General features: G+C 32.5%; 106 protein-coding genes and 1 tRNA gene. 40 read left to right on the top strand and 67 right to left on the bottom strand.

What is annotated here, in order from left to right; all coding sequences use genetic code 11:
• Positions 1–39 precede the first annotated feature (39 nt).
• Positions 40–516, top strand: coding sequence for a transcription elongation factor GreA (gene greA / locus ACZ451_RS03055; protein WP_464215618.1), 477 nt, complete (start codon positions 40–42; stop codon positions 514–516).
• 76 nt (positions 517–592) lie between these two features.
• Positions 593–982 carry an HIT family protein gene (locus ACZ451_RS03050; RefSeq protein WP_464215617.1) on the top strand — a complete coding sequence of 130 codons (390 nt, stop codon included), beginning with the start codon at positions 593–595 and terminating at the stop codon, positions 980–982.
• 16 nt (positions 983–998) lie between these two features.
• Here the strand turns inward: ACZ451_RS03050 and ACZ451_RS03045 are convergent, their stop codons facing one another.
• Positions 999–1,355, bottom strand: a complete 357-nt coding sequence (locus tag ACZ451_RS03045) for a hypothetical protein (protein ID WP_464215616.1) — start codon at positions 1,353–1,355, stop codon at positions 999–1,001.
• A 3-nt stretch (positions 1,356–1,358) separates the two neighbouring features.
• Complete coding sequence (locus ACZ451_RS03040) at positions 1,359–2,507, bottom strand: sensor histidine kinase (protein WP_464215615.1); 1,149 nt, start codon at positions 2,505–2,507, stop codon at positions 1,359–1,361.
• A 117-nt stretch (positions 2,508–2,624) separates the two neighbouring features.
• On the opposite strand from ACZ451_RS03040, the gene ACZ451_RS03035 reads away from it, so the two are divergent.
• The 6 genes from ACZ451_RS03035 (at position 2,625) to ACZ451_RS03010 (ending at position 6,918) form a co-directional block, all read left to right on the top strand.
• On the top strand, positions 2,625–3,506 hold the full coding sequence (locus ACZ451_RS03035; RefSeq protein ID WP_464215614.1) for a flavin reductase family protein: 882 nt from the start codon (positions 2,625–2,627) through the stop codon (positions 3,504–3,506).
• A gap of 5 nt (positions 3,507–3,511) precedes the next feature.
• Entirely contained in the window at positions 3,512–3,895 is a 384-nt protein-coding gene (locus ACZ451_RS03030; protein ID WP_464216888.1) for a DUF3127 domain-containing protein, read from the top strand.
• A gap of 159 nt (positions 3,896–4,054) precedes the next feature.
• A complete protein-coding gene (aat, locus tag ACZ451_RS03025) occupies positions 4,055–4,714 on the top strand; it encodes a leucyl/phenylalanyl-tRNA--protein transferase (RefSeq protein ID WP_464215613.1) in 660 nt (219 codons plus the stop codon).
• 39 nt (positions 4,715–4,753) lie between these two features.
• Entirely contained in the window at positions 4,754–5,287 is a 534-nt protein-coding gene (locus tag ACZ451_RS03020; protein ID WP_464215612.1) for a DUF6252 domain-containing protein, read from the top strand.
• Positions 5,288–5,678: 391 nt separating this feature from the next.
• On the top strand, positions 5,679–6,284 hold the full coding sequence (locus tag ACZ451_RS03015; protein ID WP_464215611.1) for a tetratricopeptide repeat protein: 606 nt from the start codon (positions 5,679–5,681) through the stop codon (positions 6,282–6,284).
• Positions 6,285–6,411: 127 nt separating this feature from the next.
• Positions 6,412–6,918, top strand: a complete 507-nt coding sequence (locus ACZ451_RS03010; protein WP_464215610.1) for a ferritin — start codon at positions 6,412–6,414, stop codon at positions 6,916–6,918.
• 387 nt (positions 6,919–7,305) lie between these two features.
• Here ACZ451_RS03010 and ACZ451_RS03005 read toward each other — a convergent pair whose 3' ends face one another.
• From ACZ451_RS03005 to ACZ451_RS02995, 3 genes are all read right to left on the bottom strand, one after another.
• Positions 7,306–7,587, bottom strand: a complete 282-nt coding sequence (locus ACZ451_RS03005; RefSeq protein WP_464215609.1) for a hypothetical protein — start codon at positions 7,585–7,587, stop codon at positions 7,306–7,308.
• Positions 7,588–7,719: 132 nt separating this feature from the next.
• Positions 7,720–8,055 carry a hypothetical protein gene (locus tag ACZ451_RS03000; protein WP_464215608.1) on the bottom strand — a complete coding sequence of 112 codons (336 nt, stop codon included), beginning with the start codon at positions 8,053–8,055 and terminating at the stop codon, positions 7,720–7,722.
• A 237-nt stretch (positions 8,056–8,292) separates the two neighbouring features.
• Positions 8,293–8,856: a DNA-3-methyladenine glycosylase I gene (locus ACZ451_RS02995; RefSeq protein ID WP_464215607.1), complete on the bottom strand. Its 564-nt coding sequence runs from the start codon at positions 8,854–8,856 to the stop codon at positions 8,293–8,295.
• 173 nt (positions 8,857–9,029) lie between these two features.
• Here ACZ451_RS02995 and ACZ451_RS02990 point away from each other — a divergent pair, with 173 nt between their 5' ends.
• Positions 9,030–9,659 (top strand): thioredoxin family protein, encoded by a 630-nt coding sequence (locus ACZ451_RS02990; protein WP_464215606.1) that lies wholly within the window; start codon positions 9,030–9,032, stop codon positions 9,657–9,659.
• On the opposite strand, the gene ACZ451_RS02985 is transcribed toward ACZ451_RS02990, so the two are convergent.
• The 6 genes from ACZ451_RS02985 to ACZ451_RS02960 all read right to left on the bottom strand — a co-directional run bounded on the left by ACZ451_RS02985 (position 9,642) and on the right by ACZ451_RS02960 (position 15,217).
• A complete protein-coding gene (locus ACZ451_RS02985) occupies positions 9,642–10,370 on the bottom strand; it encodes a hypothetical protein (protein WP_464215605.1) in 729 nt (242 codons plus the stop codon). The genes ACZ451_RS02990 and ACZ451_RS02985 overlap by 18 nt on opposite strands.
• A gap of 82 nt (positions 10,371–10,452) precedes the next feature.
• Positions 10,453–11,163, bottom strand: coding sequence for a tRNA pseudouridine(55) synthase TruB (gene truB / locus ACZ451_RS02980; RefSeq protein ID WP_464215604.1), 711 nt, complete (start codon positions 11,161–11,163; stop codon positions 10,453–10,455).
• Positions 11,164–11,176: 13 nt separating this feature from the next.
• A complete protein-coding gene (locus ACZ451_RS02975) occupies positions 11,177–11,974 on the bottom strand; it encodes an undecaprenyl-diphosphate phosphatase (RefSeq protein ID WP_464215603.1) in 798 nt (265 codons plus the stop codon).
• Between the two features lies 1 nt (position 11,975).
• Positions 11,976–12,245, bottom strand: coding sequence for a DUF3098 domain-containing protein (locus ACZ451_RS02970; protein ID WP_464215602.1), 270 nt, complete (start codon positions 12,243–12,245; stop codon positions 11,976–11,978).
• Positions 12,246–12,305: 60 nt separating this feature from the next.
• On the bottom strand, positions 12,306–13,184 hold the full coding sequence (locus ACZ451_RS02965) for a cell division protein FtsX (RefSeq protein ID WP_464215601.1): 879 nt from the start codon (positions 13,182–13,184) through the stop codon (positions 12,306–12,308).
• Between the two features lie 68 nt (positions 13,185–13,252).
• Positions 13,253–15,217 carry a T9SS type B sorting domain-containing protein gene (locus tag ACZ451_RS02960; RefSeq protein WP_464215600.1) on the bottom strand — a complete coding sequence of 655 codons (1,965 nt, stop codon included), beginning with the start codon at positions 15,215–15,217 and terminating at the stop codon, positions 13,253–13,255.
• Positions 15,218–15,408: 191 nt separating this feature from the next.
• On the opposite strand from ACZ451_RS02960, the gene ACZ451_RS02955 reads away from it, so the two are divergent.
• The 4 genes from ACZ451_RS02955 to ACZ451_RS02940 all read left to right on the top strand — a co-directional run bounded on the left by ACZ451_RS02955 (position 15,409) and on the right by ACZ451_RS02940 (position 20,966).
• A complete protein-coding gene (locus tag ACZ451_RS02955) occupies positions 15,409–18,426 on the top strand; it encodes a class I tRNA ligase family protein (RefSeq protein WP_464215599.1) in 3,018 nt (1,005 codons plus the stop codon).
• Positions 18,427–18,492: 66 nt separating this feature from the next.
• Complete coding sequence (locus ACZ451_RS02950) at positions 18,493–18,747, top strand: SemiSWEET family sugar transporter (protein ID WP_464215598.1); 255 nt, start codon at positions 18,493–18,495, stop codon at positions 18,745–18,747.
• Positions 18,748–19,005: 258 nt separating this feature from the next.
• Entirely contained in the window at positions 19,006–20,091 is a 1,086-nt protein-coding gene (ald, locus tag ACZ451_RS02945; RefSeq protein ID WP_464215597.1) for an alanine dehydrogenase, read from the top strand.
• 176 nt (positions 20,092–20,267) lie between these two features.
• The gene (locus ACZ451_RS02940) at positions 20,268–20,966 is read left to right on the top strand and encodes a zinc metallopeptidase (RefSeq protein WP_464215596.1); all 699 of its coding nucleotides are present in this window, start codon (positions 20,268–20,270) and stop codon (positions 20,964–20,966) included.
• Positions 20,967–21,049: 83 nt separating this feature from the next.
• Here ACZ451_RS02940 and ACZ451_RS02935 read toward each other — a convergent pair whose 3' ends face one another.
• From ACZ451_RS02935 to ACZ451_RS02900, 8 genes are all read right to left on the bottom strand, one after another.
• Positions 21,050–23,365, bottom strand: a complete 2,316-nt coding sequence (locus ACZ451_RS02935) for a TonB-dependent receptor (protein ID WP_464215594.1) — start codon at positions 23,363–23,365, stop codon at positions 21,050–21,052.
• Positions 23,366–23,449: 84 nt separating this feature from the next.
• Positions 23,450–25,309 (bottom strand): serine hydrolase, encoded by a 1,860-nt coding sequence (locus tag ACZ451_RS02930; protein WP_464215593.1) that lies wholly within the window; start codon positions 25,307–25,309, stop codon positions 23,450–23,452.
• A gap of 146 nt (positions 25,310–25,455) precedes the next feature.
• Complete coding sequence (locus tag ACZ451_RS02925; protein ID WP_464215592.1) at positions 25,456–26,106, bottom strand: GIN domain-containing protein; 651 nt, start codon at positions 26,104–26,106, stop codon at positions 25,456–25,458.
• A 36-nt stretch (positions 26,107–26,142) separates the two neighbouring features.
• Complete coding sequence (locus ACZ451_RS02920; protein ID WP_464215591.1) at positions 26,143–27,156, bottom strand: DUF6624 domain-containing protein; 1,014 nt, start codon at positions 27,154–27,156, stop codon at positions 26,143–26,145.
• A 143-nt stretch (positions 27,157–27,299) separates the two neighbouring features.
• Positions 27,300–30,155: a sensor histidine kinase gene (locus tag ACZ451_RS02915; RefSeq protein WP_464215590.1), complete on the bottom strand. Its 2,856-nt coding sequence runs from the start codon at positions 30,153–30,155 to the stop codon at positions 27,300–27,302.
• An 8-nt stretch (positions 30,156–30,163) separates the two neighbouring features.
• Positions 30,164–30,916, bottom strand: coding sequence for a LytR/AlgR family response regulator transcription factor (locus ACZ451_RS02910; RefSeq protein ID WP_464215589.1), 753 nt, complete (start codon positions 30,914–30,916; stop codon positions 30,164–30,166).
• Between the two features lie 141 nt (positions 30,917–31,057).
• Positions 31,058–31,528: an Lrp/AsnC ligand binding domain-containing protein gene (locus ACZ451_RS02905; RefSeq protein ID WP_464215588.1), complete on the bottom strand. Its 471-nt coding sequence runs from the start codon at positions 31,526–31,528 to the stop codon at positions 31,058–31,060.
• Between the two features lie 70 nt (positions 31,529–31,598).
• The gene (locus tag ACZ451_RS02900; protein WP_464215587.1) at positions 31,599–32,972 is read right to left on the bottom strand and encodes a saccharopine dehydrogenase family protein; all 1,374 of its coding nucleotides are present in this window, start codon (positions 32,970–32,972) and stop codon (positions 31,599–31,601) included.
• A 78-nt stretch (positions 32,973–33,050) separates the two neighbouring features.
• Here ACZ451_RS02900 and ACZ451_RS02895 point away from each other — a divergent pair, with 78 nt between their 5' ends.
• Positions 33,051–33,446: a DUF423 domain-containing protein gene (locus ACZ451_RS02895; RefSeq protein ID WP_464215586.1), complete on the top strand. Its 396-nt coding sequence runs from the start codon at positions 33,051–33,053 to the stop codon at positions 33,444–33,446.
• A 66-nt stretch (positions 33,447–33,512) separates the two neighbouring features.
• On the top strand, positions 33,513–35,120 hold the full coding sequence (pckA, locus tag ACZ451_RS02890) for a phosphoenolpyruvate carboxykinase (ATP) (protein ID WP_464215585.1): 1,608 nt from the start codon (positions 33,513–33,515) through the stop codon (positions 35,118–35,120).
• Positions 35,121–35,175: 55 nt separating this feature from the next.
• On the opposite strand, the gene ACZ451_RS02885 is transcribed toward pckA, so the two are convergent.
• The 3 genes from ACZ451_RS02885 to ACZ451_RS02875 are packed head-to-tail and all read right to left on the bottom strand — an operon-like array spanning position 35,176 to position 38,248.
• A complete protein-coding gene (locus tag ACZ451_RS02885; RefSeq protein WP_464215584.1) occupies positions 35,176–35,922 on the bottom strand; it encodes a uroporphyrinogen-III synthase in 747 nt (248 codons plus the stop codon).
• 5 nt (positions 35,923–35,927) lie between these two features.
• Positions 35,928–36,581 (bottom strand): DUF4271 domain-containing protein, encoded by a 654-nt coding sequence (locus tag ACZ451_RS02880; RefSeq protein WP_464215582.1) that lies wholly within the window; start codon positions 36,579–36,581, stop codon positions 35,928–35,930.
• Between the two features lie 2 nt (positions 36,582–36,583).
• Entirely contained in the window at positions 36,584–38,248 is a 1,665-nt protein-coding gene (locus ACZ451_RS02875; RefSeq protein WP_464215581.1) for an ArnT family glycosyltransferase, read from the bottom strand.
• A 164-nt stretch (positions 38,249–38,412) separates the two neighbouring features.
• Here ACZ451_RS02875 and ACZ451_RS02870 point away from each other — a divergent pair, with 164 nt between their 5' ends.
• Genes ACZ451_RS02870 through ACZ451_RS02860 form a run of 3 tightly spaced genes read left to right on the top strand, consistent with a single transcriptional unit; the run spans position 38,413 to position 40,991 of the window.
• Entirely contained in the window at positions 38,413–39,141 is a 729-nt protein-coding gene (locus tag ACZ451_RS02870; RefSeq protein ID WP_464215580.1) for a polyprenol monophosphomannose synthase, read from the top strand.
• Between the two features lie 5 nt (positions 39,142–39,146).
• Positions 39,147–40,481, top strand: coding sequence for a dihydroorotase (locus ACZ451_RS02865; protein ID WP_464215579.1), 1,335 nt, complete (start codon positions 39,147–39,149; stop codon positions 40,479–40,481).
• A 3-nt stretch (positions 40,482–40,484) separates the two neighbouring features.
• On the top strand, positions 40,485–40,991 hold the full coding sequence (locus ACZ451_RS02860) for a DUF4296 domain-containing protein (RefSeq protein WP_464215578.1): 507 nt from the start codon (positions 40,485–40,487) through the stop codon (positions 40,989–40,991).
• 3 nt (positions 40,992–40,994) lie between these two features.
• Here ACZ451_RS02860 and ACZ451_RS02855 read toward each other — a convergent pair whose 3' ends face one another.
• Positions 40,995–41,999 (bottom strand): NAD-dependent epimerase/dehydratase family protein, encoded by a 1,005-nt coding sequence (locus ACZ451_RS02855; protein ID WP_464215577.1) that lies wholly within the window; start codon positions 41,997–41,999, stop codon positions 40,995–40,997.
• Between the two features lie 105 nt (positions 42,000–42,104).
• Between ACZ451_RS02855 and tyrS the strand changes: the two genes are divergently transcribed.
• Entirely contained in the window at positions 42,105–43,400 is a 1,296-nt protein-coding gene (gene tyrS, locus ACZ451_RS02850; protein WP_464215576.1) for a tyrosine--tRNA ligase, read from the top strand.
• A 192-nt stretch (positions 43,401–43,592) separates the two neighbouring features.
• Here tyrS and ACZ451_RS02845 read toward each other — a convergent pair whose 3' ends face one another.
• The 5 genes from ACZ451_RS02845 to ACZ451_RS02825 all read right to left on the bottom strand — a co-directional run bounded on the left by ACZ451_RS02845 (position 43,593) and on the right by ACZ451_RS02825 (position 49,770).
• Positions 43,593–44,570: a LuxE/PaaK family acyltransferase gene (locus ACZ451_RS02845; protein ID WP_464215575.1), complete on the bottom strand. Its 978-nt coding sequence runs from the start codon at positions 44,568–44,570 to the stop codon at positions 43,593–43,595.
• An 87-nt stretch (positions 44,571–44,657) separates the two neighbouring features.
• Positions 44,658–44,981 carry a T9SS type A sorting domain-containing protein gene (locus tag ACZ451_RS02840; protein ID WP_464215574.1) on the bottom strand — a complete coding sequence of 108 codons (324 nt, stop codon included), beginning with the start codon at positions 44,979–44,981 and terminating at the stop codon, positions 44,658–44,660.
• A 183-nt stretch (positions 44,982–45,164) separates the two neighbouring features.
• Positions 45,165–45,473, bottom strand: coding sequence for a T9SS type A sorting domain-containing protein (locus tag ACZ451_RS02835; protein ID WP_464215573.1), 309 nt, complete (start codon positions 45,471–45,473; stop codon positions 45,165–45,167).
• 192 nt (positions 45,474–45,665) lie between these two features.
• Positions 45,666–46,895, bottom strand: a complete 1,230-nt coding sequence (locus ACZ451_RS02830; RefSeq protein ID WP_464215572.1) for a hypothetical protein — start codon at positions 46,893–46,895, stop codon at positions 45,666–45,668.
• A gap of 103 nt (positions 46,896–46,998) precedes the next feature.
• Entirely contained in the window at positions 46,999–49,770 is a 2,772-nt protein-coding gene (locus ACZ451_RS02825; RefSeq protein WP_464215571.1) for a TonB-dependent receptor domain-containing protein, read from the bottom strand.
• Between the two features lie 179 nt (positions 49,771–49,949).
• On the opposite strand from ACZ451_RS02825, the gene ACZ451_RS02820 reads away from it, so the two are divergent.
• From ACZ451_RS02820 to ACZ451_RS02785, 8 genes are all read left to right on the top strand, one after another.
• Entirely contained in the window at positions 49,950–50,639 is a 690-nt protein-coding gene (locus ACZ451_RS02820; protein WP_464215570.1) for a response regulator transcription factor, read from the top strand.
• A 122-nt stretch (positions 50,640–50,761) separates the two neighbouring features.
• Entirely contained in the window at positions 50,762–51,703 is a 942-nt protein-coding gene (locus ACZ451_RS02815) for a sensor histidine kinase (protein WP_464216887.1), read from the top strand.
• A 60-nt stretch (positions 51,704–51,763) separates the two neighbouring features.
• Positions 51,764–52,435 (top strand): tRNA (guanosine(46)-N7)-methyltransferase TrmB, encoded by a 672-nt coding sequence (trmB, locus tag ACZ451_RS02810; RefSeq protein ID WP_464215569.1) that lies wholly within the window; start codon positions 51,764–51,766, stop codon positions 52,433–52,435.
• Positions 52,435–53,061 (top strand): LysE family transporter, encoded by a 627-nt coding sequence (locus tag ACZ451_RS02805; protein ID WP_464215568.1) that lies wholly within the window; start codon positions 52,435–52,437, stop codon positions 53,059–53,061. The genes trmB and ACZ451_RS02805 overlap by 1 nt, the downstream gene beginning before the upstream one ends.
• 1 nt (position 53,062) lies before the next feature.
• On the top strand, positions 53,063–53,407 hold the full coding sequence (locus ACZ451_RS02800) for an MGMT family protein (protein WP_464215567.1): 345 nt from the start codon (positions 53,063–53,065) through the stop codon (positions 53,405–53,407).
• A gap of 175 nt (positions 53,408–53,582) precedes the next feature.
• Positions 53,583–54,737, top strand: coding sequence for an Mrp/NBP35 family ATP-binding protein (locus ACZ451_RS02795; protein WP_464215566.1), 1,155 nt, complete (start codon positions 53,583–53,585; stop codon positions 54,735–54,737).
• Positions 54,738–54,745: 8 nt separating this feature from the next.
• Positions 54,746–54,985, top strand: a complete 240-nt coding sequence (locus ACZ451_RS02790) for a NifU family protein (RefSeq protein WP_464216886.1) — start codon at positions 54,746–54,748, stop codon at positions 54,983–54,985.
• A gap of 22 nt (positions 54,986–55,007) precedes the next feature.
• Positions 55,008–55,340: a 2Fe-2S iron-sulfur cluster-binding family protein gene (locus ACZ451_RS02785; protein WP_464215565.1), complete on the top strand. Its 333-nt coding sequence runs from the start codon at positions 55,008–55,010 to the stop codon at positions 55,338–55,340.
• A gap of 57 nt (positions 55,341–55,397) precedes the next feature.
• On the opposite strand, the gene ACZ451_RS02780 is transcribed toward ACZ451_RS02785, so the two are convergent.
• The 5 genes from ACZ451_RS02780 to ACZ451_RS02760 form a co-directional block, all read right to left on the bottom strand.
• Positions 55,398–56,606: an immunity 26/phosphotriesterase HocA family protein gene (locus ACZ451_RS02780; protein WP_464215564.1), complete on the bottom strand. Its 1,209-nt coding sequence runs from the start codon at positions 56,604–56,606 to the stop codon at positions 55,398–55,400.
• A gap of 145 nt (positions 56,607–56,751) precedes the next feature.
• Entirely contained in the window at positions 56,752–57,204 is a 453-nt protein-coding gene (locus ACZ451_RS02775) for a hypothetical protein (RefSeq protein ID WP_464215563.1), read from the bottom strand.
• 129 nt (positions 57,205–57,333) lie between these two features.
• The gene (locus ACZ451_RS02770) at positions 57,334–57,864 is read right to left on the bottom strand and encodes a tetratricopeptide repeat protein (RefSeq protein ID WP_464215562.1); all 531 of its coding nucleotides are present in this window, start codon (positions 57,862–57,864) and stop codon (positions 57,334–57,336) included.
• Positions 57,865–58,062: 198 nt separating this feature from the next.
• Entirely contained in the window at positions 58,063–58,572 is a 510-nt protein-coding gene (locus tag ACZ451_RS02765) for a hypothetical protein (protein ID WP_464215561.1), read from the bottom strand.
• A 475-nt stretch (positions 58,573–59,047) separates the two neighbouring features.
• Positions 59,048–60,784, bottom strand: a complete 1,737-nt coding sequence (locus ACZ451_RS02760) for an ABC transporter ATP-binding protein (RefSeq protein WP_464215560.1) — start codon at positions 60,782–60,784, stop codon at positions 59,048–59,050.
• A 234-nt stretch (positions 60,785–61,018) separates the two neighbouring features.
• Here ACZ451_RS02760 and ACZ451_RS02755 point away from each other — a divergent pair, with 234 nt between their 5' ends.
• The 4 genes from ACZ451_RS02755 to ACZ451_RS02740 all read left to right on the top strand — a co-directional run bounded on the left by ACZ451_RS02755 (position 61,019) and on the right by ACZ451_RS02740 (position 65,728).
• On the top strand, positions 61,019–62,107 hold the full coding sequence (locus ACZ451_RS02755) for a S1C family serine protease (protein WP_464215559.1): 1,089 nt from the start codon (positions 61,019–61,021) through the stop codon (positions 62,105–62,107).
• A 90-nt stretch (positions 62,108–62,197) separates the two neighbouring features.
• Complete coding sequence (locus tag ACZ451_RS02750) at positions 62,198–64,375, top strand: acylase (protein ID WP_464215558.1); 2,178 nt, start codon at positions 62,198–62,200, stop codon at positions 64,373–64,375.
• Positions 64,376–64,398: 23 nt separating this feature from the next.
• On the top strand, positions 64,399–64,911 hold the full coding sequence (locus tag ACZ451_RS02745; RefSeq protein WP_464215557.1) for a hypothetical protein: 513 nt from the start codon (positions 64,399–64,401) through the stop codon (positions 64,909–64,911).
• A gap of 88 nt (positions 64,912–64,999) precedes the next feature.
• Entirely contained in the window at positions 65,000–65,728 is a 729-nt protein-coding gene (locus tag ACZ451_RS02740; RefSeq protein WP_464215556.1) for a hypothetical protein, read from the top strand.
• Between the two features lie 432 nt (positions 65,729–66,160).
• Here the strand turns inward: ACZ451_RS02740 and ACZ451_RS02735 are convergent, their stop codons facing one another.
• From ACZ451_RS02735 to ACZ451_RS02695, 9 genes are all read right to left on the bottom strand, one after another.
• Positions 66,161–67,006 (bottom strand): hypothetical protein, encoded by an 846-nt coding sequence (locus ACZ451_RS02735; RefSeq protein WP_464215555.1) that lies wholly within the window; start codon positions 67,004–67,006, stop codon positions 66,161–66,163.
• Positions 67,007–67,128: 122 nt separating this feature from the next.
• Positions 67,129–67,800, bottom strand: coding sequence for a hypothetical protein (locus ACZ451_RS02730; RefSeq protein WP_464215554.1), 672 nt, complete (start codon positions 67,798–67,800; stop codon positions 67,129–67,131).
• Between the two features lie 122 nt (positions 67,801–67,922).
• Complete coding sequence (locus tag ACZ451_RS02725) at positions 67,923–68,825, bottom strand: glycoside hydrolase family 16 protein (RefSeq protein ID WP_464215553.1); 903 nt, start codon at positions 68,823–68,825, stop codon at positions 67,923–67,925.
• 153 nt (positions 68,826–68,978) lie between these two features.
• Complete coding sequence (locus ACZ451_RS02720) at positions 68,979–70,799, bottom strand: arylsulfatase (protein WP_464215552.1); 1,821 nt, start codon at positions 70,797–70,799, stop codon at positions 68,979–68,981.
• Between the two features lie 35 nt (positions 70,800–70,834).
• A complete protein-coding gene (locus ACZ451_RS02715) occupies positions 70,835–71,866 on the bottom strand; it encodes a Gfo/Idh/MocA family protein (protein ID WP_464215551.1) in 1,032 nt (343 codons plus the stop codon).
• A 2-nt stretch (positions 71,867–71,868) separates the two neighbouring features.
• Positions 71,869–73,137: an MFS transporter gene (locus ACZ451_RS02710; protein ID WP_464215550.1), complete on the bottom strand. Its 1,269-nt coding sequence runs from the start codon at positions 73,135–73,137 to the stop codon at positions 71,869–71,871.
• On the bottom strand, positions 73,134–74,516 hold the full coding sequence (locus ACZ451_RS02705; RefSeq protein ID WP_464215549.1) for a four-carbon acid sugar kinase family protein: 1,383 nt from the start codon (positions 74,514–74,516) through the stop codon (positions 73,134–73,136). Before ACZ451_RS02705 ends, ACZ451_RS02710 begins: the two co-directional genes overlap by 4 nt.
• Positions 74,516–75,151: a cyclase family protein gene (locus ACZ451_RS02700; RefSeq protein WP_464215548.1), complete on the bottom strand. Its 636-nt coding sequence runs from the start codon at positions 75,149–75,151 to the stop codon at positions 74,516–74,518. Before ACZ451_RS02700 ends, ACZ451_RS02705 begins: the two co-directional genes overlap by 1 nt.
• A 7-nt stretch (positions 75,152–75,158) precedes the next feature.
• Positions 75,159–76,238 carry a tartrate dehydrogenase gene (locus ACZ451_RS02695; RefSeq protein WP_464215547.1) on the bottom strand — a complete coding sequence of 360 codons (1,080 nt, stop codon included), beginning with the start codon at positions 76,236–76,238 and terminating at the stop codon, positions 75,159–75,161.
• A 151-nt stretch (positions 76,239–76,389) separates the two neighbouring features.
• Between ACZ451_RS02695 and ACZ451_RS02690 the strand changes: the two genes are divergently transcribed.
• From ACZ451_RS02690 to ACZ451_RS02680, 3 genes are all read left to right on the top strand, one after another.
• Positions 76,390–77,415 (top strand): LacI family DNA-binding transcriptional regulator, encoded by a 1,026-nt coding sequence (locus ACZ451_RS02690; protein ID WP_464215546.1) that lies wholly within the window; start codon positions 76,390–76,392, stop codon positions 77,413–77,415.
• Positions 77,416–77,513: 98 nt separating this feature from the next.
• Complete coding sequence (locus ACZ451_RS02685) at positions 77,514–77,744, top strand: type II toxin-antitoxin system ParD family antitoxin (RefSeq protein ID WP_464215545.1); 231 nt, start codon at positions 77,514–77,516, stop codon at positions 77,742–77,744.
• A complete protein-coding gene (locus ACZ451_RS02680) occupies positions 77,737–78,030 on the top strand; it encodes a type II toxin-antitoxin system RelE/ParE family toxin (RefSeq protein ID WP_464215544.1) in 294 nt (97 codons plus the stop codon). The genes ACZ451_RS02685 and ACZ451_RS02680 overlap by 8 nt, the downstream gene beginning before the upstream one ends.
• 68 nt (positions 78,031–78,098) lie before the next feature.
• On the opposite strand, the gene ACZ451_RS02675 is transcribed toward ACZ451_RS02680, so the two are convergent.
• Together ACZ451_RS02675 and ACZ451_RS02670 are read right to left on the bottom strand one after the other, a co-directional pair.
• Positions 78,099–78,545: a LexA family protein gene (locus ACZ451_RS02675; protein ID WP_464215543.1), complete on the bottom strand. Its 447-nt coding sequence runs from the start codon at positions 78,543–78,545 to the stop codon at positions 78,099–78,101.
• On the bottom strand, positions 78,545–79,801 hold the full coding sequence (locus tag ACZ451_RS02670; RefSeq protein WP_464215542.1) for a Y-family DNA polymerase: 1,257 nt from the start codon (positions 79,799–79,801) through the stop codon (positions 78,545–78,547). The genes ACZ451_RS02675 and ACZ451_RS02670 overlap by 1 nt, the downstream gene beginning before the upstream one ends.
• A 742-nt stretch (positions 79,802–80,543) precedes the next feature.
• On the opposite strand from ACZ451_RS02670, the gene ACZ451_RS02665 reads away from it, so the two are divergent.
• Positions 80,544–80,948 (top strand): hypothetical protein, encoded by a 405-nt coding sequence (locus ACZ451_RS02665; RefSeq protein ID WP_464215541.1) that lies wholly within the window; start codon positions 80,544–80,546, stop codon positions 80,946–80,948.
• Positions 80,949–81,026: 78 nt separating this feature from the next.
• Here the strand turns inward: ACZ451_RS02665 and treF are convergent, their stop codons facing one another.
• From treF to ACZ451_RS02635, 6 genes are all read right to left on the bottom strand, one after another.
• Entirely contained in the window at positions 81,027–82,622 is a 1,596-nt protein-coding gene (gene treF / locus ACZ451_RS02660; protein ID WP_464215540.1) for an alpha,alpha-trehalase TreF, read from the bottom strand.
• Positions 82,623–82,734: 112 nt separating this feature from the next.
• Entirely contained in the window at positions 82,735–83,913 is a 1,179-nt protein-coding gene (locus ACZ451_RS02655; RefSeq protein ID WP_464215539.1) for an acyl-CoA dehydrogenase family protein, read from the bottom strand.
• 57 nt (positions 83,914–83,970) lie between these two features.
• Positions 83,971–84,651: a tRNA1(Val) (adenine(37)-N6)-methyltransferase gene (locus ACZ451_RS02650; RefSeq protein WP_464215538.1), complete on the bottom strand. Its 681-nt coding sequence runs from the start codon at positions 84,649–84,651 to the stop codon at positions 83,971–83,973.
• 109 nt (positions 84,652–84,760) lie between these two features.
• Positions 84,761–85,111 (bottom strand): four helix bundle protein, encoded by a 351-nt coding sequence (locus ACZ451_RS02645; protein ID WP_464215537.1) that lies wholly within the window; start codon positions 85,109–85,111, stop codon positions 84,761–84,763.
• An 83-nt stretch (positions 85,112–85,194) separates the two neighbouring features.
• Positions 85,195–85,722 (bottom strand): ribosome maturation factor RimM, encoded by a 528-nt coding sequence (gene rimM / locus ACZ451_RS02640; protein ID WP_464215536.1) that lies wholly within the window; start codon positions 85,720–85,722, stop codon positions 85,195–85,197.
• Positions 85,723–85,733: 11 nt separating this feature from the next.
• Positions 85,734–86,336, bottom strand: coding sequence for a 30S ribosomal protein S16 (locus ACZ451_RS02635; protein WP_464215535.1), 603 nt, complete (start codon positions 86,334–86,336; stop codon positions 85,734–85,736).
• A gap of 238 nt (positions 86,337–86,574) precedes the next feature.
• On the opposite strand from ACZ451_RS02635, the gene dnaE reads away from it, so the two are divergent.
• The 4 genes from dnaE to ACZ451_RS02615 all read left to right on the top strand — a co-directional run bounded on the left by dnaE (position 86,575) and on the right by ACZ451_RS02615 (position 92,877).
• Entirely contained in the window at positions 86,575–91,011 is a 4,437-nt protein-coding gene (gene dnaE, locus ACZ451_RS02630) for a DNA polymerase III subunit alpha (RefSeq protein WP_464215534.1), read from the top strand.
• Between the two features lie 269 nt (positions 91,012–91,280).
• A complete protein-coding gene (gene trxA / locus ACZ451_RS02625; protein WP_464215533.1) occupies positions 91,281–91,598 on the top strand; it encodes a thioredoxin in 318 nt (105 codons plus the stop codon).
• 202 nt (positions 91,599–91,800) lie between these two features.
• Entirely contained in the window at positions 91,801–92,730 is a 930-nt protein-coding gene (locus tag ACZ451_RS02620; protein ID WP_464215532.1) for a DUF58 domain-containing protein, read from the top strand.
• Positions 92,731–92,803: 73 nt separating this feature from the next.
• Positions 92,804–92,877 (top strand) — tRNA-Asp (locus ACZ451_RS02615).
• A gap of 151 nt (positions 92,878–93,028) precedes the next feature.
• On the opposite strand, the gene ACZ451_RS02610 is transcribed toward ACZ451_RS02615, so the two are convergent.
• From ACZ451_RS02610 to hsdR, 8 genes are all read right to left on the bottom strand, one after another.
• A complete protein-coding gene (locus tag ACZ451_RS02610) occupies positions 93,029–93,910 on the bottom strand; it encodes a serine protease (protein ID WP_464215531.1) in 882 nt (293 codons plus the stop codon).
• A complete protein-coding gene (locus ACZ451_RS02605; protein WP_464215530.1) occupies positions 93,900–95,387 on the bottom strand; it encodes a DUF4831 family protein in 1,488 nt (495 codons plus the stop codon). Before ACZ451_RS02605 ends, ACZ451_RS02610 begins: the two co-directional genes overlap by 11 nt.
• Positions 95,388–95,659: 272 nt before the next feature.
• Complete coding sequence (locus ACZ451_RS02600) at positions 95,660–96,559, bottom strand: hypothetical protein (RefSeq protein ID WP_464215529.1); 900 nt, start codon at positions 96,557–96,559, stop codon at positions 95,660–95,662.
• Between the two features lies 1 nt (position 96,560).
• On the bottom strand, positions 96,561–98,321 hold the full coding sequence (locus ACZ451_RS02595) for a hypothetical protein (protein WP_464215528.1): 1,761 nt from the start codon (positions 98,319–98,321) through the stop codon (positions 96,561–96,563).
• A gap of 3 nt (positions 98,322–98,324) precedes the next feature.
• A complete protein-coding gene (locus ACZ451_RS02590; protein ID WP_464215527.1) occupies positions 98,325–100,634 on the bottom strand; it encodes a restriction endonuclease subunit S in 2,310 nt (769 codons plus the stop codon).
• 1 nt (position 100,635) lies between these two features.
• Positions 100,636–102,063 carry an N-6 DNA methylase gene (locus ACZ451_RS02585; RefSeq protein WP_464215526.1) on the bottom strand — a complete coding sequence of 476 codons (1,428 nt, stop codon included), beginning with the start codon at positions 102,061–102,063 and terminating at the stop codon, positions 100,636–100,638.
• A 4-nt stretch (positions 102,064–102,067) separates the two neighbouring features.
• Positions 102,068–102,826: an abortive infection system antitoxin AbiGi family protein gene (locus ACZ451_RS02580; protein ID WP_464215525.1), complete on the bottom strand. Its 759-nt coding sequence runs from the start codon at positions 102,824–102,826 to the stop codon at positions 102,068–102,070.
• A 4-nt stretch (positions 102,827–102,830) separates the two neighbouring features.
• Positions 102,831–105,215 (bottom strand): EcoAI/FtnUII family type I restriction enzme subunit R, encoded by a 2,385-nt coding sequence (gene hsdR / locus ACZ451_RS02575; protein WP_464215523.1) that lies wholly within the window; start codon positions 105,213–105,215, stop codon positions 102,831–102,833.
• 557 nt (positions 105,216–105,772) lie between these two features.
• Between hsdR and ACZ451_RS02570 the strand changes: the two genes are divergently transcribed.
• Positions 105,773–106,000 (top strand): hypothetical protein, encoded by a 228-nt coding sequence (locus ACZ451_RS02570; RefSeq protein WP_464215522.1) that lies wholly within the window; start codon positions 105,773–105,775, stop codon positions 105,998–106,000.
• A 187-nt stretch (positions 106,001–106,187) separates the two neighbouring features.
• Here the strand turns inward: ACZ451_RS02570 and ACZ451_RS02565 are convergent, their stop codons facing one another.
• From ACZ451_RS02565 to ACZ451_RS02525, 9 genes are all read right to left on the bottom strand, one after another.
• On the bottom strand, positions 106,188–109,382 hold the full coding sequence (locus tag ACZ451_RS02565; RefSeq protein ID WP_464215521.1) for an AsmA-like C-terminal region-containing protein: 3,195 nt from the start codon (positions 109,380–109,382) through the stop codon (positions 106,188–106,190).
• Positions 109,383–109,580: 198 nt separating this feature from the next.
• The gene (locus tag ACZ451_RS02560) at positions 109,581–110,000 is read right to left on the bottom strand and encodes a DUF2147 domain-containing protein (protein ID WP_464215520.1); all 420 of its coding nucleotides are present in this window, start codon (positions 109,998–110,000) and stop codon (positions 109,581–109,583) included.
• Between the two features lie 316 nt (positions 110,001–110,316).
• Positions 110,317–111,282, bottom strand: coding sequence for a hypothetical protein (locus tag ACZ451_RS02555; RefSeq protein WP_464215519.1), 966 nt, complete (start codon positions 111,280–111,282; stop codon positions 110,317–110,319).
• 162 nt (positions 111,283–111,444) lie between these two features.
• Positions 111,445–111,867, bottom strand: coding sequence for a hypothetical protein (locus tag ACZ451_RS02550; RefSeq protein WP_464215518.1), 423 nt, complete (start codon positions 111,865–111,867; stop codon positions 111,445–111,447).
• Between the two features lie 2 nt (positions 111,868–111,869).
• Complete coding sequence (locus ACZ451_RS02545; RefSeq protein WP_464215517.1) at positions 111,870–112,232, bottom strand: PadR family transcriptional regulator; 363 nt, start codon at positions 112,230–112,232, stop codon at positions 111,870–111,872.
• Between the two features lie 274 nt (positions 112,233–112,506).
• On the bottom strand, positions 112,507–112,860 hold the full coding sequence (locus ACZ451_RS02540) for a DoxX family protein (protein WP_464215516.1): 354 nt from the start codon (positions 112,858–112,860) through the stop codon (positions 112,507–112,509).
• A 1-nt stretch (position 112,861) separates the two neighbouring features.
• On the bottom strand, positions 112,862–113,722 hold the full coding sequence (locus tag ACZ451_RS02535) for an SDR family oxidoreductase (RefSeq protein ID WP_464215515.1): 861 nt from the start codon (positions 113,720–113,722) through the stop codon (positions 112,862–112,864).
• Between the two features lie 341 nt (positions 113,723–114,063).
• A complete protein-coding gene (locus tag ACZ451_RS02530; protein WP_464215514.1) occupies positions 114,064–114,702 on the bottom strand; it encodes a LytR/AlgR family response regulator transcription factor in 639 nt (212 codons plus the stop codon).
• A 33-nt stretch (positions 114,703–114,735) separates the two neighbouring features.
• Positions 114,736–115,197, bottom strand: coding sequence for a hypothetical protein (locus ACZ451_RS02525; RefSeq protein ID WP_464215513.1), 462 nt, complete (start codon positions 115,195–115,197; stop codon positions 114,736–114,738).
• Between the last annotated feature and the right edge of the window lie 146 nt (positions 115,198–115,343).

Below are 115,343 nucleotides of genomic sequence, written 5' to 3'. Positions count from 1 at the left end.
GAAAATACATATGGGTTTGTTTATTAAAAGAAATAGAATATGAGTACAACATCTTATTACACAGCAGAAGGCTTAAAAAAATTGCGTGATGAGTTGAATCATCTTAAAGATATTGAACGACCTAAAGCATCTAATGCTATAGCAGAAGCTAGAGATAAAGGAGATTTATCTGAAAATGCAGAATATGACGCCGCAAAAGAAGCACAAGGTCTATTAGAAATGCGGATTTCTAAAATGGAAGCTACTTTAGCAAATGCACGTTTAATAGACGAGTCTCAATTAGATACCTCTAAAGTTTTGGTTTTATCCACAGTTAAGTTAAAAAACCAGAATAATGGTATGGAGATGAAATATACTTTGGTTGCAGAAAGTGAAGCCGATTTAAAAATGGGTAAAATTTCTGTAAATTCACCAATAGGTAAAGGTTTGTTAGGAAAAAAAGTAGGAGAATTTGCAGAAATAACAGTACCTAATGGAACTTTAAAGTTAGAGATTTTAGAAATTACAAGAGCTTAAAATAGCTAATTTTTATATGTAATCCTGTTTACTTGTCAACAGGATTTTTTTGTTCTAACCATCTTAAATAAAAGCTATGGCATCTATATTCACAAAAATTATTAATGGAGAAATTCCTTGTTATAAAATTGCAGAAACAGAAGCATTTTTCGCCTTTTTAGATATTAATCCAAATGCAGAAGGCCATACTTTATGTATTCCTAAAAAAGAGGTAGATAAACTAATGGATTTGGACGAAGAAACTTATATAGGTCTAATGAAGTTTTCCCGAAAAATAGGTAAAGCCATAGAAAAAGTAATTCACTGTAATAGAGTAGGAATGACAGTTATTGGTTTAGAAGTGCCACATGTGCATGTGCATTTAATTCCTCTGAATGGAATGGCAGAAGCAACTTTCCAATCTAAAAAAAGCTTTTCAGAAGAAGAATTTATAGCAATTGCTACAAAAATAAAAGAAGCATTGTAAAAGTAAAATGTTTCAATTAAAATGTAGGAAGGCCATACAAATACCAATAGGCTCCTCCAGCAATTAAAATAAGCACAATTACAATTAAAATATAAAAAAGAGCTGTAAATTTTATCCTAGCTTTTTCTGGGGTAGCTGCTTTTTGGTAATATTCAAAAACACGCTCTATATCTGGGGTCCAGGAAACAGGATAAATGGTGGAATTACATTTCATACATGTAATATCATTAGAAACCTCAGCCGTAATGTTATGTGCTAACTTGCTATAAGTGTGTTTTTGATAAAAAGAAAGCTTTAATTCCTGATTAAAACATTCGGGGCAATTGTTCGTTAAATTTGCCTCTTTAATAACTGCTAGTTTTACTTTTGCCATAGTTTAAGAATTTACTTTAAAAGATATTTTCATAACAGTACCCTCTTTACTAGAGGTAAGTACTTTTATTTTTCCTTTATGATACTCTTCTACAATGCGTTTTACTAAAGAAAGACCTAAACCCCAACCTCTTTTTTTTGTGGTAACACCAGGATTAAATATAGTTATAAAATTACTTTTAGGAATTCCATGCCCAGTATCTGTAACTAAAATAGCAGCAGAATTTCCTTCTTCTATAATTTCAATGCTAATGCTTCCCTTGCCTCGCATAGCATCAATTCCATTTTTCACTAGGTTTTCAATAGTCCATTGGTATAATGAACGGTTTAATAAAACAGGTAGTTTCTCTACTTTGCTATCAAAAGAAAACAAAATTAATTTAGAACTACGTTTCTTTAAATATTCAAATGCACTTTTAGTTTCTGCAACAATATCGTGTTCTTTTAAAATTGGTAAAGAGCCAATTTTTGAGAAACGCTCCGTTATGGTTTCTAAACGATCGATATCTTTTTCTATTTCTTGCGTAATATTAGGGTTTATGTTTTCGCTTTTCAATAATTCGTTCCAACCTAAAAGCGATGTAAGCGGTGTTCCTATTTGATGCGCTGTTTCTTTTGCCATACCCGCCCATAATTTGTTTTGCTCTGAGGCTTTATTCGTCTTAAAAAAGAAATAAATAACAGTTCCAAAAAGAAATATAATAAGCAATAAGGCAATAGGGTAATATTTTAATTTATTTAAAACTTCAGAATTTCCGTAATATAAAATAGCAAGTTCTTCGCCTTTGTCTTCTATGGTAATAGGCGTATTTTCACTTTTAAATTTCGCAATTTTTTTTTGAACTAAAAGGGTGTCTTTAGAAACCTCTTTAGGCATATTACTTACTTTAATAGCACCATCTCTATTCACCAAAATCATTGGTGTAGTCGTATTTTTTTGAAATATTTTTAAAGAAAGATTCCCTAAATCTGCATCTTCTGGTAAGGATTGCAATTCGGATTGGGCGCTGGCCCATATTTCCATTTTATTACGTTCTTCTTCTTTAAATTTTTTAAAGAAACTATTCGTATTCCATAGAATAAGGCTTACAATAACAAAAGATGCTATTTGTAGAATAACCGTAGTAGTTTTCTTTTTAGGATTGAAGTTCATTCAATGTTAATCGTTAATAGTGTTCACAATATAACGCATTTTGTTAAAAAATATTCTGTAGAAGGTCAATGCTTTATGTTTCTTTTCTGAAAGCAAATTTTGTACCTTTGTTATACCATGAAAAACATCCTTTCTATAGCTCCAAAAGATCTTCCTACAGCCAAATTACATGGTTATCTTTTGGGTGCGGTAGGCCCTAGACCTATAGCTTTTGCGAGTACTTTAGATAAAAGTGGAAGACCTAACTTATCACCGTTTAGTTTTTTCAACGTGTTTAGTGCTAACCCACCTATACTTATTTTTTCGCCAGCAAGAAGAGTTCGTAATAATACTACAAAGCATACCTTAGAAAATGTTTTAGTCACTAAAGAAGTTGTAATTAGTGTTGTAAATTATGATATGGTACAGCAAATGTCTTTGTCTAGTACAGAGTATGCTGAGGGAGAAAATGAATTTCATAAGGCTGGGCTTACCATGCAAGCATCCGATGTAGTAAAGCCCTTTAGAGTAGCAGAATCTCCTGTTCAATTTGAATGTAAAGTGACCAAAGTTGAGGTTTTAGGAAATGAGGGAGGGGCAGGAAATCTTGTTTTTTCTGAAGTGGTAAAAATACATATTGATACTGCTGTTTTAGATGAAAAAGGGAGTATAGACCAAAACAAAATAGATTTGGTAGCGCGTATGGGCGGAAATTGGTACAGCAGAGCAAATATGGGTTTGTTTGAAGTGGCCAAGCCATTGAGTAGTATTGGGATAGGTGTTGATGCAATTCCCGATAAAATTAGATTAAGTACTGTTTTAACAGGAAATGACTTAGGAATGCTAGGAAATGTAGCTGCGCTTCCAGCATCAAATGAAGTAGATACATTTATAAAAGAGAATAGTACTATTAGAACCTTAATAAGTTCTGGAAAAAAAGAACAATTACATCAAAAAGCACAAGAATATTTACAGAAAAAAGACGTACTTTCCGCTTGGAAAGTATTATTAGCAAATTAAGAGAAATGGAAGTACAAGGAAAAGTGAAAATGGTAGGCGAAACACAAACTTTTGGAAACAATGGTTTTAGAAAAAGAGAAATTGTAGTCACTACAGAAGAGCAGTATCCACAACATATTATGGTAGAATTTGTTCAGGACAAGTGCGACTTATTAAACAGTTTTGCAGTGGGTCAGCAAGTTAAAATAGGCATAAACCTTAGAGGAAGAGAGTGGACTAACCCTCAAGGAGAAGTAAAATATTTTAATTCTATACAAGGTTGGAGAATAGAAAATTTACAGGCAGCAGCACCAACTGCTAATCCTGGAATGCCACCAGTACCACCGGCAGAAGCTTTTACACCAGCCGATAATTTAAATGAAGAAGATCATGACGACCTTCCTTTTTAAAGATAAACGTAAGGTGTTTATATAAAATTAAAGCCTGATTGGTTTCAAATCCATCAGGCTTTTTTATTTCTATACGTGGAAGTTTATAAATAATAGCTTAAACAAGATTTTTTTTGAGCCTTTTTAATCGTTTAATTGTCATGTTTTTAGAGTAACTTTATGCAAAACCAAGAAGAAAAAGTCATGTTCTTCCTTAACGATAGTTTAGAATTTCCATCAGTAGAAAAGGCAAATGCAGAAGGCCTTTTAGCTGTGGGTGGAAATTTATCTCCTGAACGACTGATCTTAGCGTACCAAAATGGAATTTTCCCTTGGTTTAATGAAGATGCTCTTATTTTATGGTGGAGTCCAGATCCTAGAATGGTACTGTTTCCAAAAAAAATTAAAGTCTCTAAGAGTATGAAAAAAGTTTTGAAAGATGAACTCTTCAGGCTTACTAAAAATACCTGTTTTAATCTTATTTTAGAGAAATGTGCTACTATAAAAAGAGTAGGACAAGAAGGTACTTGGATTACAGATGAAATGAAAGATGCATATAAAGTCCTTTATGAAAAAGGGTATGTCTCCTCTTATGAAGTTTGGAAAGAAAATAAACTCGTTGGTGGTTTGTATGGAGTAGATATTGGAAATGGTGTTTTTAGTGGCGAAAGTATGTTTAGTAGCGTTAGTAATGCCTCTAAATTTGCATTAATAAAATTAGCAGAAGAATTACAAGTTAAAAACTACAAGCTTATAGATTGTCAATTATACACGACGCATTTAGAAAGTTTAGGAGCTGAAGAAATTTCGAGAAAAAAATTTATAAAGTTTTTGAAATAATACTATGTTTTTATCGTTTTCGTAATCAAACCAAATATTATGAAACCGTCTTTTTTAATTACTACACTATTTATTTTCGTTTTTTCTGTTTTTTCTTGTTCGCCATCTGATGAAGTTGAAGATGCTGAAAACTCAGAATTTGCTATGACCGCAACAATTAATGGTGAATCTTTTGAAGCCAATAATCCTTTTGGGACTAACGAATTTTCAAGCACTAATATTTTTAGTTTATATCCTATAGAAGACTTTGTCTTATTACAAGCAAAGGAAGGAGGCCCGTTTGGCGATCCTGAAATTAAATTATGGTTAAAAAGAACAGATATTGCTGTAGGAAGTTATAATGTCTCTTATGATCACCTTGGGATTACTCCACCAACACATTATATTAGTTATCTTGATACTAGAAATGATATTTTTGAATTTACATTAGAAGGTACTGTTACTATTACAGCCGTAGATAGTTCTGCAAAAACTGTGAGAGGTACTTTTGAGTTTACTACTGTAAATGATGATGAATTTGCACCAGTAGATTTTACCATTACTGATGGTACTTTTAATTATAAATACGAATAATCTACTATATGATAGACTCGTAAGATATTAAAATGAAGTAGTAGTTCAAATCTATTTTAGATACAATGTTTTGATAGAGTTTGCCTTTTCTTTTGCTAATTAAGCTCAATGTAACTATGTTTTATTGTAAAAGCAAATACTAATATTATAAGCTACTTCTTATAACTTTAAAATAGGCGGAGTCAATAAAAATAATACTTTATTATCCGTTTGTAGATTAAAATTTTCAAAACGATATCCCAGACCAGCTTGTAATTTGTTAATTATACACGGCGCATTTAGAAAGTTTAGGAGCTGAAGAAATTTCAAGGAAAAAATTTATTAAACTTTTAAAATAAGGTGTAACATTATTCCTTTTTCCGTTACCAATACTATGTAAAGCAATTTGTATATGTTTGGAGGTGGCACGGTAAGTATAATGCAATCTGTTCGTAATAACAATAAGTTAGTACGGAAAACCAACCGATTCTATAAACGAGATGCTTTTTTAAACACAAAAAAAGAATTTTATGAAGCGGCGGGAGGCGAAGTTGTATTTAAAAAATTAAAACCAGAAGCTTTACAACTCCTAAAAGAGAAAATAAGAAAAGAGAAAAGATTAGAAAAGCGTAAGTTTTGGCTCATTACAATACTGCTAATGATTCCTTTTATGTACTTTACCTTCTATTTTGGGGATCAGATTTTTAATAAAAAGTCACAAATTGTAACAGCGGCATTGAAAGCTAAAACAGATAAGTATCAGTTTTTTATAACAGATGGTGATGCTTGGATTACCAAAAAACATTGGAAAAATGCTATTTTTCAATATAAAAAAGCATTAGAAATATTCCCAAACGAATACGATGCTAACTATAGGCTAGCTTTGGCATATAATTATAATTGCTTAAATGCCTTTTTAAATTGTGATGAAGGTAAAAAATTAATTGCCCAACTCAAGAAAAATTTTCCAAAAAAAAAGGCTATTGCATCACTTGAAACCACATTTAACAGCTATTAGCACTATCAAATAGAATTCTTTTTAATTAAGAATCTTCATCATGATCAGTAAGAGTATTTTTTAATAAAATTTTTAAATTTTTGATACCAGCTATTAACTTTAAACTATTTTTACAGAAAAGAAAGACATGAATACATCAATAGAAAACTTATTAAACGATCAGATAAAATATGAAGCTAATGCTTCTATGCATTATTTAGCTATGGCTTCTTGGGCAGATGCAGAAGGATATAATGGTATTGCTGAATTCTTCTACAATCAATCAGAAGAAGAAAGAGTACATATGATAAAACTAGTAAAGTTTGTAAACGAACGTGGTGGTAAGGTAACTGTACCCGCTATAGCAAAATCTAAAGCTAGCTTTACCTCATTAAATGAATTGTTCGAAGATTTTTTAAAGAGTGAAATGTTTGTAACGGAACAAATTAACCATGTTATTTTTGAATGCTTGGATAAGAAAGATTACAACGTACATAATTTTATGCAATGGTATGTTACAGAGCAGTTAGAAGAAGAGGCTGTTGCCCGTACTTTATTAGACAAGTTAAATATTATAGGCGATGATAAGTCTGGGCACTATATGTTTGATAGAGATATTAATACCATTGCTACTGCAGTAGATAAAGAAGAATAGCAAAAATTATTTTTAATTAAATTTTAAAAAGATTCCACGTATTGGAATCTTTTTTTTGTAGCTTTGCCATTATTTAGATTAAATAAAAATAATGAATTCGCAAACAAATATTAATTTTCCTCATCTCATGATCACTACGTCATGTATGTTATGTAGTGGTGTAAAAAAGAAGAAATGTTGTAAAAAATACAAGAAAAAAGGAAAATCTAATTGTAAAAGCTGTCCTAAGATTTTTTAGTTTTATAGGGTTGATAGCTATCGAGATGGACTAGGGCTTTTTATAGGATATGTTGTTTTCATTTGAGTATGACGTATCTATTACTTACTTTTTTCTACGTCGTTGTCAAAAGCATAAATTCAAAGTCTATTTTATACTTGATTTTCATTTTAAAAATTGAATTCACAAATATTTTGGTCAACACTTACCCTTTTTAAGCATTCAGTTATTAATTCCAAAACTCTTGAGGTAGGAATTAAAGTATAATCGTATACAGTTCCGATTTCATTCTTTTTTGAGGAATCCCATTCATGTTCAGTTCCATTTCTATCGATAATGATTGATTTTCCTTCAAAAATATCTTGCCACTCTACTCGTCGAGTTAAATCAGTAATATTTTCATAAACTATTACTTGGTGTTCGGAGTCTACTTTGTCAATTAAGAATAGCATTGGTTATGTCGAATGTTCGTTAAGATAGATAGTTTGCAAAAAAGAAATAACTTTTTGAACTAACACTAAACTTTTGCTCTGATTTCATGTAATGTTGTGTGTAGGTCTTTCTTTTCAGGTTTCGGATTTAATTCAAATTATTGATAGTATAGCTACGATCAAAAAAATGGAAAATCCAACAATAGAAATAATGTATTTAAAATCTTTCTTTTCCTTTTTTAAGATACTTAATACTGTCAAAATTGTACCAGAAATAAATAGTAAATCCGTCAGAAACATCAATACGGAGAGGAGTATGGCCGTATTATCTTGAGGCTTTTCATATCCTTCTAATTCAATGGATAGAGTAGTAGAGGTTCCGACAATATAAGCAACCAAAATGTTCAGTAAAATAAGATATATTAAAAGCCGGAAGGACCAAGTTCTATAATTGGTATTTTTTTTAGTGATTGTTTCTGCTGATTCCATTAAGTTTATTTTTTCGCTTATACACAATAACTGTATAGAGTTACTAACAACATAACTCTAATATACATATATTCTCCTGTTTACAGAGACTTGAAAGAGAATAACTGGCATATATCATACGTTTAAAACGGTTTGTCATTACAGTAAGAATGCTTATGGCGTCTTATTTAACAGAAAAGATCCTTTTTATATAAAAACAGTTGCAGAAAGTAAAGCTAAAAGATAAAAGGCAACAATTTACACCTCATGGTATCTAAAGCAATCTACCTCATGATCGTTTACCATACCTGTAGCTTGCATGTGCGCGTACACTACCGTACTACCAACAAATTTAAAACCTCTTTTTTTTAAATCCTTACTAATAGCATCGGATAGGGGTGTATTTGCAGGAGCATCCTTGTAGTTTTGAAACTTATTTTTGATGGGTTTACCATCTACAAAAGCCCAAATATACTTGCTAAAGCTTCCAAACTCTTTTTGGATTTCTATAAACGCTTTGGCATTAGAAATAGTAGCTCTAATTTTTAATTTGTTGCGTATAATACCTGCGTTATCTAACAGTGCTGCAATTTTTTGCTCATCATAATTTATAATTTTTTGATAATCAAAATTGTCAAATGCTTTTTTAAAATTTTCTCGTTTGCGTAAAACAGTAATCCAACTTAAACCCGCTTGGAAGGTCTCTAGAATAAGAAATTCAAATAATAAGGCATCATCTTTAACAGGTATACCCCATTCTAAATCGTGATATGCTTCATACAGTTCGTCGCCAACACACCAACCACATCTGTGTTTTTCCATTGTAAATTAGTTATAAAATATGTGAATAAAGAAATAAAACAAGCTTAAAGATAGTTCAAAATCTAAAACGATAGCTATATTCTAAAATGTAAGTTTTTAAGATTCCCTCCAACTAATATAATCTATTTAGATAATGAAGATAAAGCATTATTAAATTTTACAAACAAACAAAAATGGAAACATTGGAACAAAATAAAACGCAAGAAATAAAAACTATTATTAAAGATAGTTTGGCTAATGCAACAACATACCAAGAATATAGAGCTTTAGTGTCTCAATTAAATGCAGAAGGAAAATCTACTGGAGAAACACAAACGGAAGCATTAACTAATTATACGATGTTGAATGACAAACGTATGAAGCGTTTGGATAAAACGATAAAGATTGACGCAGATACTACTGCTAAAATTGGTGCATTAGGTAAAAAAGTGACTTGGTTGGTGCTTACAGAAAGTTGGTGTGGTGATGCTGCCCAAACCATGCCAGTAATGCAGAAATTTGCTGATATTAACCCTAATATTGATTTTAAAGTTTTAGAAAGAGATCAGAATTTAGATCTAATGAATCATTTTTTAACCAATGGGGGGATGTCTATTCCAAAGCTCATCATGGTAGATTCTGATACCAATGAAGTTTTAGGAGATTGGGGTCCAAGGCCAAGTATTGCCACTCAAATGGTTAAAGATTATAAAAACGAACACGGTAAATTAACACCAGAATTTAAACAAGATTTACAAGTTTGGTATAATAAAGATAAAGGGCAAAATACAGTAGAAGATTTAGTATCACTTCTCTTGAAATAGATAGGTAATACTTCCTTTTTGAGTTTCTTTTGAAGACGAATTAAAACGAGCTCTAAGGGCATATTCAATGGCTTTGTCTACAAGACAGCCATTACTTGTGCCAGAGCTTTTTTTATTAAAATCTGCTTCAAGAACACTACCATCACTTGCAACAAGAATATTAATTACAATTTTACCACCTTCTATACAGGTGTATATAGGAACAGGTATATTGCGTTTGGTTCTATTGAGTAAAGAATAGGAAATAGAAGTTTGTCTGTTTTTTAAATAATCTGTTGGAGTATCTTTTTGTGCTTCACGTTCTCCTAATTGTTGTTTTGCTTCTTGCCTTTTTTTAGCAAGCTTTTTTAAATTGGCAGCATAACCATTATCAGAAGTTAATTGTTCCGTACTTTCTTCACCTTCGCTACCATCTTCACCTTCTTCTAATAGTTCTTCTAGTGTTTTTAAAGGTTCAGGATCGCCATAGCTAGGCTTTGCTGTTTGGTTGAAAGCAAGATGACTCTTTATACTACTATTGTTTGTAGTATTCTCCGTTTTTTCTTCTTCAATAAGCTCTTCTGGTAGCTCTTCCTCTTCTAGTATAGCCATTTCAATAACATATTCTTCTTTTTTATCGCTACTTAAATGGATGTTGTATAAGCTCAGCATCACTATAGCCATAGAAAAGAAGGTAATTAATAAAGAAAGTTGACTCCTATTTAAATTCATGGTATTAATATAACCGCTATTTCTGAAAATTATTTTAACAACTCGATGAACGGTTTAACGCAATTACTAAGTAAAACTAGTATTATTTTTCCGCTATTGGACCAATCTGTGTATTAAATTCTTCAATAGTAACAGCTTTATCTACGTTATAATCCCCTATTTTGGTTCTTCGTAATGCTGTTAAATGTCCGCCAGATTGTAATGCTTTCCCAAAATCGTATGCTAAAGAACGAATATAGGTTCCTTTACTACAGACTACTCTAAAGGAAATTTCTTGGCCTACAACTTTAGTAATTTCAAATTCTGAGATGCTTATTTTTCTTTTTTTAATTGCTACAGTTTCGCCTTCTCTTGCATATTCATAAAGTCTTTTGCCATCTTTTTTTAAGGCTGAAAAAATGGGAGGTACCTGTTCTATCTCACCCATAAATTGTTTGGTAGTTTCTTTTATAAGTGTTGTAGTAATATGTTTGGTTGGGTACGTCTGGTCAATTGCGGTCTCTAAATCATAAGAAGGTGTTGTAGCGCCTACAGTAATTGTACCTGTATATTCTTTAGTTAATCCTTGTAAATCGTTTATTTTTTTGGTGAATTTACCAGTACATATAATAAGTAATCCAGTAGCTAAAGGATCTAAGGTGCCTGCATGGCCTACTTTTATTTTTTTGATCTGGAACTTTTTTCGAATACGCCACCGAATAGCATTTACCGCTTGGAAAGAAGACCATTCTAAGGGTTTGTCTATCAATAAAATTTGCCCTGCTAAAAAAGCTTCTTTTGTAAATGATTCCATTTGCTAACTTAAATTATGGATTAAAAAAGCCATATCCAATGGCTATTATACCAACAATAAGGCAGTAAATAGCAAAATAAGACAGTTTACTTTTCTTTACCAATTTAATCATCCAAGTACAAGCGGCTAAACCAGCTACAAAAGCAGCAATAAAACCAGCACCCATAGCAAAATTATGTTCCCCAGAAAAAGTGATATCACCACTTAAAAGATCTTTTGCTATTTTTCCAAAAATTAATGGAACTACCATTAAGAAAGAAAAACGAGCTGCTTTTGTTTTATCCACACCTAAAAGAACAGAAGTAGAAATGGTAGCACCACTTCTAGAAATACCAGGGAGCATAGCAATTGCCTGAGAAATACCAATGAGGAACGAGTTTTTAAAAGATACTTTTTTTTGAGTATCCTTTGCTTTATCAGCAAAATAAAGGAGCACAGCAGTAATTAAAAGCATAAAGCCAACAAACCTTATATTTCCACCAAAAAAGGATTCTAATTGTGCTTCAAAAAATAAACCTACAAAAACAGCAGGTAACATAGATAGGATGATCTTTACAGAAAACTGTGTTTCTTCGTTCCATTTAAAACTAAGGAGCCCTCTTAAAATTTCCCAAACATCTTTCCTAAAGATAACAATAGTACTTAATGCAGTTGCAAAATGTAGGATTACCGTAAATAATAGACTTTCTTCAGGTATAGAATTATCACCTAAAATAGCTTTGCCTAATTCTAAATGTCCACTAGAAGAAACAGGTAAAAATTCTGTTAAACCCTGTATAATTCCAAGAATTATAGCATCTAAAGTATCCAAATTATTTACGTTTCTTGTGTGGGTTTACTAATATGGCATATACTTCTATTCCAAATCCAATAAGTACTAGAGTAGGTGCTAAACGTATTCTTCTAAAATTATAGATTTCTGGATTAAACACATTTGGGTCATCAGTTCCACCGCCACTCATCAGTATAAAACCTAGCGCTATACAAGCCAAGCCTATAAACATGAACAAATAGTTCTTTTTTTGAAATATAAATTCTTGTTTTAAGCCTTGTTCAGTATTTTTTTTGTTTTTACTCGCCATGTCGCAAATTTAATGAAGTCAGTTTAAATTTTTACAGATAAACTATAAATTATGGTTTTCTTAATAATATAAACTATCGGTTCTAAGATTTAAAAAACGTTGTGTTGCAAAATAAGTGCTAATATATGAGATGAGTATGCCTAATAAAAACACACTTACAAATAAAATAATTAAAATAGTAGGGTCATCAAAAAGTCCTAAGGCAGGGTAAGTACTATCTATATAATACAATAAGCCTGCTAAGGCAAGTAGTGCTAGTAATGCTCCAAGTATTCCTAGTTTTATATTGGTCCAAATAAAAGGCCTTCTAATAAATACTTTTGTAGCGCCAACCATTTGCATGGTTTTAATAATAAAACGTTTGGCATAAATAGATAAGCGGATAGAACTATTAATAAGAAGTACTGCAATAAAGGTAAAAATACCGCTAGCTACCAAAATCCAAAACCCAATACGTTTTACATTATTGGTTAAAAGACCTACTAAAGGTTTGTCATAACTTACCTCTTCTACATAGCCTTTGGTTTCTATATCTGTAGCAATTTCCTGTATTTGTTCTGGCGACACAAAGGCTGCTTTTAATTGCACATCCAGCGAGTTTTTTAAAGGGTTGTACCCTAAAAATTCAATGAAATTTTCGCCAATAGCTTCACTGTGTTGTTCTGCAGCTTCTTCTTTTGAAACATAAGTTGCAGATTTGGTATAATCTGCCATGGCCAAACTTTTTTGTAACTGATCAATTTCTACCTGTTTTGCATTATCTTTTAAAAATACAGATATGGTAATCTGCTCTTTAAAATGATTTGCCATTTTTTGCGTATTCAAGACTAGTAAACCTAAAATACCCAATAAAAAGAGGACTAAAGCAATGCTCAGGACTACAGAAAAATAGCTGGATATTAATTTTCGTTTTTGATAGCGTTCAAAAGATTTACTCATAATTTATGATAACATAGGTAAAAGTAGCAAAGTAAATTTAATTTAAAAATAAACTAAGCCTAATAGCTTTATCTTTTTAAGGTAATATGACCTTTAAAAGTAGTATTTCCATTAAAAGCAGGGTCATTAATTTGTATCACATACCAATAGTCACCAGTAGGGAGATTGTTGTTTAAATAGGTGCCGTTCCACTCTAAGGGAGCGTTAGTACTATTTTTTAAGAGTTTTCCAAACCGATCAAAGATGTTTATCTCATAGGAATCAAAAAAGGCTATTCCACTTAAATCAAAAGTATCGTTAATAAGATCTCCGTTTGGCGTAAAGAATTTAGGAATATTAAAATGAATGTATTCTTGTGTGACTGGGTTGCATAGAGATTCTCCTCTTAGCCTCACAGAAATCGTATATCTGCCATTTTCAATATTTGTAAATATAGTACTGGACTGGTAATTAGATCCGTCTATGGAATATTCTACGTCACGAGTATTCATCATATTCACAACAATATCAGATGCATCAGATACAATAGTATCAATAACAGGTAAGTCTATTTGGTTTACGATAAAGGTTTTAGGTAGACTTGTACACATGTTTGTATTCATAACTTCTAGAGTATAGCTACCAGGTGTGGTTACTATAATTTCTTTAGTCATTTCTCCTGTACTCCATCGATAGCTTACATTATCGATATCTGCATCTAATACTACTTCATCTCCTTCACAAAAAGTTATAGGAGGTTCATCTATGAGTATGGGAGCGGTATTAATGGTATAAGTTACAGGAGTTCTTATAACAGCACTACAAGTATTTAAATCTGTTGCTAGCGCTTCAGCATAGTAAGTTCCAGGTGCTGTTGGCTGAAAAGTAGAACCAGATGTCAATATACTTCCACCAGTTGCAGCATCATACCAATTTACAGTAACGCCATTTGGAACAGTAACACTTAGAGTACCTTGCTCATTATCACAAACAGAAATATTGCCTCTACTTGTGGGAGCGTCTGGTTGAGAAATGACATTAAAAGAAAAAATATCGGAGACGATATTACAGGTAACTTTATCTATATTATTCCGATTTTCAGCTATTTTAACTCTGTAATACCTAGGTTCATTAATTTCTGGAGTAGTGAAAGTATTACTTCTTGCTAGGTCAATATTTTTCCAATCATCAGAGTTTTCAGGATCACCAGTGTTTTCTTGCCATTGGTAGAAAAGAGTGGTGCCAGCACCAAAAACAGAACCATCTGGAAATGCTGTTAAAGTAGTAGGAGGAATAGACATGTTTTTACAAGCTGTTACAGCTGTTTCATTTACGGGGTTTTCAACCGTTACGGCATCACCACATGTTTTAAAAACAATATCATCAATAGCCAAATCATTACCACAACCACCAATAGCATTATTCAGCATTTTTAAAATTATACTAGTTTGTCCAGCTTTAGTGGTAAATAAAAGTGAGCGTTGCTGCCATTGTGGAGTTGTTGTTCCAGGAATGTCTCCTGTATCATCCTCATTAAGAGGAACCAAGTTCATTGGATCACTAGCATCTAAAATCTGAAATTTTATATTGATAGGCATTCCACCATTAGCACAGTTAGGGGTAGTAGATGGTAACAAATTAAGAAAACATGCAGAGAATTCATAGGTAGTACCTTCACAAAGCCCTGTTATAGTTGTAGAATAAAATTCACCTCCATTAAGAATATCATCAGCATTTATAATAAACATTCTGCCATTTGTGTCACCTTCTGTATGATCGGGCGTATTGTGAAATCCAAAACCAAAAGAACCAGAAGAACTAGAAATAGTATAACTACCATCATCAGGTCTAACAGGATCATAAGTATATGTTGTTTCACCAAATTCATCTGCTTCAAACAAAGTAATAGGGTTGGTGCCAGTTCCAAAATCTATTTTTCTAATAGGATCACCAGAATTACCAGAACATTCTCCAAACCCATCAAATGGAGGCTGAGCGTGTACAGAAAAAGTAACTAATAGCGACACTATTAGTAATAGTATTCTAAAATTCATTTCATTATAGTTCAAGATTTTAAAGATAAAAGTTTTTAAGAGTTCTTAAAACTATTTTACGATTACTTGCTTAACTATCGGTTGTATGCCTATATTTCCCTTTCCTCTTTCAGGGATTAAACTTATTTTTGCCGGGGTATCAAGACAAAAAGCATCTACAAGATGTAAAGTCTTCAACAAATCATAAGAAAATGAATTACAATTTCACTGAAATTGAAGCCAAGTGGCAAAAATATTGGGCAGAAAATCAAACGTTTAAAGCAAGCAATACTTCCGACAAAGAAAAATTCTATGTTTTAGATATGTTTCCCTATCCCTCTGGAGCAGGCTTGCATGTTGGTCACCCTTTGGGGTATATTGCAAGTGATATCTATGCACGTTATAAGAGGCATAAAGGCTTTAATGTATTGCATCCGCAAGGATATGATTCTTTTGGTTTGCCAGCAGAGCAGTATGCCATACAAACGGGGCAACACCCTGCAATTACAACAGCAACGAATATTAAAAGATATCGAGAGCAATTAGATAAAATTGGTTTTTCTTTTGATTGGAGTCGGGAAGTACGTACCTCAGATCCTAGTTATTACAAATGGACGCAGTGGATTTTTATTCAGCTTTTTAATTCTTGGTATAATAAAGATATCGATAAAGCTGAGAGTATTGAGACGCTTGTTGCTATTTTTAAGACGGATGGTAGTGCAAGTGTTAGCGCCGTTTGCGACGATGAAATTGAGGCTTTTTCTGCGACTGATTGGGCTAGTTTTTCAGAAAAGAAACAACAAGAAATTTTACTACAATATAGGCTTACTTATTTGGCTGAAACAGAAGTTAACTGGTGTGCGGCATTAGGTACTGTTTTAGCAAATGATGAAATTGTAAACGGCGTATCGGAACGTGGAGGACATCCTGTGATTCGAAAAAAAATGACACAATGGAGCATGCGTATTTCTGCCTATGCGCAGCGTTTGTTAGATGATTTAGATACGATAGATTGGCCTCAACCATTAAAAGATTCGCAAACCAATTGGATAGGTCGTTCTCAAGGCGCTTCTGTCATCTTCCCTGTTCAAGGTGCTGATGATACTGTAGAGGTTTTCACCACTCGCCCTGACACTATTTTTGGAGTCACTTTTATGACCTTAGCTCCAGAGCATCCTTTGGTAGAAAAAATAACTACTGATGCCAGAAGAGATGAGGTAAATGCTTATGTAGAAGCTACAGCTAAACGTTCTGAACGAGATAGAATGGCTGATGTAAAAACCATTTCGGGAGTATTTACCGGAGCCTATGCCGAACATCCTTTTAGCAAACAACGTATTCCAATTTGGATTGGCGATTACGTGTTAGCTAGTTACGGAACGGGAGCTGTAATGGCAGTACCTTGTGGTGACCAACGTGATCATGATTTTGCTTCGCATTTTAATATTCCCATCAAAAATATTTTTAAAGATGTTGAGGTTTCTGAGGAAGCTTTTACCGATAAAGAAAAAACAATTATAACCAATTCCGACTTTTTAGATGATTTGGGCTATAAAGAAGCTAGTGAAATAGCAATTAAAACCTTAGAAGCACAAGGAAGCGGACAAGGGAAAATAAATTACCGTTTGCGTGATGCTGTTTTTAGCAGACAGCGTTTTTGGGGAGAACCTTTTCCGGTGTATTATGTAGAGGGCATGCCGCAAATGATTGACGCAGCACATTTGCCGATAAAATTACCAGAAGTAGAAAAGTATTTGCCAACAGAAACAGGAGAGCCACCTTTAGGGAATGCAACGACTTGGGCTTGGGATACAGAAGCGAATAAAGTTGTAAATAACAGTGAAATAAATCATAAAACAATTTTTCCGTTAGAATTAAATACCATGCCAGGTTGGGCTGGGAGTAGTTTCTACTTTAACCGTTACATGGACTCTACCAATGAAGAGGCTATTTTTTCTGAGGAAGCTATTAACTATTGGCAAGATGTAGATTTATATATAGGCGGTAGCGAGCATGCCACAGGGCATTTATTATATGCCCGTTTTTGGCAAAAGTTCTTATATGATATGGGCATTGTGCCTAAAAAAGAGTTTGCTAAAAAACTGATTAATCAAGGAATGATTACGGGAACATCTGAGTTTGGATATATAACTGGTTATAAAACTGAAAAAGGTTTAGGAGGGAAAAGAGCATCCAATACGATGTTTATGTTGAAAGAAGAAGATGATGGTAATCTTAAAATGATTTCACATTATACAGAAGATGTTAAATATATATTTTTTAGTTCTGATTATAAATATATAAATGAATATAAAGAAGGTAAATTATCGGCTCCTTTCAATGAAGTTATCCCTCATAGATTTGATGTCAAATTTGTAAATAATAATGAACTGGATATTGACGGATATGTTGGGGCTAATCATTTTTATGAAAATTCCATTTTTATGGTACAAAAGGGATATTGGTACAAAGGAGAGTTTTTTGATTTATTAAAAAATGGGTCAAAAAACTTTAAGACTTATCAAGAAGTAGAAAAAATGTCCAAATCCAAGTACAATGTCGTCAGTCCAGATAGCATTTGTGAAGATTATGGAGCGGATAGTTTGCGTTTGTACGAAATGTTTTTAGGGCCTTTAGAGCAATCTAAACCTTGGAATACGGCAGGCATTACAGGAACACATGGTTTCCTTAAAAAATTATGGCGTTTGTATCACACAGGTCCAGATAATTCTTTTTACGTTACTGACTCCCCTCCTTCGGAGGGGTCGGGGGAGGCTTTGAAAACACTCCATAAAACCATAAAAAAAGTTGAGGAAGATATTGAGAACTTTAGTTTCAATACTTCCGTTTCTACCTTTATGATTGCAGTGAATGAATTATCTGCTCAAAAATGTACCAATAAAGAAATATTAGAAGCCTTAATTATTTTAGTGTCGCCTTATGCGCCACATATTGCAGAAGAACTATGGAGTAAACTAGGAAATACAACATCTATTGCTATGGCTCCTTTTCCAAAATTTGAGGAGAAGTATTTGGTAGAAAGTAGTAAAGAATACCCTGTTTCTTTTAATGGTAAAATGCGTTTTAAATTAGAATTGCCTTTAGATATGGCTAAAGACGAAATTGAAAAAACGGTAATGGCACATGAAAAAACACAACAACAATTACAGGGCCGTACGCCTAAACAAATAATTATTGTGCCTGGTAGAATTATTAATATAGTAGGCTAATTTTTAAAATATACTAAAGGATTGTTGGTTATTATAGTTTAGCATCATCCTAATAAATAAGGAGTAATGGACGGAATAGAAATTATAGGTCTTATAGCAGCTACAATTACAACTGCATCATTTGTACCTCAGGTGTATAAAGTTTGGAAAGAAAAATCTAGTAAAGATATTTCGCTAACCATGTATACCGTTTTGTTTACAGGTGTTGTACTTTGGGTTATCTACGGTTTTTATATCAATAGTCTATCGGTACTTCTTGCTAATATTGTTACAGCAGTTTTAGTATTGCTTATTTTGCTTTTAAAATTAAAATATAAGTAAATTTTAAAACACAGTTGATAGGTAGAATAGTGTGTAAACTGCTAATTATTACTATCATTTTTTTTATTAAACTTTATTTTTTGCAATTTTTTTGTTAAAAAGATAAATATTAATCACTTATTGTGAAATTTCTATCGAATTTCTTTCTTTTTGTTTGTTTTTACATGAATTTTGGGGCGACTAATTATAATTAACATTGATGTAATTAAGTAGTTGTATTTCAGAAATATGACTGCTTTTTTTAATAAATTCAAGGGTATGAAAGTAGGTATTCCTAGTGAAATTAAAAACAATGAGAGTCGTGTAGGGATGACTCCAGGTGGTGTTTACGAACTGATTAAGAATAAACATGAAGTGTTTGTGCAATCAAATGCTGGTATTAATAGCGGTTTTTCTAATCAAGCATATGCAGATGCAGGAGCAACAATTCTAGATACCATAGAAGAAGTGTATGCAGTTGCAGATATGATTGTTAAAGTAAAAGAACCTATAGAAAAAGAATACAACCTAATAAAGAAAGACCAGATTGTATTTACATACTTTCACTTTGCATCTAGTGAGCCATTAACTAAAGCAATGATTGCAAGTGGTTCTGTTTGTATTGCCTATGAAACGGTAGAAGATAAAAAAGGAGGATTGCCCTTATTAACTCCAATGTCTGAAGTGGCAGGTAGAATGTCTATACAACAAGGGGCTAAATATTTAGAAAAGCCAGTAAAAGGTAGAGGTCTTCTATTAGGTGGCGTACCAGGCGTATCACCAGGAAAAGTATTAGTAATCGGAGCAGGTGTAGTAGGTATGGAAGCAGCAAGAATGGCAGCTGGTTTAGGGGCTCAAGTAACGATAATGGACATTAATATGGATCGTTTGCGTTATGTAAATGATGTACTACCACCTAATGTAGTAACTGAGTTCTCTAACGAATATAATATTCGTGAACACGTACAAACACACGATTTAATTATTGGGGGTGTTCTGTTAAAAGGGAAAAAAGCTCCAAACTTAATCACTAGAGATATGCTTAAGACCATGAAATCTGGAGCAGTTATCGTAGATGTGGCAGTAGATCAAGGGGGCTGTGTAGAGACAACAAGGCCAACAACACACGAAGATCCAATTTATATTATAGATGAAGTGGTGCATTATTCTGTTGCAAATATGCCTGGAGCAGTGCCATATACATCTACTTTAGCATTGACTAATGTAACTTTTGGGTATGCATTAAAAATAGCAAATATGGGTTGGGAAAAAGCTTGTGCTACTGATGATGGACTTAAAAAAGGATTAAATATAGTTGCTGGAGAAGTCGTTTACAAAGAAATTACTGAAGCTTTTAATTGGTAATCAATTAAAATTTGATATAGAAATACCGTATAATCCTGCCAAAATTTCTTGTTTTTCACTAAAATAAGAATTGGCGGGATTTTTGTATTTTACTATTTAAGGTTCTTAAAAATTATTTGCTGTGAAGCTTGAAAGAATCTTTAGTATATTTAATAAAATTTTAAAATTGAATAATTATGTTCGGATTTGATATTGGCTACATTGTAATAGCTGGAGTTTTTAGTTTGATAAGTATGTTGGTGGGGAGAAAGCTAAAAAGTAAATTTAAATACTATTCTAAAGTACAATTACGCAATGGAATGAGTGGTGCTGAGATTGCTGAAAAAATGCTTGCAGATCATGGTATTAGAGATGTAAAAGTAATTTCAACCCCAGGAATGCTCACAGACCATTATAACCCAGCTAATAAAACAGTAAACTTAAGTGAAGGGGTATACAACCAAAGAAATGCAGCCGCAGCCGCAGTGGCAGCTCATGAATGTGGGCATGCGGTGCAACATGCAAAAGCATATAGTTGGCTACAGATGCGTTCTAAATTAGTACCTGTTTTAAACATAACATCACGTTTTTCTATGTGGGTTATTTTTGGTGGGTTAATGTTAATGAATACCACAGCTATAGGAGGTACTATTGCTTGGGTAGGTGTTGGACTTTACGGAATTGGTACTTTATTTAGTTTTGTAACGCTCCCAGTAGAATATGATGCAAGTAACAGAGCATTAGCGTGGTTAAAAAACAGAAATATAGTAACTCCAGAAGAATATAAGGGTTCAGAAGATGCTTTAAAATGGGCGGCAAGAACATATGTAGTAGCTGCAATTGGAGCCTTAGCAACCTTATTATACTTTGCAATGCGAGTTGCAAGTAGAGATTAAAAGAGTTATTCTATAGCTAAAAAAGCAAAACCTCAATATTGTTATGATATTGAGGTTTTTTATATAAAATGAGTCACTTTATTTTAAAATTCAATTTTATAATTAATAAAAGGGATAAGACCTAATTGCAAAGAGTTTTGAATAGCGCCTGTATCTTGATTGTAAAAGAAGCCATCTATATTATTCTGATTTGTAATATTTTGAATATCTAGCGATAAAATATGAGACACTTTAGGTCTATTTACGCGGTACGATATGCTAAAATCAAATCTAGAATAGTCATCAAATAATAGCGTATTTCGTAAACTTTGATCTAGTAAGGTCTCACCAGTTTGGTTAAATGTTTCAATATCTAAAGGAGTGCCTCTTTGCCCTCCATTAAGCAAGAATTTTCCATTGATACCTAAAATATTTTTTCCCTTTATAGTAAACTCTTTTCCCCCCACAAAATTAAATACATAATTGTAATTAAATCTACTAGCATACCAATTGCCATCAGCGGCTTGGTATTGCGAATCATAAATGGAGGCTGTTGTTAGAAAGTAATACTGATTAGAAAAGAATTTTTCTAGTGTAATTTCTAAACCATAATTAAATCCTTTTCCTGTATCGATTAATTCATCATTTATAAATCGGCCGTTAATAAAAGAATCAGTTATTAATGGGTTTTTAACGATGGCTACATTATTTAAGTCTTGATAATAGGCTTCTATTTTAAGATGCTCTTTTTTCATTAATTGCCAATCATAACCTAAGATATAGTGCGTGGCTTTCATTAAATCTATAGCAGTATTGGGTGTTTCATCACCTATTTTTATAAAATATTGATTTAAAGGCATTCTACGTGAATGAACCCCAAAACCACCACTTATTGTATGTTTAGGGTGCACTTTATATTCAAAGCCTAAACGGGGCTCAATAACAAAATTATTATTTAAAGAAAATGATGTGGTATGCACTCCAATAGCTGTAGAAAAAGACTTTGTAAAGCGATGTTTCGCTAAAGCAAAACTTTGAAACATAGTAGCGTTATCATTTTCATCCACAATACTATTGGATATATTGTTTTCTGTGGCATCTGTGCTTACATCATATTTTAAATTACTATATATTGCACCGGTTTTCAAAGTTGTTTTTGCATTAAATTTCTGAGTATATTCAAAATTTAAGCGCAATGCACTATTTCTCAAGAAATCACTATCGCTAAATGTATTGTTATTTTCAATATTTCTTTCAGAAAACACAAAATCACTCTCATTACCCGAGTATGAAATACGAGAATCTATTTTACTGCCTTTACCAAAGAAATGGGAGAATGTAAGACCAGATATATAAGTTTTTGACTCAAAAATTTCACTCCTTAAAAATCCATTTTCTTCAGTTTCATCTGTATTGTCTTCTGATATTCCACCAATTCCCCAAATGGCTAATTTTGAGGAAGTTCCAATAGGTAAATTTATTTTGAATGATATATCCTGATATGTAGGAATTCCATCATCAGAAATTTCTATGATATTATTTAGTAAACTTAGGGTAGAATACCGATAATTAACTAAATACGATCCATTGTATTCTTTATGGAATGGTCCTTCTGCTGCGATATCTGTTCCTAAAATTCCAAACTGAAAGGCATATTCTTGTTTGTCTGTATTACCATTACGCAGTCCAATATCAAAAACTCCAGATAATGCATTTCCGTAATTTGCAGGGAAAGCACCCGTAAAAAAATCAGATTTACCAAGCATATTTGTACTCAGTAAACTAATAGCTCCAGGGGAATACCCTTCTTCAGAAAAATGATTTGGTTCGGGTACTTCAATACCTTCTATACGCCATAAAAGTTGATTAGGAGCATTACCACGTATGATAATTTCATTCGTTTCATCATCAGAATTTGATACACCTGCAAAAGATAATGCCATTCTTCCAGGATCACTAATACTGGCAGGAAAGCGCTTGGTCTCTTCAACACTAAAAGATCTAGAACTAACGGTGGCAATACTATTATTGGGTTTTCTGGCATCTTTTTTTGAAGTGATTACAATTTCATCGAGCTGGTTAACCGCTTCCGTTAGTCTAATGGTTACATAGACTTCCTTGGCTGAGCCTACCAAAATTTCTGAGGCAACATAGTCTTCAAACCCTAAGTAAGTAAATGCTAAAGAAACTCTACCTACTGGAACATTATCCAGTCTAAAGTTTCCATTTTCATCTGTGACTGCCCCAATCGGTGGTTCTGAACCCAAAAGCAGAACGTTTACACCTAAAAGTGGTTGAGTGGTTTCACTATCAACTACAGTTCCTTTTACTGTCTGAGAAGGATTGTTTTGAGCAATTGCTATTGAAAAATTAGCTAAAAATAATGCGATTGTAATAATTGCTTTTTGATTGTTTTTCATACAGTTATGATATTTTTTATGTTAATAAGCATCTACAAATCATATATTCTATTGATAATACAGATTTAAATGCGCTGAGGTAATTTATTTTTTGGCTTCAATAGTAATTGAACGGTATAAATTTTCGCTAATACTACTTAAAGTGCCTTTGAACCCTTTTGGTAGCATAAAAAAATCTCCTGTTTGGAAAGTGCTTTGCTCGTTATTATTTAAAGTAACTTTAATACTGCCCTCTAATACATGAATGCATTTTTCGTTTGGATTGTTTTTTACGATAAAATTCCGAGGCTTTTCTGCTTCAAGACTTATTTCTAGCTCCGAACCAGAAAAAAGGGTGTTACAATACGTTCCGTTTTCATTTAGAAGTATGCCCTTTCCAGAAATCATATTTTTATCAATCAGAAATGGTGTATTTGCCTTGGAGCTATCTTTTTTGGCTGTTCGTTTGTTAGCAATAATGGATAATTCTAAATGATATTTTGGATTTCCAATGGTTTTTATATTCCCTTTAAACCCTTTTGGAATTATAATGAAATCATTTGCAGAGAAACTGCTGATACTTGTTGTTTTAGATTTTATAGCAATATTTCCTTTGGTTAAATGAATAAACTCTTCAATAGGAAAACTTTTAAAATCTTTAGATGCGGTACTACTGGAAATTACATACGCACTAATTTCTTTGCCTTGGTATATTTTACTCTGAAAAAATTCTCGTTTTGGCTGGTCTTTTAAATGAATTGGCTTTAAATCAGAACCTGATAATCTAGCTTTATCCAGTAAAATTGGTCTTATAAATTCTACAGGTGCTGGCTTGTCAATGATAGCATCGTGTACTAATGCTTGGAATGTATTTCTTAGATTTAATTGACGATAAGGAGATAGCTGAATCATCATGATATAGGCTAAGTCTTGTTCTGGCTCTATTCTAAAATAGGTCCCCACAGCACCGCCCCAACCATAAATTTTTCTTCCGTTTTTTTCTGCAATAGAAAAGCCTAAACCAAAACCAGTTTCACCTGAAACAATACGTAGCCTTGGGGTATGTTTACGGACAGAGTTTAAATGGTCTTTTAACATTAATTCTAATGTCTCAGGTTTTAAAATTTGATGGTTAAATAGTTTGCCTTTGTGGAGTAACATGCGAGAAAAATTCAAATAATCATCGGTTGTAGAAACCAATCCGCCACCACCTTTATAAAAAGTAACTTTATTGGCAAAACTGCTTTGTTTTGCTGTTTCAGCAATTTCGAGTTGCCCATTTTCACCAGCGCGATAACCCGTAGTAAGGTGTTGAATTTTTTCTTCCGGAAGCTGAAAATGAGTATTGTTCATTTTTAAAGGACTTAATACGTTTTCTTGGAGATATTGGTCTAGCGATTGCCCTGATAAAACCTCAATGAGGTAACCACATACATCTGTAGAAAAGCCATACTCATATGAAGTGCCGGGTTCAAATAATAAAGGGAGTTTGCTTATTTTTTTAATAAAATCTTTTAAATTCTTGGAGCTTTGCAGATTTTCTTGCCTATATAAATTGTTTAGTGTTTCATTAGGGCTTCTTCCATAACTAATGCCAGAACTATGACGCAATAAATCGATAATAGTTATAGCATTTTTAGCTGCTATAATATTGTTGTTTTCATCTAAAACTTTCATATGCTTTAATTCTGGAATATAAAGATGAATAGGATCATCTAATTTAAATTTCCCTTGTTCATAAAGCTGCATTAATCCCACTGATGTAATGGGTTTTGTCATTGAAAAAATTCTAAAAATACTTTTAGCATCAAGTACTTTTTTATGTGCTACATCTGCATAGCCATAAGAATCATAATGTACCAGTTGATCTTTACGAAGAATAGCGGTCTGTATACCTGCTAGTTTACCATTATCTACAAATGCATGCAACTCTTTTTTTAAAGTTTCTATCTTTTTGCTAGACATCTGTACAGACGCTGGTGATGTAATTTTTAAATTATTTTGTGCACAAGAACTAGTGAGAAAAAAGAGGAAAATTACTTTTAGAAACTTGTTTGTTCTGGATATTGCGTGATTAGAGCACCCTATCATAACTATATGTTTTTGCAATTTTAATTTGCGTTTATAATACTCCCGCTTCCAGAATTCGTAACATCAATGCTTGCATTTCCCTTATAAAAAATAGATCCACTGCCTGTGTTCATTCCACTTAAATTTGTGGTGCAAAAAATTTCACAATCTCCAGACCCAGAATTATTTATGCTACAATTTTCAGTACTAAAACGGAATGCCTCTATTTTACTACTTCCGGTATTAATACAATTAAAATTGGTAGATGCCCCATCAAGCCTTATGAGACCACTTCCTGTATTTTCTACTGTTAGGTTTTCTAAGTTATCGAATCCAGAAATTGTATGATTGCCACTGCCAGTAGCTTTAAACTTAGTAATTTTTGGTAATCTAATAGTAGCAGTAACACTTATATCATTATAGTTATTAGGAATTAAATTAATTTCAAGAGTATTATTAACTACAGTAGTAGTAATATCAGAAACAATATTGTCATCTGCGGTTATTGAAAAATTCTGTTCCTTTCCATACGCAAGATTTACGTTTATTGAACTGGGACTTAAAATATTCTCGAATGATGCTAATTGTTGTTCTTGTGTTATTAAATTTCCTGAGCCTTTGATAGCATTATTTTTAGAACAAGAAATAAGAATACATAATACAGTAATTGAGATGAATTTAAAATAGTTCATATAAGTATGGTTTTTGGTTTTTTTAGAAATGCTACCTTATTTAGTAGCTTTAATTTGATTAATGGTATGCATTAGGGCATTTTCCCAAAACTCTAAATCTGCTTGTTTAAGATTTTTAAAATCGGGATTGTTATTAAATTCATCCAGATTTTTATATCCTTTAAAAACTGCTTTTAACAAATAGGAGGAAGCCCATTCAATATCTTTATGATTTGACAATGATATTGCTCTAGAAGCTTCTACATAATCTTCCGCTTTTGTATAACCATCAGAACAAAGTGCTACAGTATATAAGTTTGCAGCCTCCAAATAGTTTTTAGCTTTCATAGCTTCTTTAGCTTTTTTGCTATTTGTATTGTAAGCATTTTCAAATGCTTTGGCTCTTTGGATCGCCTCTTTTTTTGAGGGTACTGTATATTCAAAATTTAAAGACAAGGCATAATCTTCTACATGTTGTTGAATATTCATTTGTTTACGACGTTCTTGTACAGCCCATTCATCTGCTATTGGCTGAAAATATGCTTTGTCAGCATTTAAGTTATGATTTGTAGAACTTTGAGTGGCATACAATTGTTTTTCTCCACGCGCAAGCTGCACTCTATCATACAAGTATGCGTAATTGCTAGGATTTGCTAATTTTTTATCTAATGCTTTTTCTAACAATAAAAGACACTTCTCTTGAAATAGTGGATTTCTATCTGCATGTTGAACTATCAACCAGGCGATATTGCTCGCTTTTTCGCCTACTTTATCAAATGTTGGCCAACCATATGTGTCAACTATTTCTACCATTCTTGCAGTATTGCTACGGTCTACTTCAATTAACTTCTTTACAACATTTTTATACTCTTCAGTTCCTTTTTTACCTTTTTGATGTAATTTGATGTACTTGATTCTGTACTTCTGATCATTTTTACGGAGTGCTATTATTTCTTTACTGATTTTGGGTAATGTTATTTTTTTTCCTTTCCATTTTGTTTGACAATTTAGATTTGTTGCAAAAATGATTAATACAATAAATGTAGCTGAAATGTGTTTTTTTAGATTCATGATTTGTTCTTTAAAAATGATAGATGATTGATGTGTATACTATAATTTCAATAGTAAAATACCCTAATCCTTAAATAGAATAAGGAATGATTTTATGTAGCTAAAATTTGTTTTGCGAAAATGAATATCGCTATTCTATAAAGCTATTCATTGAGATTAGGAAGGATAATGATAACTTTAGTACCGATAGGTTTATGTGCTTCTTTTAGGTCTTGAATTTTAAATCCTATTTCGTTACTATATTTTTCACTTAAAATTTGTAATCTTTTGCGAATGGCATTTAAGGCATAGGATTCTTTTGTTGACCCCTGGCGTTTTTGAATTTTACTTGCTTGCTCCCGACCAACCCCATTATCTATAAGAATACATTTTAAACCAGAAGCGTAAGATTCAAAATTTATAATTAACTGTTTTTTGTCTTCTTTATGAAAAAGACCATGAACAATTGCATTTTCTACAAATGGTTGAATAACTAATGAAGGTAATTTAATAGCTATGTCTGCTTTGTTTTTTATTTCGTAATTAAAGGAATCTCCAAATCGTAATTTTTCTAATTTTAAATAGGTGTCTAGGAACTCAATTTCTTCTTCTAATGCAATATAGCCTTGATTAGAATATTTTAATGAATTACGAACTAATTCTGAAAATAAGACAATATAGTCATAAGAAGCATCCGTATTTTGTTTTAATATTAAATCTTGTATGGCGTTTAATGAGTTGAAAATAAAATGCGGATTCATTTGAGAACGTAAAGCCTTTAATTCAGCTTCTAAGTAACTCGTTTTTAATGCTTGTTGTTCTAATTTTTGAGTATTTCGTTTTTCTATTTTTCTCTTATTATACGTATTATAAAAAGTTACTAGTATTACGATAATTAAGCCAATAGTTAGATAAAACCACCAAGTCTGCCAAAAGGCTTTCTTTATCTCAAAATTATAGTGAATGGGTTTTGTTTCAAAATCTCTATAAACTGTTTTTAAAGTAAAAGAATAGGTGCCAGGTGGTAAATAGTTATAGGTTATTGTAGGTTGTAAAACAGATATACGTTGTTCTTTTTTATCAAATCCTTTGAGCTGATAGGTGTGGATTGCTTCTTTTTCTGAAGTTATTCCACTAAAATTTAAGTGTGCAACAAGTTTATTTTTTTTATAATCTAAGCTTGTTTTTGCAAGTGGAGATATTAGTTTATCAGAAAGCCGTACTGAATCTATAGTTACTGAAAATTTTGGTTTTATATTTGGTTGGTCATTTAATGATATAGATAAAATTTGGTTATTAGTCAAAAACCAAATGCTATCCTTCCCAACCGCAAAATCTTTGATACTTCCATTCGGGATTCCTTCTGCAAGTCCAATGGTTTGCCAAGTATTATTTTTGGTGTTATATATTTGAAACCCTTCTTTATGAGAGATGAAAATGAGCTCTTTTTGTTGCGCAAGCTTATATACAAAATCATATTTTTGTGTTAGTTTTATAGGCTTTTTACCTTGTTCAAATATTAAAACACCATGATTTTGTGTAGCTGCCCATACTTGATTTTTATGTGCCAATAAATCATTAGCAATAATGTCTTTTCCTTTAAAAGTGAGTATTTCTCTAGTTCCATTTTTATAGATTTTTACTAGTGATGATATCGAAGCGATATAAATTGCATCCTCATTAGAAAGGTATATGGCATCATTACTACGAGATACAATTGGTTTTAGTTTAGAATATTTTTGTGTGGTGTTAAATGGTTCCCATAAACTATCATGAAGTAAATGGTTATTAGAGGTTTTAAACACACCTTCAGAAGTGCTTAACAGTAGTGTTTTATCATTAATAAACTCAACATTTTTTATAGCACCAGGGGCAGTATATCTATAAAAAAGGTTATGCGTATTTGAATTTTCAACTTCAGAAGAATTTTTTAAATAAAAAATTCGTTTCGGTATAAAATTAAATGAATTAGTGATGTGTTCTACAGTTCCATTTTCATATTTTAAAATACCATTAGTTTTATCTGCTAAAAATAGGGTGTTATTTTTACCTGCCACTATAGCTTCAATAGTATTAAATTCTTTTGCTTTATGCTGAATAACATCCGGATTGGGTACAACGATTAGCCCTTTGCCAAAAGTCCCTAGTAATAGTTCGCCATTAATACCCTTAGCGATATCAGAAATAAAAATGGTATTAAAATATTGATGTGTAATACTAATTTTTTGATTTACCTTTTCTAGTACCTCTATTCCTGTTGTATTTTTTCTTCTCCAAATTCTTTTGTTGTTAAACTGAATATATTTAGTATTTGAACTATATAGTTTACTTTGATGTTTAGTATCGTATACCCTATTTAAGAAATAATTGTCTACTAATTCTCCATTTAAATCGCATATAATACCAGCAGTATTATTATTGACATATTTAAATGAATTTTCTTCCTTGAGTAATTTCCCATTTTTAATTTCAAATAAGGTGTCAAGGTTTTTTTTTGTGGTAAATATACGTCCGTCAGGAAGTTTAGACAATCCTAAAAATGTTTGGTCTTTATTCTCCAGAATAATGTCAATATTATTTGCTGTAATAAGATAATAACCTTTGGATTTAAAAAGTAAGTTATCTGCAACATCAATTTCCATTGACATGTTTGCAGACAGTTTATTTTGAGGGATTTGAGCAAATAACTCAAGGTGATTTGCTTTAATGTTAAAAATTTGCCCAGTAAGATTATAGCAAAATACTTCACCTGCGCTATTTTCTCTTAAATTAAAAAGAGAAATTCCCTTTTGTTGTTTATGTGGCGTAATAGCTTGCATTGCTCCATGTTTATATTGGTACAAACCTTCATTGGTAGTTACATACAAACGCAAATCTTTTGTTTGTAAAACGGAATATATTTCGGCATTTTGTAAGGTAGCTTTTCCAAGAGTAAAGTAACTAAAATCTTGAGCTTTACTCAGGTGTACAACTAAAAGTGAGAGTACTATAAATAGGTAGGATTTTATATACTTAAGCATCTCTGTAATCATTGAAGATTTGAACAAAATTCAACAAACTCCACATATTGCTTACGCGATATTTTTGCTTCAATACTATCTTCTAAAAAAAGGGTGCTCGTAGTACGATTAAAAGACTTTAAGTAATTAAAATTAATTAACCAACTTCTATGGGCTCTATAAAAAAGAGTATTGGTATCTAATAAGCTTTCATAGTGTTTTAGGTTTTTACTAGTAGTGATTTTTCCTTGTTTATGTATATGAATACAGGTATAAGCACCATTTGCTTCAATAGCAATAATATTTTTGATAGTAATAATACGCCTATTTCCCATTTCAGGAATCACTAATTTTTCCTCTTTTTTGTCTTTAATGGTATTTAGAAGAATTTTATAATGCTCCGAGTTATTTTTATCGTCTATTCGTGTTTTTAGTTTAGAAAGTGACTCATCTAATCTTAAGCGATGAATTGGTTTAATTAAATAGTCTATAGCGCAAAGTTCAAATGCTTTTATAGCGTATTGATCATAAGCGGTGACAAATATGATTTCAAAATCTATTTTTTTAATAAAATTCGAAATTTCATAGCCTGCATAGTTGGGCATTTGTACATCTAAAAAAATAACATCTGGCTTTAATTGTTGTATTGCTTGTACGCCTTTCAATAGATTATGGCATATACTAAGAACCTCAATGTTGTAGTTGCTTTTTAGTAGTAATTCACTAAGAACACTATTTGCTCTAGGTTCGTCGTCAATTAGTATGGCTTTTATTGTATCCATTTTATAAATATAACCCTATTATTTTGTGATTTAATGGTTTAATTTACAAAGCAAAAAATGTTTTTATAAACCACCTCAAATTCAAATTATATTTCAAAGCAAGGAATAGAATCGTTTACCTATTTTACTAACAACCAATAGCTATATGCTAATCTGTCTTTCAATTTGCTGGTCTAATGATATAAAAGTTTCTGTTCTAGATACACCACTAATTTGTTGTATTTCGTTATTTAAAACCTGCATTAAATGCTCATTATCTTTGCAAAGTACTTTTATAAGAATAGACCAATTCCCTGTTGTATAATGGCATTCTAAAACCTCGGGTATTTTTTCAAGTTCTTTTACAGCCTTTGGATTACTCATTGCTTTATCTAAATAAATGCCAACATAAGCCATTGTTAAATAACCTAAAACTTTGGGGTTAATGATAAATTTAGAACCAGCAATTAGGCCAGAATTCTCTAATTTTCTGAGCCGTTGGTGTATGGCTGCGCCAGAGATACCAATATTTCTAGCAATTTCTAATACGGGTTTACGGGCATCTGACATTAAAAATCTTAAGATTTTTTTGTCAATACCGTCAATTTTTATTTTTTCATCACTAGATTTCATACTTTGGGTTTTAATTTATCCTTAAAATTAGATATTTTATAATAAACTAAAAGTATAAACATCTGTTTTTTTAAATTTGGTTACTATTAGGATTATAACCTAAGTAAGGTACTTCTGTTTCTTTAAAGCAAATCCCATAATTTTCTAATTCGTTTAAAATAGGAGTATAGATATTTTCTTGTAAAGGGATTTGCACGCCAGGTTCGGTTATTTTTTTGTTCAGTATAAGCAAGGTAGCAATTGCTAATGGTAGTCCTACTGTTTTGGCCATAGCGGTGTGCGTTCTGTTCTCTCCGAGTACAACCATATTTGAATCTATTTGTTTTTTAACGCCATTAATTTCATACCCAAATTTATGATACATTACAATCATATCTTTATCATCATTAGAAAGTGTCCAACTATTTTCTAAAATTTCTTGAAGTATTTGTGCAGGAGTAGCATTTTGTTTTTTTATTTTTTTAGTAGTGCTGAATAAATTTAATTCAACTAATTTATCCCATATCAGATCATCTTGATCTATTTTTAAATAGTGTCTTAATTTTAATTCTACTGTATTGGTTGGTGAGTATGGTAAAAATAAGTTGATAAATGCCCTGTAGGACATACCTTTTGAGTTTTCTATTGTGTAGCTATCATCTGTGGCACCAAGTTCCACAAAAAGATTCCATGCTTTAGAAAAACCTACTCTGCGCATAGTACCTCTGTAAAGTGTTAGAATTGTATCAAGCCCATAAGCTTCTCTGTATTTTAAAGAATCTCTATTAGCATAAACTTCAAATTTTCCGTGGCCTTCTATTTCCAAAAATTCCGTTCGTTTAAAAAGTTTATGATACGGTATGTATTTATAGGTGCCTTCTTGTATAAATTTTGCGGTACCTCCTTGTCCTGCAATGACAACATTTCTGGGGTTCCAAGTAAATTTATAATTCCATAAATTATCATCGTTATCTGGCGCAACAAGACCGCCCGTAAAAGATTCGAAAAGTAACATTTTACCCCCCTTATCTTTAATCCTATTTATAATTTGCATTGCGCTCATATGATCTATTCCAGGATCTAAACCCATCTCATTCATAAAGATTAACCCTTTATCTTTAGCCTCTTTGTCTATAGCTTTCATTTCGTCGCTAACATATGAGGCCGTGATCATATGTGTATTATAAACAAGACAGTCTTTGGCTAGTATTGGATGTAAACGTGCGGGTAACATAGAAATAACAATATGAGCAATTTTAATAAGTTCTTGCCTTTTTGCGGTATCCGAAATATCTAATAGTGCTACAGTAAAGTTTGGATGATTTTTAAATCGATCCGCTATAGCATCAAGCTTTATGTCAGCTATAGTGATATGTAAATGTTCTTCTGTTGCTTTTTCTAAAAAATAATCTAATAAGTAAGCAGTAGATTTTCCTGCACCTATGATAAGGATATTTCGAAGCATAGTTTTGTATTTTTGATTCTACTAAAATTTAAATCAACATTTATTGTTGTAAATGTAAAAATATAACTATTTTTTGTTATGAATAAAACAATTTTACTTACAGGTATCATTTTAGGAATGCTTTCCGTTGTTCTTGGAGCATTTGGAGCACATGGTTTAGAAAAAGTTTTAGATGCCGATGCGCTCAACTCTTTTGAAACCGGTATAAAATATCAAATGTATCATGCTTTGTTTTTATTAGTATTAGGAAACATGAAACAGTTAGATAGCAAACATAAAAAATGGACTTATTATTTCATTACAATAGGGATAGTTTTCTTTTCTTTTTCAATTTATGGATTAGCAACAAATAGCCTTACTGCTATAAACTTTAAAAAGATTGCATTAGTAACACCAATTGGCGGTACATTGTTAATCATTGGTTGGGGAGTATTAGGCTATAAAATCATAAAAAAGTCGAATAATATTGTTTGATTTATAACATAATCAATTATTAATTTGATAATTTTGACCCATTAAAAATATTAAATCTATAATTTGATGGTAAATAAGTTAAGTTCTATTTCATTATCCGCATATGGGATCCATACGGATAAAGTACATTATCAATTAACGTCAAGTCAACTCCATGAAATTTCTTTGGAAAAAGGTATGGGTGTAGAAGTGTCTTCTGGCGCTTTAGCTGTTAATACAGGAGAATTTACAGGGCGTTCTCCTTTAGACAGGTTTATTGTAAAAGATAAGATTACTGAAGATAAGGTTTGGTGGGGCGAAATTAATATTCCTTTTGAAGCTGATAAATTTGATGCTCTTTACGACAAAGTAACACATTATTTAAGCGAAAAAGAAGTATATGTTAGAGATTCATATGCTTGTGCCGATGCAAATTATAAGTTAAATATTAGAGTCATAAATGAATATCCTTGGTCTAATATGTTTGCTTATAATATGTTTTTAAGACCTACGGATGAGGAGTTAGAGAATTTTGATCCAGAATGGACCGTTATAAATGCACCAGGTTTTATGGCAAATGCAGCAATAGACGGAACAAGACAACATAACTTTGCAATTTTAAATTTCACTAAAAAAATAGCGCTTATTGGTGGAACAGGTTATACAGGAGAAATTAAAAAAGGAATTTTTTCCGCTTTAAATTTTATTCTGCCCGTTTATAAAAATACCTTACCCATGCATTGTTCTGCTAATGTTGGTGTTGATGGTGATACTGCCATATTTTTTGGGCTATCAGGTACTGGAAAAACAACACTTTCTGCTGATCCTAATCGAAAATTAATTGGCGATGATGAACATGGTTGGACAAACGAAAATGCTGTTTTTAATTTTGAAGGAGGATGTTATGCCAAGGTGATTAACTTATCTGCTGAAAATGAGCCAGAAATTTTTGGAGCTATTAAAAAAGGAGCACTTTTAGAGAATATTATTATAAACGATAAAGGTGATATAGATTTTGCAGATACTTCTATCACACAAAATACGCGTGTAAGTTATCCAATAAATCATATAGATAACATCCAAGTACCCTCCATAGGGAAAAATCCTAAAAACATCTTTTTTTTAACAGCAGATGCTTTTGGTGTATTGCCTCCTATTTCTAAACTAACCCCTAGCCAAGCAGCATATCATTTTATATCTGGTTATACAGCAAAAGTGGCTGGTACTGAAGCTGGTGTTAAGGAGCCTATACCATCATTCTCTGCTTGTTTTGGTGCGCCATTTATGCCTTTACACCCAACTGAATATGCAGAAATGCTCAGTAAAAAAATGAAAGATGCTGGAGTAAATGTCTGGTTGGTAAATACAGGTTGGACTGGAGGATCTTATGGTGTAGGAACTCGTATGAAATTAAAGTATACAAGAGCTATGATTACTGCTGCACTAAATGGAGATTTAGGTTTGTATTCGTATGATGCCTATCATATTCATTCTGTTTTTGGAGTAGCACAACCAAGAGAATGCCCAGGAGTGCCTACAAGTGTATTAAGCCCAAGAGCAACTTGGAATAATGATGATGCGTATTACAAAACAGCTTTTAAGTTAAGTAATGCATTTAGAGAAAATTTTAAAAAGTTTGAATCTTACGCTAGCGAAGAAATAAGACGTGGCGGACCGCAACGTTATGCCTTTTAAAAATAAAAAGCCCAGTTGTACAACTGGGCTCTTTTATATCTATAAATTAGATCAATTATTTTTTATTAGCAGAAGCAATATATTTGCTCAATGCCATAGACATAGATGGCGTTTCTGGAGTTGGTGCTTCTATATCTATACGTAAACCAGCAGCTGTAGCGGCCTTTACAGTAGAATTTCCAAATACAGCTATTCTAGTATCTTTTTGTTCAAAATCTGGGAAATTCTTTAATAAAGATTCTATACCAGACGGACTAAAGAATACTAAAATATCATAGTATACATTTCTTAAATCAGATAAGTCGCTAATTACAGTTTTGTAAAAAATACCCCTCGTCCAATTCAGTTCCATCTCATCCATAGTTTTAGGGACTATAGGTTTTAAAACATTAGAGGACGGTAGTAAGAACTTCTCGTCTTTATATTTTTTAAGCAATGTAGTTAAATCTAAAAAGTTCATTTTACCTACATAAATCTTACGCTTACGATACACTACATATTTTTGAAGGTAGTATGCAACTGCTTCAGATTGGCAAAAATACTTCATTGTATCAGGTACTTTAAAGCGCATCTCTTCGGCAATTCTAAAGAAATGATCTACAGAATTTCTACTAATTAGAACAATGGCAGTAAAATTATGAAGATCTATTTTTTGTTGTCTTACGCTTTTCGCATTTACACCTTCAACATGTATAAAAGGTCTAAAGTCTACTTTTACCTTTTCTTTATCTATCAATCTTGAATATGGAGAGTTTTCCACCTTAGGTTCTGGTTGGGATACCAAAATCGTTTTTACTTTCATAAATATCAGTCTTTTAGATAGCTTCCAATTAACACTAGGGGTGCAATTTCGAGTGTGCAAAGGTACAAAATAAAATAGAAAAAATTATAAGCAATTAATTTTTGATGATTTCTTATAACTGTAACCCATCCTATTGAATTAATTAAAAGAATTAAGATAAGTGTTATGTATACAACAATTTTTGAATCCTTAAGAATATAGATCAAAATCACATTTGAAATAAACAAAGCAATTCCACTATAGTTTAAATATGATATTTTTTTGAATAAAAGCTCACTTATAAAACTATTTATATTGAAAATAAAGCCATTACCTAATTGCAATAATACCTTTAAGATAAAGAAAAACAACAAAACGCTTAGTACATATATAAATAGTGCTCCTTCCATTTTACTATCATAAAAAATATGAAAAGACATATAACAAAAGAGCGATAAATTTAAGAGTTGAAAAGTTGTGAGAAAGGCATTAAACCAATTAAATAACTTGTCTTTCTTATTGTACATAAATAAATACTTGTTATTAAAAGGCAATATCATAAAATTTAAAAAACGAGTGTAAAAAAATTGTTTTACAATCACTACCAATACAATGCTAAAAAAGAGGATTAGCGTAATCCAATCTATATTAGTTATTGCTCTTAGCGTAGCATCTTTCATTCTTAATTTAATTTTATATTATCTCCGTTCATTCCTGGATCAAGTCCGTTTTCCGAAATACCTATTTTAAAATACCCAGGAGATTCTATAGTATATTTGGGCAGTTTAAAGTCAAAAAAAGTGGTGTCTTTAGCCTTTAATACTTGTGTTGCACTTTCTTTTAATTTTGGTGTAATAAATACTGTCTCTTGCGCTATTTTATATTGATTATGATATATAACCGCAAATTTAATTTTTTGCAACGGTATGTCTTCATTATATGGGTTATATATTTTAAGGTTAAGCGCCTCTTTTGAGTTTAATGCAACTTCAGAAACCTCTAGTTTTACCCTAAGTTTTCTAAAACTTTCAAAATCTTCAATAAAAACGCCATAACCATAACTTTTTCGGGGATAGTAAAATTTATGCGTTTTGTCTTTAGCTCCTGGCGTTACATGTAGTACTCTTTGATGTTGAACTTGAGTTTCAGAATGATCAATAGAATATTGATTTCGCCTGTAGTAGACATTGTTGAGAGAAAAACTGGTATTGCCTGTATAAAAAGCATACATAGGGGTTAACCAATAAGAATTTTCAAATAATACGGGAGCTTCCCCTGCAACATGTTTAATTTTACTAACCCATGCTTTATTTCCATGAGACTCATATTTAAAAGGGGATAATGGTTCAAAAACCATAGCAATTCTACAATAGCATAGTATTATAAGGTTGATAATACCTATTCTAAAAATCCACTTTTTAGCATTTTTATTTTCTAATAGATAATTAAAAGTAATGATACTAAGCGGGATACATATAATAATAAGCCATTGCGCTTGTACCCTTTTACTAAAGCTAGAAATAAAGAAAAAGAGCACTACACCATAAGTTAAAAATAACAAAGCCTTATTAAAAAGAGTGTTTTTTTTAGCCTTGTATAAGGCAATATATACCCAAGGAAAAATAAGTCCAAAAATAATAACAAGGTTCAATAAAAAAGTTCCGGTATTTTTCCCAAAATTATAACCTCTGTTAGGTCGCTCAAAAAGATGGTATTTTATAGAAACAAAATCATTTTCAAAGAGCCATAAAAAATGCGGAGTGTACCCTATTAATGCTATACTAACGGCTACCCAAGCATATTTATTTGCAACTATTTTTATATTAGAAAGTAAAACAAAAACAATAACAAGTACAGCGTGGTATTTACTATACATTAAGCACGCCATAACCAGTCCCAAGCCTATTGCTATAAATACGGAAGGTTTTTCTAAGAACTTTTTATAAACAAATAAGAAAAGCGCAGTAAAGAATAATAGAGGCGTATCTGGTAGAGTGAAAAAACCATAGGCATGTAGTAATGGCATAGAGAGGCATACTACAAAAAAGTGTATAACAAAATCTTTCTTTTTAGGATGATCAATACAACTCCAAATACACAATAATGTGCCTAAAGCCAAAAGGCAACTCATAAAACGTACGCCTAATTCTTCACTAAAAAAGAAACTACTCAACTTAACTAATACGGCAACCATTGGAGGATGGTCAAAATAACCCCAAGCCATATCTTGTGCATAATGCCAGTAGTAGGCTTCATCAAAAATTAATTCGGTAAAATTACTTTGCAGCAAGTTAATACTTAGAAGAATTCCTAATAGTATTAAAAAAAGTCTAGGTAGTTTAGGCATTATACATTATGAATTAACACGTCAAAATTACGAATTCTAGATGTATTGTTTACCCTGTTATTTTTGGAAAACTGATATTGTACATTTAAAAAAATCATAAATGCATTAGGTAGATTTCTTTAGAGCTATTATTATGCTATTTTTGCCAAAATAGATTTTCATAGATGTCAGATAGTTTAGTTATCATTCCCACTTTTAATGAGATTGAAAATATAGAAGCTATAATTAATGCTGTTTTTGATTTAAAAAAAGATTTTCATGTACTTGTTGTAGATGATAATTCTCCGGATGGTACGGCTCAGAAAGTTACTGAAATACAAGAAAATTTTACCGATAGTTTGTTTCTTGAAGTCCGCAAAGAAAAAGCAGGTTTAGGAACTGCCTATATTCATGGATTTAGATGGGCTATTGCAAAACAGTATGATTTTATTTTTGAAATGGATGCTGATTTTTCGCATACCCCTGCAGACTTAATTAGATTAAAACGTGCCTGTGTTGATGGTGCAGATCTTGCTATAGGTTCTAGATATATAAAAGGTGTTAATGTGGTTAACTGGCCTTTGCATAGGGTCTTGTTATCATACGGAGCCTCGTTTTATGTAAAAATAATTACAGGAATGCGAGTACATGATCCAACAGCAGGTTTTATATGCTATCGCAGGCATGTATTAGAAACTATAGATTTAGCGTCTGTCCATTTTGTGGGATATGCATTTCAGATAGAAATGAAATTTAGAGCACATTTAAAAAGGTTTAAAATAAAAGAAATCCCGATTATTTTTACAGATCGTGTTTTAGGAAAATCTAAAATGAATTCTTCTATAATAAGAGAAGCAGTTTTTGGAGTTTTTAAAATGAAATGGTTAAGCTTATTCAGAAAAAATAAATTTTAAGAGTAATGAAGTATTTAATTAAAAATGCCAAGATTGTAAATGAGAATACCATTCAGCAAAAAGATATTCTTATTAAAGATGATATTATTCTAAAAATTGAAGCTGCCATAAGTGATGCTACTGCTACGGTAATAGATGCAAGCGGAAAATATGTCTTACCGGGTATAATAGATGATCAAGTGCATTTTAGAGAACCAGGCCTTACACATAAAGGAGATATTGCTAGTGAGAGTAAAGCGGCAATTGCTGGAGGGATCACTACCTACATGGAGCAACCTAATACCAACCCACAAACCACCACAATAGAAAAATTAGAAGAAAAGTTTGCTGTAGCTGCAAAAAGCTCTTATGCCAATTACTCTTTTTTATTTGGTGGTACAAATGACAATTTAGAAGAGTTAAAAAAATTAGATAGAAATGCCTGTTCAGGCGTAAAGTTATTTTTAGGATCTTCTACGGGTAATATGTTGGTAGATGACGAAGAAGTGATAGAAAAAATATTTAGAAATACAGAAATGGTCATTTCTGCGCATTGCGAAGATGAAACGACTATTAAAAATAATTTAGAAGCCTATAAGGAAACATATGGAGATGATATTCCGTTGCAATACCATCCACTAATAAGAAGCGAGGAAGCTTGTTATTTATCATCTTCTAAAGCAATATCCTTAGCCAAAATAACAGGGGCCCGGTTACATGTTTTTCATCTTTCAACAGGGATAGAAACTGCATTGTTTAGAAATGACATCCCGTTAAAAGACAAGAAAGTAACTGCGGAAGTTTGTTTGCATCATCTCTGGTTTTCTGATGAAGATTATAAAACAAAAGGAGCCTTTATAAAATGGAATCCAGCAGTAAAAACAACGGAAGACAGAGCAAAGTTATGGGAAGCTTTTTTAGATGACAGAATTGATGTTTTGGCAACAGATCATGCACCTCATAATTTAGAAGAAAAAGATAATGTATATACCAAAACACCATCTGGTGGTCCTTTAGTACAACATGCTTTACCAGCCATATTAGAAAAATACCATCAAGGCGTTATCCGTTTAGAGAAAATTGTAGAAAAGATGTGCCATAACCCAGCTATACTTTTCGATATTGAAAAAAGAGGTTATGTTAGAGAGGGCTATTATGCCGATTTAGTATTAGTTAATTTAGAGGATGCTTGGACTGTTACGAAAGAAAATATAGTTTATAAATGTGGCTGGTCACCATTTCAAGGAGATCAATTTAGTTCTAAAGTAACACATACTTTTGTGAATGGACACCTAGCTTATGAAAATGGTAATTTTTCTGAAGAAAAAAAAGGAAAACGTTTAACTTTTGAACGCGCTTAAATCATGAAAAAAATAGCACAGTTTGTTACCTTACTTGTTTTTGGAATTAACTTACTTACTTCTTGTAAAGAAACTATTGTACAAAAACCTGAAGATTTTATTTCTAAAGAAGAAATGACTGCTATTTACTATGATTTAGCCATACTGGGAGCTGCACGTAATACTGCTAAAACAAATTTAATTGAAAACGATGTAGAAACTATGGAATATATTTATAAAAAATATAACATAGACAGCGTTAAGTTTGTAAAGAATAATCTTTATTATGCCTCTTTGCCAGAAGACTATTTAAATATCTATGAAGAAGTAAAATTGAAGTTAGAGGAGACCAAAAAAGAAGTAGATCTGGAACAAAAGTTAAAAAGGAAGGCAGATAGTATTGAAAGGGTAGCGAAAGAATTAAAGAAGGCAAAAAAAGATTCTTTACTTAAAGTAGAAAAGGATTCTCTACTTAAAATTAAACAAGATTCAATATTTAAAAATATAAATAAGCTAAAGAAGAACCTTTAATTATTAATGCTCTTTTAGGTATTGTTCAGCACAAAAAGCGATACTATTATCTACTTTTTCAAAGTTATATTTAAAAGTTTCTGTTACTTTTTTAGTATCATAGATATGCTGTTCCTGTAGGGAAATCACAGCACTTTTTGTTAGCCTTCGTTTGCTGTTTGTTAGTAAACTCCAAATCCAATCCAAACGCCATAAAAATTCTAATTGCCAAAACTTTAGTATTTTACTTGGCGGCCTTACTTGTAGTTTATGAGTAATTTTAGTTAGTATTTGTTTGTAGCTTAAATTTTCTGCTACTACAATAAAACGTTCTTTTGTAATAGCAGCATTCATCGCTAATATCATTAGGGCAATTACATCTTGTATGGCTACAAAACCGGAACCCCCTGGCGGGTATCGTTTTCTTCCTTTAGCTGCATTGGTAAATAGAACACCACTGCCTGTATTCCAAAATCCAGGGCCAATAATAACTCCTGGGTTTAAAATTACAATCTGTAAACCTTCTTGTGAACCCCGCCAAACTTCCATTTCAGCATCATATTTAGTCAATGCATATGGGTTTATATCTTGGTTATTCCAATCGCTTTCTTCATTTACAATAGTGGTATGTGTTTCTTTTCCTATAGTTCCAATTGTACTTACGTAGCATAGTTTTTTTATATTTTTTGCAAGGCAGAAATTTACAATATTAGCTGTTCCTTCTGCATTTATTTTGTATAGAATATCATAATCTTTTGGGTCAAAAGAAATGAGTGCAGCGCAATGATAAACATGTGTTACATGTTCAAAAGCAATTTCTAATTCTGGAATGTTATTGATATCAGCTTGTACCCAGCTAATTTTATTAAAAAGCGTTTCACTCTCATCTGTATAATACCCAAAAATATCAGTTACTTTTTTTAAAGAAGCTTTAGTGCGGTAAGTTGCTTTTACAGCACCTTCAGTTCTTGTTAATTGCAGTAAAAGATGTGCTCCTACCAAACCTGTGCCGCCTGTAACTAAAATCATTGGCTAAAATTAGCAATTTGTTCTGTATTTATTCAATTTTTAGAGCAGTTTAAACAGGCTATTTCTTTTATATTTGCAGCAATTATTTATTATAAAGCGTAAAAAATGACAGCTAATTTTGTAGCAGAGTTACAATGGAGAGGAATGTTGCACGATGCCATGCCCGGAACAGAAGAACATTTAATGACCGAAATGCAATCTGCTTATGTTGGTATAGATCCAACGGCAGACTCACTTCATATTGGGCATTTGGTGGGTGTTATGATGCTGCGTCACTTTCAATTAGCAGGTCATAAACCCTATGCACTGATAGGTGGTGCCACAGGAATGATTGGTGACCCTTCTGGAAAATCTGCAGAAAGAAATTTATTAGATGAAAAAACCCTGCGCCATAATGAAGAAGCTTTAAAAGAGCAGTTATCTCGTTTTTTAGATTTTAAAGGCGATAAAAAAAACGCTGCTGTTTTAGTGAATAACTATGATTGGATGAAAGACTTTTCATTCCTAGAATTTATTAGAGATGTAGGGAAACACATTACAGTAAATTATATGATGGCAAAAGATTCTGTAAAAAAACGACTGTCTTCTGAAGCTAAGGAAGGGATGTCTTTTACAGAATTTACGTATCAACTCGTACAAGGTTATGATTTTTTACATCTTTTTAAAGCCCACAACTGTACCCTACAAATGGGGGGTAGTGACCAGTGGGGGAATATTACTACGGGGACTGAATTAATTAGAAGAATAGGCGGCGGAAAAGGCTATGCATTAACCTGCCCTTTAATAACCAAAGCAGATGGAACCAAATTTGGTAAAACCGAAGGCGGTAATGTGTGGTTAGATGCTAATAGAACCTCACCGTATAAATTTTACCAATATTGGTTAAATACCTCTGATGATGATGCAGAGAAGTATATTAAGATATTTACATTTCTTGCCAAAGAAGAAATAGAAGGTTTAATAGCGGAGCATAAAGAAGCGCCACATGCGCGTGTTTTGCAAAAACGCTTAGCAGATGAAATTACTGTAATGGTACATTCTCAAGAAGATTTAGATAATGCCAAAGCAGCAAGTACTATTTTATTTGGAAAATCTACCGCAGATGATTTAAAGAAATTAGATGAGAAAACGTTTTTAGAGGTTTTTGATGGAGTACCACAAGCTGAGGTTCCTAGAGATGAAATTACTGAAGGTTTAGATATGATAGGTGCTTTAGCCGCAAAAACAGGATTTTTAGAATCTAATGGTGCGGCAAGGCGCGAGTTAAAACAAAATTCCATTGCTGTAAATAGAGAAAAAGTAAAAGAAGATTATACCATTACTACAGCAGATTTAATTAATGATAAGTTTGTGTTGTTGCAACGTGGTAAAAAGAATTATTTTGTTTTGGTGGTGAAGTAACTATTTACAAACTTTAATTATAATTGCGTCAGTTCGAGTGTTTTTTCGTGTAGCAAAGCGGAACTAAAAATGTATCGAGAACCATTGGAACCAAAAAAAGTTCTCGATATAATTTTTTCTTCATTTCATTACGAAAAAACCACTCGAACTGACGTTTTTTAATTTATAGAGTAAGTAACTGTTACGTATTGATTACAAGACCATCAAATTACAACCCCTAATATCAGAATGGTCAAACCTGCCTAAGATTTCAAACCTACCGTCTTCGTATTTTTTGCCTAAGTCTTGGGTAGCGATAAAAGAACAAGAATTGATATTGGCTAGATCTATAACATTAACTCCGCCCGTTTTTCCAATAGGTTGATAGGAGAGTGCATCTTCTGTATCACGAATTAAAATTTTCATCCAAGGGGGTGTTTCAAAAATACCATTGCCTTTAGAATACCCTTGTGATAAGAGCTCCGTCATCCCATATTCTGAGTGAATTTGGGAAACCCCAAAACCATGAGTCAAAATCTCATGGAGTTCTTCGCGAATCATTTCTTTTCGACGGCCTTTCATACCACCTGTTTCCATAATAGTGGTATGTTTTAAATTCAGTTGATAGGTTTCTACCAAATCTAACAAAGCAAAAGAAACGCCTATTAATAATACTTTAGTTCCAGCGGCATCAAGCTGAGCCAGTTTTTCTTTTAATACCTCAAGATTATTCAAATAAAAACCACTTTCTGGATGCTTGCTTTTTGTAATAAGATCGTCAACCATATAAATTAAAGAAGACCCTTGCCGCTCTAAATAAGAGGGAAGTAAAGCTAAAACACAGTAGTCTGTAATAGCGCCATAGAAATGCTGAAATGCTTTTTGATAACTAGCTTCGTATAGTTTTGTGTCTGTTACATAATGCGTGCTTGTTTCAGTACCTGTTGTACCGCTACTTGTAAATAAAGCTTCTGGTGTAGCAGTTGAAGAAACAATTTTTTTTGATTTAAAAAAAGAAATGGGTAAAAAGGGAATAGCCTCTATGGTTTTAATAGTATTTGGGGTTTTATTTAGGCTGTTGCAAAACTTTTGATAAATGCTATTGTGTTGGTATTGATGTGCAAAAATTTCCAAACAAAGTAAATTAAAATCACTTGTAGTTTTTATGTCAAAAATTTTGCTTGTATTCATTCGTTATATTGAAACACAAAAATAAGCGCTAAAAAATAAAACCCCTAATCTTTACAGAAAAGGGGTCAAAATAAATGGTTTGGTTGGTTATTTAACGACTAGCTTTCTAGTAGTGGTTTTTTCTTTTTCTGTTATCTTCACTAAGTATACCCCGGCTATAAGTTTAGAAACATTTAATTCTTTTTGTGCAGTATGCTCTTTTAGTACAATTTCTCCAAAAAGATCATATACAATAATATCTTTAGCTGCGTTAGTAGCAGTGGTAATATAAACGACATCGTTAAAAGATGGATTAGGGTATAATTTCAATCCAACAATCTCATTTTCTTGCTGTAATTCTTTTTCAGGAATTTCTTGACCAGAAACTATAGAAGTGAGTGCTATGAGTAGAATTAAGTAGATTTTTGTCATTTTAGTTCGTTTGGGATAACAAGACAAATGTAGCATTATATCCTACTTAGGACTACTAAATGTTGTGAAATGCAAATTATTGTATGTTAACCCAGTTTTTTGCATTTTTTTATGCTTTCAAACAAAGAAAGTGCTGGTTACACTATAGTTTTCAGAATTAGAAATGATTTTTTTTTGAAGTAATTACTTGACAATAAGCTTTCTGGTAGCCATTTTGTCTTTCTCAAAAACACGCAATACATAGATACCTGCATCTAAATTAATAAGATTTAATTCGGTTCCTAGAATTGTAGTTTCCATAACTAAAGTACCAAGCACATCATAAATAGCAACTTTTTTAGGGGCATTATTTTTAGTGATAATGTTTACTTTACCGTTAGTTGCAGGATTTGGATATAATTTTAAACCTTCTATATCTCCATTGGCAGGTGCACTTTGTGCATAGCCAAACGAGACTGTAAGAAATAATAATAGAAGGTAAAAATGCTTCATTTAATTAAATTGTAATTTATTAGAAATTAAAATAACAAATAATATGCCATAAAGATAATAATTTTAATTGTAGAACGTTGCATGCTTTCCTTAAAACCATATGTTTTTTCGTTAAAAGTTAAAATCCCCATCAAAATTTTAAAATTTTGATGGGGATTTTAAATGTAATATATATCGAAAAATACTTCGTTTTTATTGCTCTAATAGTTCGCCAACTAATCCAGACCACATAAACGTGTTAATGTCTACAGAAGGTGTTACTGCATCTGTAAGTGTTACAGTAGCACCAGAATTATTTTCAATTTCCATAATATTAACACCACTCATTACATCTACAGTACCCGTTATTGATGTTGCTGCTATGGCATCACCTCTACCATCATTTAAATCTACAGTGTCACTAGCACTTGGATTTGCATCTCCGTTATTATTAAAATTAAATCCTAAATGTAAGCCAGTAATTGTTGCAGAAGATCCTCTACGTATTTTAACAAAATCTGCCATATTAATAATACCATTATTTAAAATAGTAACGTTAGTAATAGTTGGGTTAGATTGGTTGGCATCATCAGGAGAACGGCCATCTAAATTTCCATCGCCTTCAATACCTCTTGGATCTTCTGAAACGGCTGTGAAACCTATAGTACGAACACCATACCAATTAGAATTTGCCGTACCTCTATACCCCTGTGTCCAATCAAATAAATCATCACGAGAATCTACAACTAATAAGTTTTCTATAGAAGCAGTACCCCCAAAAAACTCAATTCCATCATCATCACCTTTATTAATAATGATATTACTTAATTGTGTTCCGCTACCAACACCATACAAGGTTAAGCCGTTAAATTCTTGCTCACCATTAATACGTGCACCAGTATACTCAATAATTACATAGTCTAATATCCCAGAATTATCAGTATCATCTGTACCACCATAAGACAAAGGTAATACCTCTGTAGTTGATGTTCCACCACCAGAAATACCAGCAAAACCATTAATAAGGATACCACCCCAATCTCCAGCTCTAGGATTTGCAGCAGCAGAAGTAAAGGTAATCGGTGCAGCAGCTGTACCATCAGCAATAATAGATGCACCTTGTTCTACAACTAAAAATACATTGGTACCCCCAACAGAAGCTTCTAATCTTGTACCAGCTTCTATAGTTAAGGTTGCTCCATCTTTTACAGCTAATTCTCCAGTTAAATTCCAAGTCTGTGCATTGCTTAAGGTAATATTAGCAGTAATGTCTCCTTTTAAATCAGCAGCATTTAAATCTGGATCATCTTGTGAGTCAATGATACCATCAGTAGTTGGTTCTCCTACTGGAGGATCTTGCAATGTAGGAACACTATCATCCATACATGATGTAATTACAGTTAAAATGCTTAAGGTTAAAATTGAAATAAAAAACTTTTTCATTGTTTTTAGTGTTAAATTAAATATGTTTATGAGATATAATTTTATACAAAAAAAGAGCTTATTAATGGTAACTATATTAGCTTATTATTAAGTGTTTTTTAAGTTAAAATTTATACGATAAACCTAAACTCATATTAATACCACGTTTGTATGTTTGCACCGTAAAATCTTGACCATCAGATTCTTGTGTAATTTTAAAATCAGGATCTACGATGTTTTTAAGGTTCAGATTTAGGCTTAGTTTTTTGTTGATATTAAGCCTGTTGATAAAATCTAAAGTTACTCTAGATTGTTCTACTAAATTTTCATTTCCAGCAACTCCTAGTGCAAAGATACGGTCGCTAAAAAAGTTTGCTACCAAAGAGGAATTAAACTTAAGATCACCCGCCGTATAATTATAGGTAAAGTCTGTATTGATCAGTATTGGAGAAGCACCTTCTAATTCATCTTCAGTATTGGTAAACCGAACCGTTAAATTATCTGTTGGCACATCTTCTAATTGTTGATTAGAAGCTAAATAGGAAAAGTTAAGTCCATATTGTAAATCATTTTTTTTGTCCTCAGCAATTTCTTTGCTAAAAATATTTTTTCGGAACTCTACTTCTAGTCCAAAAACAGAAGCATCACCAACATTTACAAAAGAAAAATCGTTTCCAGCACTATTTACTCGTATTCTGTTAATAGGATTTTGGATGGCTTTATAGTAACCATTTAAAGAAATTAACTCACTAGCACTAAAAAAGAAATCATATTTTAAATCAAAATTGTAGGTGTCAGACGTAATTAAATCTGGATTACCAAATGATGAGCTCGTAACATCTTGATATAAGAAAGGAGCGGTTTCTTTAAATTGTGGTAGCGTATAGGTTTTACTTGCTGCAAAACGTAAAATACTATTCTCGTTAAAGTTATATTTTAAAGAGAAATTAGGAAGTATAAAATCTTCTTGAATGTTAGAGTCATCAGTTGTTTGGCTATTTACAGAAGTAGCCAAAGAAGTATCAAAAGGAACCACTTGGTCAACGGTCTCAAAACGCAATCCACCAGATAAGGTTAAGTTTTCTGAAACATCATAGATTCCCTGTGTATAGGCAGCAACAGTTTCACGATCACCAAAATAGAAAAAAGGAACTAACGCATTAATATTATCTGCACGCCCTCTATCTGTTTCAATCGTAAAAGTATTATTTATCCCAGCAGCATTAAAAACAGCATCAGGGTTATTGATATCTACCGCTTCTTGCGAATTAAAGGCAAAATTAAATTGTGTAAACAAAAAACGACGTTGTGTACTTCTATAATCAGCACCTACAGTAATTGCATCATTTTTTGGTTCATCTTCATCACTAGTGCTAAACTTATAAGTTGCATTAGCTTTACCCGTAATATCCTCTTCTTGTAAATCTGAATAAAAACGGTGATTTAGTCCTGCACTACCCACAGCTACTCTAAAAATAGGATCACTACCATCTATAGGTCTTACAAAAGTATTGGTACGCCTGTCTGGTTCATTACCTTGTATAAAATTATAACTTCCATCTACATTTAAAATAATATGGTCTGATAGGGTAAAAGAGGTTAATAATTGATTCACAAATAGGCTATTTTTATTGGTCTGTTGACGGCGAATAAAAATTTCCAGGTCATCACCAACACTTGCATTTGGCCCTATAAACTCGCCAACACTTTGCGTAACTTTTCTAATAATACTACCGTTGTAGGCAATAGAATGATTGTTTCCAAAACTGTATTTAGCATTAAACAAACCAAGTTGCGTAGTAGCATAAAAACTTTCAGAAGATTGTAAATTAGGATCTAAAATATTATTAGCAATGGCTAATACCCCTCTACTCCCTTCTCTAAATTGATAATCATTAGAAGTACTTAAGGTTAAAAATAAAGACAAACGATTCTCGTTCTCTCCAATAAGATATCTTTTTCCAGCCGTAATAGAACCACTAAAATTAATAGGAGTACTTCTTGTTTCAGGATTTAAACTATTGTTAAACGTAAAAAAGTTAGGATCGTTTACAGGAATATCTGTACTAATACCTGTTCCTATACTATTAGCTCCAGCTGGTGCTAAAAAAGTAGCACTGATGGCATTGAAATTTATACCACTACCAAAAGAGATGTCTAATTGCTCTTTGCCACTTATTTCTTTAGAAATAATATCAAGATTAGCACCAGCAACATCCCCAAATATGTCGGCACTAAATACTTTATTAATACCGATTGATTTGATAATATTTGAAGTGAAAAAATTTAAGGCTATATTTTTATATTCAGGATCTTCAGACGGTAAAGGAAGACCATTAAGAGAAGTTGCATTATAGCGATCTCCTAAACCACGAACAAAAACATTCTTAGAACCTTCTGCTTTAGAAACCCCAGGAACTTTAGTAACTGCACCTTCTGCATTACTAACCCCTTTTCGAGTAAGTTCTTGTGCTCCAATTGAAGTTTTAATGCTTGTTGCTTTTTTTTGATCGATTAAAAGAGCTGTTTCAGAATCTTTTCTAGAAACAGTAGTTACCACAACTTCATCTAAAGAAACCCCTTCTGCTGCACTCATTGTTAAGTTTACGGTAGTAACTTTACCAGCTACAACCTCAAGATTAGGTAAGTCAATAGTTTTGTAACCGATATAGCTAAAACTTAAGGTATATGTACCAGGTTCTAAATTTGCCAATTCATATAATCCATCAAAATCTGTTGTAGTCCCCTTGGTAGTGCCTTTAATAAGAATATTAGCAAAAGCTAAAGGTTCATTATTTGTTTCTTTGTCGGTTACTTTTCCAACAATACTACCTGTGTTTTGTGCGCTTAGGTTAAACGTTACGATACAAACTAAGCTTAAAATAAAATATTTCATTTATGTTTTTATAATTTGGTGCAAATAACGAGACAAGACGTAAAAGTGATGTTAGCTAAATATTAAAAGTGAGTTTCCTTAATGTTGCTTTATTGTTATGAGGTTAAATCAACGTTAAGTGGGTTTAGCGTAATAGTATTATCTTTACATTTGAGCTATTGTAACCAATTGTACACGCCATGAAAAAAAAGGATATTCGTATTTTACTGGTAGATGATGAGCCAGATATTTTAGAGATATTAAGTTATAATCTTTCCTCAGAAGGATATGATGTATATACTGCTAAAAATGGAGCGGAAGGTGTTTCAAAAGCCAAAAAACAGAAGCCACATTTAATTATTTTAGATGTAATGATGCCAGAAATGGATGGTATTGAAGCTTGTGAAATTATAAGAGGTACCCAAGGTTTAGAACATACCATCATTACATTTCTTACGGCTCGTAGTGAAGATTACTCCCAAGTTGCTGGTTTTGATGCAGGGGCCGATGATTATATTACAAAACCCATTAAACCAAAAGTGTTACTTAGCAAAGTAAAAGCTTTGCTGAGAAGATTAAAAGAAGAAAATAAAGCGGAAGTAGAAGATATTGCAACAGTTGGTAATATTGTTATCAATAGAGAAGAGTATAAGATTGTGAATAACGGAGTAGAACTTACCTTACCCCGAAAAGAATTTGAACTATTGGCCTTACTAACTTCAAAACCAAATAAAGTATTTAAGAGAGAAGTTATTTTAGATAAAGTTTGGGGGAATGAAGTTGTTGTTGGGGGGCGTACCATTGATGTTCATATTAGAAAGCTCAGAGAAAAAATTGGAGACGATCACTTTAAAACTGTTAAAGGTGTAGGGTATAAGTTTATTTTATAATGGCAATATTATTTAAGAAGTCATATAAGTTTGCATTTCGTTCTGCATTATACATTTCAATACTTCTTTCGATTTCTGTATTGATCTATTTTTGGATTAAAGGCGCTATAGATTGGTTTTTTATGGCTGGTTTTGCATTTGTTACTTTTGAGGTTTGTTTTTTTATCATACAATTACGAGTAGATAAATTTATTTACAAAAGAATAAAAAGAATCTATGATGATGTAACCCTTCTGGAATCTTCTACTTTATCTTCTAGAACAGTAACTACAGATATGGCAAGTTTAACTACAGAAATAGAGAAATTTGCCCAAGACAAGAAAATAGAAATAGATACTTTAAAGATTAGAGAAGAGTACAGAAAAGACTTTTTAGGGAATATTTCGCATGAATTAAAAACACCATTATTTACAGTGCAAGGGTATATTTCTACCTTATTAGACGGGGCTATTGATGACGAAAATGTAAGGGATAAATATTTAGAAAGAGCCAGTAAAGGAGTAGATAGACTCATTTATATTATAAAAGATTTAGATTTAATTACCAAGTTAGAAGTAGGGGGACTCTCCTTAGAATTTTCCAGATTTGATATTATAGATTTAATACAAAGCGTTTTTGATTTATTAGAAATGAAAGCTGCTAAAAAGAAAATTGTATTAACTTTTGATATGGATTACAATGCCCCAATTTATGTGAATGGCGATCAAGAGAAAATACAACAGGTCATTACAAATCTGTTGGTAAATTCTATTAAGTACGGTAAAAGAAATGGTACTACAGAAATAAGTGTAGAAAACCTGATTAAGAATAAAGTAATTGTTAGAGTTACTGATAATGGAGAAGGTATTTCTGAAGAGCATATCTCCAGACTTTTTGAGCGTTTTTATAGGGTAGATAAAAGTGGAAGTAGAAAAGTAGGAGGGTCTGGTTTAGGATTATCTATTGTAAAGCATATTATAGAGGCGCATAACGAAAAAATTTATCTAGAAAGCGTTATTGGGATTGGTTCAGAGTTTTCATTTACCTTAGAGAAAGCTGAAAATACAAATGCAATCCAAAGCTAATATTACACTAAAAACCCCTAAGTTTTCCTTAGCTTTGCAAAGCATAAAATTAGGACCAGAGTGGGTAGTAAAAACAAGCTAAAACGATTCCGAGAGAACGATACCTTTAAAAATGTAATACAACCAGATAGGGAAGAAGTTGAGAACAATAAATTTCCCAAAAAAGGAAAATGGAGTGCATTTTTTAAGAATAACAATCCTATTGTTTTAGAACTAGGTTGTGGTAAAGGCGAGTATACGATAGGCTTAGCAAAACAGCACAAAAACAAAAATTTTATAGGTGTAGATATTAAAGGAGCTCGGTTTTGGAAAGGAGCAAAAACAGCATTAGAAGAAGAGCTAAATAATGTCTGTTTTTTAAGAACCCAAATAGAATTAATAGACCTTTTATTTGCAGAAGATGAAGTTTCAGAAATATGGATTACATTTCCAGATCCACAAATAAAATACAAGCGTACCAAACATAGGCTTACAAATAAAGCGTTTTTAGAAAAATACAAGTTAATATTAAAAGAAAATGGACTGGTAAATCTAAAAACGGATAGCGAATTTATGCATGGCTATACCCTTGGCCTTTTACATGGTTTAGGTTTAGAAGTGTGCTATGCTAACCATGATGTATATAAAAACGAAGGAAGTCCAAAAGAAGTCTTAGAAATTAAAACTTTCTATGAAAATCAGTATCTTGAAAAAGGAAAACCAATAACCTATATCCAATTTAAGGTACATTAATGCATATTCTAATTCTATTTTTCACCACTTTTTCTGCTGCTTTTATGGCTACCGTACCACCGGGCTTATTAAATATGAATGCCGCAAAAACGAGTGTAGAAAAAGGAAAATTAAATGGAATTATATACAGTCTTGGTGTTTCAACCATGATTATGATTCAGGCATATATTGCGGTATTAATTTCTAAATATTTACACAATCACCCAGAAGTAGTCACTGTTTTATTAAAAATAGCCTTGTTTGTTTTTGGATTTTTTTGCGTTTATTTTTTTATTAAAGCTAAAGAAAACAAGCCAAGAAAGGAGAAAAAATTAAATTTAAAAAAGCGTAGTAGTTATTTTAAAGGAATGCTTTTAGCCACTCTTAATTTACTAACTATTCCTTATTATAGTGGGCTCAATGCTATGTGGAAAGCATCTGGTTGGATTAAGTTTGAAATTGCAGATTCCGTAACTTTTGTATTAGCAGCAGGGCTGGGTACTTTTGCAGTATTGTATTTATATACCATATTTTTCTACAAATTAGAAAGTAAGAAAAAATCGTTCTCTAGAAATTCTAATTATATCTTAAGTGCATTGATGGGCTTACTTTTTTTAATTACCATAGTTCGTATTTTTAATCAATAGTATGAAAGCAGAAAACCAGAATTTTTTTCAGAAAGTATATGTTGTCGCAAAGCAAATTCCCTATGGGAAAGTCACTTCTTATGGTGCCATTGCAAAATATTTAGGCGCTGCCCGTAGCGCAAGAATGGTAGGCTGGGCAATGAATGCAAGCCATACTATGGATGATGTTCCTGCGCATAGAGTAGTAAACAAACAAGGTCTGCTTACAGGGAAACACCACTTTGGAGGAACTAATTTAATGCAGCAATTATTAGAAAACGAAGGTGTAGAAATAGTAGATAACCAAATTGTAGATATGAAAAAGTATTTCTGGGATCCTTTTTTAGAGTTAGATACAGAAATATAAAGGCTTTTTAAACTCTATAAAAAAGCGCTTACTACCGATACAAATAATTTGAAAGTTTTAGCTATAAATACGACTTATCTACTAAGCTGATATTTCAATCTAAACCCTTTAAAAATTAAACCTTAAGGTGTATCTTTGTTGTTTAGAATGAATATACATAAAGGGCTTACAACATATGAAATTGAACAAACAAGATATCTATAAGGCATTAGAGCTTATTACAGTTCCGGGTGAAGGTCAGAATATGGTAGAGAGTGGTGCCGTAAAGAATATTCAGATTTTTGGTGATGAGGTAGAAGTAGATATTACTATTAGTAACCCTGCTTTACAAGCTCGTAAAAAAACCGAAGTAGAAATCTTGCAAGTGATTCACAGAGAAGTGTATGAAAAAGCCAAGATTAAAGTAAATATAAAAGTAGCTGCTAAAGCACAGCCAAAAGCTGGTGCGGCTGCCAATCAGATTAAAGGAAAAGCAATTCCTGGAATTAAAAATATCATTGCAATAGCTTCTGGTAAAGGCGGCGTAGGAAAATCTACAGTAACTGCAAATTTAGCAGTTACCTTAGCTAAAATGGGTTTTAAAGTTGGTTTGTTAGACTCAGATATATACGGTCCTTCTATGCCAATTATGTTTGATGTGGCTATGGAAAAACCCTTAGCCGTAAACATTGAAGGGAAATCTAAAATGAAACCTATAGAAAGTTATGGCGTAAAGTTATTATCTATTGGATTTTTTACCCAACCTAACCAAGCTGTAATTTGGAGAGGGCCCATGGCGGCAAAAGCATTAAATCAGATGATTTTTGATGCGCATTGGGGAGAATTAGATTTTATGCTATTAGATTTACCGCCAGGAACAGGAGATATTCATTTAAGTATTATGCAATCTTTACCCATAACAGGTGCGGTTGTAGTAAGTACACCACAAGAAGTAGCCCTTGCCGATGCCAGAAAAGGAGTAGCTATGTTTCAGCAAGATTCTATTAATGTGCCAGTTTTAGGGATTATAGAAAATATGGCCTATTTTACGCCAGAAGAACTCCCTAATAATAAATATTACATTTTTGGGAAAGAGGGTGCTAAGCACTTATCAGAAGATTTAAAAGTGCCCTTTTTAGGAGCCTTACCTTTGGTACAAAGCATTAGAGAAGCAGGTGATGCTGGTAGACCCGCAGCGATGCAAACTGCAACAGCTATTGAGGTTGCTTTTGAAGAGATTACAAAAAATGTAGTGCAAGAAGTAGTGCGGAGAAATGAAAGTTTGCCCGCTACAGAAGCAATAAAAATAACAACAATGGCAGGTTGTGCTCCTGTTAATAAAAACAAATAGTTATGACCATGACCTCAGAAGAATTAAAAGTAAATGTAGAAAAGGCATTAGAAGAGATTCGTCCTTTTTTGCAAAGTGATGGTGGTGATATTTCACTGATTTCTATAGATAACGACTCTTCCGTAAAAGTAAAATTAGAAGGGGCTTGCGTAGGTTGTAGTGTAAACCAAATGACGCTAAAAAGTGGTGTGGAAATGACCATAAAAAAATATGCGCCACAAATAGAAGAAGTGATTAATTTAAGTTAAATAGTAAAGCGTACCAGTATACATGTCAGACGTAAAAATAAAAATAACAGATCGTGATGGAGTGCTACATGAAATAGAAGCGCCCACAGATATGAATATGAATATGATGGAATTGGTTCGTGCATACGAGTTAGCTCCAGAAGGTACTATAGGTATTTGTGGTGGTATGGCCATGTGTGCTTCTTGCCAATGTTACGTTACCTCAGAACACAATTTACCCGAAAAATCTGATGATGAAGAGGCAATGCTTTCTGAAGCTTTTAATGTAAAAGACAACAGCCGTTTGGGCTGTCAATTGCATATCGCTGAAGATATGGATGGCTTAGAAGTGGAGTTGGCTCCAGAAGAACTGTAAAAGGGGTTAAAAGTTTAGTGGTTTATGAGTTTAGCTGCTTCGCACTAGTTTATAAGTTTATTTAATTTCTTCAATCAATTCAAAAATATTTTTTGTTCCTGTAATTTTGCAATTTTCTTCATAGTTCTTTGTTGGATCAAGTCCAAATTCTCTCATGAGCTCTACACGGATCTTATTATTTTTGGGATTTCTTAAATCCCAATCAAGATTGTAACGTTCACTTTTTGTAAAATCAAAGTCACCATTATTAGCAATTGTATCGTTGATGTCATGGGTATTAAATTTAGATCTAAATCCAATACCGTAGTAACCGTATGGGTTTTGTAAATATCTTGATGCATTTTTTTCAGGCAATTTTTCATTAATTGCCGTAATGTATTTGTTAAATTTTTTCTTTGGTAATTCTTTATGAATTAATCCCCATTGTAAGAAAGTATTGGGTGTAGAGTCAATCCGACTACCATATGAAATTGGAAATTCAAATTCCTTAATCTCAAGCGGTAAATTACCAATTATTTCCCATTCACCATAAAAGATAATATTGTCCATAATGAAGTCGGATGGTAAAGATTTTTGATTTTTGATTAGCTCAATATCTACTGATTTGTTATCGGATTTGTATGCATATAATTTAATTAGCAATGGAGTGCCCATCAATAAATTCAGTCCATGATTTTCTGGTAGTAGTTTCTTTTTTCTAGCTTTATTTAGGTCAAACAAAATTCTACCAAATCCATATTCTTTTCTGTTTAGTTTGAATGCAAAAAAATCACCTGATTTATATTTAACATTTTTACGCTTGGCTTGACTAAATTCTTCTATTTGTATTAAATGATCTGTTGTAGAATTATTAATAAATTCAATGATTATTTTTTCTAAATCAGAATCTACGTTTTGAAACTCCCAATCTCTAGAATAAAAAGTGGTCTGAGAAGTATAATTTCCGATTATTAAATTACCCTTTGCGTTAACTATTAAATATACTCCGATTGGCTTTTTAGAGTCAAGAACTGATGGAGTCAGCTTTTTAGGTTTACCTTTTTTTGTTTTTGGTAAAATGAACTCTCTATTATCGGTCTGTTCATTGTATTGTAATTCTCTGTATTCTTTATCAGTTGAAATTATATGTTTTTTTATTGTAAGTCCTTCGAAATACAAAATAGAATCGGATCGATATTTGTCTCCCTTAAATAGAACTTTATTCCAAGAATTGTTAACTGGTTCAAGTCCAAAATATTTTCTCTGATTATTATTTAGTTCAAACATATTCTTAGTTGGATATCGTTTTCTCAAATGAGTCATAACATGTTAATATGTATATGATTAAATTCTTTTAAGATTAGCACTAATCTAATGCGTTTTTATTGGAATAAAAGTATTTATATATTATTTTTTTTAGAATTCTTTTCACCTATGTCAAGTCATAAGGATCAAGACTTGTTCCAATTTGATTACAATATGCTTTAATCTCCTCTTCATTTATGAGTTCAATTTTAAAGCAACGGATTAAAAAATAATATGCGGTATCCACTAATTCTTTTCTTGATTCTTTTTTTTCGTTTTTTGCTCTTTGTTTTGGTAGTTCAGGTTTTTTGTAATGTTCTACGCTTAGTTCACAAATTCCATTACAGATAAAGCAATAATCAGGTACTCTTACATTTTTATCATCAATCCATTTTTTTTGTGCGTGACACATTTTTTCAAATCGTGCATTGTGTTCATCAATAGCCCTTATAGGGCTAGCAGTTTCATTGATCCAAAAGTCAATATTAGCAAATTGTCCAGCTACCATATAGGCATAACTATCAGTAAATTTCCTTAGTTGTTTAGTTATTAAATTTGCTCTTTCTATGGTGTATATCATAAATTAAATTCGTGGAATTTGTTGGTCAGACATGTGTTTAATTAAAAACATGCAAACTTAATGACTAATCTAATCCACTTATTTTTTAAATAATATCGGTTAAAGGTCTTATATATAAGATGAAATGAATTATATACTTCTTTGTTGTACAAGGTTTATCTCATTTTCAATTCTATCTGTTTCTGATTTAACTAATGGTTTCAGTTTTAATTTTCTGACTTTAGCAATAAAGTTATGAGCCTCCTCAAAGTTTTTTCTTTCGAGTTCTACATTTGCTAAATTCAGTAAAGCTATAGAAGTGTCGTTTTCTGTCCTTAATCCAACATTCAAAGCTTTAGTCCATTCAGAATAGCTTTTTTCCCAATCATCATTATTTGAGGCAATTGCACCTAAGATAAAATGATAATAGCTTTTTTGCCCTTTACTCAATAAATTAGGATTCTTAATTTTAGATATTAATTTTTCAGCTTTATTGAAATCTTCTTTTTTTAATGCTTGATGAGCTATATATACAGTTCCATATCTAAAATGTCCATAAGTGAAAAGACTAGCACTCAATAAAATCATTGTCATGCTGACGAAGTCACTTTTTGTATAAAAGTAAATCCCCATTCCAATTGAACCTATTATTAACAGGATTCGTACTAAAGGTGTAAACATAAAAATAGTGGTTTCTAATGTTGTATAACGTTAAATATATGGCAAGTTGGACGGAAAACAAGCAATTATTTTCGGTTAAGTCACAAGCCAAATCTTTTGTATTTTGTTTTAATTTTTATCTTTAATATCAAATCAAAAGATTTGGCGACTTTATAAATAAACAATAATTTTTCGATTAAGTACTAATCGTCCAATTTGCTATATATCGTGTTGTAGGTAGTGCTTTTTTCTTTTCAGATAATCATCAAACCATTCCATTCTATTCCACAAACCACTCATTTCGTTTATCAATTCTATTTTGTTATTAGTGAATAGCACTTCTAATTCAAGACAATAATTACTATTAATCAGTTTCCATTCTGTTTCAAGAAGTAATATTACGAATTGATTTTCAGTTTCATAATGCTGAGGAATACATATTGATGAGTTTTTCCAATCAATTAATTGTGCTTTTTGAGCCCCATTGATATTTTGAATTTGATTGTCTTTCATCACCTTTTCGTATGATAATGCAATCTGATTATTTAAATCACTTGCAATTTTAGTTACAGGGTTTAAAAAAAAATCAAACGCTTCTTTTTGATTATCCGAAAACCATTTTTTATCATCTTCAATTTCGAACCAAACTTTTAATTCTGTATTTAGCCAAGAAATAGGGACCAGATCAATTGAGTCTACTGAACTACCATCTTCATTTAATTTCCACATATTTTTTTCCATTTTGCGCATTACCTACAACATACGAATATATGTATGTGATTATATTCTTTTTAGTATAACTATTAATCTAATGGATTTTTTGTTGTTTTGAAAGTATTTCTATATTCTTCTAACTCTTTATTAATATTTATTGTAGAGATTTAAATTCAAGAAATTGTACACTCTTATTTAATTTTTGTAATAATTACAACATCCATATTTTAAATAGTATTCTCCTTTGAGAAGACTTTAGGAATATTGTAGTATTAAAGCTAATTTGTTTAGAAGTTTATGATAAGTATTGCATAAAATAGCATAGAGCACTTAGTAGAAAAATTAATTTCCTCTAACCTCTAACCTCTAACCTCTAACCTCTAACCTCTAACCTCTAACCTCTAACCTCTAACCTCTAACCTCTAACCTCTAACCTCTAACCTCTAACCTCTAACCTCTAACCTCTAACCTCTAACCTCTAACCTCAAACCTATATCTTTGCCTCATATGTGAACAAATTATGATACCTTCCTTCTTTAGCAATCAACTCATCATGCGTGCCACGTTCCGCAATTTTGCCATTTTCAATAACCAGGATTAGATTTGCTTTTCGGATGGTACTTAAGCGGTGTGCAATCACAAAGGTAGTTCGCCCTTGGGTTAAAGTAGCCAAACTTTTCTGAATTAAAGCCTCACTCTCCGTATCTAAATTAGAAGTAGCTTCATCTAAAATTAAAATCTTAGGATTTGCTAAAACCGCTCTGGCAATAGCGATACGCTGGCGTTGCCCACCCGAAAGCTTCACACCACGTTCGCCAATTAAAGTATCTAAACCATCTTCAAAACGCTCTGTAAATTCGTCCACATAAGCTGCCTTTACTGCATTTTGCAATGCCACTTCACTAGCATTAGGCCTAGGGAATAAAATATTTTGGCGTATAGTACCTTCAAATAAAAATTCGTCTTGTAATACAACCCCTATATTACTGCGATAACTGCTAAGATTTACGGTGGTTATATCTTTTTCGTCAATAGTAATGGTGCCTGACTTTGGATTTAAAAAAGTGGCCGCTAAACCAGCAATGGTAGATTTTCCTGAGCCAGAACTTCCTACTAAAGCAATCACATCACCAGATTTTGCTTCAAAATTTATATGGTGCAATACTTCTTTGTCTTCTTCATAAGCAAAAGAAACATCATTAAAAACAATATTACCTTTTAGGGTGTCTAAGAATTCAGTTCTGTTTTCTTCGTCAGATTCTGGAGGCATATTCATAAGTTCCTCAGTACGGTCTAAACCCGCCAAAGCTTCGGTTAATTGGGTTCCAATATTACTCATCTGAATAATAGGAGTAATCATTTGCGCTAGTAATATAGTAAACATCAAAAATTCTCCAGTGGTTAAAGTACCTTCAATAATTTTATAACCTCCAAAGCCCATAACGCCTGTAGTAGCCACGCCAATTAAAAAAGTAGCCGAACTAGTCATAAATGCTGTTGTTACTAAACTTTTTTTAACATTTTGAAAAAGTTCCTCAACGCCGTTTTCAAATATTTTATGTTCTTGTGCTTCTGCGTTAAATCCTTTTATAACGCGTACACCTCCTAAGGTTTCGGTAAGTCTCCCTTTTACTTCGGCATTAATTTTTCCGCGATTTCTAAAAATAGGTCGGATTATTTTAAAAGCTTTCATAGCGATTACTCCAAAAATAATTAATGGAATAAAAGTAAATAAAGTCATAGTAGGACTAATGTCTAGTAATAAAACTAGTGAAACAATAGCAGTGATACTTCCGCCAACCAGTTGTACCAATCCAGTACCAATTAAATTCCGAACACCCTCTACATCACTCATTATCCTAGAGACCAATGCGCCAGATTTGGTATTGTCAAAAAAACGTATGGGCAAAGACAATACTTTTTTTTGTACTTGAATCCGTAATTCAGAAATTAAATATTGCGCCTGTACACTTAAAATATAGGTTAATAAAAAAGAGGTAACCGCCTGTATTAGTATGGCTGAAATAACAACTATTACTAAAAGTTTGAGTGTTGTGATATCTTTTTCAGGTAAAATAATATCAAACAAATATTTGGTGCCGTAAGCAGGAACAAAACTTGCCGCTTTACTGATTGCAATTAAGATTAACCCAATAAATACATGGTTTTTTCTGGGCCAAATAATAGTTTTAAATGCAGATAAAATGCTTACTTTTTTTTCAGGCATTAAAAATGTGATTTTATGGGCTGAAACAGGTCGGTTTTTTGTTTCCTAAACTATTACAGCAAGTTTTTAGCGAATTTACAGTGCAATTTACTTCAAAAAATATTTTTAAGCGTTTGTTTTTATCATAGTTATTAATGTAAGGATTGCGTTAGTTTATAGATTTCTATTACGACTAGGTGTTCAAATCAATATGGATAGGAATTTAAATCGTATTGATCTATAAAAACCCTTATGATGAAAAAACTTATTGTATTGCTTATCTGTAGTATTAGTATTGTACAAGCACAAAAAGGTCATGCGCCACCTAAACAAAAAACCTTTCCTACAAACCTAACTAAAGCAGAGTTAAATTTAGCGCGTTTGTATCAAAAAGTAAACCCTACAGTGGTTACTATTTTCACAAAATCTAATGCATATACCAAAAAAGGAGCAGTACAAAATAAAGGTTTAGGCTCAGGGGTTTTAATTTCTGGTGAATGTCATATTTTAACAGCAGCACATGTGGTAGATGGTTCATCGCAGATTAAAGTAAAGACGCATGATGGTAAATTGCGTAATGCTACAGTACTTTTTAGTGAAAAATCTGCAGATATAGCACTTTTAAAATTAGATATCGCAGATCATACACTTCCGCATGCAACTTTTGGAGATTCAGATGTTATGGCAGTAGGCCAAAATGTATATGCGATAGGGAGTCCTTATGGAATGGAAAATTCATTTTCTTCAGGCATTGTATCTGCTTTCCGTAATTTTAATACGCTATATGATGGTACTGTAAACATAGAATTTATACAAACCGATGCCGCTATCAACTCAGGGAATAGTGGAGGTCCAATCTTTGATTCTAATGGTAAAGTAATTGGTATTGCATCAAGTATTTTAACGGTTTCTGGAGGTTTTCAAGGAATAGGAATGGCAGTAACCAGTAATATCATTAAAGATTTGTTGTCTTTTGAAGATCGTCCTTGGATTGGTGTTGAAAGTATTTTTTTAAAGTCCGAAGAACTCTCAAAAGTCTTTAATTTAAACCTTTCTGGCGGCTTATTGGTACAGAAAGTAGTACAATCTAGTCCTGCGGATAAAGCGGGTTTACAAGGTGGTTTTATCCCTGCAAATGTTGGAGGAAGACCTATTTTATTTGGAGGAGATATTATTTTAAAAATAGGACCACAAGATACTTGCCATGTAGGATGTTTAGAAGGTGTTAAAAATATATTGGCCAATAAAGAAAAGATTAATGTGCGTTATTTAAGAGGGGGTAAAGAATATACAGTAGTTGTTGATGCCTCTGAAGTTCGAAAAAACTTTTTAAAAAAGGAATAAATATAGCCTATTAAAATTAGGACTTGGAGTTGAATCTAATGCGTTTTAATACTGAACTATTTGTATCTTCATAAGCTAAAAATTTCACGTATGCGTTTTACACTTTTTATAGTTTCCGCTTTTTTACTTTTTTCATGTGCATCTGAAGATAAACCAAAAACTAATGTTAATAGTTTAGCACAACAAGCTGAAAATGTAACCATAATTAGAGACAATTATGGGATACCTCATATTTATGGAAAAACAGATGCTGATGCTGTTTTTGGACTGCTGTATGCGCAGTGTGAAGATGATTTTAACAGAGTAGAGCAAAATTATATTTGGGCTACAGGCAGGTTAGCAGAAGTTGAAGGAGAAGCAGCTTTGTATAGTGATTTGCGGGCAAAACTTTTTATGACCGAAGAAGAAGCAAAAACAAACTATGAGAAAAGTCCGGAATGGCTAAAAAAACTATGTGATGCTTTTGCAAATGGTATTAATTATTATTTGGAAACACACCCAGAAGTAAAACCAAAATTACTGACCCATTTTGAGCCTTGGATGCCCATGTATTTTAGCGAAGGCTCTATTGGAGGCGATATAGAACGGATTAGAACTCAAAAAATAAAAGCCTTTTATGAGGGTGGAATGGAAGTTCCAAAAGCAACTGAGATGAAACTAAAAAAGCAAGAGGAATTGGCAGAGCCGAAAGGTTCAAACGGTATTGCTATTTCAGGAAAATTAACCAAATCTGGGAATGCCATGTTACTCATTAACCCGCATACTTCGTTTTACTTTAGAGGAGAAGTGCATGTGGTTTCAGAAGAAGGCTTAAACGCTTACGGAGCAGTAACTTGGGGGCAGTTTTTTGTATACCAAGGTTTTAATGAGAAAACTGGCTGGATGCATACTTCTACTTACACAGATGTTATAGATGAGTTTAAAGAAACTGTGGTTGACATAGAAGGGAAATTCCTGTATCAATACGGAGAAGAATTACGTCCTGTTGAAACTTCGGAGGTAATTTTAAAATATACATCAGATGGGCTTATTAAAGAAAAAACATTCCCCATGTATAGAACCCATCATGGGCCTGTTACCCATAAAGTTGATGGGCAATGGACAGCTTCAGCTATGATGTGGGATCCTGTAAATGCATTAGAGCAATCTTTTATCAGAACAAAACAGAATGGATACAAAGGTTTTCGTAAGATGATGGATATTAGAACCAATTCTTCTAATAATACCGTGTATGCAGATGCAGAAGGTAATATCTCTTATTTTCATGGTAATTTTATTCCTAAACGAGATGTTTCTTTTGATTATACGAAGCCCGTAGACGGCAGTAATCCCAAAACCGATTGGAAAGGTTTGCATACCGTTGATGAAACTATTACACTTTTAAATCCAAAAAATGGTTGGATCCAGAATTGTAATTCTACTCCTTTTACAGCAGCATTAGCATATAGTCCTAAAAAAGAAAATTACCCTAACTATATGTCTCTTGATAGAGAAAACTTTAGAGGTGTGCATGCTATACAACTTTTAAAAGATAACAACGAGTTTAGCTTAGATGAGCTAATAACCTTAGCACACGATCCCTATTTGCCTGCTTTTGAAGCGCTGATTCCTGGGTTAATTAAAGCGTATAATGCTCATGATGATAAAAATCCAAAATTAAGAGAAGCGATAGCAGTACTCGAAAAATGGGACTATAGAACTTCAAAAGAATCAGTAGCGATGACCTTAGCGCATTTTTACGGAACACTATATTATAAGGAAGGGAAATATCCAAAAGGAATGACGCCAATGGAGCGCGTAAAATTTTGGGGAAGTGAGAAAGGGGAGCAATTAAAACTATTTGAAAAAACAATTGACCAGCTTATTGCCGATTTTGGAACATGGAAATTGCCATGGGGAGAAGTTAACCGTTACCAGCGTTTAAATGGAGATATTACTCAGGTTTTTGATGATAGTAAACCAAGTATTCCTATCGGTTTTGCGTCTGGGCGTTGGGGGGCTTTAGCCGCTTATGGCGCTCGGTATACAACAGAAGGGGTTAAAAAATTATATGGAACCCGTGGTAATAGTTTTATTGCCGTGGTAGAATTTGGAGCAAAAGTAAAAGCCAAAAGTATGTTGGCAGGTGGGCAAAGTGGTGATCCAGAATCACCTTATTTCAATGACCAAATCCAAGATTACGCCAATGCAAAATTTAAAGATGTTGCTTTTTACAAAAACGACGTTTTGGCTAATGCTACTGAAACCTATCAACCTGGGAAACGATAAGTTATATTTTTTAAAGATAGAATATGCAAAGAGTAGTACTGCTGTTGTTATTTTTTATTGGAGTAGGTTGTGGTAGTAAAGAATATCCAAATGTGCCTTTAGAAAATTTAGATGAAGAGCTTAAAAAAAGAGGAGATCTTATTATTACAGATTTTATTGAATATGCAGCAGGCAATATGACTGTATCAGATTTGCTAGATCGGAATTATATAACACCATTGGTGCACAGAAGTTTTATGCCCGATGGTCTGTATTATATGGCTCCAATATTTGTAACTGCAGAATTTAAAAAAATCCATTCTTTTGAATTAGTAAAAGTTTTAGACAAAGGATTGTTATTTACATTTATATATCAATTGAAAACAGAACTTAGAAAGCAAGAATATGTTGAGTTCGCTATAGATATTAATAAAGAGAATTATGGTTTAGCAAAAATCTATCTATTTGTAAAAAATAATGGAATGTATAGTTTAGATAAAGAATATATTAATTTATTTTCGGATGATTTAAAAGCGATTCAAAAAGTCGATTTTTAATATGCACTTTATCTAGTATAACCCTCTAACAATACTAAAAAGTATAGCGCTGGCGTTATTTAACCAAATAACCTATAAAACCAGACCTATGATTGTTTTTGGACATAACAATTTCAAGATAAAAAGTTTTTCTACCAGAGATTTGGGTATTCCTCAAAACCCAGGAGAACAAGGGTTAGAATTTCAAGTGCGTCAACGTTATTTCCATTTATTTTGGATTCCTTTTTTTCCAATAGGGAAAGTATATGTGGTAAAAAAAGAAGGCGATCCAAATATGTACGAAATGCCTAATGATATTAAGCATGTTATACAAACACGTTTACCTGTTAAAACGCCATGGTATAGTTATTCTTTGTTGCTTATCGCCGCTGTTGTTGGGATGTTTATTTTTGCAAAAGATAAATTAAGAGATATTGAATGGGAGAATAGGTATTATGAAAAGCAAGCCATAAATCAAATGATGGTAAAATACCCAACTACTGGCGATTATTATAAGTTTAAAGCAAAAGAGTGTTCGGATACAGGCTACAGTAGTTCTAGTGTGATCTTAAAAGTAAATTCTTATGATGAAGATACTATAGAATTTACAAATGCATACATCGATTTGATGGATGAAGATCAATACTCATATTCCATAGATACTGAAATAACAAAAAAAAATAATTACATCTACAATTCTTTTAAAGTAAAAAAAGCAGATTTGTTGAAGCTTTTTCAAAAAGACTATCGCTCTTATGGTAACGATCCTAAAATTCAGGATTTAGACTGGTGTTTTACCTTTAGTGATATGAAACGCGAGACCTTAGTTGCCCAATAATCATAGTAGAACTTACTCCATTAATATGGATAGAATATTTAAATCAAATTTTCAAGCCTAAAAAGTTTCTGAAGATAGGAGTGACTTAATTTAAATATATATTAAGATTGTATGGTTAGGTAGAGATTTCCTTTCTGTTATTGTTTTTAGTTACTATACTTCTTTTGAATGAAAATACAGACTACGGGTTTGTAATAGTTATTTTAATTACAGGAGTTTTTAGCTGATTCTTTGGTAAAAAATGGAATGTAAATTCAAATAGTTACACCCTTTTTGAGATTCAAATGTAGTATTGGATATTTTTTCTTTTTGATATCGTTATTCTTTTTCAGAATTCAGTACTATTTTGAGTTATTAGTACTTTAATTTTTATGATATGTATTGTGATTCCATTATAAAGTAAAATAAGGAACAAAACGCATTAGTGAAGTCTCACTTTCTAAAATCAAAATGTTCTTGGCAAGCAGCAAAAATTTCTTTTTTGATATTATAGTTAAAATCACTTTTAATTTTGTCTATAGGTTTTTCACTCAAAAAACCACCTTCTCTATAATTTATTTGATCACTATTCGTTGCGGTACTTGAAAAACTGAGAATAGGCTTTTCTGTAGTTAAATCGTAAGCAATTGTTTTTGAAAAAAATATACCTGAGGTAAAATTCTTAGCATTTTCTAAACTTGGTTCTACAATTTTATAACCTTGAATGATAAATGCATATTTTAAATCTAAAAATTCTTGTAACTCTTCTACACTTAAATTGGCACAAGAAGTTTCCATTTTATCTAAATCGCAATCATATAATGCACTATATGATTCTGTAAAATTATCTTCTGCATATTTATTGCCTTCAATAGGTAAAAAAACGATTTTTTCTACTTTTGATTTTTTATTTGAAGGTCTTTTTTTATTTTTTTGTTGCTTCTGTTTTTGTATATCAGCAATATAGCTTTTTACATCTTTGCTATTTGTACCTCTTAAGGTAAAATTAGGGTAGTTTATTGGGGTTAGCGCTATATCAGATAGATAAAAAGTAGAATCGGTATTTACACCAGAAAAATTAGTAGTAGAATCTTTTAGTTTTTGAAATAGTTTTATTTTGTGTAGAATAGTTTCTTTGTGCTCTTTAAGAAATGCTATTTTATTTGATTTAAGGTTAGATTTACTTGCCTCATAATCTTGCTGCATTTTTTTATATTTTTCTTCATCTAATTGTGGGTTTTTATCAATACAACTGCAGAGTAAAATAAGACTACATAGTAAAAGTGGTAGGTACTTCATGGTTTGGTTTTTTGGTATTGTAGTAAACTAACTTACATAAGGTAATTTATAAACGAAGTATCCTCAGAAATATTTTAATACTAAATGGAAATTGAATAGCGATAGTAGGTAAGAACTAATTACTATTCTTTTGTAATGACAAAAGTAGCTTTAGAACCGGTAGAAAGGTTCCATTGGTCTGCGTAGATAAGTACTCCTTTATCATCATAAACATGAATTTGAGCCGTGTTTGGGCTAGAAGACCCTTCATTTAAAGCTTCAAATTCTACTCTATTAAAGCCTTTTACCAAATCTACATTAATACCTTTAAAACCTCCTGTTAAAAATAAATTTGATTCCACCTCTTTGCCGTTCACATGAATTCGGATTCTATCTCCATCTACGTATTCATGATCTCTACAGACAACGCCAACAAATTTCCCATTGTATTTAATATCACCAAGGTAGGTATCACCAAAAAATGAACCAGAACTTTTATCAGCTTTTAGACCAATTTTTGGATCTAATTTTAAATCATGACCTGCTTGCACTAAATTGCGTTGCGGTAACATATGAATTTGCTTTTTTGTAAGTCTCGCCTTTAAATTATCATCTGGCTTTTCTCCAATAAGATTTGGAAGATTTAGTGATAATTTTTTATTCTCTTCTTTTGGTTTAAGAATAAGATTTTTATTGATCTCTGCTTTTTTTTCGTTCCCTTCTATTTTTATGGTCTTAGTTTCAGGAATATCCTTTTGAGCATGCCCAAAGTAGCATGCTGAAATGAATAAAATTAAAAAAACTAAAATTCTCATAATTGGTTTATAGCTAATCACTTAGTCGTAAAATTACAAATACCTTGCCAATTTTGTTAAAAAATCCTGTTAAAATCGATGTAATTAGTACTTTACTATCTTAATAGCTGAAAAGTTATGTATTACCTCTTGTAAACTCTTACCCAATCTACAAGCATTTCAGAAGTATCTACAAAATCAGTTGGATTAGCACCTGTAAAAAATACGCCTCCTACTGCTAGATTTAATACTACTTGTTGTTTTTTTCCAAAAAGAGATGCGATATAATTTTTATCATCTGCATCATAGGTATGTAATGTAGTACCATCAAATTTTATCACTAGATTTTGTTCGGACCAAATGAGTTCGTACTCATGAAAATCAGCTGTAATATCTGTAGCAATACGATGTATAACTTCTGTATCTTCTCCACGGGTTAGTGGCATGTTTGCTTCTGTACCAAAGAAAATATTAGATTGAAAGGTATTCGGTTGGTTGCCTCTGGCTTCTACAATATCTATTTCTCCATTTGTTGGCCATGGGTCTGAGTAAGACCAAAAAGCAGGCCACATGCCATTGCCAGAAGGCAATTTAATTCTTGAAATAATTCTGTATTCAGTTTCTCCATCTTCGTTAGAAGGTCCAAATTGTTCTTTTGTTTCTATTCTTCCTGAGACATACTCAAAATCTTTACTGGTGGTGTCAAAAGGATTGGTAGCTCCAGTAACCATCATACGCTCTGCTTTTATGGTGAGCATACTATTTGTTATTGTGGCTTGCTCATCTCGGTATAGTTGTATTTCATTATTAAAAGCACCACCTCTCCAAATATTCCACTTTTCAAAAGTAGCATCAAATTCTTCTTCAAAAACTAAATTCCATTCTTCTGTACTAACAGGATCCGGCATTGGTTCCGGATCTGGCATTGAATCGGGTGGAGTACTTTCTGGTTCAGGAGTAGTAATAATATCTACACTTGGACTAGAACAAGCTATAAATAATACAATGTTTAATAATGCAAAAAATATAATTTTAGTGTTTTTCATAATGTTTGGTTTTCAATAAAAAATATCATTAAAATGAAGTTCAATATCGATAAAACCTATCTAAAAAAAGAACACAAATGATGCTAATTAAATCAATTTTGTTGCATGCATTAGCTATTATTTTATATAACCTTACTTATAAAGACTTTAAAACTATTCTACTAACTCAATTTGGGTAAAATACACTGGAAAGGCTTCGTTGTTAGTAGTAATAAAATTACTTTTAAATTGATAACTACCTTTTTCTAATTTCCCTTCTATTTCAACATAAGGACTGTCTGCATTTGCTTTTACCTCAAATATTTTATCATTAAAAGCAACAGTGCCACCATTAATTTCTAAACCATTTCCTTTAGGAAAACCATCAACATTTGGTTTTGATGCAATTTCTGGTACAGTTTCATTAATTTTAAATCCAGTTTCAAATGGATAACGACTTAGCCTAAATTTATACGTGCCTTCTTTTACAATTTTTATGCTATAAAAACCTTTAGGATTCATTTTTCCTTCTCTAACCTGAAATTGTTGCCATGGCACATTAGCATCCTCTGTGGTATGTAGATCATGAATGGTAATTAATACTGGATTGTGATCTGTAAGGCCTACAGGTATTTCAGCATATCTAAAATCGTTTTCTATTTCTGACCACCATTTGTCATAAAATTGAGTCATTTTTTCTGCTACTTCAGGGTGTTGCGCTGCAATATCATTTTTTTGACCTGGGTCTTCCTCAGTATTGTATAATTCATTGCCATTAACCAAGCGCCATTTAGTAGACATTACACTACTATTTCTTCCTTTTTCGGGTAATTGATTTCTTTGTGTATCTACCACTAACATTCTGTCTAATGCTGTATTATTTGTTAATACATCAGAAATATTTGTCCCATCTAATGGTTTTTTATTTTCATATGTAATTCCTGTTAATTTTGCTAATGTTGGTAGTACATCTACATGAGCAGCAAGCTCATTACTACTTGTTTTTTTCAAGATATCTCCATTAGGCCAACTCATTAAAAAAGGAACTTTGTGCCCACCATCATAGTGACTTCCTTTGGTGCCTCTTAAACCAGCATTATAACCAAGCGTTTCTCCATCTTTATAACCAATTCCGTAGGCTGTACCATTATCTGAGCTAAAAATTATAATTGTATCATCATATAAATTAGCTTCTTTTAAATAGGCAATAAGTTTTCCAAAATTATCATCAATATTAGTAGCCATACCATAAAAGCGTTTCTGATCTTCTCCTAAGTTTGCATCAGCATACATAGCTCTATATTTTTCTGGAACATTAAATGGCCAGTGCGCAGCATTGGGCGCTAGATATAGAAAAAAGGGATCTTCTTTTTCTTTTTTAATATAATTGATAGCTTCATCAAACCATACATCTGTACAATATCCTGAAAATTTTTCTGGTTTACCATTTCTTAAATAGGTATCATCAAAATAATCATTGTTCCAATAATCTGGTGTTTGCATTACACCACCACCACCAAAAGTTAAGGTCTCTTTAAAACCACGATCTTGTGGTCTAAAAGGATAATTATCTCCTAAATGCCACTTTCCAAACATTGCAGTTTGGTAACCATTGTTAGAAAATACATCTGCAATTGTTTCTTCGTCCTCCAATAAAATAGAACATCCAGCAATAGTATGCCATGCATTATTTCTATTGGCGTTTCTACCAGTTAAAAGTCCCGCTCTACTTGGGGCGCATGTAGTTCCTACGTGAAAATTAGTAAGTTCAAAATTTTCTTTGGCAAATGCATCTATGTTTGGAGTTTTCATTATAGTGTTTCCATGATGTCCCATATCACCATAACCTAAATCATCAGTAAAAACAATAATTACATTAGGCTTTTTTTTAGTTTCTTCTGGAGTTGTTTTAGGCGTTTCTTTACAAGAGAAACTAATTAGTGTTAGCGTTAATACTATGAGTTTAATACTATTATTTTTAAAAAGGTTAATCATTTGAGGTGCTTTAATTTAAAATGGATTTAAAGGTATTATTTTTTTATTGTAATTGGAACTCCTTTTTTGCTAGATTCATAAACAGCATCTTGTATAATGATATTATCTAAATATCCAACAACATCTGTTTCAAAATCTTTGTTGTTTCTCAAGCAATCAATAAAATGTTCTTGGGTATTAAAAACACAATCACCTGCAAAATTAATAGCTTCATAGGGGTATTGATGTGTTTTCTCTTCTTCGCCTAAAAGTTGTATGGTTATTTTACCATCATCATAAAGACGAATACTTCCTTTATTACCATCAATTAATACAGTGCCAAAGGTTAGCCTAGGATCTTCAAAAGTATTTTCATTATATCGGTTAGCATCTAGAAAGCCTAGTGTACCGTTTTCAAATTGAAAATGAACCCATGCAAAGTCCTCTCCTTTAATGTTTGAATTTAAGGTTTGTAATTTTGCATATACTTCATTGATATCGCCCATTAAGTATCTAAAAACATCAATAAAATGCACTCCAGTTTCGTAGATAAGAAGCTGAGGCATCTCCCTAAAATAGGGCTGCCGGTTCATATAAGCATCTTTTTGCCAGCCATCTCCCATTCGCATCCGTAGGTTAATACTATGAATTTTATCTCCAATAATTCCTTTGTTTAATAGTTTTTTAGTTTCGCGATGCCATGGTTGAAATCTAAAATTCTCATGCACCATCATACGAACATTCGAATGTTGAACGGCTTTTGCTAATGCCTTGGATTCCTTATAAGTTGGTGCTAAAGGTTTTTGGCAGATAATAGCAACACCATGTTTTATGGCTATTTGGCAAAAATCAGTATGTGTTTCTGGAGGTGTTATAATGTCTACAAAATCTGGCTGTTCTTTTACCAGCATTTCTTCAAAATTACCATATGCTGTTTTTATATTAAACTGATCGCAAATGGCTTGTGCTTTTTCTAAACGCCTGCTAGAAACAGCTATAATTTCTACATTTTCTAGTCTATTCCAAGCTTCGTATTGAAATTGACTAAAATATCCTGTGCCTACTGCTACTCCTCTTAATTTTTTCATACTTAATACTCAGAAAAATGTTTGTGGGGTTTCATTTGATACCAAAGTCCTATTGCGATGATATTTAGTATGGCTCCAACAATAAAAAATAAATTGGTATCTCCAGACCAATCTAATAAATAAGGGAAAATTAAGGCGGTAATAAACGATCCTAAATTTCCAGCCATATTCATTGTACCAGATACCGCTCCTGAATGCTCCTTACCAATATCTGCACAAAAAGACCATGATGGTGGTAGCGTCATATCTGCTCCAAAAATGGCAATGCTTAAAAATACGATTGCGCCAATGGCACTATCCATATAAATACTTCCAATAAGCCCAATGGCAGCTAAAGCAAAGCCCATAGATGCAGGTAATACACGAGATTTAGCCCAGTTTCCTTTTATAAAGATGCTATCACTTAAAGCGCCAGAAAACCAATTGCCAAAAGCACCAAAAACTAACGGAATTGCAGTATAAAAACCAGCTTCAAGAGTGTCTAAGCCATATTCTTTTTTTATGTGCGGGAATAACCATGTTAAAGCAAAGAAAAAAGTAAAATTACTACAGAAATATTGCCCCATAGCAAACCACATATTTTTAGATTTTAATAAGGTGTTGAAACTGATTTTTTCTTTAGCAACATCGGTTTCCTTTTCCTGTCTATGCGCTAAAATAAAATCTTTTTCTGCATTAGACAATCCATTATGGTCTTCTGGTTTATCTCTAAAAAGTAAAAACCAAATTAGTGCCCAAAGGACACCAATACCTCCCATAATTAAGAATGAGATACGCCATCCAAAACCATCAATAAGCCAAACCACAAGTGGTAGTGCAAAAGCAGCTCCTAATCTGGATCCAGAAAAATTAATGCCGGTAACAATACCGCGTTCTTTTAGTGGAATCCAATTGTAAACAGCACGCGTCATTCCGGGAAACGCACCAGCTTCTCCCGCACCAAATAGAAAACGTACAATTAGGAGTGAAATAAAATTCCATGCATATCCTGTTAGTGCAGTGAATACAGACCAAATAGTAACAATGCTAGCTAATACTTTCCTTGGACCTAAGCGATCTGCAAGCATTCCTGAAGGTGTTTGAAAAAAGGCATAGCCTAATGCAAATATGGACAATACCCAGCCCATTTGCTTGTCGGTTAGCGCTAAGGCTTCCGCAATAGGTTCTTTAGCAACTGAAATGCAAACACGATCTATATAAAGTAATAATGCTAACAAGAAAGTTCCCATGACCATAAAATATCGTTTTGGGAAATATGTTTTTTTATTCATTCCATTTTTTTAATTACGTTAAATAAATCTGTTTCACTACCTACATTTCCAGGAAATACAATATAGGGTATGCCAGGAAATTTCGCATCTTTTCCTAATTGCCAAACGGGTACTCCTTTTATAATTTGGCCCAATACTTTTGTGCGAACAATATTTAATGCTTTTACAGCAATATCACTAGAAGTAATACCACCTTTTGCAACAATATATTTTGGGGTATTTTGGAGGTTTTTTACAATAGCGATTAAACTTTTAGAAACTTCGTTTACAATTGCTAAGCTTTCTTCTTTTGTGTTTCCTGTAATAACATTTCGTGCCGTATAAAGAACTACACTTTCGTTATTTGCGATATGTGCATCTATCTTTTCAGCGTATTTAATGATTTCATTTTCTTTTGAGGTGCTTTTGATGATCTTTTCTACATCAATTTCTATAAAAATAGCATTAATATGTTCTTTAAGATAAAGGAGTTGTTTGGTTGTTTTTGGAACATAAGATCCAATAACAACGAGTCCGCCAGTATTATTTTGTTTACTAATGAGTGCTTCTTTGGGTAGAAGAGATGCTATTTCTATTCCAGAAATGGCATTCACAAAAGATGCTGCAGTTCTATAAATGATGTTGCCCTTATAGCCTAGACTTGCTAAAGCTAGTTTTCCTAAATCTGAATAAGAGGTAGCATTTGCTATAAAATAAGTTGCCTCAGAATTTAGAGCGGCTAGAATAGCTGAGATACTATTTTTGCGAAGAAAATGGAGACTAAAACTGGTGACATTATTGGCGGCAATAGTGCCTCTGGATTTTTCTGCTATCCAGTTTTTAAGATTAGAGGTATGGTAACTAAAGGTATTGTCTTTGGCAAATGGCGTTTCTCCTACCGGAATAAAAGTACTCCCTTCTTTTGCATAATGGACATCTTTATAGGTGTATCTTCCACCCTCAAAAAATGCGGGAGCTAAAATATGTTTTGGTTTTTCCCAATCTAAACCTTTAGCAAGTGCATCAACTTCATTTGGGTAATGTCCTCTAAGGGTAGAATCTCCTCTGCTTACCACAATAAGTTTTTTATTATGCTTTTTTGTCGCTTGTTTTAACCGTTTTCCAATAAGTGTTCCAAGCGCATTTGCTTCTTCTGCTTGTAGACTTCTAGAATTGGTTAGTATAAAAAAAATAGTGCTTTGTGCAACCTCTTTTTCTATAGCTTCGGCTGTCCATTGTGTAATTACAGGAACATTATGTACGGTTTGTGTTCCTGTAGGGTCATCGTCTAAAATGATAATACAAATAGCATTCTCAGCAAGTTTTTTAGAAACTTCTTCCCCCAGAAAAGCATTTTTATTGCCTTCTTCAATAGTTGCTAAAATTTCTTTTTGTATCATTATTCTATTGCAATAACTCTAGCCGGAGCGCCATCACCATTTTCTACTTTTAGGGGCATCGCTATTAAAGTTACTTTTTCTTTAGACAGTTGTTCTAAATTGGTTAGTCCTTCTACTATAACAACATTATTTTCCATAAGTAACTCGTGAATTTCTGTTACTTCTACTATATTATTTACATCGGCAACAGAAGGTGGTTCTACGCCAAGGATATTAATGTTTTTAGTACCCATCCATATGGCAAGTTCTGCGCTAATTCTAGGTAGGTCATTTCTATAAGCATCTGTTCCTAGTTTTTTGCTCCAGCCAGTATGTAGTAATAAACTATCTCCAGACTTAACTTTATGGGCAATGGCTTTTAAATGCTGAACAGTAATAATTTCTTTTGGTTTAATATGCGTTAAATCTACAACCCATGCATCAGAAATAAATCTGTCTACTGGAATTTTATCTATAGTTTGCGTATTTACCTCAAAATGAAGAGGCGCATCCATATGTGTTCCACTATGAGAGTATAAGTGTAAAGTTGTAGCATTCCAACCATCTATTGCTTTTGTTTTAGCAGTTTCAATAGCAACACCACTTATACGCTCATTAATGGGTAAAGTTAAGTCAACATATTTTTTCTGAGTCATAGTTTAGTTAGGCTATAACTAATTTGTTATCTACTATAAATTCTACAACACTATCGGCAATATCAGATGTAGCAGCATTGCCTCCAAGATCTTTGGTTAAATTACCTTTTGCTGTTGTGTGCTGTATTCCTGCAATAATATCATTAGCAGCTTCTGTTTCTCCTAAATGCTCTAACATAATTGCAGCAGACCATATTTGTCCTATTGGGTTTGCAATGTTCTGACCAGCAATATCGGGTGCAGATCCGTGTATAGGCTCAAACATAGAAGGGAAATCGTGCTCAGGATTAATGTTTCCACTTCCTCCAAGACCAAGACTACCCATAATTGCGCCCCCTAAATCTGATAAGATATCACCAAATAAATTTGTGGTTAAAATAACATCAAAAATTTCTGGACGTAATACAAAACTTGCCGAAGCATTATCAATGTACATTTTGTTATATTCTACATCTGGGTATTGTGCTGCAACTTCTGCAATAACTTTATCCCAATAGGCAAGACTGTTTATTAAGGTGTTAGATTTTGTAACATTGGTTACTTTGCTTCTTCTTTTTCTAGCCAATTTAAAAGAGTAGTGTGCAATGCGTTCTACACCATATCTTGTAACAATACTAGTGTCTATTGCCATGCCGCCAGCGGTATCTGGGTGCATCGTTTTTCCACTTTGTACAAACTCTCCTTCGTTATTTTCTCTGATGACAACAAAATCAATATCTTCTTTTGTTTTATAACGTAAAGGGCTATCAATTCCATTAAATAATTTTACAGGACGGTAGTTTACATATTGTTGAAATTCTGTACGCACTTTAAAAGTATAATCTCTTGCAGGTAGTGTGTCGTCAATTTCTGGTAGGCCTACTGCTCCAAAAAAGATAGCGTCAAACTTTTTAAGGGTTTCTAAAGCGTCATCAGACATAAATTTTCCATGCGCTTTATAGTATCCGGCACCAAATGGAAAGGATTCTTTTTCTAATGTAATCCCATGTTTTTTTGTAACTGCATCTAATACTGCTACTCCTGCTGGTACTATTTCAGATCCAATACCATCACCATTTACTACGGCAATCTTATATGTTTTTCCCATAATATAAAATAATAATTCTTTGCGCAATTTTGCGCAAAACTGTAATTAATTCAATTTTTGTTTCAATAAGAACAAATATATCTAAATAAATGAGGATATAATTATAAAATATACGTTATTTTACGCAAAAATTTGCACATATTAATTTAAAATGAAAACACCAGGTGCTACATTAAAACAAATTGCAGACCTTTTAAATGTTTCTATATCAACTGTTTCTAGAGCGCTTTCTAAAAACCCTAGAATTAGTAAAGCAATGCAAGAAAAGGTTTTTGCTGTTGCAGAAGAAATTGGCTATGTGTCTCCTGGTATGGTACAAATAGAAATCAATAGGAGGAGTAAATTTATTGGTGTTATAGTTCCTAAAATAGAATATCACTTATATGCTATGGCAATTAGTGGGATTGAAAAAATAGCAGAGGCTGAGGGCATGCATATTATAGTCTGCCAGTCTAATGAATCACAAGAAAGAGAGCAAAGCATGGTGCGCGAATTAATAGATTTAGGTGTTGCAGGTGTTATCGTCTCTTTGGCGAGTGAAACTAAAAATTTTAGTCATTATGATGCATTAAAACGCAAAAATATTCCTTTGGTATTTTTTAATAGAGAGTGTGATGATATTGAAACCGATAAGGTTACTATTGATAATTATAAGGCTGCTTATGATGCTACGGAACACATGATTGCTATAGGCTGTAAAAAAATTGCATATTTAGGCGGAACAGAAACACTCCAAATTAATAATGCTAGAGCTAAAGGTTATAAAGCTGCGTTAAAAAAGAATGGTATAAAAATTAATGATACCCTTTTGGTATATAGTAGGTTTAAAAGAGAAAGTACGCTTAGTGCAGCACGTAAACTGCTATATGCGCCAGATTATCCTGATGGGATTTTAGCTTTTAGCGATCAAATTGCTATCTCTGTAATGTTGGCGGCTAAAGAGCGTGGTATTGCTATTCCAGAAAATCTATCCTTAGTTGGTTTTAATAATGAGCCTATTGCAGATTTGCTAGTACCTTCACTTACTAGTGTAGATCAACCTGGCTATACTATGGGAGAAGAATCTGCTAAACTGATTTTAAAACAAATAAAAAATTACGCTGCTCCTTATGAGAAAAAAGTGCTAAAATCTTTCCTGATTATACGAAATTCTACGAATAGGAATAAGGAGAGTTAGAGTGCTTTTATCTTAGTTCGTAAAGCTTGTTTAATTAAATCATAGAAAATACTATATGTTTATATTTGCTATATATGGATATTTTATTATATTTGATTATGAATATTAGTTTTACAAAAGAACAAGAAGAATACATCTCTAAGCAAGTTTCTACAGGAGAATATCAAAATAATAGTGAGTTGATACGCGATGCTTTAAGACTTCATAGTATTTACAGAGATAAAGTAATTAAAGATTTAAGAAAAGAGATAGAGGATGGTTGGAGCGCTCCTGACAGTAGTAGAACCATGCAAGAGATAATTGATTCGAAGAAAAAAGATAATGCATAAATTTGTATTATCCAAGAAAGCAGATGCTGATATTGAAGAATTATATGATGATGGAGTTCGCAAGTTTGGAGAAATTCAGGCTATAAAATATTTAGAAGAACTTAATTTAATATTTATTTTCCTTTCTAAAAATCCAAAAGCAGGAAAAACAAGAAATGAAATTAAATTAAAATTACTTAGTTTTCCATATGCATCGCACATTATATTTTATAGAATATTTAAAACACATATCAGAATTATCAGAATTCTATATGGAGGAAGAGATTTAATAAAATTTTTAAAATAAAAGTTCAATAGATTTATGGATTACGAATAGCTATATTCAATAGCTTCTTTCTAAAAAAACGCATAATACTAAACCGCTTTTATCACATAAGTAACAATACCCCAAATGATTAAATTATTTTCTTCGGTAATTTTAATGGGTTGGTATGTACTGTTTTCTGGCATTAGATATAGCCCGTTTTTTTCAATTTTTAAGCGTTTTACCGTAAACTCTCCGTCAATAAAACAAACCGCTATTTTATTATGTAGGGGTTCTAAACTTCTATCAATGACCAACAAATCGCCATCATCTAAGCCAGCATTAATCATAGATTTGCCTTCTACTCTTGCATAGAATGTAGCTTCTTTATTTTTTATTAATGTTTTGTCTAAGCTAATACGTGTTTCTTTAAAATCTTCGGCAGGAGAAGGAAAACCAGCAGAAATTCCGTTTTCTATAATAGGAATACCACTTCCTTTTTTCTGAAGAGGCGTAAAAAAGTGCAAAGGCGCTGTAGTTGATTTTTTTTTCACCATTATTTTACGATAATAATATCATTAATATTAGTGGTGTACTTTGGTGAAAGATGTTCTTGCCGCATTTTCCAGGTACGTTCTAAATCTTGGTTTGCTATTTTAATTTTATCGCCATTGGCAATATTAAATGTGTCAATAGCTTTCATCAGTTTTTTGTGCTTTGGATTTTCGCGCCTAAATAAATCTAATTGTTTTGTACTTGTAGGACTTAATCCAGTTACTATAACACCAGCTCTTTTGTATTTAACTTCTTCTTTATAGATGGCTTCAACTGCTTTTATCGCATAGCTGCTTATCGTAATGCTAGAATCGCTAGCATAAGGTAGTGTAATGTTTATACTGCTTCTCTCTTGAGTATCATTTTTTCGGTGTCTATCACTTCGTAAAAAAACCATAATAATATTGCAGCTACTCTGTTGTGCACGTAGTTTCTCTGCGCAACTATTTGCAAAAGTGGCAATACGTTCTTTAATATTTTCGATATCAGAATAGGTAGACTCAAAACTGCGAGTGGTAGCAATGGCTTTTCGGTCTTTAGAGTCGTCATCTAAGTCTAAAGTTGGCTCTCCTTCTAAATCTTTTTTTAAGCGTAAGCCTATAATACCCATTTGTTTTTTGACCCATGCATCAGAAAGTTGTGTAAAATCATAAGCAGTTTTTACATTCCTAGTTTGTAGGCGTTTAAAATTACCGCTTCCTATTCCCCAAACACTTTCAATTGTACTCCATTTTAAAGCTTTAATTCTACTTTCGTCAGAATTAATGACAAAAACACCGTTTGTTTTGTCTTTAAATTTACGAGCAATCTTATTAGCTACTTTAGCAAGTGCTTTTGTGGGTGCAATACCTATACTAACGGGAATTCCAGTAGATTTTTCTATTGTATAGCGTATTTCTTTTCCATACGTATTAAAATCATAGCGATCAAAACCATTAAATTTAAGAAAAGCTTCATCTATACTATATACTTCTATGTCTGGCGTAAAAGAGCTTAAAATACGCATTACTCTATTGCTCATATCTCCATATAATGGGTAATTAGAAGAGAAAATATGAATCTTGTTTTCTTGGCAAAATTGCTTGTATTTAAATGCAGGAGCTCCCATAGGTAAACCTAATGCCTTGGCTTCGTCACTTCTCGATATAAAACAACCATCATTATTAGATAAAATGGCAATAGGCTTATTATTGAGTTGCGGTTGAAATACCCGTTCACAAGAAGCATAAAAATTATTACAATCTACAAGTGCAAACATAAAATTAAAAATACTGATTTTTTATTGTTTGTAATTGATTGGGGAAGAAGTAAATTAAAAAAAGGTTTTATCAGATGATAAAACCCCTTTTTGAGAACACTATATGAAAATGAAAAACTAACTAACTCTTTATTTATATGTTAAAGGTATATGTAATTACTGCTTTACAGAAACAATTGATGTGAACTGTACAGATGTTGTTGTGAAAGCCTATACTTCTGTATTTGGAGTAATATGTTTTTTTATTTTCAGCTTACTTATTGAAAAGAAAGGGAATTATATCTTTAAATTAAAAAAGGTTTTATCAGATGATAAAACCCCTTTTTGAGAACACTATATGAAAATGAAAAACTAACTAACTCTTTATTTATATGTTAAAGGTATGTGTAATTACTACTTTACAGAAACAATTGATGTGAACTGTACAGATGTTGTTGTGAAAGCTTATACTTCTGTATTTGGAGTAAAATATTTCTTTACTTACAGCTAATTCGTTGAAAATGGAAGTTATAATATCCTTTAAATTAAAAAAGGTTTTATCAGATGATAAAACCCCTTTTTGAGAACACTATATGAAAATGAAAAACTAACTAACTCTTTATTTATATTTTAAAGGTATGTGTAATTACTGCTTTACAGAAACAATTGATGTGAACTGCTTAAATCTTGTTGCGAAATGGTATACTTTTGAAAAAATAGAGTGTATTAATATCATAAAACCTCTAAATTTTCGTTTCAATAGATGAGAACTAATACTTTTGAAATTATGAAACCCCTACTTATTTTATTTTTAACAGCAATACTATCAGTATCATGTTCAAGTAATGGAGATTTCCAGGTAGATGATAGATTAGAAGGTACTTGGGTACTTAATAATGTAGTTTGTTTTTGTTTTTTTGACGAAAGTACAGATTTTAGCTTACATCAATTAGTATTTGATGGAAATACGGTAACCGTTACCAATGCGGGAGAGCCATTTTTTTTAATTGATGGTTCAGGTTCTTATACCTTAGAAGATGAAGTTTTAACGCTGGAAAATGGAGAAGATTTCACGTACCAAGTAACTGATACTACTTTAATTTTAAATAGTATTGATGATCCTAGATTAGCTGATGCAGGAATTACATTGAGTTATACCCGTCTATAGGAGATTCTTTAAGTTGCTTCCCTACACGCTTACGCATTAGTAATTTCTGTACTAATTGAATTTAAATTTTAATAGCTACTATTTGCTGGTTTCTCTGGCTTTTAGTGCTAGGTATACACCATTGCTCCATCCAAATCCGTCTTGTACAGGATATTCGCCTCCACCAGCTTTTAAGGTCATGTCTTCTACATTGTATTTTTCTACAAATTTTCCAGTATTAGCATACACCTTTTCATTAATGTTGATCCATCTTTCTGAAATGGTTTTTGCTAGCTGGTGATGCCCATAATTTTCAAGACCTATAATAGTCATCCATTGCAACGGTGCCCAGCCATTAGGGGCATCCCATTGCTGACCTGTATCATAAGTCGTAGTAACAACTCCACCCGCTTTTAAGAAATTCTCTTCTATATATGTTGCCACCTTATCTGCTTGCTCTTGGCTCACCATTTTAAAAAATAAGGGGTATACAGTAGCCAAAGATTTTACACCAGTTTGCTTTTGCTGTACCCAATTATAATCTTCAAAAACGCCAGCAGTAGTATTAAAGGAATAACGATTTAAAAAATCCTGTCTAGCAGCCATGCTAGATTTTAATGCAGTGACGAAATTGGTATCTTCTTTATAGCATTGTATTAAAATTTCTTCTAGGCCATATAGTAATGCATTTAAATCTACAGGGATGATATTGGTTGTTTCAATGGTCTCAATGGTATTGCCATCTGCAAACCATCTAGAACTATAATCCCAACCAGATTCTGCTCCAGCTCTAAGGTCGCGATACATTTTTTTTCCGCCTTCTACTTTTTGTACTTGCTCATAATCTTCCTTGTAGGATTCTTGTCTGGGAGTATCACCTTTATCATAATAGCGGTTCATAATACCCGATGTGGTTGCAACACAATGTTCTGCAGGCTTGTTTATAGTTGCATTTCCATTCATCCAAAATTCATATTCTTTTCGTAGTGCATCTTTATATTTGTCATAGGCAGCATCTCCATGGTGCTTTGCAAATAGTTTTACCATTTGAGAAAAGAATGGTGGTTGCGAACGGGTAATATAGTAGCTTCTATTTCCATTTGGGATATGGCCTACAGCATTAATAATATGTGCAAAATTATCGAGCATATCTTCAATAACTTTAAATTCACCACTTTCTGCTAAGCCTAGCATGGTAAAATAGCTGTCCCAATAATAAACCTCTCGGAACCTGCCACCAGGAACAATATAAGGTTTAGGCATAGGAATAAGTGTGCTCCCTTCCTGAGCACTATCAGATTTTCTTTTTAAAACGGACCATAAAGCATTTACATGGTCAGTGGCAGATTTGTTAGGGTCAGATTTAAAATCAGAAGAGATAGAAGATGGGGTTTCAAAATTAGCAGCTACAAAAGTATTAAGGTTAAAATCTGCTTTATCTTTCTCTTTTCTGTACTTGGCTTTAATGTCTTCGTATGGATATTTTGCAATACAATCTACAAAAGTTTTACTGTCTGGGAATACACCTTGCAATTGCACATCAACAAAGAGTTCACCTAATAAAGCATCAGGTGTTTTTAGTGGAGCACTTTCAGTCTTTTTTTTAGTTGTCTCTCCTATATCAGATGTATTTGTTTTGTTGTCCGTTTTACATCCAATAAAAAAGATTGTAGAAAGTAGAAAAATATATTTCATGTTAGGTATCGCTTAGAAATCGTATTTAAAAATATGCTTTTTTACTCGATCATCGAGATTTATATGCACTGAAACCTGCTTGAGTTCTTCTGCATACTTGTTCAGAATATAGCTATTTAAAAGCAGGAAAACCGGTAATATCAGCACCTGTAATTAGCAAGTGAATATCATGAGTACCTTCATAAGTGATAACACTTTCTAGATTCATCATATGACGCATAATACTATATTCGCCAGTAATACCCATTCCGCCTAAAACTTGTCTGGCCTCACGCGCAATTTTTATGGCCATTTCTACATTGTTGCGCTTTGCCATAGAAATCTGAGCTGTAGTTGCTTTCCCTTCGTTTTTTAATTGTCCTAGTCGTAATGCTAATAGTTGTGCTTTGGTGATTTCTGTAATCATCTCAGCTAATTTTTTTTGCTGTAATTGTGTTGCAGCAATAGGTTTTCCAAATTGTATGCGTTCTTTGGCGTACCGCAATGCAGTATCATAACAGTCCATAGCAGCACCAATAGCACCCCAAGCAATGCCGTATCTAGCGGAGTCTAAACAACCTAATGGCGCGCCTAAGCCAGTTTTATTAGGAAGTAGATTTTCTTTGGGAACTTTTACATTATCAAAAATTAACTCTCCTGTAGCAGAGGCTCGTAAGGACCACTTGTTATGTGTTTCTGGTGTAGAAAAACCTTCCATGCCACGCTCTACAATAAGGCCATGAATTCTACCTTCTTCATTTTTTGCCCATACAATAGCAATATCACAAAATGGGGAATTTGAAATCCAAAGTTTAGCGCCATTTAAAAGATAATGATCTCCCATATCTTTATATTTGGTTTCCATACCACTTGGGTTAGAACCATGGTTAGGTTCTGTTAAGCCAAAGGAACCCATAAATTCGCCTGAGGCTAATTTGGGTAAATATTTTTTACGCTGTTCTTCTGTTCCGTAGGCATATATTGGGTACATTACTAAAGAAGATTGTACGGAAGCAGTTGAGCGTACGCCACTATCACCACGTTCTATTTCTTGCATAATAAGTCCGTAACTAATTTGGTCTAAGCCTGCACCGCCATATTCTGTTGGAATATAAGGGCCAAAAGCACCTATTTCTGCTAATCCTGCTATAATTTGCTTTGGAAATTCTGCTTTTTGAGCATACTCTTCTATAATAGGAGAGATATCGCGTTTTACCCATTGGCGGGCTGCATCACGAACTAATTTGTGTTCTTCAGAGAGTAAATCATCTAGATTATAGTAGTCAGGAGCTTCAAATAAATCAGGGCGCATATTATACTGTTTTTCTCAAAGGTAGCTAAAGATATAAAGGAATGCAATAGGGTAAATTTACATTTTTAAGTAAAAATCTTTAGTGAGGGATATATAATCTTCTGTATAATGATGTCTTTTGGTTTCTATAATCAGTTCGTTTGTTTCTATTTGCGAAGCATCAAAACAAAAGGCTAGTAAGCTTCTTTTTACTTCGGCGTTTGCATTGCCTTTTACATGCGTAATGCGTTTAGGAAAAAGTTTGTACAGGGATGCTAGTTCAATAAACTGAGCTTCCTCTTTAAAGGGTATGATGGTTGAGAATACTCCTTTTGGAGATAATAATTTAGAAACCCCACTAATAAGCTCCTTAAAGGGTAGTGCTGCATTTTGCCGTGCTGTATCTCTTGCGCTATCTCCACTAGAAACCTCTTCAGAATAAAAAGGTGGATTAGATACGATGAGGTCATATAGTTCATCCGTGTCGACTTCTTCAGTAGCATATTCGGCTACAAACTCATCTAAGCCAGCATGGAAACAAAAAAGCCGATCTGCCCAGTCTGATGCTTCAAAATTTTCTACACATTGCTCATAGGCATTGTCATCAATTTCAATAGCTTCAATATGTTCCGCAGTACTCCGTTGTGCAAGCATTAACGCAATAAGTCCTGTGCCTGCTCCAATATCTAAAATAGAATATGGATTGTGTTCCACAGATGTCCAAGCGCCTAATAACACCCCATCGGTACCTATTTTCATGGCGCAACGATCTTGGTTAATGCTAAATTGTTTGAATTTGAAAAGACTCATGTTAAATTCCAATAGTTAAAAATTCTAAATACCAAAAAATAATTAATCATTCTTATAGTTAAGAACTTTTATTAATAATGGAGGAAAGTATTTTTCTTAGTTCTTCATTTTCGTTAATTAATATATCCAATTCAGGTTGGAGGGTTTGGTTTAACTCTTTTAGAAGTCTTAACCAATATTTAGATTCTTTAGCCTCTTTTCTTGAAATCTTAAGGCGATATAAAAAATCTTTATCTCCTAGTTTTTCATTAGCTTCAATATAATTTGCTCCTACAGATCCAGATGAACGAATTAATTGCTTTCCATCTTCAATATTAGATATCGTTTTAGGAAGGTCTTTAACTAATAATCTACAAGATTTGGCAAATTGAAAAGTGCGTTCTTCTAAGTCGTAAATTTTATTTATCATTTAGTTTTAAATGAAGTTGTTTTTACTCAAAGATAAGTAATAAGAGAAATTGGAATTTGGTATTTATTTTTTGGAATTTAGGATTACCTTAAATATAAATCAACCAAACCTTCTGGTGTAGTTACTTCAATAGTTTTATGGTCTCTATCTACTTTGGTGATAATTTCATCGTTAATAGGAATTAAAAGTTGTTTGTCTCCTTTTAATACTTCAAATAAGGCTTGGGAAGTGGAGTCGTTTACGCTTTCGATAAGACCAATATCTCCATGAATGCTGTCGATAACTTTAAAACCAATTACTTCGTGAAAATAAAATTTATTTCCAGTGAGTTTAGGGAGTAAAGTCAGTGGTAAATAGATTTCAGAACCCATAATCCTGTCAGCATCGTCTTCATTTGCAATTTCTTCGAACCGCACGCGAAGTAAAGAAGATTTATGGAGTTGTGATTTTTCAATAAAAAATGGAACCAGATTGTTTCCTAAAGAAACAAATACAGATTCCATTTTTTCGTATGTTTCGGGCTCATCGGTATCTAATTTTATAAGAACCTCACCCTTAAAGCTATATTTAGAAACAATTTTGCCTAGGCAGAAACAGTCTGACTTAAGCATATCGTTTTAAATTATTCTTTAGTTTCTGTGTCAGCAGCAGGAGCTTCTTCAGCTGGTGCTTCAGCTTCAACTACAGGAGCAGCAGCTACTTCGGTTGTAGCAGCCTCAACTGGTGCTTCTTCAGTAGCAGCTTCTGCCTCTGCAACTACCTCTTCTGGTAATGCAGCTGCAGCTGCGTCAGCAGCACGTTTATCGCTAATTGCTTTTTCATTCGCTAAAATTTTAGCTTTAGCCTCTGCTTTTTCTTTGTCTAAACCAGTTAATTTAGAATTTACTATCGCAGCTTTTTCCGCTAACCAAGTATTGAATTTTTCTTCAGCTTGCTCTTCTGTTAATGCACCTTTGCGTACACCACCTAATAAATGATGCTTTAAAAGAACACCTTTATAAGATAAAAGTCTTTTTGCTGTTTCTGTTGGTTGTGCACCGTTGTTTAACCATTGTACAGCACTATCAACATTAATTTCTACTTGTGCAGGGTTGGTATTAGGGTTGTAGATTCCTAATTTTTCTAAGAATTTACCATCTCTTTTAGCTCTTGCATCTGCTGCAACTACCCAATAGAAAGGTTTTCCTTTTTTTCCGTGTCTTTGTAATCTAATTTTTACTGGCATATCACATTAATTTGTAGGGTGCCCGACCCTTGATTATTAATTCTTTTTTATACGCTTATTCCTAAGCGGGTGCAAATATAAGTATAATTATGAATAATGCAATACTAAATAATTGAACTATTTGATACAGTTAATAACTCCTAAAAACTCTCTTTTTAAACCCGTGTTCTTTTAAGTATTTTTATAGACTGTTTAGGATAGTTCTATCAGCTAAACTTTTAACTTATAACAGCATTACATGTACTTAATTTTTGATACTGAAACTACAGGTTTACCTAAAAATTGGAACGCTCCTATTACAGATACAGACAACTGGCCCAGATGTATCCAAATAGCATGGCAATTGCATGATGATATGGGGAGACTTATAGAAAGTCAAGATTATTTGGTAAAACCAGATGGTTTTGATATTCCCTATGATGCAGAAAAAATACATGGTATTTCTACAGCTTTGGCAGAACAGAACGGAATTCCACTCCTTGAGGTTTTAGAGAAGTTTAATATTGCCTTATCAAAAACCAAATTTGTAGTTGGGCAAAATGTAGGTTTTGATTTAAATATTATGGGTGCTGAATTCCATAGGCATCAAATTGGGAATGATTTACAAGAACTACCCGTATTAGATACTTGTACAGAGCATACCGCAAGTCTATGTCAGATTCCGGGAGGACGTTATGGTAAATTTAAATTACCAACCCTTACCGAGCTACATCAGTATTTATTTGGAGAACCTTTTGGAGAAGCACATAATGCAACAGCAGATGTTGAGGCTACTACACGTTGTTTTCTAGAGTTAGTTCGTAAAAAGCAATATTCTATAGAACAATTAGATGTTCAACCAGATTATTTTCAAAATTTTTCTGAGGCAAACCCTCAGGAAATACAATTAATAGGTTTAAAGCATATCAACCTAAAAAAAGCATCTCAGAAAATAGCAGATGCTTTATGGGATAAAGATACTGGTGGGGCATCAGAAGAAGAGATAAAGCAGAATGTAAAAACATTAGAAACGGCCAGTTTTTCGCATTTGCACAACCATACCCAATTTTCTATTCTACAATCAACGATTAGTGTTCCAGATTTAATAAAAGCTGCAGCCAAAGAAAAAATGCCTGCGGTTGCTATGACGGATCACGCAAATATGATGGGTGCTTTTCATTTTGTCAATGGAGTTATTAATCATAATAAAGGGGTGGTATCTCGGAATACTGAAAATCAAAAACGTTTTGAAGCTACTCATAATGGAACATTAGAAGAGGGGCAGGAGCCGTTACATGAACTCCCTGAACCAGAATTAGAAATTACGCCTGTTGTTGGTTGTGAATTTCAAGTTTGTGAAGATCATACTAATAAATCGCAAAAAGACAATGGGTATCAGGTTGTTTTTCTGGCAAAAAATAAAAATGGCTACCACAATTTAGCAAAGATGTCTTCTATTGCCTTTGTAGATGGTAAATATTATGTGCCGCGTATAGATAAAAAGATAGTTGAAAAATATAAGGAAGATGTTATTGTTCTTACAGGTAATTTGTATGGAGAAGTACCAAGTAAGGTTTTAAATGTGGGTGAAAAGCAAGCTGAAGAAGCCTTGCTTTGGTGGAAAGACACTTTTGGTGATGATTTGTATATAGAATTAATGCGCCATGGCCAAGAAGATGAAGACCGTGTAAACAAAGTATTGATACAGTTTGCTAAAAAGCATCAGGTAAAGTTAGTAGCCACTAACAATACGTATTATGCAAATAAAGAAAATGCACATGCACATGATATTTTGTTGTGTGTAAAAGATGGCGAAAAACAAGCTACTCCAATAGGTCGTGGGCGCGGATACCGCTACGGATTGCCAAACCAAGAATATTACTTTAAATCTTCGGAAGAGATGAAAAAACTCTTTGAAGATGTGCCAGATGCAATTGTTAATATTCAAGAAATAGTTGATAAAATAGAAACCTTTACACTAGCACGTGATGTTTTATTACCTGCTTTTGATATTCCAGAAGAATTTCAGTTTGAGGAAGATAAATTAGATGGAGGAAAAAGAGGTGAGAATAAATATTTGCGTCATATTACCTATGAAGGGGCAAAGATTCGTTATGGAGAAATTACTCCAGCGATAGATGAACGTCTTGATTTTGAATTAAAAGTAATTGAAAATACAGGGTATCCAGGCTATTTTCTTATCGTAGAAGATTTTATTAGAGCAGCACGTGATATGGATGTGTCTGTAGGACCAGGACGTGGTTCCGCAGCAGGTTCCGCAGTAGCATACTGTTTGTGGATCACCAATTTAGATCCTATAAAGTACGATTTGCTTTTTGAGCGTTTCTTGAATCCAGATCGTGTAAGTATGCCCGATATTGATATTGATTTTGATGATGAAGGCCGTGGGCGTGTAATGGACTACGTCATTAATAAATATGGTGCCAACCAAGTAGCACAAATAATTACCTATGGTACTATGGCGGCCAAGTCTTCTATTAGAGATACGGCTAGAGCATTAGACTTGCCCTTAGGAGATGCAGACCGTATCGCTAAGCTAATTCCAAATATGTCTAAGCTGAATAAGATTATGCATATTGATGAGAAAGTGCTTCAAAAGAAGTTCCGCTCTGATGATATGGAAAATATCAATCAGTTATTGGCTATTTCGGAAGGGGATGGTTTAGAAGCAGAAACCTTAAACCAAGCCTATGTATTAGAAGGTTCGGTACGGAATACAGGAATCCATGCATGTGGTGTAATTATTACCCCAGATGATATTACCAAATTCGTTCCTGTAGCTTTAGCGAAAGATTCGGACATGTATTGCACCCAGTTTGATAATTCTGTAGTGGAAGATGCAGGCTTATTAAAAATGGATTTCTTAGGCTTAAAGACTCTAACCTTAATTAAAGACACCGTAAAGATTGTAAAAGCAAAACATGGGGTAACCTTAGATCCTGAGAATTTTCCTTTGGATGATGAAAAAACCTATGAATTATTCCAAAGAGGAGAAACAGTGGGCGTGTTCCAGTATGAATCTCCAGGGATGCAAAAGCATATGAGAGCTTTAAAGCCAACGGTATTTGCAGATCTTATTGCCATGAATGCATTGTATCGTCCTGGACCAATGGAGTACATTCCAAGTTTTATTGCGCGTAAGCATGGGGATGAAGAAATTGCGTATGACTTGGATGCAATGGAAGAGTATCTTGCGGAAACCTATGGGATAACCGTATACCAAGAGCAGGTGATGTTATTATCTCAGAAACTTGCTGATTTTACAAAAGGTGAAGCGGATGTCTTGCGTAAGGCGATGGGAAAAAAACAGAAGCATGTGCTCGATAAAATGAAGCCTAAGTTTATTAAACAAGCTTCAGAAAAAGGACATGCAGAAGATAAACTAGAAAAAATCTGGAAAGATTGGGAAGCCTTTGCAGCCTATGCATTTAACAAATCTCACTCTACCTGTTATGCATGGATTGCCTACCAAACGGCCTATTGTAAAGCACATTATCCAGCAGAATACATGGCTGCAGTGCTTAGTAATAATATGAATGATATTAAGCAGGTTACCTTTTTTATGGAAGAGTGTAAGCGTATGGGCTTAGAAGTTTTGGGCCCAGATGTAAACGAATCGTACTATAAATTCTCTGTAAATGATAGGGGAGCCGTACGCTTTGGTATGGGAGCAGTAAAAGGAGTTGGTGGTGGAGCCGTAGAAACTATTGTAGAAAACAGAAAAAAAGACGGTCCTTACAGATCTGTTTTTGATCTTGCCAAGCGTATAGATTTAAGAGCAGCCAATAAAAAAGCTTTTGAGAACCTAGCGGTAGCTGGTGGTTTTGATTCTTTTGGCGCTACCCATAGAGCACAGTATTTTCATGATGATGGTAGTGGGATTACTTTTTTAGAAAAAGTAGCCAAATCAGCATCAAAATATCAAGAAAATCAAAATTCTTCTCAAATGGATATGTTTGGAGGAATCAGTGAAGCACAAATTCCTGAACCCGAAGTACCACCATGTGAAGAATGGGGTACAATGGAAAAACTCCGAAGAGAAAAAGAAGTAGTTGGGATTTATATTTCAGGGCATCCGTTAGACGATTTTAAAACCGAAATAAAATCGTTCTGTAATGCTAGTATTGCTCATGTAATGGATTTACCAAGTTATGTGGGCAGAGAATTGTCTATTGCAGGAGTCATTACAGATGTACAACATCGAGTTTCTAAAAACGGGAAAGGCTGGGCGATGTTTTCTATGGAAGATTATACAGATTCGTATGAGTTTCGGATTTTTGGAGAAGAGTACCTCAAATTCCGCCATTTTTTAATGATCAATTCCTTTGCCTATCTAAAAGTATTTGTAAAAGATGGTTGGATGAATAGAGATACCGGTAAAAAAGGAGATCCTAGAATACAGTATAATAGTTTTATGTTACTACAAGATGTAATGGAAAACTATGCTAAAAAACTAACGATTAAATTAAATGTGGATACTTTAAAAGAAGATAATATTTATCAATTAAAAGAAACCTTAGGAATGCATACGGGGAGCCATCCAATAAATTTTGTTGTGTATGAGATGGAAGAAGAAATAAAAGTAAACCTAACCAGTAGAAAACAAAAAGTGCATATTTCTAGCGAATTATTGCATACACTAGAAGAGCAAGAGGTACATTTTAAATTAAACTGACTTGTAAAGTAAAATAAATAGAAAACCATGTAGTATCTAAAATTCTAATAGAGTTGTTATTTGTATTTATAGAATTCTACTGCTACATCTATGAAAATTAACACTGTAGAAACTATTGTAAAAATACGAACGCATCGTATTACTATTTACCCAGGAATAAAACCATAATCATCTTAAAATTGGTATAATAGTTAAAGGGATCATAAGGTTCGTAAGGAAAAAGAATTTTATTTGACTAAATTTGCATAATATTTAAAATAAAAACAACAATGGCATTAGAAATAACAGACGCTACTTTTGACGAGGTAGTTTTAAAAAGTGATAAACCTGTAGTAGTTGACTTTTGGGCTGCTTGGTGTGGTCCTTGTAGAATGGTTGGGCCCGTAATAGACGAAGTAAGTAACGACTATGAAGGTAAGGCAGTAGTTGGTAAAGTAGATGTAGATGCTAATCAAGAATTTGCAGCAAAATACGGCGTACGTAATATACCAACAGTATTAGTATTTAAAAACGGTGAAATAGTAAGTAGACAAGTAGGAGTTTCTCCAAAGAAAGTTTACACAGATGCAATAGATGCCGCGTTATAATACGATATAAATACCTATAAAAAAATCCTGCATTTGCAGGATTTTTTTATATCCAATATTTTGGTTTGTACTAGTGGTATTTATGCAATATCGAGATTTAAATATGCCGAAGCTAGTCTTACTATTTTTAGTTATTTCCTTATGAATACCTCTTGGCTTGCTCCAAGGTTGTTTATTTTAATATCTTCCTTATCTTAGTCTTATGAATATTCAGTCCGAACTCCATAAAGCTTCTCTTTTTCAAAATTTAGAAATCCTTGCGCAACAGGTTGTAGAAGGTTTTATTAGCGGGATACATAAAAGCCCATTTCATGGTTTTTCTGCAGAATTTGCAGAGCATAAAATTTATAATACAGGTGAAAGCACCAAACATATAGATTGGAAACTCTATGCTAAAACGGATAAACTGTACACCAAAAAATATGAAGAAGAGACTAATTTAAGATGTCATATGATCTTAGATAACTCTGCTTCTATGTACTACCCAGAAGTTAAAAATTTAGGAATAGACCATTTAAATAAGATTGGTTTTGGGGTATTAGCTATTGCTTCACTTATGAATATTTTAAAAAGGCAGCGAGATGCAGTGGGCTTAAGTGTATATTCGGATAGTTATAATTTTTATGCTCCAGAAAAAGGAAGTGAAAGGCATCATCAAATGCTATTGGCAAAACTAGCTGAAATTAGTTTAGATACAAAGCCAGCTAAGCAAACGCAAACCTATGATTATTTGCATTTAATAGCAGAGAAAATAAAAAGACGCAGTCTTATCTTTTTATTTACAGATATGTTTCAAACCGCTACAGACGATGAAAAATTATTTGATGCTTTGCGCCACTTAAAACATAATAAGCACGAAGTGGTCTTATTTCATTTATTAGATGCACATAAAGAATTGCATTTTAATTTTGAGAATACGCCCAAACGTTTTTTAGATGTGGAAACTGGTGAGCATATCGATTTGTATGCGGATACTATTAAAGAAGCATATGAAAGTAAGCTTATAGCCTATTTAGAAGTATTGAAGTTAAAGTGTGCACAGTATAAAATTAAATACGTAGAAGTAGATATAAAAGCTAATTTCTCTAAGGTTTTAAATACCTATATGGTTGAGCGTCAAAAATTTCTTTAAAAAGCCATAATTTTATTAAAAATTATTTGCGGATATCAATAAGCGGTGTATATTTGCAACCGCTAAACGCCACGGTTCGGTAGTTCAGTTGGTTAGAATACCTGCCTGTCACGCAGGGGGTCGCGGGTTCGAGTCCCGTCCGGACCGCTTTTTAAAAATAAATCCTTAGTTATCTTGTTGATTTCTAGGGATTTTTGTTTTTATTGATTTGATTCTTCCCCTCATGTTCCCCACTTTTTAAATAAACAACGAAAGCTAACACTAAAAATAATTAATTAAGACTTTGGTAGTATGATGGCTAATTGCTTTTTGTATTAATAGTATCAGTAATCCATTGCCTAAATTCAAACAAATTAGTTATCATCGAAAATTCTTGAATTTGACTATCCTCATCTTCGCAATTACTTCCTGTTGTAACTAAACCTATTAGTTTTGTTTCTTGGCCACCTTGGTAAAAGACTCCACTTCCACTATCACCCTTACAAGCAACATTAATTCCTTCTATACCATAGCATAGCATTTTATTTCTCAAAACATCTTTCATGTTTTTATATTGTTTGCATTTATTGTAATCTATAATGGGGTATGAAACTTTATTTAGTATTTCTGGATTCTCTTTGTTCTTAGTATTTCCCCACCCTACAGCTTCACTTACATTTTCTGAAGTAACATGTTCTAGTTCTTTTGTACTGACTATATTTATCGCTTTCCGATTTGTTTTACTCAAATCAATTGGTTTTCTCAATTCCAAAAGAGCTAAATCATTATAAAAGGTATTGGGATTATGTCCTTCTTTATAGATTAAATTTTTGATTTTTGATTTTTTGCCTTTTGACTTGTGAGAAACGCTACCTGAATAGATATAAAAATCATCATAATCTTCTAGTACCTCTACACCTTCTTCAATGTAATTAAAACAGTGCGCTGATGTTATAATCCACTTATCACTTAATATAACTCCACCACACCAGACTTCTTTTTTGTTACGATATTTTTTTATTGCTACTTGCCAAGGAAACTCCCCTTCAGAAACTTCTTTTCCTTCATAGAAAAGTTTTTGAAAATTTTGAGAGTGCGAAGTTTCTTCTTCATCTATTCCTGTCTTTTTTTCTTGAGAAAAAATTAATTGGCCAAGAAGTATCATAAATAAGAGAGAATTTCCATTGAGTTTATTCTTCATCCTCTATAATAACATCTTTAGTTAAACTTTGTATTTCAGATTCCGACTTAAGTTTTTTAATACGTAATTCCAATAGGTCAGTCTCTTCTTTCAAAATGTCATATTCTGACTTTCCTTTAACGGCTTCCAGTGCTTTTGAAAATGAACCGCTGATTGCGTCTATATCTTCAGAATTTAAACCATTAGCAGAAGCATTAATATCTTTAAACCAGCCCAATTCTTCATAGAATAATATGTTGTCAACATTTATCTTACTCGACAATCTACCAATATGACCTGCAGCTATAAAAGCAAAATCACCTACTTTTTCTTTTTTGTCATGTAATGTGGCATTGTAAGCTACTGGTATTTTGAAAGCAAGTCCACCATTTTCTCCTTCAATAATAGATTTACTTGTAAAATTGCCTCCAAAATTACCATTGAATTCTTTAAATTCTATTTTATAGCAGTATTTACATTCTCCTTTTTTAGTTTTACCATCCTTGATGTCTTCATCGCCTCCGTCGAATTTATTCTTTTTAATTTCTATAATACTTGGTTCATTTCCTTTTTTAAGGAATTGAAAGTAAAATGAATTTGGAGTACTCGCTAATGGGAATTTGTTAGAAGTATTATGTATAGTTACAACCTCTTTTTTAATCTCTTTTCCAAACAATAGTTCAAGATTTTTCACAAACTCTTCTAATTTGGATTTCCTTTGCTTTTTCAAAGAAGTAATATCTTTCTCAATTTGTTCAAGCCTGAATTTGGTTTTTTCTAAACCATTAGGAAAGTCGTTATTCAAACTCACCCTCAGTCGTAAATCATTTTGAGCTTTTTTGTATAAAGTTAGTAACGAATCTATTCTTTTTTTCTCATTGATAATATTTTGGAAAACGGTTATTTTCTTTTTTATCCTATCTTTGGTTAAAGTTGTCTTATCCTTTAAATTATCAAGAGATATTTCCTCGAAAATCGCCTTTCCGTGCTTAGAAGATTCATAAGTTTGCTGGCTCCTATTAACAGCTATGGCTTTTACAACACCACTTATAATCGAAGAAAGTATTTTAAACGTTTGATTTTGTGAACTTACAGTAGCACCTTGTATTAATCCATTTTGGGAAATTTTAAGTCCGATTTTATTTTTCTTATTCCATTTTTTCTTTAGAGTTATCTTATAAATATTTCCTTTGTCAGGAACTGCCTTTGTTCCTAAACTAAGAGACTTAGGAGTATAAATTGTTTTCTGATCATTTTCTACTCTTTTTGGTAAGATAATACCTTTAAAGATGCTGTCTAATTTAAATGCATCCTTAGCAGGAACCCAGCTTTTTTTCTCTACGTTAACTTTTACTTGTAAAACAGTATTTGGCAAAGCATAATAAAATCCATTTGGATCAGATATGGGGGTAGATACATTCTGTTTAGTAATGACTACTGATTGGCTACTGATATTGCATGCGATTAAGAAAATGAGGATAAAAGATAATTTTTTCATATTGGTTGGTTTAATGAATTATTGAGTTTGTTTTACAATTTGATTAGCCAATATACTTGGCTTTATGTTGGAGGGGAATTCCGCAAGCACTATTGCGTTTAATTAAAAAATGTTATAAAGTGAAAAGTAAGAAAGGAGAATATAAATGTAGGAAAAAATCTAAAAAAAACAAATCTAAATTTCTCTAAGTAATGATTTGTCTATTGTCTTTTGAATTGTATATTTTAAATCCTCGCCAATGTGAGTATTCAACTTCCCATCTTTAAGTACATTTACCCAAGCCATGCCACAGGCCCGTAAAGGATTTGATTTAATGGAGTGTTTCTTTTCATGCCATTAGATTTGTTTGTGAGTTTATCTTTTGAAAATTCGATACTCTTTCTAAGAGATTTGATGTATGGGTAGTGTATCATCAAACTCTCTATATCTTTTTCGCTTTGCTCTAGAAGGTTTTTCCAGTTAGAAAATGCGCTTTGCAGGTGCTGTATTACAATTTTTGAGTTATTGTAATCCCCTCTAGCATCAAAATATTTTTTCCTTGTATTAGTGTCATCTGTTAAGCCAACCGTGTCAATTTTAATCGCATAATTCCGGGAGCTATCTATTCCAACGGTTAGGGCAAGCCATTTGGCCTTTAAATCTTCTTTGGAAGGGTAAATCTTAGCCCACAAATAGCCATCAAACTTATTGGCTTGATTGGTAGGTCTTTGAGTGATTTTAACCTGTCCATTTGGGAATATCTTTTTTTGAAGTTCATCTGCCCAATACTTTACTTTGCTGTATGCAATTTTTAAATATTGGTATGCCTCCTCAATATCTGGTTGTGATCGATCACATGGTTTTTTAGCTGTTTTTTCTAATAAATCAAATTCATCATTTGTAAAAAAATCCATAGTGTGTATTTTGGTTTTTGAAGTTTTCCCCCCTATTCTAAAATCAAACAGTTTTAAAAAATTATTGCATGAAGAACCACCGCTGAATTTCTCACGAGGTAACTCAATGCCATTGGCAAACTTGTTTGCTATACTCACAACAAGTTTTGGCGGATACTTTTTACCCTTAAAAATCATATCGTATTTAGTTGATTCAGCCTCTTTCGGAATGCCGTTTTGATTTATTTCTTTGATAGCATTTAAGATATGTTCCTTATTGATGTTTTTTGGTATACTCATATTATTTACTTCCTAGCCTTCTAAAAGCCTTTATTATTTGAAATATTAATACACCTAGTATTAATCTATGCGAGAAATCTAAGAAGTAGATCAAAGCCTTGCCGTTTGCACCATAAACACTTTGAAACTTTCGTGCTGGATTGAGCATCTGCCAATACACCTCAAAATGATTCCAAAAAGCACATAGAGTCAATTTAACTTCTTCCCAATTCTTGGCCGGATAATATTGAATTTCGTCAGCAAAAAGAGGTAGTTGGATGATGTAAAAAACTAAGGTGATAAGAGCAGCAATCCAAACAGGTTTCCACCAACTTAAACCGTAGTTGTTTGTCTGATTAACTGTCATTATTAGCTTGTCAGTCCATTTGTATTTTTTGCCCAGTTGAGTATTGTTTTCTTTTTCTTGGGCTTTTAGTTCGTTACGGTAAGCTCGCATTTCACGCGCTCTGAAGGTTAAACTATCTATCTGATTACCTTGTGACTGTAGCGATTGTTTTATTTGCCTGTAGAGTTCGCGTTTTCGTTTGAAGTTTTTTGAAGACTCTATTTCTGGCGATTCTATCTGTATTTTATTGTCTGAAAACCAGTTGACATTTGTTGCTATTATATCGCTGAAGGAAGCATTAATGATATTAATGAAATCGAAGGAGTCAAAGTCAAACTCGTTAAATCTCGTGGGACCAAAGTTACTGTCGCTTGCTATAATAGAACTGTCAGGGTCATTAGCGACCTTAAAGAGTTTGTTCTCCGCGCCACTAGTATCAAATATAATATCGACAGAGTTGGAAAAATCAATAAAAAGCAAGCGTTTAAAGCTTGTCTTTTTGAAAACTAATTTCAACCCTTCGTTTATCCCTGATAACTTTGTTTCTTTTATTTTCCAATCAATGAATCGAAGTACGCCAGTAAAATTTGGTGACAACGGAAGTGTCAAACTGACTAACTCTTTGCTCATTCCGTCAAATTCAAAACCTTCAATAAAATCCGCTTGTGCAATGTAGATTTCGTGTAAACTTGTAATAATGTTTTGATCAGAATCATCCCTGTTTTCAAAGACTGCTTTTCTTTTAAATGTGTCTCCATGGATGAAAAACCCTTTGATTCTGCTAGCCCTTATATCAAAGGTGTCTTCAAATGTATTATGATTTAATGTGAAACTAATTGGGCATTCAATATTCCAAAAATATACAGAATCTATTATTGTTGATTTAATTATAGAAATATTTCCAATAGAGCTTGATACTCTTATTGTGCCGTTAACTTTTACATTTGATATACGAAGAGTACTTGAAGACTGACCAATTTCTATGTGTTTAGTTTTGGACTCTGATATAAAAACACCCTCACCTTTGATTCTAGAGTGATAGAATTTGAAATGCTCTATTTCGCAGTTGTTTACAACTTTAACGCCTCTTTCAAAATCACAATTACTTTCAAATTGTACAAAGGTGCTTTGGCAAGCTGATAATAATACACTTGCATTTAAACTATTAAAATCAGAGTTAAAGCCTGTTGAGGAAACCTTATTGAAAGCAATTCCTTTTTTGAAGTTGCATCCTTTAAAAATTAACCCAGATTTTATATCAACACCCCTAACTATTACAAGTTCTTGAAATGTGACGTTCATTATTTGACGAAATTCCCAGTCAACAATTCTTGCATCAATAACTACTTCGTAGTTTGCCTTATACGTTCCTCCCGTAAACTTGTCTTCTTTTAAATATTTGAAGAAATTAGCTTTAGTGAGAGTAGTACTTACCATAAATTAGTTTGAATTAATTAGCTCTTTCTCCCACCTAAGCTTCAAAACCAATTGAAGCATCTTATTGGTTTGAGGTTTTTTAAACTTCTCTGCCTTGGTGTTGAACCCCTCTTGTTTGATTGTCCAAAACTGCATGTAGCCGTAGATAGTCTCTAATTCTATGGACTGTGTATCGAGAATGGATTTACAAACCGTGTTCAGCAATTCGATTTGGTCGGTTTTGGCGTTAATTAACGGCATTTTGTACACCTGAATGAGTTCGTCTACCGCTTGAACAAAAGAAGCGTTTTCAGGGGCGTTTAATAAACTCAATACTTCGTGGTGTTTACTTGCCTTTACTTCATAAACCTCGCCTTGCCCAGCCTTTGTTTTTCGTAGGTAAGGATTGGTGTCGAGGTCATTTGAAAGCTCCCAAGAGAATGTGCCGAAATTAGATTTTTCAAAGGTGTAGGGTATAGCCTGTTTCTTAATAGCTTGTAATAAGAATCCTGTTTTTTGTTTCTCTACTTTACCATGCTTAAAACCAAAAGTATTTTCCATTTTTAAAGTAGCCATAGCCACTTGAGCATATTTGTCTATATCAGGAATAAGCTCTTTAAGTATATCTTGCTTAGGCTCGAAAACTTCTTTTAAAACACTCTGCATTAACTGCGCACTATGTTCTTGTCTTTGTTGTACTTCTTTCTCTAAATTATCACATAAACCCATTAAAGCGTTTACTTTTTGTGCAATGGCTTTTTGCTCTTCTATTGGTGGAAGTGGAAATAACATTTGACGTAAAAAAGTTAAAGAAACGAATGGTTGAGCTCCACCACTTGCTTTTTCTTGAACAGCATAAGCTATATGTTCGCTAAAAGTTTTTAAATAATCAGGAACACTTAAAGATTTCTTGTAATATTTAAATAACGCAACATTTTTAATCGCAAAATCAGTATTACCTTTTACCATCACTTGATTTCCAAGATTACCACCAATCATTGAAAATAAAATATCATCTTCTTCAACTAAAGAGCGTAAGTTTATTTTATCATAGTCTTCTTTTGAAATTCTCTTTGCCTTTTCAAAACTAATTTTACCATTTTTAAAATCTTTACTAGTGACTAGTGGATATGTATTTTCTCCAATAATATAAGAAGGCGAGTCGTGCGTTCCATCTCGTATATCAAAAATTTGTTGAAACCTACACCAAACCCAACCTTCAGGTAAATCATAAGGAATTTCATCTTTAGCAATTGATGGCAATGCTTTTTCCTTTTTTATTTTTTTCTCAGCAATGAGCTTTGCTTTCTCTTCTTGAATACGTTTTAAGAGTTGATTGGCATCTTCTGTATCGGGATTGTTAGCTCGCCAATCTGCTGTGAGTTCTCCTTGTACAGCTAATTGTAAAACTGTTTCTCTTAAATTTTTAATGTTAGTGCTTTCGTTAAAGAAGCTTTTAAAATGGTTTTGTAAAAAAGCCCATTCTTCTTTTACGTTTTTAGTAGCAAGTTGATTTAATGCTGATGTTACAAAATCTTCCTTTAATTGAATACGCTTTAGCGTTAACTGCTCTAATTGTTCTACTTCTTTAAAAAGAGTTTCTACAACTCTTACAATTTCTTTTTGTTCTTCTAGTGGTGGAAGTCCGAAAACTTGATTTCTTATTTTTACTCTCGATATATTTGGTTGTGCTCCACCTTCACCTTGATTAATAAATGTGTCTTTTAAAGCTTTTAATAATAAGTGTAAAAACAAACTAGTTATACAACTAAAAGGGGTGCAAGCGCAAACAGCTTGATTAGTTGTTCCTGTAACATTTAATATTCCAGTTTTTCCAATTGTAGCTCCATACATAGCAATTAAAACATCTCCAGGATTGTTAAGCCTTACAGATGTTTTTTCAAGAGCAAGTTGAGTGATTTTTTCTTTTGATTCATAATCCATAATAGAGTTATTCAACTCTCCAGACTTAAACCAATTTATTTCTCCTCCATAAAAAGATGAGTTTGAACGTAATGGTGTTGAACCTGCTCCCCAATCACCAATTTCTCCAAGTCTTACTGTTTCCCAACCATTAGGAAGACTTAAAATTTGCTCGTCTATTTTAACTTTGGAGAGTGACTTTTCATTCTTGATTTTTTTCTCTTGAATTAATAATTCCCTTTCAGTTTTTAATTCTTCAAGAAGCTCTGAGGCAGACTTTACATAAGGATTTTGTAATCTCCAATTAGATGTTAATTTTCCTTGAATCGCCAATTGTAAAATCAGTCCTTTTAATTCTGTAGCATTTTTAGGACGAATGGTTAGTTCTTTAAAGTGTTTTAGTAGTTGCATATTACTTTAAAGCTTCGGTTAACACATTAATGATTTCGTCTTGTATGCTAGAAATCTTTTGTTCTGTATTTCTGTATTTTTTTAGAATTACTTCAGGGCTTTCTAAAGTATCTGCTTCTTGATGTGGATTTTTAATATCAAGATTGTAATCACGTTTTTTTATTTCATCCAAAGAAACTTTCCAAGCGTATTCATTTTCTGTACGATTATTCCACCATTCCTTTTCTGCATTAAATTCTTTAATATTGATAGGTTTGGTTTTATTATAACTTTTAGCTCCTTCTGGGTATTGGTGTTCATAATACCAAACTTCTTTAGTTTGTGTTCCTTTTTCAAAAAACAACAGATTGGTTTTAATACTTGTGTAAGGATTGAATACACCATTTGGTAAACGTACTATGGTGTGTAGATTACATTTATCTAGCAACTCTTCTTTTAGGCGTGTTTTAACTCCATCGCCAAACAACGTTCCATCAGGTAATACAACTGCTGCACGACCACCGTCTTTAAGTCTCTTGATTATTAATGCTAAAAAGAGGTCGGCAGTTTCTTTGGTTCTAAACTTTTTAGGGAAGTTAGTCTCTGTGCCATCTTCTTCAGTACCCCCAAAAGGTGGATTCATTAAGATAACGTCTACACGGTCTTTTTTACCCCAATCACTGTAAGGTTGCGTTAATAGGTTATCTCTTCTTACCGCAGGTAAATCGAACCCATGTAACATTAAGTTTGTTGTACACAACAAATGTGGTAGTGGTTTTTTCTCAATACCTTGTATAGATTTTTGTAAGATGTCACGTTCTTGCGGTGTATTCACTTGTTTTCGCATATGCTCAATACTACACGTTAAGAAGCCTCCTGTACCACTTGCCATATCCAAAATGGTTTCACCGAGTTGTGGATTAATCATATCTACCATAAACTGTGTAACGGCTCTTGGTGTGTAATATTCTCCAGCAGAACCTGCCGATTGTAAGCCTTTTAAAATAGTTTCATAAAGGTCATTAAACAGATGGCGTTCATTACTATCATTAAAATCTATTTCATCAATTACGTTTATGACTTGACGGAAGAGTGTTCCGTTTTTCATGTAATTGTATGTATCCTCAAAAACAGAACGAATAATTTTTGCTTGAGGACTTTGCACGTTTAAGTCTTTAAGCGTTGGAAAAAGGTCGTTATTGATAAACTCCATTAAATCTTCACCAGTCAAACCTTCATCATCACTTGCCCAAGTAGACCATTTTAAACGCTCTGGTAATGGGCTTTTATAGTCGTCTATTGTCAGTTCCCATTCTTCTTCTTTATCTGCAAAAATCTTTAAAAAAAGCATCCACACCATTTGAGAGATACGCTGTGCATCACCATCAACTCCCGCGTCTTTACGCATTATGTCACGGATGGATTTTATGTTTGTTGTTATTTGGGTCATTAAATTAAAAGTCGTTTATAATTTGTTCTAATGTTATAATTCTACTGGTAAGTCTTTTTTTTGTGTCTGAATTAAATTTTTGCTTAGCTACATTTAGGTGTTGAATTAGCTCTAGGATGTCCTCGTCCTTTTCAACTATTAAATATTTAATATCCTCTGGCTGAAATGAGAGTCTAAGGTGATTTATTCTATCATTGTAGTCTCGTTTCTTTGCTCTTGTGTCTATTCTAGAAATTGGAACAAATGGTTCGACATTTGGGGTTTCAAAAGCAGGAACGTAGCGCCATTCTCGTTCATCTGCAAAACGATAGTTAGGAGTAGTCCCTGAATTTCGGATTAAATCTCCTTCATAATTTTTCATATAGCGATAAGTGTTCATCAAATTATGATAACCACGATTCTTTGAATTCATTTCATTTGCTTTATTCCCTAATGTTGCGTATACACTTCTTAGCCCTTCATTAAAACGGTCTGCAATATCACAATGTTGGTTGACATACATTACTGGATTTAAAGACATTCTATTTGCCCAATCTTTAGTTAAACCTATTCCAAAATTGCCATAATCCTTTTCTACAAAATATTTTAAATCAGCCATTTTTATATCGCAAAATGAAACCATCGGAACAGCAAATTCTCTAGTTGAATTAGGTGCATAAATCTTCTCTCTTGCGTAAGAAACTCTAAATGTTGAAGTCAAGATTGCATAAAGAGCTTGTTTACTTGTGAAGTGAAATAGTGATGTTGGATATAGACTAGACATAATACTAAGCTCCTGTATTGTAAATTTCTTGTCCCAGCTCCTCAACAGCACGATCAAAATCTGGCTTCTTTCCAAAAGCTCTTACTAACTCTACAGGAGAACCAATATCTATTAAAGGCTTCACTTTTAGTACACTTGTATCTTCAATAGCTATTACACCTTCATTCTCGTACTTTTCAAGAAGTTTTTCTAGTACCGCTTTTGCTTTGTCACTATACTTTCCGAAATAGTTGCGCTTTCTAACGTTGTTAGCTCTCTCTTTTCTGGTAAGTGCTGGTTGGTCAAATGCAACATGGCATATTAAGTCAAATACATCCATGTCTTTGCCAACTTCCTCTCTTAAAGCTTCATATAGTATTCCTTGTTCTGATAGTTCTGCTAATAATTCTTCTTTTTTAGGTGTGTTTCTCCACTTAGCTATAAAATCATCCAAAGACGCAAACTGTGTTTTTATATTTTCTTTTGTGTAATCTTTAAGCGATTCTGTAATAAGTTTACCGTTCTTTCCATAATACTGCACTCGTTCATTAGCTACGGAAACCTTTATATTGTTTACGTAGTATTTTCTAACTTCTGTATCACCTTCGTCAATGTCTACATCTGGTCTTTCTCCTTCAGGGTAATCTGGTTCATCCTCATCTGGATTCGGATTTTCTCCTTCAGGATTAATGTCTTCTTCTTCATCAGGTGGAATCGGAGGTTCGTGTGGTTCTGGCTCATAAATTTGTACTGGGTCACCATCAAAATCTGGGTCGGCAAATAAGTTTGTTGCCTTTCTGAAATCCATTATGGTAAAATAGACTTTACCATCATCTTCACGAATACGAGTACCACGACCTACAATCTGTTTAAACTCAGTCATAGAACCTATATTAGACTCTAAAACAATACATTTAACCATTTTAGTATCAATACCTGTAGTCAACATTTTTGATGTTGTGGCTATTACAGGAAAACGTTCTTCAACATCGGTGAAATTGTCAAGTTCTTGTTTACCAACTTCATCATCTCCAGTAATCTTTACAACATACATAGGATGTTTTGATACTAGGTCTGCGTTTTCATTTATAAGTGCAATACGCATTCGATTTGCGTGGTCTATATCCGTACAGAAAACAATAGTCTTTGCAAAACGGTCAGTACCTTTTAAATATTCTGTTATTTTTTTTGCTACTAATTGTGTGCGTTCATCTATTGCAAGTGTTCTATCGTAGTCTTTAAGGTTGTAAATTCTATCTTCTATTTCGTTACCGTATTTATCCCTAAGACCACTTGTAGGTCTCCAACCTTCATCCACCGTAGTAGTTATTCTAACAACTTTATATGGTGCTAGAAATCCATCATCAATTCCTTGTTTTAAGGAGTACGTATAAACTGGCTCTCCAAAGTAAGCCATATTTGAAACATCTTTGGTCTCTTTAGGTGTAGCGGTAAGACCTATTTGAGTAGCACTACTGAAGTAATCTAAAACTTCTCTCCATGCTGAAGCTTCCGATGCACTTCCACGATGACACTCATCTATGATTATAAGGTCAAAAAAGTCTTTTGAAAAATCTTTATAAACATTTTTTGAATCATCTGTCCCTGTTAAGCCTTGATATAAAGCAAAATATATCTGATATGATTTATCAATCTTTCGGTTTTTAATAATGTGCATAATGTCATTCCCAAAAGGTTTGAAGTCACCATTTTTTGTTTGAGTCAATAATGCATTTCTATCAGCAAGAAATAATATGCGTTGTGATTTTTTAGCTTTCCAAAGTCTCCAAATAATATTGAAGGCGGTATACGTTTTACCAGTTCCTGTTGCCATAACAAGAATTATACGTTCTTGCCCTTTAGCAACCGCCTCGATAGTTCTGTTTATAGCATTCTGCTGGTAGTAGCGAGGTGTCATTCCTCTTTCATCTATATGATAATCTTGCTCCACGAGTTGCTTTGCTTCAGGTTCTTTTAAGCCTTTGTAGACTAAATATTTGTCCCAAAGTTCTTCAGGAGATGGGAATTCTTCAAGCGAAAGTTCCGTTTCAACTTGCCCTTCAGAAATTGTTTTGTCATGAAATAAAAAACCGTCACCATTAGAAGTAAAAACAAATGGTATGTCTAAAATTTCAGCATACTCAAGCCCCTGTTGCATTCCGTGCCCTACAGCGTGTTTATTATCTTTTGCTTCAATAATTGCGATAGGCTGATTAGGCTTGTAGTACAGAATGTAATCTGCACGTTTTCGTTTACCCCTTGTGTATAGTTTCCCCTGTACTATTATACGCCCATCGGTAAATGATACTTCGCGGCGTAATTGTGTAAGCTCATCCCATCCTGACTGCTTTATCGCTGGGGTTATGTATTTAGCACATATATCTGATTCTGAAAGATCTTTTTTGTTCAATCTGATTGGTTAGCTTTTTAATGGAAAAGCAATAAAGATACGAAAACATGTGAGTTTTTTCTTAAAATAATTTACGAGTAAGAGAAAATAGATCTAATAAGAAAAGTGAACGTATATGTAAGCTATGTGATATTAAATCAAAAGCTACTTTATATAGATATCTTAATGTATTAAGGAAGAAGAAATTGCGTAGGCGTGGAGCTTTGTTTTGGGATAAAGAACAGGAGGGGGGATAATGCCTATTGTAAAAAGCATATCAATCAAAAGAAAGAATAATAATTACTTTAAAATAGTACTTACTTAAAGAAAGTTTTTCTAGTGCTAGTTATTCAGGCGCTTCATTTTGTAGTTATGATAGAAAAACACATACAGAATGTACAAAATACGATTATTCTTTCTAATTTTAAATAATTTACAGAATTATATAAATCTATACTTGTTAATTTTTTATATATTTTGTTTTCAAACTATACAACTAACAGAAATGGAGATATTAAATTTGAAGTTTCTAAGATTTTTTAAAACATTTAAGTAGAAATTCAAATAAACGATTAGGTATGAGCAAACAATCTAACGAGGATAAAACTAAATTTTCTGAAGAGGATTTACGGATGTTTCATTATATAGCAAATTTAGATATTGACTATTGCAAATGCGAAGAAAAACAAGATCCAGACTATGCTTTTTGTGATAAATGTGAACAACCTATACCTGGAGTCGATGAATCATTAGTTAAACAGGTGGTTGCAATTACTGGCCAATTCAAATTTTTAAAGTCTAAATAAACGATGAAAAATACAGATTGGATAATTGTTATACTTACTTTGATTTGGTTGTTTACAACAAGTTATACCGCATACTTATTTTTTAATAAAAACTCTAAATAAACGATATCCTTTCTATTTTATGGTTTTAATTTCTTGTAAATAACTGGGCTAGAAGTGTAATGCTCAACTCATAAGAAGAAAACATCTATTTCTCCTTTTTCTTACCTAACGAAATCTTATAGTCATCGATATTTCCTTTAATCTTTAGATTCAAATACTTTATTTTTTTAGTGGAATCTACTTCTACAATTTCATCTTCTTGCTCTTCATTGGGAACCGAATCTTTTTTGCCCTTAAATAATTTTTGCCAAGTTGCTTTTCGTACTGTTTTCCAAGGGATACGTACATAATAATCGATATTTTGATTACTATCATGTGTGCCAGATAGTTCCATATGGCCCAAGCTAGATTCGATAGTCATTGCTGGGATATGAATTTTTCCTTTCTGTATTTCCAAGTTATTTTGTAAAGTGTCAAACCGAATGTTTTGGAGGTTTTTATCGCCCATATAATCTGAAAGTGCCAGCATAGGATCGTAATTTTTTAGCCTTCCATCTAATACTTTTACGTCCATCTCCAGTGTAGATTGGTCTAGGTCTGGGGTCATATCTGGATATACTCTTATTTTACCTTTAATTCTAGAGCTGAGTTTTCCTTGTAAATTTTCTGAAACAAGGTGGTCTTGCCCAAAATTTTCGAACTTGAATAGTAATTTATCCAAATCTACATGATTCAAGACCAAATCTGGTTGCATATAGATGTGTTTTGGATCGCTACCATTAAAATAACCGCTTAATCTAATATTTCCTCCTGCGGCATCCATGCTGAGTGTATCGATATATATGTAATGATTGGGTGTTGTTCTTATAGTTGATTTGATGTTTTGTAAATCTATCTTGTGGTATATAAAATGCCCAATGGCTACTTTAAATTGCATGTCTGTAAAGGGCAATTCGTAGAGATTAAAAGCTTCTGCATGTGCCTTTACATCTGCCGTTTTTGAATTTGCTGTTGCTGTTGATTTTGGCGGATTTACATTAAAATTGAACAGTGCATCAAAGTCGATATAATTGGCTTTTAAATGAAGAGAATTATCTCTTTTCTGTATTTGCGGGTCTTCTCCTAAATAATAGTTGAGATCAAAATTAAAATTGGTAGCTCCTATTTCTCCATGAAAATCTTTGATAACCAAGTGCTCATCTTCATAATGGATGTTTCCTTTAAAATGATCAAAAGGAAGCGGGTGTAATTTCATTTTAGCATCTAACTTATCTAATGCCAGATCAATAGAATGCAAAACGGAATCTTTATAATGCATGCCAGCGCTAATATGCAATGCTAGATTGTTAAATTCTTCATGCCTGTACTCTTTAGGAACGTAATTTTCTCCTTTATACGAAAAGAGGTCTTCTAGTCTTAATTTGTCAGATTTGAGGCTAAGATCTATAGCCACATCTCCTTTTAATTCGGGTTGCATCCAAAAATCATAATCATGTATGAATCCATCAAAATGAAAATCACTATCATCTATATAACCTGTAAAATCTATAATTTCTAGGTCTTTGTCATCTATAAAAATATCGGCATGAAAATCGTGCAGTTTATGCGGGTAATGTTCTAAATCGGCATATAAACTATCAATAAAAAAATCTCCTTTCGGTAGGTATTTAGATTCAGTAAAATCTTTAGCAGAGGCTGTAAAAGAAAGCCCTAAGCTTAGATTTTTTATTTGTTCATCAACACCAGTTTGGATAGTGTCTTGTTTTGAAAAACCTGTTATTTCAGCAATATCTAAATGTTTAGAGGCAATATCTAAATGCGTTTTTACAGGGATATTTGTATGGTGTACAATGGCAGGTAAGTCCGAAAGAAAACCACTCACCGTTAGATCTGATTTCCCCATCAATAGTTGAAACTGTTTTAAGTTAGCTTCTTTACCCTGCATAACCAGGTGTACATTTAAATTGTGTAAAGGTGCAGGGAGCTCTTTAGCGGTTAAACTCAAGTCTTTTACAATCAATTCTGCAAAGTAAGCTTGGTTAAGTTTTTGTAATGCTTTTTCTGGCTTATCAATATCTATAATATCATGAAAATTCATTTTTAGCGAAACTTCTCCAGCAAGGTCTTGCACTTGCTCTAGTTCAAAAAATTCTGCAATAAAATCAAGATTAAAATTTGAGTTGAGTTGCATGTTTACTTCCGGAGATTCAAAATTTTTGACAGAAATAGAACCTTGAAATTCCCCTTTTTCCAGAGATGCAGTCATATCATTTAACGAAAATTCCATAGTACTGGTGTCTCTATTTTCGCCATTAGAGAAATGACCCTTAAAGCCCAGGTTATCTATTTTTTTATTTCTTTCCGTATTTTCTAAAAAGGCTTTTCCTGCTCCAAAATTTGCATTAATTGCAGGTTTATTTCCTTTGTTAGCTGGCCCTTGGATACTCGCATTAAAATAAATTTTACCTTCATTGTTATATTTCTCTAACACTGGTATTACATCTGCTGGAGCAAATGCGATAAACATATCAAAATTAGTCTTTGTTCCGTTTATAGAAAGGTCAAGATCTACATCATTTTTGGTATCTATAGAGCCTTTTAATTCAAATTCACCATTTTCCATGACAATCCCTGAAGGTTCTATGTCTAAGATGCCTGTTTGTTCATTAAATACAAGGTCTGTATGAATTTCAAAATGCTTTTTATGAAAAAAGGTAGTATCTCCATCTTTAATCACATTTAATTCAAAATCTGTATCGATATGGCCTGCGATAATACTGTCTTTTTGACTAAAACCGCCTGTACCCGTATAGATGAATTTTTCAACATCTGTATTGGTGGCTTCGTCTAAAGTGTGGATATCTAAGTTTTTAAATTTAATTTTTTTTAGATGAATATTTGTGGAGCTTGTCTCTGTATCTGAAGTGCTTGCTAAGGAGTTTTGAATATTTGTGGTATTATTTTCATGAATCACAATATTAAAAACGCCTTCTTCAATTAGTATAGATTGAATATCATAGTTTTTAGTAACAATATCCCATAGGTTAAAACCTATGTAAATGTCCTTTACATCCATTACAATAGGAGCATTGTCTTCTTTTGTTTCAAGAATTCTTACATCATAGGCTTTTATAGAGATGTGTGGAAAGTTAGCAAAAAGAGATAATTCACTTTCACCAATACTTATAAGGCCTTTGTGTTCCTTGTTTAGTTTTGCAATCTCTCCTTTAATAATTTCAGATTGATTACTTTGAATGTATAGTACAATGCCTCCTACTACTAAAATTGGCACTGAGATGAGTACTACTAAAATTCGTTTCCAGAATTTTTTAATTTTCAAGGTAGAGGTCTTTAAGATTTATTTGCTGTTTAAAAAATGCTTGACTTTAAAAGTAACGAATTCGTATGAAGAAATAGTATCTAGCCTATTGTATTTATGATTTTCTTTCTTACAAATAACCTGGTGGTGACTGAAAATAAAATAGTGATTTTAGCGCTTAGAATTTGGGCTTTTCATAATACAACCTTCTAGGTCCTTTCATTGCTTCTTAATCCAATATTGCGTTCTGCCAAAGAGAGAGAACCCAAGATAGCCTCTTACTTTCAATTTATCCTTATTTACCAACTCTACATAACACTTGTATGTTTTTCCATTTTCTGGATCTAGAATTGTACCGCTATTATATTCATCTCCATCTTTTTCAAGGTCTTCAATAATAACCAAGCCAATGATAGGTTTGCCTTTTTTTGTTCCTTTACAATTATCGCAAACAGCATTTTTATCACTTACATAGCTTTTAACAATTTTAGCGGAATAACGATTGTTTGTTTTATAAATTTCTATCAGTGCTTTTTTTTCTTTGGTAGTATCATCAATGGTTTCCCATTGCCCAATGATTGATTGTGCGTGACTTACAAAACTTAAGCCAATTATAAATAGCGTGCATAAATATTTCATCTGTATCAAATAGTTTTTAAAGCGTTTATTAAGCTATTGCTGCTTTTATATTAGTGAAACTCGCTATTGAGGAGTCTATAAGACATACTCATTAGTGTAAGTTGAACTAATTTCACTTTTTTAGCGGAATTGGTTAAATATTCCCAGCTCATTGATTAACACCTTTATTTCAACTTAAAAATATTAAAAACTATGATAAGGATGATTATCTTTCACCTAAAAGACCTAAAAAATTCTTTTTTTAAGAGAATCTTCGTTGAAAACCAGAAGTTCATGATGCGATTCCTTTTCTGACTAAGGTCTAGCTTTGAATGTTTTACTTTTTATATGCGTTATGGTACATCGTATTTTCTAGCGTTCCAAATTTGTTTTTACTAAAGTCTATGAGGACAATTTCATTTAAGAAAAGTGCATTTCCAGTTACTCCAAATAATTCTGATTCTTCCATAAAACCAATAACATTTGGGTTCTCAGAATAATGAATAAAAGGATTTTTAATTTCCTTTCCTGCTACTGTAATACGCTCACTACTTTTCTTGCCTTTAAAATTTAACATTGTTCCAAATGAGGGAACTTCAATTTCTTCGGTAAAGTCTAGATTTCCAAATAAAGAGGTATACCCATTTGGTGTGGTGGCTAATTCAAAAATACTTGCTCCTGTATCAAACAAAACAAATTCCGTTTTGTTTTTAATTTTTATTGGAATATTTAATTTTCCAAACATTGATTTAGAATCTACCATATTATTATTCCATTCATTTGGAATATTGGAATCAAATACAATCTCTTGTAATGGATAATTAATAATAACAATTTTATCAGCGCAAAAATCTGCACCCAAAGTACCACTAATTACGTTATCTTCTCCAACTGTACTTTGGTTTTCGGATTCTCCCTTATACAGATTTAACAAAAATGTTTGTTGGTTTGATTGGATAGGCAAATCTTTTAATACGATGTCGCTATTGGTTTCATCATATTTTAAGGTGTCAACTTTAGCAACTAAGTCTGGATATTTTTTTAAAATTAAGTCAAACATTTCAGCGCTAACAAATGATTGTTGAGAACCTGTATCGAATTGTAAATTAAGTTTCTGCTTATAATTGATAAGCGTAAAATCAATGTTTATCGCAGATTTTTCATAAAGTTTTCCATTAATTTCGTTAGCTATCCAATTAAATTTAATGAATTTATTTAGTGTTTTTTTCTCTTCAGTTTGTAATGTTTTACAACTTACAATTAGAAGTAAAATATATAATTTTAAAAGGTGTTTTGTTTTCATCATATCGTTTTTAGTGCTATTTACAAAGGTTTTTGGCTATCCATAGATGTTTTGTTTTTTAAATTTAACTTTTAAAGTAAACATGTGATTAAAAAAACATAAAGAATTTGCTCAGTAGATAAGAAAAGACAATTACTATTCATTGTGATTAAGTAAGGTTTTTTATTCGAATAGATCTTCTTTATCTAAATCCTTGATGGTAGATTTCCTTATTGAAAGGTAATATATAAAATGAATCATTAGAAAGACAGACCAGCTCAAAGCTGTAATATAAATAGTGTTTATATTTTCGTATTTTGATTGAAACCCAAAAGCAAACCATACTAATGAAATCCCATTATGCACAATAAATGTGGAAAGGTGAAACCTAAATCCAATATCATAAATGGGGAGATATTCGTATTCTTTTCTTCCAAAATAACTTCCGTTAATGAGCATTAGTATAACATAGCTAATTGCAGATAAAATTACTGCTATTTTTAGTTCGTTTGTTATGGATGTACTTAAACCAATACGGAATAGTATGGTAAGCAGTACTGTTACTACTGTAAATTTTAAGAGGTTTGGTGTAGTGAGTAATTTCATATTTATTTGTTTAAGAGGTTATTTATTTCGGTAGAAAAAAATAGTTTAATGTTCCTTTCAATAAACTGCTCCAGTAATTCAGCTCCCATTTCAGTTAAATAATAATACTTTCTATCGGGACCCTTATTTCCTTTTTTATTTTCAAATGTTACTACATCTATATGTTGGTACTTTCTTAAATTTCGATAAAGGCTTTGTTCTTCGCAATTAATAGTGTTCTTGGATTTACTTTCTATAAATTCTTTGATTTCGTCAACATATTTTTGCCCGTCCTTTAGTGCAAGGAAAATCCATAGGGTTAATTGCCCTTTTTTATAAGTTTCCTCCCATGAGTATAATAAATCAGGTAGTATATTTTTTGCCATAATCAAATAGTATTATACAACTTGTATAATACAAATATATTATTTTTTTTCTATTTTAGAAATTTAGACTAAGATTAAAGCATTGGGTTGCTATAGGAAACGTATAGCATTTCTTTATGTGGTTACAGTGAATAAGGGTATAAAGCAACTAGTTGTTCCATTCAGTTCACCCACTATTATCTGTTTGTTTTTATGTTTGTAAAGGAATACATTTTATAACTTGATCGTCTCTTCTTTATAATCTTTAAAAAGTAATCGTCTTCACCAAGAGGATTTACCTGAACAGTTTGTTCATATACATGTTAGATATGATTAAAACAGCAAATAAAAATAGGAGTAAAACTAAAATCCAAACAGAATCTTTATGTTTGATGTGGGCCACAAAAGCTGTGATTAAGAATAAGCCAACACCAGCATAAGTCCATTCTTTAATTTTTATTGGAATTACGGGTATCATGATAAGAAATACAGCAATTATTTTTAAAACTGCTAATTGAATTCTAAAAAAATCAGGAAACCCTAACTCTTTTACACCTTCAATAGTTGCCTTGCTAAATAAATAGGTGTAGGAACTTAAAGCTAAAAAAAGTGCAATTAAAGTAGTGGAAACCCAATAGATTGTTTTCATATTATAAGAAGCTTTCTTTTATTTGATTCACTATTTTAGTCCCATCTGGGTCTGCTTGTGTTTTTAATGCACAAAATTCTTCAGCCCATGCAGAGGTCCTAATCCTTAAAGGCGGCTTTTCCATTTTTAATAGTTTTAGAATAACTTCTGAAACTTCAAGAGCAGATTGGTAAATTTGTGTTTTACTCTCGCTTGCTCTTTTTTGATTTCCAGCCATGTACCGTTCAAAAATGGGTAGGTATTCGCCGGTTGCAAATTGTCCATCAACAGCTGTTTTACCAATTGCAGAAGCCATAAATTCTGTAGAAATGCCACCAGGTTCTACACAAGTGATTTTAATATTAAAAGCATCAGATACATATGTAGCAAGGCCTTCCATAAACCCTTCTACACCAAATTTTGCACCACAATACAATTCGTTAAATGGTTGGCCAACCAAACCACCAACAGAGGTAACACTTATAATTTGACCTGATTTTTGCTTTCGCATAAAGGGTAAAACCGCTTGAGTGCAATAAATAACACCTAGATAATTTACTTCTGTAACCCACTTAATTTCTTCTATAGTTGATTGTTCTGTTGTTTTTGCAAATCCAGCACCAGCATTGTTTACTAAAACATCAATTTTGCCGTCTTGTTTAATAATTGTTTTTAATGCTAAATTGATTGAGGCAATATCTGTAACATCAAGTGGAAGTATTTCTATGTCTAAATTATCCGTTTTAATTTTGTTTTTTAAAGCATCTGCTTTTTTAAGATTTCTCATTGTTGCATAGACTTTGTAACCAGTACTAGCAAACAAAATAGCACTTTCAAAACCTACTCCTGTTGATGTTCCAGTGATTAAGACATTTTTTTTCATTTTCTATGTTTATTGATAAAATTCAATTTAGCGAAGCGTGTAAAACATACTCAAATTTTAAGTTGAAATTTATCCTGTTTTTAGATGGAATCTTGGTTAAGTATTCTCGGTTTTTAGGCTAAGAACTTGAACTTGGCTATAACAAGCATTTATTAATTATTTAAAAATATTAAAAAACTAGCATAAAGACTACTATCTTTTGTCTAAAATATATAACCTTAAGTATAAAATTTTTAAAGACTACTATCTTTATCGTATAAATAACGAAAGCCTCTTCATTTTTTTGAAGAGGCTTTTTAAAGTTTCAATTATGTATAGAAATAATTAGAGGTTAATTGTGTTTAACCATTTAGCCAAGTTTTAAAAGCAGCAGTTTTATTTTTACCTATATAAATAGGTACATCAGATTGTGCAGTAGTTTCTACTTTTAAACTACAATTCCCCATTTTAATTACTTTTTTAATCGCAAAAGTAGATACAATTAATTGTCGGTTAGCTCTAAAAAAAGAAGCTTTACCAAGAGAAGTAATAAGCGTATCTAAACTTTCACCAGAGCAACTTCTATCTCCATTTTTATCTATTACATAGGTAATAGCGTTTTCGGTATATATAAAGGCAATTTCAGCTACTGGTACTACATGTATTTCGTTTCTGTGATAGGTTAAAATTCGTTTTTTTAATGTTTTTACCTCTTCCTTAACTAACAATTCAGGCTTTATAATTTCTGAACTTTTATTTGCGGTTTTTATAAAACTATTAGAAGACAATTGTGTCTGCATCTTGTTTAACTGTGTAGAACTAGACGCATATATTTCTTTTAATCTTACTATTCTAGAATAATTAAATAAAGCAAATAAGGCCAGTAAAATTGTTATTAAAATTAAAACTAAGTTTTGATTGTAAATTTGTTGTACAGGAGCTATGATACTGTCTCCGTAAACTTTACTGATAAAAAGATAATTATTATACAGAAAATCCATTATGCATTTTTTTTGGTGATTTTATATATTTCTTTAATAGATAGCGCTAATAACCTGTGATCTTGCTTGCGCGATAAGTAACCATAATTTCTCTTCAGAAATTTTCATTTGGTTGCAAATACTATAATTATCCATCTTTGTAAATGTTTTTAATCTAAAAACTTCTGCTTGTATTTTTGGCATAGCCATAAGACAATCATTAATTTTTTTTTGAGTTAGATGGTATTTACTGTTTTGGATTTTTTTATAGTTTTCAAGAATTTCAGATTGAAAATCCAAAAGCCATTCTTTTTCATCAATATGAGTATGAACATTTTTTAAATTAGCAATGCCTTTAGAGAAGGTTGATTCTACTATTTCTATTGCTTTAGCATGATTGTCTGTAGTTAAATATGCATTTTTATAAAATTCATCGGAATATTTATCTACCCATTCAGATGGATTAAGAAATGTAGCATATGATTGCTTCTCTATAACATTACTATTTATACTCATACTTTTTATATCTGTACTATTTATATGATTTATTACAAAACTAAAGTTGTGCCAAAATAATAATAATTATATCTATTTGATTACCAGGATTTTATAATTAATTATTTTTTTGTAGAGTTTCTATTAATTACAAAATATTGGAGTCA

It is taken from the genome of Allocellulophaga tsushimaensis (assembly GCF_055383085.1).
This window is presented reverse-complemented; position numbering and strand designations above follow the sequence as displayed.

Excerpts from the sequence above, each read along its gene's own strand:
- greA (WP_464215618.1), top strand. The coding sequence starts at position 40 with ATGAGTACAACATCTTATTACACAGCAGAAGGCTTAAAAAAATTGCGT.
- ACZ451_RS03050 (WP_464215617.1), top strand. The coding sequence starts at position 593 with ATGGCATCTATATTCACAAAAATTATTAATGGAGAAATTCCTTGTTAT.
- ACZ451_RS03045 (WP_464215616.1), bottom strand. The coding sequence starts at position 1,355 with ATGGCAAAAGTAAAACTAGCAGTTATTAAAGAGGCAAATTTAACGAAC.
- ACZ451_RS03040 (WP_464215615.1), bottom strand. The coding sequence starts at position 2,507 with ATGAACTTCAATCCTAAAAAGAAAACTACTACGGTTATTCTACAAATA.
- ACZ451_RS03035 (WP_464215614.1), top strand. The coding sequence starts at position 2,625 with ATGAAAAACATCCTTTCTATAGCTCCAAAAGATCTTCCTACAGCCAAA.
- ACZ451_RS03030 (WP_464216888.1), top strand. The coding sequence starts at position 3,512 with ATGGAAGTACAAGGAAAAGTGAAAATGGTAGGCGAAACACAAACTTTT.
- aat (WP_464215613.1), top strand. The coding sequence starts at position 4,055 with ATGCAAAACCAAGAAGAAAAAGTCATGTTCTTCCTTAACGATAGTTTA.
- ACZ451_RS03020 (WP_464215612.1), top strand. The coding sequence starts at position 4,754 with ATGAAACCGTCTTTTTTAATTACTACACTATTTATTTTCGTTTTTTCT.
- ACZ451_RS03015 (WP_464215611.1), top strand. The coding sequence starts at position 5,679 with ATGTTTGGAGGTGGCACGGTAAGTATAATGCAATCTGTTCGTAATAAC.
- ACZ451_RS03010 (WP_464215610.1), top strand. The coding sequence starts at position 6,412 with ATGAATACATCAATAGAAAACTTATTAAACGATCAGATAAAATATGAA.
- ACZ451_RS03005 (WP_464215609.1), bottom strand. The coding sequence starts at position 7,587 with ATGCTATTCTTAATTGACAAAGTAGACTCCGAACACCAAGTAATAGTT.
- ACZ451_RS03000 (WP_464215608.1), bottom strand. The coding sequence starts at position 8,055 with ATGGAATCAGCAGAAACAATCACTAAAAAAAATACCAATTATAGAACT.
- ACZ451_RS02995 (WP_464215607.1), bottom strand. The coding sequence starts at position 8,856 with ATGGAAAAACACAGATGTGGTTGGTGTGTTGGCGACGAACTGTATGAA.
- ACZ451_RS02990 (WP_464215606.1), top strand. The coding sequence starts at position 9,030 with ATGGAAACATTGGAACAAAATAAAACGCAAGAAATAAAAACTATTATT.
- ACZ451_RS02985 (WP_464215605.1), bottom strand. The coding sequence starts at position 10,370 with ATGAATTTAAATAGGAGTCAACTTTCTTTATTAATTACCTTCTTTTCT.
- truB (WP_464215604.1), bottom strand. The coding sequence starts at position 11,163 with ATGGAATCATTTACAAAAGAAGCTTTTTTAGCAGGGCAAATTTTATTG.
- ACZ451_RS02970 (WP_464215602.1), bottom strand. The coding sequence starts at position 12,245 with ATGGCGAGTAAAAACAAAAAAAATACTGAACAAGGCTTAAAACAAGAA.
- ACZ451_RS02965 (WP_464215601.1), bottom strand. The coding sequence starts at position 13,184 with ATGAGTAAATCTTTTGAACGCTATCAAAAACGAAAATTAATATCCAGC.
- ACZ451_RS02960 (WP_464215600.1), bottom strand. The coding sequence starts at position 15,217 with ATGAATTTTAGAATACTATTACTAATAGTGTCGCTATTAGTTACTTTT.
- ACZ451_RS02955 (WP_464215599.1), top strand. The coding sequence starts at position 15,409 with ATGAATTACAATTTCACTGAAATTGAAGCCAAGTGGCAAAAATATTGG.
- ACZ451_RS02950 (WP_464215598.1), top strand. The coding sequence starts at position 18,493 with ATGGACGGAATAGAAATTATAGGTCTTATAGCAGCTACAATTACAACT.
- ald (WP_464215597.1), top strand. The coding sequence starts at position 19,006 with ATGAAAGTAGGTATTCCTAGTGAAATTAAAAACAATGAGAGTCGTGTA.
- ACZ451_RS02940 (WP_464215596.1), top strand. The coding sequence starts at position 20,268 with ATGTTCGGATTTGATATTGGCTACATTGTAATAGCTGGAGTTTTTAGT.
- ACZ451_RS02935 (WP_464215594.1), bottom strand. The coding sequence starts at position 23,365 with ATGAAAAACAATCAAAAAGCAATTATTACAATCGCATTATTTTTAGCT.
- ACZ451_RS02930 (WP_464215593.1), bottom strand. The coding sequence starts at position 25,309 with ATGTCTAGCAAAAAGATAGAAACTTTAAAAAAAGAGTTGCATGCATTT.
- ACZ451_RS02925 (WP_464215592.1), bottom strand. The coding sequence starts at position 26,106 with ATGAACTATTTTAAATTCATCTCAATTACTGTATTATGTATTCTTATT.
- ACZ451_RS02920 (WP_464215591.1), bottom strand. The coding sequence starts at position 27,156 with ATGAATCTAAAAAAACACATTTCAGCTACATTTATTGTATTAATCATT.
- ACZ451_RS02915 (WP_464215590.1), bottom strand. The coding sequence starts at position 30,155 with ATGCTTAAGTATATAAAATCCTACCTATTTATAGTACTCTCACTTTTA.
- ACZ451_RS02910 (WP_464215589.1), bottom strand. The coding sequence starts at position 30,916 with ATGGATACAATAAAAGCCATACTAATTGACGACGAACCTAGAGCAAAT.
- ACZ451_RS02905 (WP_464215588.1), bottom strand. The coding sequence starts at position 31,528 with ATGAAATCTAGTGATGAAAAAATAAAAATTGACGGTATTGACAAAAAA.
- ACZ451_RS02900 (WP_464215587.1), bottom strand. The coding sequence starts at position 32,972 with ATGCTTCGAAATATCCTTATCATAGGTGCAGGAAAATCTACTGCTTAC.
- ACZ451_RS02895 (WP_464215586.1), top strand. The coding sequence starts at position 33,051 with ATGAATAAAACAATTTTACTTACAGGTATCATTTTAGGAATGCTTTCC.
- pckA (WP_464215585.1), top strand. The coding sequence starts at position 33,513 with ATGGTAAATAAGTTAAGTTCTATTTCATTATCCGCATATGGGATCCAT.
- ACZ451_RS02885 (WP_464215584.1), bottom strand. The coding sequence starts at position 35,922 with ATGAAAGTAAAAACGATTTTGGTATCCCAACCAGAACCTAAGGTGGAA.
- ACZ451_RS02880 (WP_464215582.1), bottom strand. The coding sequence starts at position 36,581 with ATGAAAGATGCTACGCTAAGAGCAATAACTAATATAGATTGGATTACG.
- ACZ451_RS02875 (WP_464215581.1), bottom strand. The coding sequence starts at position 38,248 with ATGCCTAAACTACCTAGACTTTTTTTAATACTATTAGGAATTCTTCTA.
- ACZ451_RS02870 (WP_464215580.1), top strand. The coding sequence starts at position 38,413 with ATGTCAGATAGTTTAGTTATCATTCCCACTTTTAATGAGATTGAAAAT.
- ACZ451_RS02865 (WP_464215579.1), top strand. The coding sequence starts at position 39,147 with ATGAAGTATTTAATTAAAAATGCCAAGATTGTAAATGAGAATACCATT.
- ACZ451_RS02860 (WP_464215578.1), top strand. The coding sequence starts at position 40,485 with ATGAAAAAAATAGCACAGTTTGTTACCTTACTTGTTTTTGGAATTAAC.
- ACZ451_RS02855 (WP_464215577.1), bottom strand. The coding sequence starts at position 41,999 with ATGATTTTAGTTACAGGCGGCACAGGTTTGGTAGGAGCACATCTTTTA.
- tyrS (WP_464215576.1), top strand. The coding sequence starts at position 42,105 with ATGACAGCTAATTTTGTAGCAGAGTTACAATGGAGAGGAATGTTGCAC.
- ACZ451_RS02845 (WP_464215575.1), bottom strand. The coding sequence starts at position 44,570 with ATGAATACAAGCAAAATTTTTGACATAAAAACTACAAGTGATTTTAAT.
- ACZ451_RS02840 (WP_464215574.1), bottom strand. The coding sequence starts at position 44,981 with ATGACAAAAATCTACTTAATTCTACTCATAGCACTCACTTCTATAGTT.
- ACZ451_RS02835 (WP_464215573.1), bottom strand. The coding sequence starts at position 45,473 with ATGAAGCATTTTTACCTTCTATTATTATTTCTTACAGTCTCGTTTGGC.
- ACZ451_RS02830 (WP_464215572.1), bottom strand. The coding sequence starts at position 46,895 with ATGAAAAAGTTTTTTATTTCAATTTTAACCTTAAGCATTTTAACTGTA.
- ACZ451_RS02825 (WP_464215571.1), bottom strand. The coding sequence starts at position 49,770 with ATGAAATATTTTATTTTAAGCTTAGTTTGTATCGTAACGTTTAACCTA.
- ACZ451_RS02820 (WP_464215570.1), top strand. The coding sequence starts at position 49,950 with ATGAAAAAAAAGGATATTCGTATTTTACTGGTAGATGATGAGCCAGAT.
- ACZ451_RS02815 (WP_464216887.1), top strand. The coding sequence starts at position 50,762 with ATGGCTGGTTTTGCATTTGTTACTTTTGAGGTTTGTTTTTTTATCATA.
- ACZ451_RS02805 (WP_464215568.1), top strand. The coding sequence starts at position 52,435 with ATGCATATTCTAATTCTATTTTTCACCACTTTTTCTGCTGCTTTTATG.
- ACZ451_RS02800 (WP_464215567.1), top strand. The coding sequence starts at position 53,063 with ATGAAAGCAGAAAACCAGAATTTTTTTCAGAAAGTATATGTTGTCGCA.
- ACZ451_RS02795 (WP_464215566.1), top strand. The coding sequence starts at position 53,583 with ATGAAATTGAACAAACAAGATATCTATAAGGCATTAGAGCTTATTACA.
- ACZ451_RS02790 (WP_464216886.1), top strand. The coding sequence starts at position 54,746 with ATGACCTCAGAAGAATTAAAAGTAAATGTAGAAAAGGCATTAGAAGAG.
- ACZ451_RS02785 (WP_464215565.1), top strand. The coding sequence starts at position 55,008 with ATGTCAGACGTAAAAATAAAAATAACAGATCGTGATGGAGTGCTACAT.
- ACZ451_RS02780 (WP_464215564.1), bottom strand. The coding sequence starts at position 56,606 with ATGTTTGAACTAAATAATAATCAGAGAAAATATTTTGGACTTGAACCA.
- ACZ451_RS02775 (WP_464215563.1), bottom strand. The coding sequence starts at position 57,204 with ATGATATACACCATAGAAAGAGCAAATTTAATAACTAAACAACTAAGG.
- ACZ451_RS02770 (WP_464215562.1), bottom strand. The coding sequence starts at position 57,864 with ATGTTTACACCTTTAGTACGAATCCTGTTAATAATAGGTTCAATTGGA.
- ACZ451_RS02765 (WP_464215561.1), bottom strand. The coding sequence starts at position 58,572 with ATGTGGAAATTAAATGAAGATGGTAGTTCAGTAGACTCAATTGATCTG.
- ACZ451_RS02760 (WP_464215560.1), bottom strand. The coding sequence starts at position 60,784 with ATGCCTGAAAAAAAAGTAAGCATTTTATCTGCATTTAAAACTATTATT.
- ACZ451_RS02755 (WP_464215559.1), top strand. The coding sequence starts at position 61,019 with ATGAAAAAACTTATTGTATTGCTTATCTGTAGTATTAGTATTGTACAA.
- ACZ451_RS02750 (WP_464215558.1), top strand. The coding sequence starts at position 62,198 with ATGCGTTTTACACTTTTTATAGTTTCCGCTTTTTTACTTTTTTCATGT.
- ACZ451_RS02745 (WP_464215557.1), top strand. The coding sequence starts at position 64,399 with ATGCAAAGAGTAGTACTGCTGTTGTTATTTTTTATTGGAGTAGGTTGT.
- ACZ451_RS02740 (WP_464215556.1), top strand. The coding sequence starts at position 65,000 with ATGATTGTTTTTGGACATAACAATTTCAAGATAAAAAGTTTTTCTACC.
- ACZ451_RS02735 (WP_464215555.1), bottom strand. The coding sequence starts at position 67,006 with ATGAAGTACCTACCACTTTTACTATGTAGTCTTATTTTACTCTGCAGT.
- ACZ451_RS02730 (WP_464215554.1), bottom strand. The coding sequence starts at position 67,800 with ATGAGAATTTTAGTTTTTTTAATTTTATTCATTTCAGCATGCTACTTT.
- ACZ451_RS02725 (WP_464215553.1), bottom strand. The coding sequence starts at position 68,825 with ATGAAAAACACTAAAATTATATTTTTTGCATTATTAAACATTGTATTA.
- ACZ451_RS02720 (WP_464215552.1), bottom strand. The coding sequence starts at position 70,799 with ATGATTAACCTTTTTAAAAATAATAGTATTAAACTCATAGTATTAACG.
- ACZ451_RS02715 (WP_464215551.1), bottom strand. The coding sequence starts at position 71,866 with ATGAAAAAATTAAGAGGAGTAGCAGTAGGCACAGGATATTTTAGTCAA.
- ACZ451_RS02710 (WP_464215550.1), bottom strand. The coding sequence starts at position 73,137 with ATGAATAAAAAAACATATTTCCCAAAACGATATTTTATGGTCATGGGA.
- ACZ451_RS02705 (WP_464215549.1), bottom strand. The coding sequence starts at position 74,516 with ATGATACAAAAAGAAATTTTAGCAACTATTGAAGAAGGCAATAAAAAT.
- ACZ451_RS02700 (WP_464215548.1), bottom strand. The coding sequence starts at position 75,151 with ATGACTCAGAAAAAATATGTTGACTTAACTTTACCCATTAATGAGCGT.
- ACZ451_RS02695 (WP_464215547.1), bottom strand. The coding sequence starts at position 76,238 with ATGGGAAAAACATATAAGATTGCCGTAGTAAATGGTGATGGTATTGGA.
- ACZ451_RS02690 (WP_464215546.1), top strand. The coding sequence starts at position 76,390 with ATGAAAACACCAGGTGCTACATTAAAACAAATTGCAGACCTTTTAAAT.
- ACZ451_RS02685 (WP_464215545.1), top strand. The coding sequence starts at position 77,514 with ATGAATATTAGTTTTACAAAAGAACAAGAAGAATACATCTCTAAGCAA.
- ACZ451_RS02680 (WP_464215544.1), top strand. The coding sequence starts at position 77,737 with ATGCATAAATTTGTATTATCCAAGAAAGCAGATGCTGATATTGAAGAA.
- ACZ451_RS02675 (WP_464215543.1), bottom strand. The coding sequence starts at position 78,545 with ATGGTGAAAAAAAAATCAACTACAGCGCCTTTGCACTTTTTTACGCCT.
- ACZ451_RS02670 (WP_464215542.1), bottom strand. The coding sequence starts at position 79,801 with ATGTTTGCACTTGTAGATTGTAATAATTTTTATGCTTCTTGTGAACGG.
- ACZ451_RS02665 (WP_464215541.1), top strand. The coding sequence starts at position 80,544 with ATGAGAACTAATACTTTTGAAATTATGAAACCCCTACTTATTTTATTT.
- treF (WP_464215540.1), bottom strand. The coding sequence starts at position 82,622 with ATGAAATATATTTTTCTACTTTCTACAATCTTTTTTATTGGATGTAAA.
- ACZ451_RS02655 (WP_464215539.1), bottom strand. The coding sequence starts at position 83,913 with ATGCGCCCTGATTTATTTGAAGCTCCTGACTACTATAATCTAGATGAT.
- ACZ451_RS02650 (WP_464215538.1), bottom strand. The coding sequence starts at position 84,651 with ATGAAAATAGGTACCGATGGGGTGTTATTAGGCGCTTGGACATCTGTG.
- ACZ451_RS02645 (WP_464215537.1), bottom strand. The coding sequence starts at position 85,111 with ATGATAAATAAAATTTACGACTTAGAAGAACGCACTTTTCAATTTGCC.
- rimM (WP_464215536.1), bottom strand. The coding sequence starts at position 85,722 with ATGCTTAAGTCAGACTGTTTCTGCCTAGGCAAAATTGTTTCTAAATAT.
- ACZ451_RS02635 (WP_464215535.1), bottom strand. The coding sequence starts at position 86,336 with ATGCCAGTAAAAATTAGATTACAAAGACACGGAAAAAAAGGAAAACCT.
- dnaE (WP_464215534.1), top strand. The coding sequence starts at position 86,575 with ATGTACTTAATTTTTGATACTGAAACTACAGGTTTACCTAAAAATTGG.
- trxA (WP_464215533.1), top strand. The coding sequence starts at position 91,281 with ATGGCATTAGAAATAACAGACGCTACTTTTGACGAGGTAGTTTTAAAA.
- ACZ451_RS02620 (WP_464215532.1), top strand. The coding sequence starts at position 91,801 with ATGAATATTCAGTCCGAACTCCATAAAGCTTCTCTTTTTCAAAATTTA.
- ACZ451_RS02610 (WP_464215531.1), bottom strand. The coding sequence starts at position 93,910 with ATGAAGAATAAACTCAATGGAAATTCTCTCTTATTTATGATACTTCTT.
- ACZ451_RS02605 (WP_464215530.1), bottom strand. The coding sequence starts at position 95,387 with ATGAAAAAATTATCTTTTATCCTCATTTTCTTAATCGCATGCAATATC.
- ACZ451_RS02600 (WP_464215529.1), bottom strand. The coding sequence starts at position 96,559 with ATGAGTATACCAAAAAACATCAATAAGGAACATATCTTAAATGCTATC.
- ACZ451_RS02595 (WP_464215528.1), bottom strand. The coding sequence starts at position 98,321 with ATGGTAAGTACTACTCTCACTAAAGCTAATTTCTTCAAATATTTAAAA.
- ACZ451_RS02590 (WP_464215527.1), bottom strand. The coding sequence starts at position 100,634 with ATGCAACTACTAAAACACTTTAAAGAACTAACCATTCGTCCTAAAAAT.
- ACZ451_RS02585 (WP_464215526.1), bottom strand. The coding sequence starts at position 102,063 with ATGACCCAAATAACAACAAACATAAAATCCATCCGTGACATAATGCGT.
- ACZ451_RS02580 (WP_464215525.1), bottom strand. The coding sequence starts at position 102,826 with ATGTCTAGTCTATATCCAACATCACTATTTCACTTCACAAGTAAACAA.
- ACZ451_RS02570 (WP_464215522.1), top strand. The coding sequence starts at position 105,773 with ATGAGCAAACAATCTAACGAGGATAAAACTAAATTTTCTGAAGAGGAT.
- ACZ451_RS02560 (WP_464215520.1), bottom strand. The coding sequence starts at position 110,000 with ATGAAATATTTATGCACGCTATTTATAATTGGCTTAAGTTTTGTAAGT.
- ACZ451_RS02555 (WP_464215519.1), bottom strand. The coding sequence starts at position 111,282 with ATGAAAACAAAACACCTTTTAAAATTATATATTTTACTTCTAATTGTA.
- ACZ451_RS02550 (WP_464215518.1), bottom strand. The coding sequence starts at position 111,867 with ATGAAATTACTCACTACACCAAACCTCTTAAAATTTACAGTAGTAACA.
- ACZ451_RS02545 (WP_464215517.1), bottom strand. The coding sequence starts at position 112,232 with ATGGCAAAAAATATACTACCTGATTTATTATACTCATGGGAGGAAACT.
- ACZ451_RS02540 (WP_464215516.1), bottom strand. The coding sequence starts at position 112,860 with ATGAAAACAATCTATTGGGTTTCCACTACTTTAATTGCACTTTTTTTA.
- ACZ451_RS02535 (WP_464215515.1), bottom strand. The coding sequence starts at position 113,722 with ATGAAAAAAAATGTCTTAATCACTGGAACATCAACAGGAGTAGGTTTT.
- ACZ451_RS02530 (WP_464215514.1), bottom strand. The coding sequence starts at position 114,702 with ATGGATTTTCTGTATAATAATTATCTTTTTATCAGTAAAGTTTACGGA.
- ACZ451_RS02525 (WP_464215513.1), bottom strand. The coding sequence starts at position 115,197 with ATGAGTATAAATAGTAATGTTATAGAGAAGCAATCATATGCTACATTT.